We start from the raw sequence: 113559 nt of genomic DNA, 5'->3' as shown, positions 1-113559 counted from the left end.
CAGCCAGCCGAATTCCACCGCCAGTTGCCAGATCACCACCAGGCCCACCGGCAGGGCCCAGGGCGCGAGGCGCTGGGCAAGATTGTTGGAAACGCTCATCTCTTCTCTCCGGATTCTTCGGTCGCTACGTAGGGCGCATAACGCGCCAGCGTTATCCGCCACGGCGGATGAAGCGTTCCGCTTCATTCGCCCTACGGGTGTCAGCTCGCCGATGCCGCCTTAGGCAGGATGTCGTTGGCGACCATCTCGCCGAACGGGCTGACGTAGCCGCGCTCCTGCGGTTGCTGCGGGCGGGCGAGGTCCAGGTGCGGGAAGAGCAATTCGGCGACCCGGTACGACTCTTCCAGGTGCGGGTAACCGGAGAAGATGAAGGTGTCGATCCCCAGGTCCGCGTATTCCTTCACGCGCGCCGCCACGGTCGGGCCATCGCCCACCAGTGCGGTGCCGGCGCCACCGCGGACCAGGCCGACGCCGGCCCAGAGGTTGGGGCTGACCTCCAGCTTGTCCTTGTTGCCGCCGTGCAGGGCGGCCATGCGTTGTTGGCCGACGGAATCGAAGCGCGCCAGGGACGCCTGGGCACGGTCGATGGTGTCCTGGTCCAGGTGGGAGATCAGGCGGTCGGCGGCCTGCCAGGCTTCGTCGTTGGTCTCGCGGACGATCACGTGCAGGCGGATGCCGAAGCGAACGCTGCGGCCTTGCTTGGCGGCCTTCTCGCGGACCTGGGCGATCTTCTCGGCGACGGCGGCCGGCGGCTCGCCCCAGGTCAGGTACAGCTCGACCTGCTCGGCAGCGAGGTCCTGCGCGGCGTCGGAGGAACCGCCGAAGTACAGCGGCGGACGCGGTTGCTGGATCGGCGGGTAGAGCAGCTTGGCGCCCTTCACTTGCAGGTGCTTGCCGTCGTAGTCGACGGTCTCGCCTTCCAGCACTCGGCGCCAGATGCGGGTGAATTCGACCGAGGCTTCGTAGCGCTCGGCGTGGCTCAGGTGCAGGCCGTCGCCGGCCAGTTCGTCCGGGTCACCGCCGGTCACCAGGTTGAACAGCGCGCGCCCACCGGAGAGCCGGTCGAGGGTTGCGGCCTGGCGGGCGGCCACGGTCGGGGAAATGATGCCCGGACGCAGGGCGACCAGGAACTTCAGGCGCTGGGTCACCGGGATCAACGAGGCGGCAACCAGCCAGGAGTCCTCGCAGGAGCGGCCGGTGGGGATCAGCACGCCACCGAAACCGAGGCGGTCGGCGGCCTGGGCGACCTGTTGCAGATAACCGTGGTCCACGGCACGGGCGCCTTCGGCGGTGCCCAGGTAGTGGCCGTCGCCGTGGGTCGGCAGGAACCAGAAGATGTTGAGACTCATCGCTGTAACTCCAGATAAGCGCGCCGGCGTGGCGTAGCCGCGCGATGAAGGGGTAGGTGTACGTGTTGCTGCTGTTCTTCGTAGGAGCGAGCTTGCTCGCGAACAGACTCCCGGCAGCTCTGGAGCTGGGCGGGTTCGCGAGCAAGGACTAGGCGTCCCCCTCGCTCCTACAAGCGGATCATTGGGCGGTGGCGACCTTGGCCGGAGCCGTCCACACCACGTCCTTGATGCTCAGCTTCTTGGGGATCAGCTTCAGATCGGTGAAGGTGTCGGCGATCTTCTGCTGCGCGGCAGTAACGTCCGGGGTGATCGGCTGGGCGCCGTAGCCCTGGCGTTTCACCGCAGTGAAGGTGATGTCCGCCGGCAGGCCGAGCAGCGGCGCGACCTGGTCGGTCACCTGCTGCGGGTTCTGCTGCGACCACTCGCCCACCGAACGCACTTCGTCGATCAGGGTGGTGATCACCTGCGGGTGCTGGTTCGCATACGGGCGGGTGGCGAGGTAGAACTGATGGTTATCCACAAGGCCGGTGCCATCCACCAGGGTGCGGGCGGAGAGCTGTTTCTCGGCGGCGGCCTGGTACGGGTCCCAGATCACCCAGGCATCGACGCTGCCACGCTCGAAGGCGGCGCGGGCGTCGGCCGGCGGCAGGTAGACGGGCTGGATATCGGTGTATTTCAGGCCGGCCTTTTCCAGGGCGCGCACCAGCAGGTAGTGCACGTTGGAGCCTTTGTTCAGGGCGACTTTCTTGCCCTTCAGCTCGGCGACGGATTTGATCGGCGAATCCTTGGGCAGCAGGATCGCTTCGCTGGTCGGCGCCGGCGGTTCGTGGGCCACGTAGACCAGATCGGCGCCAGCGGCCTGGGCGAACACCGGCGGTGTTTCGCCGGTGACGCCGAAGTCGATGCTGCCGACGTTCAGGCCTTCGAGCAGCTGCGGGCCGCCGGGGAATTCGGTCCATTGCACCTTGACGCCCTGCTCGGCCAGGCGCTTCTCCAGCGTGCCACGGGCCTTGAGCAGCACCAGGGTGCCGTATTTCTGATAGCCGATACGCAGGGTGCCGGGCTGTTCGTCCGCCTGGACGTTGTAGGACAGGGCCGCGATCAGCAGGGCCGCCAGTCCACTACGCAAAGTGAGAGTCCGCATGGGAGTGATCCTTCGTCGAGTGTGATTGCCGGACCTGCGGTCCCGTTGACGGGACGGTGAGGGCCTTTTCTTGTTGGTGACGCAGTTGCCGCCTGCCGGGTTGGGGCTTGGCGCGCTCCTGCGTGGGGTTGTCTGTCAGATGCTCCAGCGGGCGTTGATCAGCCGTTCGTTGAGCAGGTTCGGGTCGATGGGTTTCGGCCGGCGCGCGAGGGCGCCATGGAACTGTTCCAGGGATTCCAGCAGTCGGTGTTCGAGGGTCGATTCCAGGCGCGCCGGGGTATTGCCCTCGGGGTATTGCACCTGGCTCTCTTCGGCGAACACGCCATGCAGGGTTTCCTGTGCCTTCAGCGCAGCGAGGACCGGCTTGAGCGCGTAGTCCACCGCCAGCATGTGGGCGTTGCTGCCGCCAGTAGCCAGGGGCAGCACCACCTTGTGCGCCAGCGCCCGCTCCGGCAGCAGGTCGAGAATGACCTTCAGCGCACCGGCGATGGATGCCTTGTACACCGGGGTGGAGATCACCAGGCCGTCGGCGCGCAGGACCTGCTCGATCAGCTCGACCACCCGTGGGCTGTCGAAGCGTGCATACAGCAGGTCTTCCGCCGGAAAATCGTGCACGGAGTAGGAGCGCACCTCGGCGCCGTGGGCGTGCAGCCAGTTCCGTGCGACGTCCAGGAGGACGCCGGAGCGGGAACGCTGGCTGGGGCTGCCGGCTAGGGTGACTACATACATCTGCACGTTTCCTTATAACGATCAGGACGATACAAATGCCGTCCTGCTAACCAATGTGCATAGACCTTAACAGCCCCTCACATATTCCAATAAATGTTATTTATTCATTTAGTTATGCGTTTTTGTTTTAAATGAAGGAGCGAGCTTGCTCGCGAACGCTTTCCGGGCAGCTCCGGCATCAAGCGGTTCGCGAGCAAGCTCGCTCCTACAGAACAGTGACGAGTCAGATGACGTGAGACTGGTGCAGCTCGGTCAGCGCTTCGCCACGCAGGAAGGCCAGTTCCACGGCGCGACGATCCCGCGGGCGCGGCAGCGGTACTGGGAATTCGCGGCGCAGGCGGCTGGGCGTGCCGCCCAGCAGCAGGACGCGGTCGCTGAGGTAGAAGGCTTCGTCGAGGTCGTGGGTGACCAGCAGGATGCTGATGTCGTACTCCAGCGCCAATTGCTGGATCAGGTCCTGCAGGCGGATGCGGGTGAAGGCGTCCACCGCGCTGAAGGGTTCGTCCAGCAGCAACACCTGCGGGCGGCCATAGAGGCCACGGGCGATGGCCGCGCGCTGGGCCATGCCGCCGGAGAGTTGTTTGGGCAGCAGGTCGCCCTTGCCTTCCAGGCCCACGTCGCGCAGCAGGTGGGCGATACGGTTGTCGTCGGCCAGCCAGCCGTCGGCGAAACCGATGTTCTGCGCCACGGTGAGCCAGGGCAGCAGGCGCGGCTCCTGGAACACCACGCCGACGCCACCGCCGCCACGACCGCTGTCGCCGTCCGGGCCGAAGCCCAGCAGCGGGTTGCGCTCCAGCGAGCCGGCGAACTCGTCGTCCAGCCCGGCGGCGATGCGCAGCAGGGTACTTTTTCCACAGCCGCTGGGGCCGAGCAGGCTGACCACTTCGCCCGGCGCCAGGCTCAGGCTGACGTCGTCCAGCACCCGCACGCCGGAGAAGCTCTTGCGGATATCACGCAGTTCCAGCAAGGCGCTCATCAGCTCTCTCCATTGCCCAGGAAGGTATCGCGCCAGGCCAGCGCACGCTGTTCCAGCGCCTTGAGCAGGCTGTCGCTGAGCTTGCCGAGCACCGCCAGCACCAGGATGGCGGCGATGACGATGTCCGGCCGCGAGGTTTCCCGGCCGTCGCTGAGCAGATAGCCCAGGCCACGAGTGGCGGCGATCAGCTCGGCAGCAACGAGGAACATCCAGCTCAGGCTCAGCGCGCCGCGCAAGCCGGTGAACAGGCTCGGCAGCGCCGCCGGCAGCAGAATCCGCCGCACCAGGGCAAACGGCGACAGGTGATACAAGCGGCCCAGTTCGACCCACTTGCGGTCGACGTTACGCACACCGGCTACCAGCGAGAGATACACGGGGAAGAAAGCGCCGAGGGCGATCAGCACGATTTTCGGCGTCTCGTCGATGCCCAGCCAGAGCAGCAGGAGCGGCACCCAGGCGAGGCTGGGAATGGCCCGCAGCGCCTGGAAAGTCGGTTCGAGATAAGCCTCGGCACGCTGGCTGAGGCCGACCCAGGTGCCGATCAGGATGGCCAAGGCCGCGCCGATGGAGAAGCCGGCAGCCACCCGCGCGAGGCTGGCCGCCATGTGTTTCCACAGCTCGCCCTGGGCCAGTTGCCAGAGCGTCAGCGCGACACTGCTGGGCGCGGGCATCTGGTGCTCGGGCAGCCAACCGATGCGTACCACCAGCTCCAGCACCGCGCACAGCATCAGCGGCAACAGCCAGGCACGCCAGCTCAGTCGCGACCAGCGCAGCCTTGGCAGGCGGCGCTGGCGAGCGAGGCGCAGGCTCTGGGTTGGCATGGATTACTGCTCCGCCCTGGCGACAGCGCCAGCCTTGCCGATCACCTCGCCGGCCAGTTGCGGGGCAATCAGCTGATCCACCACGGCGGTGACATCAGTACCCGGACGAACCAGTTGCTCATCGACCAAGATCGGCGCGGCGGCTTTCAACGCGGCGACCTGCTCGGCACCCGGCAACGGCTTGCTGAAATCGGTGCGCGAGAGCTGCAGCCTGGCCACTTCCAGCGGCAGCTTGGCCTCCTCGGCGAGCAGTTTCGCGGTTTCCTCCGGATGCGCTATCGCCCATTGGCGCGCCTCTTCGTAGGCGGCGATGACCTGCTTGATCAGCTCCGGCTGCTCCTGCTCGAATTTCTCGGTGACGCTGAGCACGCCGTAGCTGTTGAAGTCGACGTTGCGGTACAGCAGCCGCGAGCCGGCCTGCAGTTCGCTGGCGGCCATGTGCGGATCAAGACCGGCCCAGGCGTCCACCCTGCCCTGCTCCAGCGCGGCGCGGCCGTCCGGGTGCTGCAGGTGGACGATCTCCACGTCGTTCTTGTCCAACCCGGCCTTTTGCAGGCTGCGCAGGAGGAACAGATAGGGATCGGTGCCCTTGGTGGCGGCGATCTTCTTGCCCTTGAGGTCAGCGACGGACTTGAGCGGCGAATCCTTGGGCACCACCAGCGCGGTCCACTCCGGCCGGCTGGCGATGTAGACGGTCTTCAGCGGTGCGCCGTTGGCGCGGCTGAGTACGGCGGCCAGCCCCGCGGTGGAGGCGAAGTCGGTACTGCCGGCGTTGAGGTATTCCAGGGAACGATTGCTGCCCTGGCTGAACACCCAGCGCACTTCGGTGCCCTGCGGCTTGAGGGACTTCTCCAGCCAGCCGAAGTGCTTGAGCACCAGGCTGGTGGGCGCGTAGTAGGCGTAGTCCAGGCGCACCTCCTTCGGTGCGTCGGCGGCTTGGGCGGGGCTGTTGTAGGCGCCGATCGGCAGGCTCGCGAGAAGAGCGACGGCCAAGCTGCGGCGCCAGGTGGAATGACCCATGGTCGTTCTCCTTGGCGTGGGCTGGTGTCTTCTTCCCGTCTGGCGGGCAAGTCAGATCGTTGAGGTGGAGCGAATAAAAAAGCGCGGCGTGGTCCGCGCATGAAGGATAAAAAAGGGGCCGGCGAACCGGCCCGACTTCCGCTCGAGGTTGAAACTTCGGCCTTCGAAGCGCGCGAGCTAGAGCCAGGCAACGCGCCAACGGCAGTGGGAGCGGAGTGTGCTACAGCACATGAGCACCCCGCTGCCGCTGACAACGCAGGCTGGCCGACGCGCAGCTGCTTCGAATCACTTGTTCGGCTGGGGCGTCAGGCGCAGGTAAGGTTTGATCGCACGGTAGCCCTTGGGGAAACGCTGCTTGATCTCTTCCTCGTCCTTGAGCGAGGGCACGATCACCACGTCGTCGCCGTCCTGCCAGTTGCCGGGCGTGGCGACCTTGTGGTTGTCGGTGAGCTGCAGCGAGTCGATGACACGCAGGATCTCGTTGAAGTTGCGCCCGGTGCTCGCCGGGTAGGTGATGGTCAGGCGCACCTTCTTGTTCGGGTCGATGACGAACAGCGAACGCACGGTGAGGGTGTCATTGGCGTTCGGGTGGATCAGGTCGTACAGCTCGGAGACCTTGCGGTCGGCGTCGGCGATGATCGGGAAGTTGACCACGGTGTTCTGGGTCTCGTTGATGTCGTCGATCCACTTCACGTGGGAGTCCACCGGGTCGACGGACAGGGCGATCACCTTGACGCCCTTGGCGGCGAACTGGTCCTTGAGCTTGGCGGTCAGGCCCAGCTCGGTGGTGCACACCGGGGTGAAGTCGGCCGGGTGGGAGAACAGAATGCCCCAGCTGTTGCCCAGCCATTCATGGAAACGGATGCGGCCTTCGCTGGATTCCTGTTCGAAGTCGGGGGCGATGTCGCCGAGTCGCAAGCTCATGGGTCTCTCCTTGTTCGTGTTGGTAGCCACTATGCACAAGGTCTTTACGCATTAAAAAGAATATATTTTGATTTTCTTATAACCAAAATTAAACACTCGTATCGACCCTGCCCTGGCGCCCTGGGCGCGCTGGACACTGAGCATAGCCAAGGCTGCGGGAAGCTCTGCCCGCCAAGTGTTTCACCGCTGAGACGAAACCCAACCGTTCGTCGCCATCCCTCTGCAGCCCCTGTACGGCGGGGCTTTGCGGCATACACTCGAATCAATTAATCCTTTTGTACGGGAGGTCAGCGTATGTTGGGGCAACGTGTCGACGACAGTCAGGCGGCCACCCATTACCGCAGCGATCGGATCAGCGCGGTCAATGGCCAGTACTTCTTCTCCACCCGCGAAGGGACTCTCGAAGGGCCCTACTTCACCCGCTTCGATGCCGAACGCGAGGTGGCGCAATACATCACCCGCATGCGCCAGGCGGCAGGGCTGATGGCGCGCGTGGCGCAGTGACGGCGAGCTGACTGAATACGAGTGCATAACCCCGGCCCGGTGCCGGGGTTTTGTTTTTCCGGCTGCGTTCAATCCCCGCGAGTCGCTCAGGACTCCTCGCTTTGCCCCAAGCCATGCAGGCGCAGCTTGTTGGCGATGGTGGTGTGCGACACCCCCAGGCGCTTGCCCAGCTGCCGGCTGCTCGGGTGCTCGCGGTAGAGCCGCTCCAGCACCGCTCTCTCGAACCGGCCGACGATGGCGTCCAATCCGCCTTCCAGGGAGAAGTCGCCCAGCGGATGCGGCGCGCCGTAGTCCGGCAGGCGGATGTGTTCGGGGCGAATGGTGCCGCCTTCGCACAGCGAGACCGCCTGGAACAGCGCATTTTCCAGCTGCCGCACGTTGCCCGGCCAGTGGTAGCGGCCGAGGCGGTCCAGCGCCTGGGGCGACAGCTTGGGCAGCGCGCAGCCGATCTGCCGGCTGGCCTGGTCGAGGAAGTGCTCCACCAGCGGTTCCAGGCCGTCCAGGCATTCGCGCAGCGGCGGGATGTGCAGCGACAGCACGTTGAGGCGGTGGTAGAGGTCCTGGCGGAACTCACCCTTGGTGCACAGCTCGGACAGGTCCACCTGGGTCGCGCAGATCACCCGCACATCCAGGTACACCTCCTCGTCGCTGCCCACGCGGCGGAAGCAACCGTCCTGCAGGAAGCGCAGCAGCTTGGCCTGCAGGCGCGGGCTCATCTCGCCGACGCCATCGAGGAACAGGGTGCCGCCCGCGGTGAGTTCCAGCAGGCCGAGCTTGCCTTCCGGGCGCGCGCCCTCGAAGGCGCCCGGGCCGTAGCCGAACAGCTCGGTCTCGGCCATGGATTCGGGCAGGCCGGCGCAGTTCAGCGCCATGAACGGCGACTGCCCGCGCGGGCTGGCCAGGTGGCAGGCGCGAGCCAGCAGTTCCTTGCCGGTGCCGGTCTCGCCCTCGATCAGCAGCGGCGCATCCAGCGGCGCCATGCGGCGCGCCTCGCGCACCACGGCGGCCATCACCCGCGAGCTCTGGAAGATGCTGTCAAAGCCGCGCAACTCCAGGCGCCGCACGTTGTAGATGCGCTCGCCGACGCGGTCGGCGCGGTGCAACGTCAGCACGGCGCCGGCCAGCGCCTCGCTCTCGTCGTGTTCGGATTGCAGCGGCGCGATGTCCGCGAGGAACACATCGCCCTTCACCTTCACCCGCAGGCCGTTGATGCGTGCCTTGTTCGCCCGCACCAACTCCGGCAGGTCGAGATCCTCGACGTAGCGCGACAGCGGAATGCCCGGCACTTCGTCGACCCGCGAGCCCAGCAACTGCGCGGCGGCCCGATTGGCCGCGACGATCTGCCCGGCCATGTCGATGGACAGCACCGGGAACTCCAGCGCCGCCAGCAATGCGTTCAACTCCAGGTGGCGCCGTTCGCTGGGCATCAGGCCGACACGCTTGACGCCGAACACGCCGGGCACCGCTTCGAGCTTGGGCTTGAGCGACTGGAACTGCAGGTTGATGAGGTTCGGGCAGAGCAGGTAGATGGCGTTGCCCTGCTCGCCGCCGACTTCGCCGCGGTTGACGTTGATGCCGTAGTCGACCAGCAGGTTGAGGATGTCGCGCAGGATGCCGACGCGGTTCTGACAGTGCACTTTGATGCGCATGGCGGGCCCGTGGTTGTCGTTGTGGTGGGCGCTCCGGCACGGATTTTCGCCAGTTGGCCGGAAATTACCGTCAAGAATATGTGACACCAAGCCGCACCTTCAAGCCATGGCCGGATGCCTGCGCCGCTTTGCGTAATCTTTTCTTTACGGATTACGGCCCAGGCAGCCTGAAAACACCGCGAACAGGGGGCTGTTCGGCGGCACGACTCGCGCTATCTGTTGGTCATCACAACAACAAGGCCTCGAAGCCACAGTACCTATGAGGGCACCCATGAAGACAACGCAGTACGTGGCCCGCCAACCTGATGAAGATGGCTTTATCCACTACCCGGAAGCCGAGCATCAGGTCTGGAACACCCTGATCACCCGCCAGCTGAAAGTGATCGAGGGCCGCGCGTGTCAGGAATACCTGGACGGCATCGAGCAGCTCGGCCTGCCGCACGACCGCATCCCGCAACTGGGCGAAATCAACCAGGTACTCCAGGCCGCCACCGGCTGGCGCGTAGCGCGGGTGCCGGCGCTGATTCCCTTCCAGACCTTCTTCGAGCTGCTGGCCAGCCAGCAATTCCCCGTCGCCACCTTCATCCGCACACCGGAAGAGCTGGACTACCTGCAGGAGCCGGACATCTTCCACGAGATCTTCGGCCACTGCCCGCTGCTGACCAACCCCTGGTTCGCCGAGTTCACCCACACCTACGGCAAGCTCGGCCTGGCCGCTAGCAAGGAAGAGCGCGTGTTCCTCGCCCGCCTCTACTGGATGACCATCGAGTTCGGCCTGCTCGACACCCCGCAAGGCCTGCGCATCTATGGCGGCGGCATCCTTTCGTCGCCCAGGGAGAGCGTCTACAGCCTCTCCGACGCGCCCGAGCACCAGGCCTTCGACCCGCTGGAATGCATGCGCACGCCGTACCGCATCGACATCCTGCAGCCCCTGTATTTCGTGCTCCCCGAGCTCAAGCGCCTGTTCGAACTGGCCCATGAAGACATCATGGCGCTGGTGCGCGAAGCCATGCGCCTGGGCCTGCACGCGCCGAAGTTTCCGCCGAAACAGGCCGCCTGATCCGCTGCAATCGATCCCATCTGTGCCTAGGATGAGACGTGCTCGCGAGCCTAAGATGGTTCGCGAGCGCACTCCTATGCCACCCCACGACAAGGAGAACCTTTCATGACCGCACTTACCCAAGCCCATTGCGAAGCCTGCCGCGCCGACGCCCCGAAGGTGTCCGACGAAGAACTGGCGGTGCTGATCAAGCAGATCCCGGACTGGAACATCGAGGTCCGCGACGATCACATGGAGCTGGAACGGGTCTTCCTGTTCAAGAACTTCCGCCATGCCCTGGCCTTCACCAACGCGGTGGGCGCCATCGCCGAGGAAGAAGGCCACCACCCCGACCTGCTGACCCAGTGGGGCAAGGTCACCGTCACCTGGTGGAGCCACGAGCTGAAGGGCCTGCACCGCAACGATTTCATCATGGCCGCGCGCACCGACGAGCTGGCCGCGAAAGCAGAGGGACGCAAATGAGCCATTTCGCCAAGGTCACCCGCGTACCGGGCGACCCGATCCTGGGCCTGCTCGAAGCCTATCGGGCTGACCCCAACCCCGCGCGGCTCGACCTTGGCGTGGGCGTCTACAAGGACGCCCAGGGCCTCACGCCGATTCCCCGCGCGGTGAAGCTGGCCGAGCAGCGCCTGGTGGATAGCGAGACCACCAAGAGCTACGTCGGCAGCCACGGCGATGCGCTGTTCGCCGCACGCCTGTGCGAGCAGGTACTGGGCGTCACCTCGCCGCTGCTGGCCGATTCGCGTGCCGATGCCACGCAGACGCCCGGCGGCACCGGCGCCCTGCGCCTGGCGGCGGAGTTCATCGCGCATTGCCTGCCGGGGAAAAATATCTGGCTGAGCGATCCGACCTGGCCGATCCACGAGACCCTGTTCGCCGCCGCCGGCGTGCCGATCAAGCACTACCCCTACGTCGGCGCGGACAACCGTCTCGACGCGGAGGCCATGTTCGCCATGCTGGAGAAAATCCCGCAGGGCGACGTGGTGCTGCTGCACGCCTGCTGCCACAACCCCACCGGCTTCGACCTGGATCACGCGCAGTGGCAGCGCGTGCTGGAGATCGTCCGTCGCCGCGAGTTGCTGCCGTTGCTGGACTTCGCCTACCAGGGCTTGGGCGATGGGCTGGAGGAGGACGCGTATTCCGTGCGCCTGCTGTCCGAGAGCCTGCCGGAAGTGCTGATCACCAGCTCCTGCTCGAAGAACTTCGGCCTCTACCGCGACCGCGTCGGCGCGCTGATCGTCTGTGCCGAAACCGCCGACAAGCTCACCGACATCCGCAGCCAACTGGCGCTGTTCGCCCGCAACCTGTGGTCCACCCCACCGGCCCACGGCGCCGAAGTGGTCGCCACCATCCTCGGCGACCCGGAACTGAAGAACCTGTGGCTGGCAGAGCTGGACGCCATGCGCGGGCGCATCGCCGACCTGCGTATCGGCCTGGTGGAAGCCCTGCGCCCCCACGGGCTGGCGGAGCGTTTTGCGCACATTGCCATCCAGCGCGGCATGTTCTCCTATACCGGCCTGCACGCCGAGCAGGTGCGCATCCTGCGCGAGGAACACAGCATCTACCTGGTCAGCAGCGGCCGCGCCAACATCGCCGGGCTCGACGGCGAGCGCCTGGACCACCTGGCGGCGGCCATCGCCCGCGTCTGCCGCTGACGCCGTTTTCTTCCCCCTCGACCGGCCATTGGGCCGGTCTTTTTTGCCCGGAAATCGGCGCCCTGCCTTACCTGTAGGAGCGAGCTTGCTCGCGAACGGTATCAACCGGCTGCTCTGGTGCCGGGGTTGTTCGCGAGCACGCTTGCTCCTGCAAAGTGCCCATGCCGGCGTTGGTCAGTAATCGTCGCGCTTGCGAAACGCCCAGCGCCCGGCCAGGCCGGTGAAGCTGGCCACCAGCACGACCAGAATCCAGAACCCTTCCGGGTCGCTGGAGAAGGGAATGCCGCCGACGTTCATGCCGAAGAAGCCGGCGATGATGTTGATCGGCAGCGCCAGCACCGTGACCACGGTGAGGGTGAACAGCGTGCGGTTGCTCTGCTCGTTGATCTTTGCGGCGATCTCTTCCTGCAGCAGCTTGATGCGTTCGCCCAGCGCGGTGAGGTCGTTGATCACCAGGGAGAATTCCTCGGTGGCCTCGCGCAGCACACGCACGTCGTCTTCCTTCAACCACAGCGGCGGGCGGTTGAGCAGGCGCATCAGCGAGCCCGGCTCCAGCGCCAGCAGGCGTTGCAGGCGCACCAGCACCCGGCGCATGCCGCCCAGGTCGGCGCGGCTGGCGGAGAGGCGCGATGACAGCAGCTGGTCTTCGATGCGGTCGACGCTGATGCTGGTCTCGCGGACGATATGGGTGAGGATTTCGCCCTGGTCGCGCAGCAGGTGGACCAGCAGCTCCAGCGGCGAGTTGAAGCTCTCGCCGTGCTTTACCGAGGAGCGCAGCGTATCCACCGAGCGCAGCGGCTGCGCGCGGGCAGTCACCAGCAGGCGACCACGGGCGCAGACCCACAGCGTGGCGACGTCCGAGGACATGCGACTGCTGAAGTCGAACACCACGTCGTTGACCACCGCCAGCAGTGCGCCGTCCACATGCTCGATGCGGGTGGAGCGCGAGCCTTCGCGCAGCGTCTCGAAGAAGTAGTCGGGCAGTTCCAGGTGCGACTTCATCCAGCGCTCGCAGGCCGCGTGCGCCAGGTTCAGGTGCAGCCAGAGGAACTCATCCGTCGCCCGCGGCTCCTGCAGGCGCTGCAGTGCGGTAGGCGAGTCGATTTCCAGGCCGGGCTGGCCGGGACGAAAGCTGAAGCCATAAAGGAGGCCGAACAGGTCGGAATCCTGATGGCTCTGAACGATGCTGTGGTTCATGTCTCTCCGCGCGCGCAGCCTGTGGGAGCGAGCTTGCTCGCGAACCGCCTGGCACCGTGCCGTGCAGGTTCGCGAGCAAGCTCGCTCCTACAAAAAAGCGAATCCGTGTGTGCCGGTAGTACCAGAACCCAGTGAACGGCAGATGACAGCTGCGTGTCAGCCAAACAACCCGGCCACGGTGCGCTCGCCCAGCGCCGGACCAATGCTCATGCCGACGCCGGTGTGCATCAGCACGGCAGTGATTCCGTCGGCGGCCTGCAGTACGGAGAACGGCCCCGGCCCGCGCGAACCGTAGACGCCCTGCCAGCGCTCGACCACCTCCACACGCATGCCCAGGGTGTCCTCGGCCAGCTCCAGCATGAGTCTGTCCACAGCCTCGGCATTGAACGGCGCGGCGTCGCTGCCGTAATGGTGGGAGTCGCCGATGATCAGCTCGCCATGGGGCGTTGGGCTGACCAGCAGGTGGATGCCCTGCTCTTCCAGTTCCGGCGTCTCACGGCGAATCTGCTCGCGCACCGCGTCGGCCTCGGGCAGGTCGGAGAAGGCACCGTAATGCACGCAACTCAGGCCAGTGAGGATCGAGTGGGCGAGGCCGAAATCGACCTGCGGGCGCGCGCGCAGCATCTGCAGGCGGCACACCTGCGGCTCCAGCGGCGCGATGACCTCGGCCAGCAGCGTCTGGTAGTCATGGCCGGAGCAGACGATCACCTGCCCGGCGGTGAAGCTGCCCGCCGTGGTGCGCAGCACGCCGCTGTCGACGTCACGCACGAGGGTGGAGAAATGGAACTGCACGCCGAGCTCACGGCGCAGGTAATCGATCAGGCTCGGCAGCGCTTCGCGGGAGTACAACTGCTGGTCGTCGAAGCCGAGCAGCGCGGCGCGGTGATGGCGGAAGTGCCCCTGGTAGAGGTCGTTCAGCTCGCTGCCGCGCAGCAGGCCCACGCGGTAGTCCAGCTCCTTCGCGCGGCCGGCGCAGAAGGCTTCCAGCAGATGCTCCTCGGCCTCGGTGCGAGCGAATAGCAACGAACCGTTGCGCCGCAGGGAGAACCCGGCGCCTTCCGCCCATTGCGCCCAGATCGGCCGGCTGGCCCGTGCCAGGTCGGACATCACGCCCGGCGGCTGGCCGGTGACCAGCGCCTGGCCGAAGTTGCGTACCGAGGCGCCCAGGGGTGTGGCGGTGCGTTCGAAGACACGCACGGAAAGCCCGCGACGGGCGGCGGCGTAGGCGTGGGAAAGGCCGAGGATACCGGCGCCGACGATGGCGACGTCGCAGTGGGTGTGGCTCATGGGGGTATTTCCTGCGTGGCGAAGAGCCCCTCTCCCCCGCCCTCTCCCTGAGGGGAGAGGGAGCTCTCCTCTGCGAAGAGAAACCCTGAGTTCATCCTGAAACCATCAAAGGCACAGGCAGACGCTGAAACCGAACCAACACACCGAACAGCCCCCTCTCCCTTCAGGGAGAGGGTTGGGGAGAGGGAGCCATCGGTGTCAAACCTTACTTCTGCGCAACCTTCTCCGACTTGCCGTCATAGCGCTTGCGCCACTCGGCGAGGATCTCGTCGCGGTTCTTCGAGGCCCAGGCGAAGTCGTTCTTGATCAGGCGCTGCTCGTAGTCAGCCGGCAGTTCGGTCTGCGGCTTGGCGATGCCCGGCTGGGCCAGCACGGCGAAGTTTTCCTTGTACAGCTCCATGGCTTTCGGGCTGGCGGAGAAGTCGGCGAGTTTCTTCGCGGCGGCTTCATGCTGGGTGCCTTTCACGATACCGGTGGCTTCGATTTCCCAGCCCAGGCCTTCCTTCGGCAGGACGATGTCCAGCGGCGCGCCCTGGCGCTTGAGCTGCACGGCTGGGTACTCGAAGGAGATGCCGATCGGGAATTCGCCGGCGGCGGCCAGCTTGCACGGCTTGGAGCCGGAGTGGACGTACTGGCCGATGTTCTCGTGCAGGGCGTCCATGTAGGCCCAGCCCTGCTTCTCGCCGAAGGTCTGCAGCCAGGCGGAAACGTCGAGGAAGCCGGTGCCGGAGGAGGCCGGGTTCGGCATGACGATCTTGCCCTTGTATTCCGGCTTGGTCAGGTCCTGCCAGCTCACCGGTTTCTCCAGGCCCAGTTTCTCGGCCTCGACGGTGTTGAAGCAGATGGTCGCGGCCCAGACATCCATGCCGACCCAGGCCGGCGGGTTGGCCGGGTCGCGGTAGTTCTTGCCGATGGCGTCCAGGTGCTTGGGCGCGTACTTCTCCAGCATGCCTTGCTGGTCGAGGATGGCCAGGCTGGAAGCCGCCAGGCCCCACACGGCGTCGGCCTGCGGGCGGTCCTTCTCGGCCAGCAGCTTGGCGGTGACGATGCCGGTGGAATCACGTACCCACTTGATCTTGATGTCCGGGTTCTCGGCTTCGAAGGCCTGCTTGTAGGCGGTCAGCTGTTCCGGTTCCAGGGCGGTGTAGACGGTCAGTTCGGTGTCGGCGGCGTGGACCTGTGCGGCGAAACCGGCAACCACGGCGGCGGCGAGGGCAAGACGTTTGAACATGTGGAGCTCCTTGGCAGTGTTTTTTCCCCGCGCGGGGCGGGTGTTGTCAGGGGTTGAGCCCTCGCCGAAACGGGGGCGACAACGTCCAGCGGTGTTACGGGTTCGCGCCCCTCCTCCAGGCCTGGGAGCGGCGCAGCAGGCCGCGCGAGGCGCCGGCCAGCAGCAGCGACACGGCCGCGGAGGTGAGCAGGATCAGGGTGGACATGGCGGCGGCGCCGCCGACGTTGCCGGAGTCGTCCATGTTCAGCACGGCGACGGCGGCGAGGATGGTGTCCGGGTTGTAGAGGAAGATCGCCGCCGAGACCGTGGTCATCGCCGAGACGAACAGGTAGCGGGTGATATCCAGCAGCGCCGGCAGGCAGATCGGCACGGTGACGCGCAGGTAGTGGCGCCACAGCGGCATCTTCAGCGACAGCGCGGCCGCTTCGAACTCGCCGTCGAGCTGGCGCAGCGCGGCGGTGGCGGTCATCTGCGCGGTGGTCAGGTAGTGGGCGATAGTGCACACCACCAGCAGCGCCATGCTGCCGTAGAACACGTGCAGCGGGTTGCCCGGCAGGTTGAAGAAGAACACGTAGCCCAGGCCCAGAACGAGGCCCGGCACGGCCATCGGCACGAAGCAGAGCATGCGCAGCAGCTGGCTCAGCCAGCGCTGCTCGCGGGTCTTCTCGATCAGGTAGGCGCCGGTGAAGATCAGCGCGCTGCCGATGATCGCGGTGCACACGGCCATGGTCAGGCTGTTGCGGTAAGCCAGCCAGCCGCCGCCGGCGGTGGTGTTGAAGTCGTAGTGGTTCAGCGACAGCGAGAGGTTATAGGGCCAGAACTTCACCAGCGAGGAGTACACGGCCATGCCCAGCACGCCCAGCAATACCGTACTGATCAGCACGACGATGGCGAGGAAGGCGGCATCGCGGCGACGCGAGGGTTTCGGGTGATAGACCTGCGCGCGGCCGCTCATGGCGTCGCCCTGGCGACGGCGCAGCCAGGTATCCACCGCAAAGCTGAGCAGCGCCGGCAGCAGGAGGATCATGCCGATCTGCGCGCCACGGCCGAACTGCTGCTGGCCGACCACTGCCTTGTAGGCTTCCAGCGCCAGCACCTGGTAATCGCCGCCCACCACGACCGGCACGCCGAAGTCGGTGATGGTCAGGGTGAACACCAGGCAGAAGGCGGCGAACACCCCCTGCCGCGAGGCCGGCCAGGTGATGCTGCGGAAGGCTTTCCACGGGCCGGCGCCCATGCTGGAGGCGGCGTCGAACAGGCGCGCATCGGCCAGCGACAATGCCGACAGCAGGATCATCAGCGCATGGGGGAAGGTGTAGATCGCCTCGCCGAGGACGATGCCCCAGAAGCCGTAGATGTTGTCCGGCAGCAGGTGGCGCAGCAGGCCCTGGTTGCCGAACAGGTAGATCAGCGCGATACCCGGCAGCATCGACGGCGCCAGCAGCGGCAGCAGGGAAATCCCGCGCCACAGACCCTTGGCCGGGATCAGCGTGCGTTGCAGCGCATAGGCGAACAGGTAGGCCGCCGGCACGACGATGCACGCCACGCTCACCGAGACCTTCAGGCTGTTGCCCAGCAGCCAGTGGAAGTTGTCGCTGCGCAGCAGCTCGCCCATGGCCGCCAGGCCACCGCCCTGCCCCGCCTCGCCGCTGAAGCCGCGCCAGAAGATGGCCAGCAGCGGCATCAGCACCGCGAGGGTCAGCAGGACCAACAGCAGGTACTTGCCGCCACGAACGAACAGGCGATCACCCAGATCGCCGCGAATCTTGCCGACGGACAGCGTCGGGCTGTGCTTCACCACGGCTTCCATTTCAGGCGAACACCTGCAGGCTGCGCGGCGGCAGTGACACCCAGATATCCGGGGTGCCCAGGCGCGGCATGTCTTCCGGCGCCAGCTCGGCGAGCAGCGCATGGCCCGGCAGTTGTTCCAGCTCGAAGCTCATGCGGCAGCGGTTGCCGAGGAAGGTAATCTCGCGGATCTGCGCGCGGAACAGGTTTTCCTGGTGTACGGCAGGGTTCACGCTGATCGCTTCCGGGCGGCAGAACAGCCGGCCCGAGGCGCTTTGCGCCTGGCTGTGCAGGCGCAGGTTGAGGCTGCCGACGCGGGCGTGACCATCGCTGCCGCGCTCGAAGGGCAGCCAGTTGCCCTGGCCGACGAACTCGGCGACGAAGGGCGTGCTCGGGGTGCTGTAGATCTCCTGGGCGGTACCGTATTGCTCGATGCGCCCGTGGTTCATCACCGCGATGCGGTCGGCCATCAGCATGGCTTCGTCCTGGTTGTGGGTGACCATGACGGTGGTGATGCCCAGGCTCTTCTGCAGCTGGCGCAGCTCGCCGCACAGGTGTTCGCGGACACGGGCGTCGAGCGCCGACATCGGCTCGTCGAGCAGCAGCAGCGACGGGCTCGGCGCCAGCGCGCGGGCCATGGCGACGCGTTGCTGCTGGCCGCCGGAGAGCTGGCCGGGGTACTTCTTCTCGCTGCCGGTCAGGCCGACCAGTTCGAGCATCTCGGCGACGCGGCGGCGGGCTTCTTCCTTGGATGCATTGGTCAGGCCGTAGGCAATGTTCTGTTCCACCGTGAGGTTGGGGAACAGCGCGTAGGACTGGAACAGGATGCCGTAGTCCCGCGCCTGCGGTGGCAGGTTCGACACGTCGCGCTCGCCCAGGTGCAGGCTGCCGTCATCCTGTTGCTCCAGGCCGGCGATGCAGCGCAGCAGCGTGGTCTTGCCGCAACCGGAGGGGCCGAGCAGGCAGACCAGCTCACCGGCCTTGACGTCCAGCGACACGCCGTCGAGAGCGACGAACTGGCCGAAACGCTTGCGGATGTGGCGCACGCTGAGCGGTGTGCCGGCGATGGTGGGATGCATGGCGGTACCTCGTTTTCTTGTGGTCCACGCTGCGTGTGCCGCGGCGTGAAGGAACGAGGTCCATGCTAGGGACGGATTGCGACGGCACTATTTCCAAAGGGCCAAGTGCGCCGATAGATCCATAGGCAGATTTTGGTATAGGGGCGAAAAAATTTTGGAAGTGGCGGCGTTGAGCGGCTCGTCCTTCGTCGTGCAGGAGCAGACATGAAAAACCCCCGGCGTCGCCGCCGGGGGTTCTCCTGGGCCTCGTCCCGCTTGCGTGGAGCGGTCGCTGCCGATCAGCCAGCGGCCTGCGCCGCTGGCCGTATTGCCTGGATCAGCGTACCGCCTCGAACAGGCCGGTGGCGCCCATGCCGCCGCCCACGCACATGGTGACGATGCCGTAGCGCAGGTTGCGCCGCTGCAGTTCGCGCACCAGGTGGCCGACCTGGCGGGAGCCGGTCATGCCGAAGGGGTGGCCGATGGAGATGGAGCCGCCGTTGACGTTGTACTTCTCGTTGTCGATGCCCAGGCGATCGCGGGCATACAGGCACTGAGAAGCGAAGGCTTCGTTGAGCTCCCAGAGGTCGATGTCGGCGACCTGCAGGCCCTTGGCCTTGAGCAGTTTCGGTACCGAGAACACCGGGCCGATGCCCATCTCGTCCGGCTCGCAGCCGGCGACGGTAAAGCCACGGAAGAAGGCCTTGGGCTTGAGGCCCAGTTCCAGCGCCTTTTCCAGGGTCATGATCAGGGTCATCGAGGCGCCGTCGGAGAGTTGCGAGGCGTTGCCGGCGGTGACCGAGCCATCCTCGGCGAATACCGGCTTGAGGGAGTTCAGGCCCTCGAGGGTGGTTTCCGGGCGGTTGCAGTCGTCGCGATCCACCACGGCGTCGAGCACCTTCTTCTCGCCGGTGGCCTTGTCTTCCACCAGGTACTTCACGCTCATGGGCACGATTTCGTCGTCGAACAGGCCTTCGGCCTGGGCCCGTGCGGTGCGCTGCTGGCTCTGCAGCGAGTACAGGTCCTGCGCCTCACGGGTGACGTTGTAGCGGCGGGCGACGATCTCGGCGGTCTGGCCCATGGGGTAGTAGATGCCGGGGAAGTCCGACTCCAGGCGCGGGTTGACGAAGTTGTCACGGTTCATCTTGCCCGCGGTCATGCTGATGGACTCGACGCCGCCGGCCACCAGGATGTCGCTGCAGCCGGAGGCCACCTGGTTGGCGGCAATGGCGATGGCCTGCAGGCCCGAGGAGCAGTAGCGGTTGAGGGTCATGCCGGCGACGTGGGTGCCCAGGCGCGACAGTACCGCGGCATTGCGGCCGATGTTGTGGCCCTGGGCGCCTTCGTTGGAGCCGGCGCCGACCACGCAGTCGTCCACCAGCAGCGGATCGAGGTTGTTGCGCGCCAGCAGCGCGTCGATGCAATGGGCGACCATGTCGTCCGGACGGGTCATGTTGAATTTGCCACGGAAGGACTTGGCCAGGCCGGTACGGACGCTGTCGACGATCACCACTTCGCGCATGGGAAACCTCGTTGCTTGTTGTTGGACTGAGGAAGGTGTGCGTGGAGCATAAGCGCCACTGACGGAGCACCGCGACGATCATTCACCAGCCGTATAGCCGTGCCCCCACCCTCGTTGGGCGGGCACAAACGAAACCGCCGCCCGGAGGCGGCGGTTTCGACCGGTATTGCGCCGGTCAGACGGTGTCGGTCTTGATCGCGTGGTCACCCAGCAGGCCGTTGAGCACGGTGTGGGTATCTCCCGCCGAGAGCACGCCGCTGCCGGCGTGGCCTGCGTACTTGGCGGAGAGATCGACGTTGGCCAGGTCGATGGTCTGGGTCGCGGCGCCGCCACTGGTGGGGCTGACAGCGATGCTGGTGGTGCCCGAGTTGACCGAGAAGGACAGGTAGTGGGACAGCGAATCGGCGGTGGGCAACGCGCCCTGCAGCAGGTCGGCGAGGTTCAGCGAATCCCCTTCGGCAATGCTGAAGTCCTTGATCACGTCGTGCCCGGTATCGCCCGACTTCCAGATGAACTCGTCCGCGCCAGTACCGCCGTACATGATGTCGTCGCCGGGGCCACCGATCAGCTTGTCGTTGCCGCCCTGGCCGAACATCAGGTCATTGCCGGCGCCGCCTTCGAGGATGTCGTTGCCACCGCGGGTATCGCCGGCGACGTTGAACTGGTCCGCGTGCTGGACGATGTAGTTGGTGATCTGCGCGACCGTCGGCGCACTGCCGTTGGTGGCGGTCAGGTAATCCACCAGCCCCTGGTACCCCTGGCCGTTGTGACTGCCGGCGGGATGCCCGGCCCAGGCCAGCGCATCGGTGTTGATGACGTCACCGAAGATGATGTCATTGCCCGAGCCACCGACCAGGTGGTCGTTGCCCACGGTGACCGGCGTGCTGGTGCTGAAGCCTTCCTGCAGCGCTGCCTGCAATTGCTCGGCGGTGTTGATGATCTGCGGCTCGCCGACGCTGGCGGTGATGGTCTTGCCATCCAGGGTCACCGAGCCGGTGCCCGTGGTGTCGGTGTTGTCGAAGAACTTCAGGTAGTTGCTGTTGATGCCGTTGCCGATGCCGATGGCATTGACGTCCACCGCGTTGTCGCCGGTCAGGGCTCCTGCGTGGTGCAGCATGTCATTGCCGGAGGTCAGCGCATTGTTGATGTCGCCGTAGTTGGTGGTGTTGCCCGTACTGGAATCACTGTTGGAAACGGTCGGGTTGCCGTCGGTGAGGAAGAACGCCAGGTTGATGTAGCCATGGGCCGCATCGGCATGGTTGGTGGTCACCTGGGTGTTGAACCACTGCGAGGCCGCCTTCATCGCGTCATCGTAGTTGGTCGCCCCGTTGGCGCTCAGAGCGTTGATGGCCGCTATCAGCGCGGTCACGTTGGCGGCGCTGAGGCCATTGAAGGTGGTGACGTGGGAGCTGTCGCTGAACGACACCAGGCTCACGTTGATCACGCCGTCGTGGCCCTTGATGGTGTTCACCAGGTTGACCAGCGCGTTCTTCGCCAGGGCCATGCGCGACATGCCGCTACCGGAGGCATCGGTCATGCTGCCGGAGGTATCGACGATCAGCGAGATGTTGTAGTTCTTGCCCGGCTGGGTGTAGACCGAGACCCCGCCGGCATCGCCGATCAGCACGTCGTTGCCGCCGCTGCCGTTGATCTGCCCGGCCTTGTCCGCATCCAGCGGGCTGGGGACGGTGTGCAGGACGGTCGAGCCATCCACGTCGCCGCTGTTGCTGCCCACCACCAGGATCGGCTGGCCGTACTTCAGGCAGATGTTGAGGTTGGCCGACGCGGTGTCACCGTCGCCATCGACGATGGTGTACTTGAACACCTCGCTGATCTGCCCGCTTTCCGGGAACGCCACGCCGGCCTTGGAGGCGTAGCTGTAGTCGCCGGCCTGGTGGCCGGTCACGTCCTTGAGGTAGACGGTCAGCGTGCCGTTGGCCGTCTGGATGGTCAGCAGGCCGCTGCTGGCGTTGTAGCTGCCGGTCGCGGTGGTGGCGTTGGGGTTCTCGTTGGTGAGGTTGCCCGCGGCATCCACCGCGAACTTCTCGCCGCCGAACTCGACCTGGGTGATGCGCACGGTGCCATCGGCGCTGACCGGCACGTCGTTGGCCAGCAGGTTGCCGCTCACCGAGTCGATGGTCACCAGGTTCTGCAGGGTGGCCGTCAGGTCGCTGGGCTTGGTGACGATGATCGGATCGCCCGTGTTGGTCACGCCCTTGAGGTCGGCATCGGTGATCGAGGCTCCCAGACCGACGGCGTAGGCATCCACATGGTTGGTGGCGTCATTGCCGTCGCCGTCCGGGTTGGCCAGGAAGGCCTTCCACTGGGTGATTGCCGAGTTGGTGTTGCCGGTGGTCGGCTCACCATCGGAGATGAAGTACACCCGGTTGATCGCCGCCGGATCATGGCCGCTGACGGTGATGTCGGAGGTGACATTGGTCCTGGCCAGGTCCAGGGCAGCCTGGTAGTTGGTCTCGCCGTCTGCGCTGAGGCCGTTGATCTTGTTCACCAGCGCCGTGTACTGCGCGTCGGAAGTGCCGGTGAAGTTGAAGTCGCCCAGGTCCTTGGCAGTGGCCGCGAAGCTCAACAGCGACACATGGATGGCAATCCCCATGGCCGCATACTGCTGCACCAGGTTGACCAGGGCCGCCTTGGCATTGGTCAGCTTGTCGCCGGCCATGCTGCCGGAAACGTCGACCACCAGGGTCAGGTTCACCGCCGGCGGAGCCTGCTGCACCAGGCAGCGCGGCGAGTCGTCCACCGCGGTCGGGCCGTCGTCGAGGAAGCTGAGCTTGCTGCCCAGGTCGATGCTCGCTGATTTCGTGTCGCCGTCACCGTCGGTCACGGTGGCCACCAGGCCGATCTTGCCGCTGGCCAGGCTCAGCGAATCGTTCGGGTCGCTGGCGTTGGGGTGCTTGAGCGCCAGTTGCTGGTCGAGCTTGACCACACCGGTGCCGCTGTCGAGCGTCAGGGTGAAGGCGGTTGCGCCACTGGCATTGCCGACGTGGCCTTCCACCACGGTGGCGCTGACCTTGACCAGCACGATGTTCTGCCCGTCGGTGGTCTGCAGGCCGCTCTGGGTGCCCGTGGTCGCGCTCAGGCTGTAGGTCGTGCTGCCGCCGTCGGCGCCGGCATTAGCGGTGAACGCCGTGCTGAAGTTGGCGGTGGCATCGACGTTCAGGTGGGTTTCATCGACGATCAGGGTCGGCGCCGCAGTGGCATTGGCGGTGATGCTCGGGCCGTCGTCATGGAAGCTGAGCTTGCTGCCCAGGTCCAGGCTGGCGGACTTCGAATCGCCGTCGCCATCGGTGATGGTAGCGGTCAGGCTGATCTTGCCGTCGGCGATGCTCAGCGCATCATCGGGATCGCTGGCGTCGGCATGCTTGAGCGCCATCTGCTGGTCGAGGGTCACGCTGCCGTTGTTCAGCGTCAGCGTGAAGGCAACGGCGCCGTTGGCTCCGCCCACTCGACCGACGACACCATTGCCCTCGTTGTACAGGTAGATCTTGTCGCCGTTGGTGACGCGCAGCCCGCTATCGCTGCCGTCCTGCGCCGCGACCACCTTGTACACCAGCGAGCCCGCACCGTCGGCGCCATAGCTGCTGGTGAACAGGCTGGTGATGTTGGCGCTAGCGTCGATACCCAGGTTGGTCTCGTCCACCACCAGGGCCGGTGCACCTTGGGCACTGGCAGTGATGCTCGGGCCGTCGTCATGGAAGCTCAGCTGGCTGCCCAGTTCGACACTGGCGCTGTGGGAGTCGCCATCGCCATCGGTGATGGTGGCCGTCAGGCTGATCTTGCCGCTGGCGATGCTCAGTGCATCATCCGGGTTGTTGCCATCGGGATGCTTGAGCGCCAGTTGCTGGTCGAGAGTGACAGTGCCGTTGTTCACCGTCAGCGTGAAGGCGACCGCCCCACTCTGCCCGCCGACCCGGCCGACCACGCCATTGCCTTCGTTGTACAGGTAGATCTTGTCGCCATTGGTGACGCGCAGGCCGCTGTCGCTGCCATCCTGCGCAGCGACCACCTTGTACACCAGCGAACCCGCGCCATCGGCGCCGTAGTGGCTGGTGAACAGGCTGCTGACGCTGGCGCTGGCATTGGCGCCCAGGTTGCTCTCGTCCACCACCAGGGCGGGGCCATCGGCCTGGTTGGCCACGATGCTCGGCCCGTCGTCGTGGAACACCAGCTTGCTGCCCAGATCGATGGAAGCGCTGTCGCTGTCGCCATCCTTGTCGGTGATGGTGGCGGTCAGGGTGATCTTGCCACTGGCGATGCTCAGGGCTTCATCGTCGTTGTGGGCATCGGGATGGATGAAGGCCACACGCTGGTCCAGCGTGAGCGCACCGCCATCGGGACGCACCACGAAGGCGATGGCGCCAGTGCCCTCGACCTTGCCCACCACGCCATTGCCGTCGTTGAACAGCAGGATGCGCGCGCCGCCGGCGGTTTCACGCAGGCCGCTGTCGGTGCCGTCCACGGTGCTGACCTTGTACGTGACCGACCCGGCGCCGTCAGCGCCGAAGCTGGCGGTGAACAGTTCCGACACCAGCGGCGCTTCGACCCGCGCGTCACTGGCGAGGTTGCTTTCGTCCACTTCCAGGCGGATGTCGGCATCGGTGCACGGCTGGATGCTGGGACCATCGTCGAGGAAGGTCAGCTTGCCGCCCAGGTCGATGCTGGCCGATGCATGATCGCCGTCGCCATCGGTGATGGTCGCGGTGAGGGTGATCTTGTCGGCGCCGATGCTCAGCGGATCATTGGCATCGGTGGCCACCGGGTGTACCAGTGCCCGTTGCTGGTCGAGGGTAATCACTCCGTTGTGCTGGCTCACGCTGAAGGCCACCAGGTTGGTGCCCTCCACGCGCCCTTCGACACCATTGGCGGTGTTGTAGAGGAAGATCTTCCCGCCCGTGGCGGTGTCCTTCAGGCCGCTGTCGGTGCCGTCGGTGGTGGTGACCTTGTAGGTAATTCCGCCGGCGCCATCGGCGCCGAAATGGCCGGTGAACAGTGCCGCGACATCACCCGCCGACGCCTGCGCGTCGACACCCAGTTTGGTCTCGTCCACGGTCAGCTGGATATCGGCGGTGGTGCACGGTTCGATGTGCGGGCCATCGTCGTAGAACACCATCTTGCTGCCCAGGTCGACATGGGCCGACGCCTTGTCGCCGTCACCATCGGTGATGGTAGCGGTGAGGGTGATCTTGCCGCTTTCCAGGCGCAACGGATCATCGGCGTCGTTGGTATCCGGATGCTTGAGCGCCAGGCGCTGGTCGAGCATGAGCGCGCCCTGGTCTTCGCTGACCACGAAGGCGATCGCGCCGCTGCCCTGGACCTTGCCGACCACGGTGCCGTCGACGTTGTACAGCAGGATGGATTCGCCCTGGGTGGTCTTCAGGCCACTGTCGGTGCCATCCACCGTGCTGACCTTGTAGGTGATGCTGCCCGGACCGTCGGCGCCGAAGTGCGTCTCGAACAGCAGCGAGACCAGGCTGGACTCGACGCGGGCGTCGTTGGAGAGGTCGGACTCGTCCACTTCCAGGCTGATGTCGTAGATGCTCGACGGGGCGATGCTCGGGCCGTCATCGAGGAAGGTCAGCTTGCTGCCCAGGTCGAAATGGGCACTGGCACTGTCGCCGTCCTTGTCGGTGATGGTCGCTGTCAGGGTGACCTGGCCGCTGAGGTTGAGCGCATCGTTGGCGTCACTGGTATTGGGGTGCGCCAGGGCGCGCAACTGCTCCAGGGTGACCTTGCCGTCGCCGTCGATGGACACGCGGAAGGCCACGGTACCGCTGCCCTCCAGGCGCCCCTCGATACCGTTGGCGGTGTTGTAGAGGAATACCCGGCTACCGGTCGCGGTGTCCTTCAGACCGGTATCGGTGTTGTCGGCCCCGGCCAGCTTATAGGTGATCTCGCCGGCGCCGTCCGCACCGAAGTGGGCGGTGAACAGATCGGCGACCGAGGCGCTGCTGGTGTCCGGCACGCCCAGGTGGGTTTCGTCCACGGTGAGCTTGATGTCGGCGTCCTGGCACGGSGTGATGCTCGGGCCRTCGTCGAGGAAGGTCAGYTTGCCGCTCAGGTCGATGTGGGCCTGGGCACTGTCGCCGTCCTTGTCGGTGATGGTCGCCGTCAGGGTGACGCTGTTCGCATCGAGGCTGACGCCATCGTTCGCGTCGCTGGTGTTCGGATGAACCACCGCGCGYACCTGGTCCAGCGTGACCTTGCCGTCCGCGCCAAGGGTCACGCGGAAGGCCACGTCGGCACTGCTGCCGACCCGCCCTTCCACRCCATTGGCGGTGTTGTAGAGGAAGATCTTCTCGCCCGTGGCGGTATCGGTCAGGCCGCTGTCCTTGCCRTCCTCGGTCGTCAGCTTGTAGGTGATRGYGCCYGCGCCRTCRGCGCCGAAGTGGGAGGTGAACAGGTCGGACACGGTGATCGAGCTGGTGTCGCTCACACCCAGGTGGGTTTCGTCCACGGTGAGCTTGATGTCGGCATCCTGGCACGGGGTAATGCTCGGGCCGTCGTCGAGGAAGGTCAGCTTGCCACCCAGGTCGATCTGCGCGGTGGCGCTGTCGCCATCCTTGTCGGTGATGGTGGCGGTCAGGGCGATCTTGCCGGCCAGGGTCAGCGCATCGTTGGGATCGCTGGCATCGGGATGGGCCAGGGCCCGCAGTTGCTCCAGGGTAACCTTGCCGTCACCGTCGATGGTGACGCGGAAGGCCACCGTGCTGGTGCCTTCAAGGCGCCCTTCCACTCCATTGGCGGTGTTGTAGAGGAAGATCCGGTCACCCGTGGCGGTGTCCTTCAGGCCGCTATCGGTGTTGTCGGCGGCTTCGAGCTTGTAGCTGATGGAGCCAGCGCCGTCCGCACCGTACTGGCCGTTGAACAGGTCGGCGACGGAGTTGCTGGTGGCAGCCTGGCCGAGTTGGCTCTCATCCACGGTGAGGTGGATATCGCCGCCTTCGACCGGCGAGATGCGCGGACCATCGTCGAGGAAGGTGAGCTTGCTGCCCAGGTCCAGCCCGGCGCTCTGATGGTCGCCATCGGCGTCGGTCACGGTGGCGGTCAGGGTGATCTTGCCGGCGCCCAGGCTCAGCGGGTCGTTGGCATCGGTGGCGTCCGGGTGCACCAGTGCACGCACCTGGTCGAGGGTGATCTTGCCGTCCTCGCCCAGGGTCACGCGGAAGGCGACTTCGCCGTTCGCGCCGCCCACGCGGCCTTCGACACCGTTGGCGGTGTTGAACAGGAAGATCTTGTCGCCAGTGGCGGTGTCTTTCAGCCCGCTGTCGGTATTGTCGGTCGTACCGATCCTGTAGGTGATGGTGCCGGCGCCGTCAGCGCCGAACTGGGCGTTGAACAGATCACCCACCGCCACGCTGCTGGTGGCGTCCTGGCCGAGGTTGGTCTCGTCCACGGTCAGATGCAGGCCTTCGGTATTGCCCACGGCGACGGTCGGGCCGTCATCGGTGAAGCTCACCCGGCCGCCGAGGTCGATGGAGCTGCTGGAGGTGGCGCTGTCACCGTCGCGGTCGGTGACCGTCAGGTTGCCCTGCAGTTGCACCAGGCCGGAATCGAGCACTGCGGTCTGGCTGGCATAACCGCTTTCACTGCCCGGCAGGGCATGGTCAATGGCACTGTACTGGGTCAGGGTAACCACGCCGCTGCCATTCACCGACAGCGAGAACACGGTGTTCTCGCCGGTAATGCCGGCGGCGCTGGCGGAGGTGGAGGCGACGATGGCACCACCGACGCTGTACAGGTAGATAGTAGCGCCGCCACTGGTCAGGCCCGAGTTGGCGCCGTTGCCGCCGACCAGGTTCAGGCTGTAGGTCAGCTGGGTGCTGCCGGCGCCGTCGCCGCCGTAGTTGGCGGTCACCTGGAAGGCCGAGCTGTAGTCGGCGGTGGACGTGTCGAAGGCCGCACCAGCAGTGTTGGCGTCGTGGGTCTGCAGCAGCACGTCCACGCCATTGTCGGCGGACAGGCCGGCCTGCGGTGCATCGTCGACGATGCCCACGGTCAGGGTTCCGTTGGCCGGGGTGCCGTTGCCATCGGTGATGGTGTAGGGAATATCGAAGGTCAGGGTGTCTTCGCTGCCCTTGACCGGATGATCCACCGGCTGCAGCAAGGTCACTTCGAAGGCGCCGGTATTGATATCGGTGAGGGTCACGGTGAACACCGGCGTGCCGTTGGCGCTACCGGTCAGGACGTGGCCGTCAGGGCTGACGCTGTAGGTGATGGCGACACCGCCTGAGGTCAGGCTGGGCAGCCCTGCGGTTCCCCAGGCGAAGCTGCCGACGCCATCGCTACCGAAGTTGTAGCCGAGGCTGCCGGTGAAGGTCGCGCCTTCGCCTGCACCATCGGGAATCCCGCCGGGCAGGCCGGCCTCGAATACGTTGGCGGTGCCAGGGCCGTTGGGGCCAGCGCTCGGCTGGCCATCCGGCGGCAGGACCTCCGGCGGCGTAACGGCCTCGGCGCGCGGCTGCGGAACGCCATCGAACTCGCGCAGGGGCAGCGGCCCGGAGCCGATCGGCCCGGTGGGGAAGCCAATGGTCGGGTCGATATGCCCGCCGACTTCGGTCAGCAGAACAAAGGAGTGCCCGCCACCGGGTTTGCCATTGGCGGCGTTGCCCGCCTGGGGACCTGCGGCAGTGGCTTCGGCTTGCTGGGTCGGGTCGGCGCCCGCGGCGATGGCGGCCTGCAGGGCCTTGACGTCGGCGGTGTCTTTCGCGCTCGGCGGCGCAGGCTGTTGTGCCACCTGCTCGTCACCGTTCTGCGCCTGGTGCGCAGCAGCGAGCATCTGCGAGGTCAGCGGCAGGGAGCTGTCACGCCCCAGGGTGATCTCCCCCCCGCCAGCGACCTTCAGCGCCACCGCGCCGTTGGCGCCGGTGACCAGTTGCTCGCCTACGAAAACCTTGTCTCCCTGTTCCAAAGGACGACGCGATCCATCGGCGGCTACCGCAAACACTTCGCCGATTACCTTGCTGACGACACCCATCAAAGTAGCCATGAGTCCTTCCTCCACTGCACTGTCCGCGGCCGGCTCCACCGACACGCAAGTAACCTGAACAGGCCATGGCACGCTTGTATCCGGATGCCGCTACGAAAGCTGCGAAGGGTGCGAGAAGGACTGGTAGCGTTTGGGTATCAAAAAGCCAGCGACAATTTTCTGTCATGCTGGCCACGCGTTTTCTTGTCCTTCTGCGGTGGTCCCCGCCCTAACTGCTACAAACCGTACCTGGCTTCGTTTGCAAGCGCCTTTCCTGCCCATACCCAGGAAATACGAGGGCTTGCACGTTCAAACAATGTGCGGTTTTTCACATGACTCATAAGATTTTTTCCGAATAACCCATGTGAAAAATTCTTCTGAGGTTTTCGAAAAGTTGTTCTTAGCTCTGATGTTACAGGCGTGAAACGCTTGATAAGAGAAAAAAGCCAATAAATTGGCGATTCAAGAGCATCGAAGTACAGAACACCAGGAGCAAAGCCATGCGCAGTCGTAACGCGGCACTATGGAGCGGTGTATTTTTGGCGGTGTCAGGGGCCCATGGGCAGGCAATGACCCTGACTGAAGCTATACAAAGCACGCTGCAGTACCACCCGGAGATCAGTCAGAGCGTGAACAGTCGCCTGACCGCGGATGAAGAACTCAAGTTTGCCAGGGGAGGTTATCTGCCAACCGTCGATCTCGTGGCTGGATACGGCCGAGAGAACACCGACAGCCCGACCACTCGCGCGGCGGGCAATCACAACGATGAAACCCTGACCCGTGGTGATGCGGAAATCCGTTTGCGGCAAATGCTGTTCGACGGTTTCGGCACGCCCAACGAGGTCAAGCGCAACGAATCCAACGTCAACTCCAAGGCCTTCCGCATCCTCGGCACCTCCGAGACTGCCGCCCTGCGCACCGTCGAGGTCTACCTCGAAGTGCTCAAGCGCCGCGAGATGGTGACCCTGGCGAAGAACAACCTGCAGGCCCACGAACGCATCGGCGACCAGATTCGCCTGCGCAGCGAACGGGGCGTCGGCAGTACCGCGGACAACGACCAGGCCATCGCCCGTCTGGCCCTGGCGCAGAACAACCTCTACACCGAGGAAGTGAACCTGGCCGACGCCGAGGCGAATTTCTACAGCGCCACCGGCAAGATGCCCGACCAGCTGGAAATGCCCACCACGATCAAGGCCGAAGTGCCGCCGGACCTGCTGAGCGCCCGCCAGGGCATGCTCAGCGACAACCCGCTGCTGAAATCGGCGCAGGCTGACGTCAATGCCGCCGAGTCCCAGTACGAGGCAGCCAAGGCGCCCTTCTACCCGCGCTTCGACGCGGAGTTGGCCAAGGCGGCCAACAACAACGTCGACGGCGACGAAGGCCACTACAACAGCTGGGAAGCCCAGGTAGTGATGCGCTACAACCTGTTCAACGGGATGCGCGACAAGGCTCACCTGAATGCCACCTCGCACCAGATCGGCGAGGCCCAGGACATCCGCAACAACGCGCTGCGGCTGCTCAACGAGAACCTCTCGCTGGCCTGGGACGCGATGGAAAACTCGCGCAAGCAGACCCAACCGGCCCGTGAATACGCCGACTACACCCGCAAGGTGCGCGAGGCGTACCAGCAACAGTTCACCCTCGGCCAGCGCACCCTGCTCGACCTGCTGGATAGCGAGAACGAACTGTTCACCGCCAACCGCCGCTACACCGAAGTGCGCTACACCGAGGAATACTCGATGTACCGCGTGCTGGGCAGCATGGGTTCGCTGCTGCGCTCCCAGCATGTGGTAGCGCCCCACGAGTCGGTGGCGCTGTCGGACGTGAAGAACGAGGCACGCCTGCCTGACCTGAAATAAGAAAGTCGCACACATTCGCCGCCTCCCCCACGCTGCCCAGCCTTGGGGAGGCGGCCGTGAAGCGATACGACGGGGCACGGAAAACCCGGCGTCCGGCGAGGGCCGGCGAGCACCTGCAAGTGCTCGCTGGCTGCTGCTGGCGTGGGCTGGCCCGGCCCGGGAGGAAGTAGCGTGACCATGATCATCCAGGAGCGCGGCGCACCCGCGCCGGGCGATCCGCGCCTGAGCCATGACGATCCCCTGCTCGACGGCCTGCTGATTCTCTGCCGCCTGCACGGTTGCGCGGTGAGTCGCAACAGCCTCGCCGCCGGACTGCCGCTGCCCAACCAGCGCCTGTCCGCCAGCCTGCTGCCGCGCGCCGCCGCACGTGCCGGGCTGCAGGGGCGACTGCTGCGCCGCGAGCTGAAGAGCATTTCCAGCCTGAACCTGCCGGTGCTGCTGCTGCTCAACGACGGCCGCAGCGCGGTGTTGCGCCAATGGCGCGACGACGGCCAGGCACTGATCCTGCCCTGCGAAACCGAAGGCGGCGAGCAGGCCGTGAGCGCCGAGGAACTGGCCGCCCAGTACAGTGGCCAGGCGCTCTTCGCCCGCCCGCGCCACGAACTGGAGGCCGCCCGCAAACCGCTGGTGCCGCGGGTCGAAGCCTGGTTCCGCGACACCCTGCGGCTCTCGCGCTGGCTCTATACCGATGCCCTGGTCGCCAGCCTGCTGATCAACCTGCTGGGCATGCTGGTGCCGCTGTTCGTCATGCAGACCTACGACCGCGTGGTGCCCAACCAGGCCATCTCGACCCTCTGGGTACTGGCGGCCGGCCTGCTGCTGGGAACGATGTTCGAACTGCTGCTGCGCGTGCTGCGCTCCAACCTGCTGGACATGGCCGGCAAGAAGACCGACGTGGTGCTGTCCGCCACCCTGTTCGAACGCATCACCGGCATGTCGCTCAAGGCCAAGCCCGAGACCATCGGCGGCTTCGCCCAGAGCATCCATGATTTCCAGGGCCTGCGCGAATTCCTCACCGCGCTGACCCTCACGAGCCTGATCGACCTGCCCTTCTCGATCCTGATGATCCTGGTCATCGGCCTGCTCGGCGGCTGGCTGATCGCGATCCCACTGCTGGCCTTCCCGCTCACCATCGTCTTCGCCCTGATCATCCAGAGCCGCCTGCGCGACACGGTGCAGAAGAGCCTGACCCTGGGCGCCGAACGCCAGGCGCTGCTGATCGAAACCCTCGGCGGCCTGGAAACCCTCAAGGCCTGCGGCGCCGAGAGCGAGCGCCAGTACCGCTGGGAAGCTACCCATGGCGCGCTGGCACGGCTGGACAACCACGCGCGCTTCCTCTCCGCCCTGGCCACCAACGGCACCCTGTTCCTCCAGCAGTTCGCCGGCATGGCGATGATCTGCGCCGGGGTCTACAGCATCCTCGACGGCAACCTCAGCGTTGGCGCGCTGGTCGCCAGCTACATGCTCAACAGCCGCGTGCTCGCCCCGCTGGGGCAGATCGCCGGGCTGATCACCCGTTACCAGCAGGCGCGCCTGACCATGAAGAGCACCGACGCGCTGATGGAACTGCCGCAGGAGCGCCAGGCCCGCCAGCGTCCGCTGGAGCGCACCCAGTTGCACGGCGCACTGGAGGTCCGCCAACTGAGCTTCAGTTATCCGGAGCAGACCAGCCCGGCGCTGAACCACGTCAGCCTGCGCCTGGCCCCCGGCGAGAAGATCGGCATCATCGGCAAGAGCGGCTCGGGCAAGAGCACCTTCGGCCGCCTGCTGATGGGCTTCTATCACCCGGACGAAGGGCAGATCCTGCTGGACGGCCTGGACCTGCGCCAGCTCGACGTCGCCGACCTGCGCCAGCAGATCGGCTACGTCGCCCATGACCTGCCGCTGCTGGCCGGCAGCCTGCGCGACAACCTGACCTTGGGCGCGCGCTACGTCAGCGACGCGCGGATGCTCGAAGTGGCCGAACTGACCGGCGTCAGCGAACTGGCCCGGCAACACCCCGCCGGCTTCGACCGGCCGGTGGGCGAGCGCGGCCAGCTGCTCTCCGGCGGCCAGCGCCAGGCGGTGCTGATGGCCCGCGCGCTGCTGCTCGACCCGCCGATCCTGCTGCTCGACGAGCCCACCAGCGCCATGGACAACAGCAGCGAGGAGATCCTCCGCAAGCGCCTGCACGAGGCCTGCCGCGACAAGACCCTGCTGCTGGTCACCCACCGCACCTCGATGCTCAGCCTGGTCGACCGCCTGCTGGTGCTCGACAACGGCCGCATCGTCGCCGACGGCCCGAAAGACGCGGTCATCGAAGCATTGCGCAAGGGCCACGTCGGCCCGGCAGCGGGGTAATGGCCATGCACTTTTCGCAATCGATCCGCGGCTACCTGGGCGGCAACGGCGCCCGCGACACCGAATTCATGCCCGAGGTGCAGGGCACCCTGCTGGAAGACTCGCCCAACGCCACGCGCATCACCCTCTGGGCAGCACTTGGGCTGCTGGTGGCGGCCATCACCTGGGCGTACTTCGCCGACATCGAGGAAGTCACCAAGGGCGAAGGCAAGGCCATCCCCTCCTCCAAGGTGCAGACCATCCAGAACCTGGAGGGCGGCATCGTCTCGGAAATCTTCGTCCGCGAGGGCCAGGTGGTGAACAAGGGCCAGCCGCTGCTGCGCCTGGACGACACGCGCTTCTCCTCCAACAAGGGCGAGTCCGAGGCCGACCGCAACTCGCTGGAAGCCCGCGTGGAGCGCCTGAAAGCGGAAGCGGACGGGCGTGCGCCGGACTTCACCGACGACCTGAAAAAAGCCGCGCCGCAGGTCGTGGAGGACCAGATGGCGCTCTACCAGACCCGCATGCAGCGGCAGAACAGCGAGCTGAACATTCTTCAGGAACAACTGCGGCAGAAGACCCAGGAGCTGCAGGAGTTCCGCGCCAAGACCCAGCAATACCGCTCCAGCCTCGGCCTGGTGCAGCAGGAGATCAACATGTCCGAGCCGCTGGTGAAGGCCGGTGCGGTCTCCCCCGTCGAGCTGCTGCGCCTGCGCCGCAGCGCGGTGGAGATCAGCGGCGACCTCAACGCCACCAACCTCGCCATCCCCCGCGCCGAGGCGGCGGTGAACGAGATCCAGCGCAAGGTCGAGGAATCGAAGCTGGGCTTTCGCAGCGATGCGCTGAAGGAACTCAACGACGTTCGCACCGACCTCAACAAGCTCACCGCCACCAGCCGCGCCATCGACGACAAGGTCAACCGCACGCTGGTGGTCGCGCCCCTGCGCGGCATCGTCAAGCAGCTCAAGGTCAACACCATCGGCGGCGTGGTGCAGCCGGGCAACGACATGGTGGAAATCGTCCCGCTGGAGGACAACCTGCTGGTGGAAGCGCGGGTGCGCCCGCAGGACATCGCCTTCCTCCACCCCGGCCAGCCGGCCACGGTGAAGTTCACCGCCTACGACTACACCATCTACGGCGGGCTCAAGGCCAAGCTGGAAATGATCAGCGCCGACACCATCACTGACGACAAGGGCAACAGCTTCTACCTGATCCAGGTGCGCACCGACAAGAACCACCTGGGCACCGACGCCAAGCCCCTGCTGATCATCCCCGGCATGGTGGCGACGGTGGACATCATCACCGGCGAGAAGAGCGTGCTGGATTACATCTTGAAGCCGGTGTTGAAGGCGCGGTGGGAGGCACTGCGGGAGCGGTAAGCCCAGCGTTCGCGAGCAAGCTCGCTCCTACAGGTGCCGGGTGCTTCATGTAGGAGCGAGCTTGCTCGCGAACCCTCCATCATTCGTCCCCCTGCCAATGCGCCCCCGGCCCCTCCTCCGCCAACTTGTCCCCCGGATTGCGCAGCGGGCAGGCCTCCATCGACAAACAGCCACAACCGATGCAGCCGTCGAGTTGATCGCGCAGCAGCAATAGCTTCTCGATCCGCTCGTTCAGGTCCTCCCGCCAGCGCGCCGACAATCGCGCCCAGTCCGCTGCCGACGGGTTGTGTCCGGTGGGCAGCGAGCCCAGTGCGTCGGCGATCTCCCCCAGGGGAATCCCTACCCGCTGCGCCACCTTGATCACCGCCACCCGGCGCAACGTGTCGCGCGAGTAGCGGCGCTGGTTGCCCGCGTTGCGAGTGCTGCTGATCAGCCCCTTGGTCTCGTAGAAGTGCAGCGCCGAGACGGCCACGCCGGCGCGCTTGGCCAGTTCACCGACACTCAGGTCGCGGTGCAGGGAGCAGGAAGAAGATTCTTTCATGGGCTATTGACCTCAAGTTATGTTGAGGTTTTACCCTCGCCTGGCATTCGGTTCAAGACAGGGAGCCCAGGAACATGACTCAACCCAGCCCGATCACCGCCCAGGCCTGCGTAGACAATCCGCACTTCGTGCTGCAGATCGAGATCGACGTGACACCCCAGCAACGCCCGCACATCGCCGCGCGCCTGTGCGATTACCTGGCGCATCTGCAGGAGCTGTTCTACCGGCGCCCCGGCTACCTCGCCAGCGAGCTGCATGCCGAAGGCCAACCGCAGCGCCTGGTCGGCCGCCTGCACTGGCGCCGCAAGGAAGACTGGGAAGCCGCCTGGGACTGCCGCAGCACGGCCAGCGACCTGTTCGCCGACAGCCTGCTCAGGCTCGGCGCGCGAAGCATCCGCTTCGGCAGCGGCGAGACCGAGCACACAGCGTAACCCCCGGCTTTTTGTAGGAGCGAGCTTGCTCGCGAACCCGTCTGACGCAACGGCATCGCCGGGAAATCCATTCGCGAGCAAGCTCGCTCCTACACCGAACCGCTTATGCCGGCAGGCTCATATGCAGCAAGGGGAACGGCCGACCTTCGCCATCCAGCGGCGAGCGCCCGGTCTGGACGAAGCCATAGTGCAGATAGAACCCCACCGCTTGAGGATTCTGTTCATTGACGTCGACACCCAGCGTACCGCGCGTTTCGCGCACGAAATCCAGCAGCGCGCGGCCAAGGCCCCGCCCCCGGCAATCCGGGTCGATGAAAAGCATTTCCACATGGTTGCCGTTGAGGCCGATGAAGCCCTGAGGGCAGTCGTCGGCATCGACCGCCACCCAGACCTCGACGGCGGGCAGGTAGACATCGCGGACCAGCGGCAGGAGCGCGTCGATGTCGGAGGGTTGCAGGAAGTCGTGGGTCGCGCGCACGGCGCCCAGCCAGATATCGAGCAGCCGCGGGTTGTCCGCAGCGATGCGTTGGCGAATGAGCATGAATTCATCCTGATTCAACAGATCACAAAGGGATAGCACGCCACGAGCGGTGACGGCCGTTGGAGCGTCGGCAGCATGAATGCCCGCTTCGCGAATCAACGCCTGGGCGGGGCACGGCAGAGGCAGCCGGAAAGAGAGGGACGCCGATCCTAACTGCCTCTCGCCGACCGGTAAAGGTTCAGCCTGCGCGCCAATGCCAGCCGTCTCGCGCGCACTCCAGGCGGCCCTCCAGCGCCAGCCGGGCAAGAAACGCTTCATCGTGGGATACCACCAGCAAGGCGCCCTGGTATTGCCGCAACAGCTCTTCCAGGGCCTCGCGGGATGGCAGGTCGAGGTGGTTTTCCGGCTCGTCCAGAAGCAGCAGCTGCGCCGGCTGCTCGGCGTAGATCTCGCAGGCCAGCGCCGCCTTCAGACGCTCGCCGCCGCTGAGCAGCGCACTGGGCAGATCGACCCGCGCGGCCGGCAGGTCGAGCTGTGCCAGGCGTGTGCGCAGCACGGACTTGTCCACAGCCCGGTTGCGCTCCAGCAACAGCTCCAGCACCGACCGCTCCGGCGACAACGCCGCCAGATGCTGGTCCAGGTAGGCGCTGCGCACCTTCACTTCGCAAAGCCCGGCGACAGGTTCGACGATGCCGGCCAGCACCTTGAGCAAGGTCGACTTGCCGCTGCCATTGCACCCGGTCACCGCCAGGCGGCGCGGCCCGTTCAGTTGCAGGTCCAGCGGAGCGGGATTGCCGAAAGGCAGGCGCAGCCCGGCCAGTTGCAGTACCGCGCGTTGCTCGGGCAACTCACACGCCGGCGCATTCAATGCGACGGCGGCGTCATCACGCAGTTGGTCGAACGCTTCCCGCACGTCCTGCGCCAGTTGTTCGCGGCGTTCGCCATGCTGCGTGGCCAGGCGCGCAATGCTGGTCTGGCTACGCTCTTTCTGCCGATCCACCAGGATCTTCGCCTGGTTGGCCTCCTGCGCATCCCTGCGTCCCTTCGCCTGCCGGTGCGCCTGGCGCTCGCGCTGCTCCTGCATCGCGCGCTGCTGGCGGTCCCGCTCCTGCTTGCGCCGCTGCAGTTCGCGCAGCGCATTGTCCTGCTCCTGCTGGCGCGCCTCCCGGTAAAAGGCATAGCCACCGGAGTAACTGCGCAGCCCGGCGGAAGACAGTTCGACGATGCGCTGCATGTCATCCAGCAGCAGGCGGTCATGGCTGATCAGGATCAGGCCGCCGCGCCAGCGCTGAAGCTGCTCGCGCAGCGCCTCGCGGCCGGCGCGATCCAGGTGGTTGCTCGGTTCGTCGAGGAGCAGCCAGTCCGCCTCGCTCAGCCAGGCGTCGAGCAGCGCCACGCGCATGCACTCGCCGCCGCTCAGGCGTGCAGCAGGCGTATCGACGGTCAAATGCCCCAATCCTGCCGCCGACAGCATCGCCTCCAACTGCGCGCGGATGTCCCAGCGCCCGTCCAGCAACTCGAAGTCGGCGGGGTCGACGGCGCCGGCCTCGACCCGCGCCAGCGCATCCAGCAACGGCTGCACGCCGGCAAGCTCCGCCACGCTGCAAAACGCCTGCGGCTCGATGTGTTGGGGCAGGTAATGCACGAGCCCGGAGGCCAGGCAGCGCCCGGCGCTGGGCGCCAGGACTCCCGCCATGATCCGCGCCAGCACGGACTTGCCCGCACCATTGCGCCCGACCAGCGCGGTACGGCGCTCGTCGAAGGTTTCGTTGAGGTCGCGAAACAGCGGTTCGCCCGTGGGCAATTGAAACGTGACGCCATGCAGCGCCAGGGAGACAGGGTTCGTCATACGCAAATCCATCGGATGCCGGGTAACCCCCAGGAACGGAACCTGGGACGGAAACGGGCCGTGAAACCACGGCGGCATCAATGGCGCATCGGACGAACACCTCACGAAGGGGAATGAGGGGCGCAGTATACGCGCGTCCCCGCGCTCCTGCTCCTGTAGGAGCAACTGTCTTCTCTGGATAGCCCGTCTCTGCGTCTTCCCCCTCACCCCAACCCTCTCCCTCAGGGAGAGGGCTAGGGTGAGGGATGGCCCAAGCGCAGAGGTATCTCGTAGGAGCGGATCAGCAGCGCGGCCCGTGGTTGCGCCGGAAGGTCTCCTCCCCCATGGCGGCAATCTGCCCTTCGATCAGCGCATCGAACGGACGCAGCAGGTCAGCGTGGGATTGCGGTGCGTCCAGCGCATCGAGGGCATGCACCACGGCTTCGATGGTGGACAGAGCCCCTTCGGCCGGCGCCTTGCGCAGGCGGTAGCGCGAGGTGAGACCTTCCGGCAGCACAACGCGCGGCAACGCGGCGAGGTTCGGATTGAGGTGCAGCAGCTTGCGTGCCTTGCGCCAGGTGCCATCGGGGACGACCAGCAGGCGCGGTTTGTCCACAGGCCGAGCAGCCAGTTCGCCCAGCACCAGGGCGGACTCGCCGGGAAACAACAACCAGGCATCCCAGGCGGACAGGTCCAGGCCGCTGAAATCCTCACCGACCATCAATTCGGCATTGATCAACCCAAGAGCTGCCAGTCGCGCGGTATTCAGCGCATGGCCGACCTCGCTCGGATGCTGCAACAACAGGACGCGTGTGCGGTTATCCACACGGGGAATCAGCGCACACAGGCAATGATCCAGCGGGCGCTCGCAGCGCGGGCAACGGGCGCGGCTCATGACTGGCTCGGCTGGGTGCGCAGCAGGTCGCGGAAGTTCTGGATCAGCGGCTCGCGGGAACGGCCGCGGCGCAGGATCAGCGAGAACGGCGCCTGATAGCCAAAGGTCGCTGGCAGCAGCGCGCGCAGGCGGCCCTGCTCCACCCACGGATGCGCGTAGTGCTCGGGCAGGTAGCCGATGTAGCCGCCGGAGAGGATCAGGATCAGCTGCGCTTCCATACTTTCCACGGTGCCGGCGCTGTGCTTGAAGCCGTGTCGCGCCAGTTCCGCCTGGCTCCAGTAGCCACGGCCGACCATGCGCTGCTGGGTGATCAGCTCGGCGGGAATGCGCCGCCCGTCGAACAGCGGGTGGCGGTCGCTGCAGTACAGCCAGTGCTGCTCTCTATAAAGAGGCTGGTAGACCAGGCCGTTCATCCGGCTGAAGAAGGAGCCGATGGCCAGGTCCAGGCGATTGTCCAGCACCGCCAGTTGCAGTTCGTAGGGGCTCTGCACCTGCAAGTGCAGGTGCACGGCAGGGTGCAGGCTGCTGAAGGAGCCGATCACATCCGCCAGCGGCAATGCCGGATCGCTCACGGTGGAGTCCAGCACGCCGAGGTTCAGCGTACCGCGCAGTTCCCCTTTCAAGGTCGCCGCGTAGCGCTCGAAGCCTTCCAGTTCGCCGAGGATGCGCAGGGTTTCCTGGTGGAACAGCTCGCCCTTGCTGGTCAGGCCGAAGCCGCCACGGCCGCGGTGGCAGAGCACGATGCCCAACTGGTTTTCCAGTTGGCTCATGTAGGTACTGATCGCCGAAGTCGACAGGTTCAGCTCCTGCTGGGCGGCGGCGAAGCCCTGGCTACGCACCACGCAGGCGAAAATCCGCAACAGTTTGACGTCGGGCAATGCGCTCGCGCTCATGAAGACTCCGCAAAACCGCGGCCGGGCCGCTCTAGTTCAGTAGTTTCTATACCTGAAAAATGGATGATAGCAAGCCACCTATCTATTCAGGAACCGCAGGCCACAAGCCCGGCGAGCCGTCTGCTGCGGCAAGGTGGCGCAGTCTAGCGACCGTTATTAGTTTAGAAAACTCTGAAGTGATTATTTGTAGCCAGCGATTTTTTCCACTACCCGGCGTGGAGAGAATCCGGCCTCAGTATCAACAAGCCTGTTTCCACGAAGACAGCGATCAGCCTGAGGCCCTACCCATGGACAAGAAACTTCACCAGCCCCTGGGCGGTAACGAAATGCCGCGTTTCGGCGGCATTGCCACCATGATGCGCCTGCCGCATATCCAGTCCCCCGAAGAGCTCAACCAGCTCGATGCCGCCTTCGTCGGCGTGCCCCTGGACATCGGCACCTCCCTGCGCTCCGGCACTCGTTTCGGGCCGCGCGAAATCCGCGCCGAGTCGGTGATGATCCGTCCGTACAACATGGCCACTGGCGCTGCGCCGTTCGACTCGCTGAACATCGCCGACATCGGTGACGTGGCGATCAACACCTTCAACCTGATGGAAGCCGTACGCATCATCGAAGAGGCGTACGACAAGATCCTCGACCACGGCATCCTCCCGCTAACCCTGGGCGGCGACCACACCATCACCCTGCCGATCCTGCGTGCCATCCACAAGAAGCACGGCAAGGTCGGCCTGGTCCACATCGACGCCCATGCCGATGTGAACGACCACATGTTCGGCGAGAAGATCGCCCACGGCACCACCTTCCGCCGCGCGGTGGAAGAAGGCCTGCTGGACTGCGACCGCGTGGTGCAGATCGGCCTGCGTGCGCAGGGCTACACCGCCGAAGACTTCAACTGGAGCCGCAAGCAGGGCTTCCGCGTGGTGCAGGCCGAAGAGTGCTGGCACAAGTCGCTGGAACCGCTGATGGCCGAAGTCCGCGAGAAAGTCGGCGGCGGCCCGGTTTACCTGTCCTTCGACATCGACGGCATCGACCCGGCCTGGGCGCCCGGTACCGGCACCCCGGAAATCGGCGGCCTGACCACCATCCAGGCGATCGAGATCGTCCGTGGCTGCCAGGGTCTGGACATCATCGGCTGCGACCTGGTGGAAGTCTCCCCGCCGTACGACACCACCGGCAACACCTCGTTGCTCGGCGCCAACCTGCTCTACGAAATGCTCTGCATCCTCCCGGGCGTAGAGCGCCGCTGAGCGCACGAGCACACACATGAATAACGACGCCTGCGTAGCACAGGTGCTGGAGGCTGCCCGAGATCTCGTGGCAGCCTTCGCGCGCACCGACACCGAAGCCTACTTCGCCGCCTTCAGCGAAGACGCCTCCTTCATCTTCCACACCTGGCCGGTGCCGCTGCTGTCGCGCGCGGCTTATCGCGACGTGTGGGAAGGCTGGCTGCGTGACGATGGTTTCGAGGTCCTTGACTGCCTTTCGAGCAACACCTTTGTGAGCCTGCAAAGCGAAGACGTGGCCGTGTTCTGCCACGACGTCGCCACGCGGCTGCGCATCCAGGGAGAGGAAAGCCTGAACCACGAACGGGAGACCATCGTCTTCCGCCGTGATCCGAAACAGGGCCGCTGGCTGGCCACACACGAGCACCTGTCACCGTCTCCGACGCCATAAAGACAGGGCTCCCCGGGAGGAAGTCATGGATAACAAGAACAACGCACACGCAATCACAACGATCGAGACATTCGGGGTCGAACAGATCCCGGATCACGAACGCAACGCCACGCCCACCGACCTGTTCCGCATGATCTTCGGTGGCGCCAACACCTTCGCCACCGCCGTGCTGGGCAGCTTCCCGGTACTGTTCGGCCTGTCGTTCCAGGCCGGCGTCTGGGCCATCGTGCTCGGCGTGCTGGTCGGTTCGCTCATCCTCGCGCCGATGGGCCTGTTCGGCCCGCTCAACGGCACCAACAACGCGGTCTCCTCGGGCGCCCACTTCGGCGTACACGGGCGGATCGTCGGTTCGTTCCTGTCGCTGCTCACTGCGGTCGCGTTCTTCTCCCTCTCCGTGTGGAGCTCGGGCGATGCGCTGATCGGCGGTGCCAAGCGCCTGTTCGACCTGCCGGAAACCGACCTGACCCTGGGCCTGGCCTACGGCCTGTTCGCCGTGCTGGTGCTGATCGTCTGCATCTACGGCTTCCGCTTCATGCTGATGGTCAACAAGATCGCCGTATGGGCCGCGAGCCTGCTGTTCCTGCTCGGCCTGTTCGCCTTCTCAGGCCCGTTCGACGCTGGCTACGCCGGCACCGTGCAGATGGGCAGCGAAGGTTTCTGGGCCGCCTTCATCGGCGCCGCCCTGCTGGCGATGAGCAACCCGGTGTCCTTCGGCGCCTTCCTCGGTGACTGGGCGCGCTACATCCCGCGCCAGACCTCGCAGAAGCGCATCATGCTGGCCGTGATCTGCGCCCAGCTGGCCACCCTGATCCCGTTCCTGTTCGGCCTGGCCACCGCCACCATCGTTGCCGTCAACGCTCCGGACTACATCGCGCAGAACAACTACGTCGGCGGCCTGCTGGCCGTTTCGCCGAGCTGGTTCTTCCTGCCGGTGTGCCTGATCGCGGTAATCGGCGGCATGTCCACCGGCACCACGTCGCTGTACGGCACCGGCCTGGACATGTCCAGCGTGTTCCCGCGCCTGCTCAACCGCGTACAGGCGACCCTGCTGATCGGTCTGCTGTCCATCGCCTTCATCTTCATCGGTCGCTTCGCTGCGAACCTGGTGCAGAGCGTGTCCACCTTCGCCGTGCTGATCATCACCTGCACCAGCCCGTGGATGATCATCATGATCCTCGGCCTGATCATCCGCCGTGGCTTCTACCACGCCGATGACCTGCAGGTGTTCACCCGTGGCCAGGAAGGCGGCGCCTACTGGTTCCACAACGGCTGGAACTGGCGCGGCATGGGTGCCTGGATCCCGAGCGCGGCCCTGGGCCTGTGCTTCGTCAACCTGCCGGGCCAGTTCGTCGGTCCGCTGGGCAACCTGGCCGGCGGTATCGACATCAGCCTGCCGGTCACCCTCGGTGTCGCCGCGCTGCTTTATATCGCCCTGCTGCGCACTTTCCCGGAACCCGCTGGCGTGTATGGACCGAAAGGCCCGCGCTGGGTTGGCAGCCATGACCGCCCGGTACGCAGCATCAGCGAGCCGGCAGCCTGATCCAGGCTTCGCGGCCTGACGCGAAGTCCATTACCCGAAAGTCCCATCGGGCCGGTTGCCGCCGGTCCGATGCCCTACCGCACGCCACAAGCGCGCGGCAACAATGACAATGCAAGTGTGAGGAGCCGACCATGGCGTTAGATCTGATCGTCGTACTGATATATGCCGCTGGCATGTTGTGGCTGGGCTGGTACGGCATGCGCCGCGCCAAGACCCACGAAGACTACCTCGTGGCCGGCCGCAACCTCGGCCCGGCGTTCTACATGGGCACCATGGCCGCCACCGTCCTGGGCGGCGCCTCTACCGTCGGCACCGTACGCCTGGGCTACGTCCACGGCATCTCCGGCTTCTGGCTGTGCGCCGCACTGGGCGCCGGCATCATCGCGCTGAACCTGTTCCTGGCCAAGCCGCTGCTCAAGCTGCGCATCTTCACCGTTACCCAGGTCCTGGAGCGTCGCTACAACCCCATGGCCCGCCAGGCTTCGGCGGTGATCATGTTCGCCTATGCACTGATGATCGGCGTGGTTTCCACCCTGGCCATCGGCACCGTGATGCAGGTCCTGTTCGGCCTGCCGTTCTGGGTGTCCGTGCTGCTGGGCGGCGGCGTCGTGGTGATCTACTCCACCATCGGCGGCATGTGGTCGCTGACCCTGACCGACATCGTGCAGTTCATCATCAAGACCGTCGGCCTGATGTTCATCCTGCTGCCGATCTGCCTGCATCGTGTCGGTGGCTGGGACGAGCTGGTAGCCAAGCTGCCGAGCACCGCCTTCAGCTTCCACACCATCGGCTACGACACGATCATCACCTACTTCCTGATCTACTTCTTCGGCATCCTGATCGGCCAGGACATCTGGCAGCGCGTGTTCACCGCCCGCGACGAGAAGGTCACCAAGTACGCCGGCACCGCCGCAGGCGTGTACTGCGTGATCTACGGCCTGGTCGGCGCACTGATCGGCATGTGCGCCAAGGTGCTGCTGCCCGACCTGGACAACGTCAACAACGCCTTCGCCGCCATCGTCCAGTCCGCCCTGCCGGACGGCATCCGTGGCCTGGTGATCGCCGCTGCACTGGCCGCGATGATGTCCACCGCCAGCGCCGGCCTGCTCGCCGCCTCCACCACCATCACCGAAGACCTGCTGCCGATCTTCACCGGCCAGCGCTCCACCCGCCTGAGCCTGAACCGCATCTGCACCCTGCTCACCGGTGTGGTGGTTCTGGGTATCGCCCTGGTAGTGAACGACGTGATCAGCGCCCTGACCCTGGCGTACAACCTGCTGGTGGGCGGTATGCTGATTCCGCTGATCGGTGCCATCTACTGGAAGCGCGCCACCACTGCCGGCGCGATCACCAGCATGGCCCTGGGCTTCATCACCGCGCTGGTGTTCATGCTCAAGGATGGCTTCGACGCCAACACCCCGATCTACTACAGCCTGGCCATCGGCCTGGTCAGCTTCATCGTCGTCAGCCTGCTGTCGCCCCGCCCGGCAGCTGTCGCCGACGCGGCCTGACAAGACATTGCGCTAGGCAAAAGGGCGCGGCGAGCTGATCTCCGCGCCCTTTTGCATGATCAACGACCACCTCACCCACGAACTCCAAGGAACTGCCATGACCACCTGCGGCGAATTCCTCGTCAAGCAACTCGAAGCCTGGGGCGTCGATACCGTCTTCGGCATCCCCGGCGTGCACACCGTCGAGCTTTACCGCGGCCTGCCGCACAGTGGCATCCGCCACATCACCCCGCGCCACGAACAGGGCGCCGGCTTCATGTCCGACGGCTACGCGCGCGTCACCGGCAAGCCGGGCGTGTGCTTCATCATCACCGGCCCGGGCATGACCAACATCCTCACCGCCATGGGCCAGGCGTATGCCGACTCCATCCCCATGCTGGTGATCAGCAGCGTCAACGAACGCTCGCGCCTGGCCCACGGCAACGGCTACCTGCACGAACTGCCGAACCAGCGCGCCATGGTCGCCGGCGTCAGCGCCTTCAGCCACACGCTGATGAGCGTCGAGGAACTCCCCGCCGTTCTGGCCCGCGCCTTCGCCGTGTTCGACAGCGAACGCCCACGCCCGGTGCACATCGAGCTGCCGCTGGACATCATCACCGCCCCGGCCGACCACATGCAGGTGCGCCCGCGCGTCCAACTGGCCCGCCCTGCCCCGGCGCGCTCGCCGCTGCACGAGGCCGCCGCCAAGCTGGCCAAGGCGAAGAACCCGCTGCTGCTGCTCGGCGGCGGCTGCGTCGAAGCCCAGGCCGAAGCCCGCGCGCTAGCCATCGCCCTTGACGCCCCGACCGCGCAGACCATCAACGCCAAGGGCCTGCTGCAACCGGAACACCCGCTGCTGATCGGCAGCAACCAGTCGCTGATTCCGGTACGCGAACTCGCGCTGGAAGCCGACGTGGTCCTGGCCATCGGCACCGAGCTGGGCGAAACAGACTACGACGTGGTGTTCGACGGCAACTTCAAGATCGACGGCGAGCTGATCCGCATCGACATCGACCCGCAGCAGCTGATGCGCAACTACGCGCCGAGCATCGCCATCCACAGCGACGCCCGCACCGCCATGCGCGCCCTGCTCGAACTGCTGCCGGCCCGCCAGGCCGACGCCAACAGCCCCGGCGCCCAGCGCGCAGCCAAGGTACGCGCACAACTGGCCGAGGACTTCAGCGGCTGGGCGCACTACCGCGAGCTGTTCGGCAAGATCCTCGAAGTACTGCCCGACGCGCGCTTCGTCGGCGACTCGACGCAGACTGTCTACAGCGGCAACCACCTGGTGGAACTGGACGGCGGCCGCCGCTGGTTCAACGCCTCCACCGGCTACGGCACCCTGGGCTACGGCCTACCGGCCGCCATCGGCGCCAAGCTCGGCGAACCGGGCCGCCCGGTAATCAGCCTGATGGGCGACGGCGGCCTGCAGTTCACCATGACCGAGCTGGCCAGCGCCGTGGAAGCCAAGGTGGGCATCATCGTCCTGCTGTGGAACAACCACGGCTACGGCGAGATCAAGCGCTACATGGAACGCCGCGACATCACCCCGCTGGGCGTGGACATCTACACCCCGGACTTCCTCGCCATCGCCAAGGGCTTTGGTTGCGCCGCCGAGCGCGCCCGCGACCACGCGCACCTGCAGGAACTGCTGCGCAACGCCCCGAGCGATCGCCCGCTGATCGTGGAAGTGATGGAAGCGGCGCCTTTCGCACCGTAACGCTTTCGTAGGATAGGTGGAGCCTGCGATACCCATCGGCATGGGTATCGCTCCGCTCCACCCATCCTACGTTCGAGCCATTTCATCTCCGCCCTGCCCTCTCCCAGGAGGAGCGGGAATCCGCCAGAGCCGAGCGGCGGCGCAGCTACCGGCGACGTCGCTCCAATCCCCCAAGGCTCCGAACGGTTCCTTCTCCCCCTGGGAGAGGTTAGGGTGAAGTCTCCTTGCAGGAGCGAGCTTGCTCGCGAACCTGGCTACGTGGCGGGGTTTGTTCGCGAGCAATGACTAGGCGTCCCCCTCGCTCCCACACAAAACGCCCGGAACCCGACTCATGAAGATCGTCACCCGCGACCGCTGGTTCGAGGTCCGTCACTGCTACGACGGCGTCAGCCTGATCCACGAGCCCTACGTCCGCCCCTTCTACCGCTGCAACATGTGGCATATCCAGGGTCGCGACCGCGACGTGCTGGTGGACAGCGGCTCAGGCCTGGTCAGCCTGCGCGAACAGCTGCCCTGGCTCACCGACCGCCCGCTGCTGGCCGTGGCCAGCCATACCCATTTCGATCATATCGCCGGCCACCACGAGTTCGACGAACGCCTGGTGCACCCGGCCGAAGCCGACATCCTCGCCAGCCCCGACGGCGAGCGCACCCTGGCCACCGCCTTCGTCGACGACGAGATGTTCGACGCGCACCCGGACTGCCCGCTGTGCTACGCCGAATACCGGGTGAAAGCCGCGCCGGCCACCCGCACCATCGACGAAGGCGACGTGCTCGACCTGGGCGACCGCACCCTGCAGGTCCTGCACACTCCCGGTCACTCGCCGGGCGGCATCAGCCTGTGGGAAGAGAAGACGCAGACGCTGTTCTCCGGCGACATCATCTACGACGGCCCACTGATCGAGGACGCCTACCACTCCAATCTCGACGACTACGCCGCCAGCCTTTCGCGCCTGCGCGAGCTGCCGGTGCGCACCGTGCATGGCGGGCACTTCCCGAGTTTCTCCGGGGAAAGGCTGAAAGGGATGATCGACGACTGGTTCAAGGCCCACGAATGACGGACAAGAAAAAACCCGCCAGCTGGCGGGTTTTCCTTTTGCGGTAGCGGGCGCGATCAGTAGCGCCGACGCTGCTCCATCAGGCGACGTTGCTCGTCGCTGCGGACGGGGATGGGTTGCAGACGTGGAGGCTCGATCAGGCCGAGCGTGACACCGAGTTTCCACGCAATGCTTTGCAGCCAGACTTTCATGGATACCTCCTCGTGCGAATTCGGGTCGGGCGGCCCGTTACCACCATGGGCCGCCCTAGGAAGAATAGCCCGGCGTCCCACTCTCCGCCCGTGCCACTCACTCCTTGAAACAAAGACTATCGTCTTACCCCGCCGCGACGCCTGACCTGAATCAAGAGCGCGACAGTTCCCCCTCAGCGCGAAAGCATCCGGCGAATCCACTGCTCGCTGCTCACCAGGGTAATCCCCGCCAGCACCAGCGCGGCACCCGCGACGAAGTTCAGGGTCAGCGGCTCGCCGAGGATGAGCACACCGAAGGCGATGCCGAACATCGGCGTCATGAACGAGAACACCGCCAGGTTCGACGCGAGATAGCGGCGCAGCAGCCAGAACCAGGTGAAGTAGCTGAAGAACGACACCACCAGGCCCTGGAACAGCACACTGCCCACGCCAATCGGGGTGAAGCTCACATCCTGGGTCTTGCCCAGCGCCAGCGCGGCGAAAGGCAGCAGCAGGGCAGCGATCAGCAACTGGTAGAACAGCGTGAGGATCGGTTTGGCCTCGGACAGCCGCGTGGTGCGCACTGCTACCGTGGTCATGCCCCAGGCGAAGCCGGCCAGCACACCGAAGGCGTCGCCCAGCAGCATGCGGCCATCCATGTTCGCCAGGTCGAACCCGCCACCGAAACACATCGCGATACCCGCGAAGCACACACCGATCCCCAGCCACTGCAACGGCCGCAGGCGCTCGCTGGGCAGCAGGAAGTGCAGCGCCAGCGCCGAGAAGATCGGTGCCGTATAGATGAACACCGCCATGTGCGAGGCCGACGTATAGACCAGCCCCTGGGCGATGAAGAAGAACTCGGCGGCGAACAGCACGCCGGCCAGCAGCCCGCCCTTGACGGTGCCATGGCGCAGGAAGCCTTCCCAGCCGCCGCGCCAGCACATCAGCAGCCCAACTACCACCGCCGCCACCAGATTGCGCCCGAAGGCCTGCATGATCGGCGCGATGTCGTGAGCAGCCAGTTTCACCATCACCGCCTGGATGCCCCAGATGATGCACAGGCCGGTCATGACCTGGATGGCGAAGGCATCGGCGCCCTTGCGTTCGACGATATTGGCTGGGGAATTCATGAACGCCTCCCTGAGAAGGCGTGTGCAGCAGTCCGGCAGGTCATGGCAAGGCTCGGCAGCAAAGCTCAGCACTCAAGGCTCAGCAAGTGAGGATTATCGGGAAGCCCAATGAGAATCGGCGGACCTCCTCGAAGAAGGTCCGCCGATCATGCCAGTTCGCGGCGCCCGGCCGCCAACGGAAATCCGCTGTTCAGAGCGCCGTGGGCGACATTATTTGCCGGATTTCACCTGGGTCCAGGTGCGGGTGCGGATACGCTCCAGCTTGGGCGGCAGCATCTCCACCGAGAACAGCTTGGCCTGCACGTCCGCCGGCGGGTAAACGTTGGGGTTGTCGTGCAGCTCCTTGGAGATCAGTCCGTCCGCCGCCTGGTTGGGGTTGGCGTAGGCGACATAGTCGGAGATCGGCGCGACCACTTCCGGGCGCAGCAGGTAGTTGAGGAAGGCGTGGGCCTGCTCGACGTTCTTCGAGTCCTTCGGAATCGCCAGCACGTCGAACCATGCTGCGGCGCCTTCCTTGGGAATGCGGTACTCGATGTGGATGCCGTTATTGGCTTCCTTGGCACGGTTGGCCGCCTGCATCGCGCCGCCGGACCAGGCCAGGGCCACGCAGACATCACCGTTGGCGAGGTCGGTGACGAACTTCGAAGAGCTGAAGTAGGTAATGTGCGGGCGCAGTTGCGCCAGCAGCGCCTCGGCCTTCTTGTAGTCGTCCGGGTTGTGGCTGTTCGGCGACAGGCCCAGGTAATGCAGGACCTGCGGGATGACTTCGGTGGGCGAATCGAGGAAGGCCACGCCGCAGGATTTCAGCTTGCCCAGGTTCTCCGGCTTGAACACCAGGTCCCAGGAGTCCACCGGCGCGTTGTCGCCGAGCACGGCCTTGACCTTGTCGACGTTGTAGGCGATGCCGTTGGTGCCCCACATGTAGGGCATCACGTACTGGTTGCCCGGGTCCTTGCTCTCCAGCACCTTCAGCAGGGCGGGATTGAGATTCTTCCAGTTCGGCAGCTTGCTCTTGTCCAACGGCTGGAACACGCCAGCCTTGAGGTAGTTGGGCAGGAAGCTGTCGCTGGGCACGACCACGTCATAGCCCGAGTGACCGGACAGCAGCTTGGCTTCCAGTACTTCGTTGCTGTCGTAGACGTCGTATTGCGGCTTGATGCCGGTCTCGCTCTGGAAGCCCTTGAGGGTGTCCGGGCCGATGTAGTCGAACCAGTTGTAGATGCGCACTTCCGGCGCGGCGCTGGCGGCACCGGCGGTGACGAGGGCGGCGGCGGCGAGCAGGCCGCGCAGCGCGGTATTCTTGTTCATGTCCTTCCCCAGTTGGATGCGCTCGCACTCTGACCATTACAAACGACGGGTCGCGAGCCATAAAAAGCAATCGGGCGGAAATTCATCCGCCCGATCTTCTCTACTTAGCGTGCAGCGCCTTCGTAGCCCTGCAGCACGTTCACCGCGTTGACGCCGATGGCCTCGACCGCGTAGCCCCCTTCCATGATGAACAGGGTCGGGATACCCAGTGCGGCGATGCGCTCGCCCATCTTCAGGTAGTCCGGGCTGTCCAGCTTGAACTCGGAAATCGGGTCGTCCTTATACGTATCCACGCCCAGCGATACAACCACCGCGTCCGGCGCGTAGTCGGCGATCTTGCGGCACGCATCGTCCAGCGCGGCGAACCAGCCATCCCAGCCGGTGCCGTGCGGCAGCGGGTAGTTGTGGTTGTAGCCTTCGCCGGCGCCCTCGCCGTGCTCGTTGGCGTGGCCGAGGAAGTACGGGTACTCCACCAGCGGGTCGCCGTGGATCGAGGCGAACAGCACATCGTTGCGGCGGTAGAAGATGTCCTGGGTGCCGTTGCCGTGGTGGTAGTCCACATCGAGGATGGCCACGCGCTTGGCACCCTGGTCGAGGAAGGCTTGGCTGACGATAGCGGCGTTGTTCAGGAAGCAGTAACCGCCCATGAAGTCGCTGCCGGCGTGGTGGCCCGGCGGACGGCACAGAGCGAAAGCGGTGCTGGCACCCTGGCGCATGTGGTCCTGGGCGGTCAGCGCGACCTGGGCCGAGCTGTACACGGCCTGCCAGGTGCCGGCAGTGATCGGCGCCTCGGTGTCGAAGCTGTAGTGTCCCACTTCGCCCATCAGCGCAGTCGGGATCGGACCATCACGGAGCAGGCGGCGCCCCGGGAAGGTGGTGGAGACCAGGTCGCCGGTGTGGCCTTCGGCCGACCAGCGCGCCCAGGCGCCCTTGAGGAATTCGACGTAGCGGGTGTTGTGCGCGCGCAGGATCGGCTCCAGGCCGAAGTCCTTGGGCTCGATGATCTCGCCCAGGTTCTGCGATTTCACGCGGGCCAGCACGGTGTCCGCGCGGCTGGGCATTTCGAAGCAGGGCTGGAGTTTGCCGTCGACCAGTTCGGACTGGCCGAAATGCAGGCGGTGATCATCGCTGTACACGGTAAGCATGGGAGTACCCTCTGAAGGATTCTTGTTGTCCGGTGGGGGAATTCTGCCCAGCGACCGCGCTGCACAAAACAGCGGAAGCGGCCAAAAGGGGATCGATGTGGCCAGAATTTCTGACCCTTAACCATCTGCATGCGTTGATTATCCGCACCAGCCGGACAAGCACCAGCCACTACGGCGCTATGCTCCAGGGAATTGTCCCGGCTATTGTCCGGTCGAACACCCACATGCGTTTTGACCACAGGATGGGGGAAGATGCGGGAAACCTTCGTGCATGCCTGCAGCCGCGTGCTGCTGATGCTCACCTTGTCGCTGGCCGGAGCGGGCGCCGTGCTGGCGGACGAGCCGACCGACGTCCAGGCCGGCGATTCCATCCAGTTGCCGGACCTGCCCGAGGATGCTGGCGTCGATCAACTGAGCGCCCGTCTCGAACTGATCCGCCAGCGCGTCTCGGCCGACAGTGACGATGGCCTGCTGTCAAACCTGCGGCAGTCCGCGCTGGCCGTGCAGGCCCGCGCGGAACAGAACGCCACCGACATCGGCACGGCACTCTCGCGCACCGAGGATCAACTCAAGGTGCTCGGCCCGGTCACGCCCAACGAGGCCGAGAGCCTGACCAGACAGCGCAGCGACCTGACGGATGCCCAGAAGGACCTGCAGAAACAGCTCGAACGCGCCAATCAGCTGGACAAGAACGCCCAGGACCTCGCCGCGCAGATCGTCAACCTGCGGCGCAGCCAGTTCAACTCGCAGATCGCCACGCGCTACCCGCCGCCGCTGAGCCCTCGCTTCTGGTCCAGCCTGATCCGCCCCACCGACGACGACTTGTCCCGCCTGCAAGCGATTCGCGGGCAGATCGGCGATGCCTTCGCACTGACCTGGCAACCGGAACACCGCTGGCCCTTCATCGCCTGCCTGATCGTCGGCGCGCTGCTGTGGATCCCCGGCCGGCGCCTGCTCGAACAGTTGCTGACCAAAGCGATGATCCGCTGGATTCCCGTGGGCCGCCTGCGCCGTAGCGCCCTTGCCGTGGCGGTCAGCCTTGCCACCATCGTCACCCTGGGCGGCGCCGCCGCGCTGATCCGCGAAGGGCTGGACTGGCACGAACAGCTCAATGGCACCATGACCAACCTGGGCGACCAGTTGCTGACCCTGGTGATTTTCTGCACCTTTACCGCCGGTCTGGGCCGCGCCCTGCTCGCCGTACAAAGACCGTCCTGGCGCCTGCCTGACCTCCCCGACCCGGTGGCCGACGCCCTCTCCCCCTTCCCCTGGCTGATGGCCTGGCTGCTGCTGGTGCTCGGCACCCAGGAGCGCCTGAACAGCGTCAGCGGCGCCAGCCTGGCTTTGACCGTTGCGGTGAACGCCATCACTGCCATCGCTACCGCCATGCTGTTCTCCATCGCGCTGTACCGTTACCGACGCGCGCGGCGTGAGGCCGAGGGCCACGAGACGTCGGCGCTGGCCGGAATCATTGTGCTGGCGATGATGATCATCGTCTTGCTGATCGTCCTGGCACTGGTCAGCGGCTACCTGTCGCTGGCCTACTTCCTCGCCGGCAAGCTGCTCTGGGCCAGCGTCGTCTGTGCCACGGGGTACCTGCTCACGACCCTGTTCGTCGACCTCTGCGAAGCGCTGCTCTCACCCAGGCAGAAGATCGGCGCGCGGCTGGCCGAGAACCTTGGCGTCGACCCGCGCCACCAGGCGCAGTTCGCCACCCTGCTGACCGGTGCCGGGCGCACGCTGCTGGTGTTGTCGACGATACTGATCGCCTTCTCCACCACCGGCACCAGCCCCGGCGAGTTGCTGCAGGGCCTGGTGCGGCTGGTGGAAAGCGGCCAGTCCCTGGGCCGGCTGAACATCGTCCCGCAGGACATCCTGCTGGCGCTGGGCACCCTGGCTGCCGGGCTGTTCGGCCTGCGCCTGCTCAAGCGCTGGCTGGCCGAGGAACTGCTGCCGGAAACCAGCATGGACGTAGGCATGCGCGCCTCGCTGGTGACCCTGGTGGGCTACATCGGCATGGTCATCCTGGTGCTGCTGGTGCTCTCGGCGCTGCGCATCAACCTCACCAGCCTGACCTGGGTGGTCAGCGCCCTGTCGGTAGGTATCGGTTTCGGCCTGCAGGCCATCGTGCAGAACTTCATCTCCGGCCTGATCCTGCTCACCGAGCGCCCGGTCAAGGTCGGCGACTGGGTCAGCCTGACCGGCGGCGTCGAGGGCGACATCCGCCGCATCAACGTGCGTGCCACGGAAATCCAGATGTCCGACCAGTCCACGGTCATCGTGCCCAACTCCCAGTTCATCTCGCAGAACGTGCGCAACGTGACCATGGGCAGCGCCCTGGGCGTGGTCGGCATCAACCTGACCCTGCCGCTGGATACTGACGTGCAGAAGGTCCGCGAGCTGATGCTCAAGGCCTACACCGAGCACGAGAACATCGTCGAGACGCCGGCGCCCTCGGTGACCTTCAAGGACCTCAGCGCCACCGGCCTGACCTTGGCCGCCTCCGGCAACGTCAGCAGCCCACGGGCGGTGTACGGCACCAAGAGCGACCTGCTGTTCACCATCTTCAGCGGGTTGCGCGAGGCGGGCATCAACCTCACTGTCGCGCAGAACCTGATCCTGCAGCGCCCGTCACTCACCCGCGCCGCGCCAACCGACGATGCGCCAGAACCTTCGGCAGACGAGGCTCCCCTGCCCAAACCCCAGCCTTAGAGCGGCTCACTTCGCGACGGCCCGTCGCGGCCGCTCGCACCGCTCGCGGCCCCGTATTCACAGCGCTTCCGGTCGGAAACAATTCGTCATTTCACCGTCATCAATCGGTTATGTGCCGCCATGAAACTCGCAGGCTTTCAAACCCAGGGAAGCCCCCGAGATGTTCAATAACAAAGCCAACAAAGCTGCATCCATCGCTCTGCTCGTCGCCGCCCTCGCTGGCTGCGCCGCCCAGGCTCCGGTAGCCAGCAAGGAAGCCACGCCCAACAACGACGACTGGTATCTGGTGCGTACCGACGAGACCCTGTACCTGTTCGATGACGCCGCCGTCTACCGCGACTACATCGTGACCGGCAAGACCACCTACACCAAGGAAGTGGGCGAGAAGGACAAGTTCGGCCAGAACGTCGTCCTGGTCGTCCGCGCCGAGGACAAGGACAAGGACGCGAAGAAGATCGCCTCCTACCAGTTCTACAAGCAGAGCCTGCCGCCGGCCGCCGGCTTCTACGGCGAAATCCGCCAGGAAGGCGTGATCTACGTGGCCCAGCGCTACGGCGATATGGTCGACATGAACGGCCTTGGCGAGCCGATCTTCCGCCACACCGAAATCGCCAGCGGCCCCAACGGCGAGCGTGTGGTGTACCTGATGCAGAAGGAAGAGAAGAAGCCGGTCGGCCTGATCGCCCGCTTCCAGAAGATCTACGGCATCACGCCCGCCAAGGGCTGATGACGAAAAAGCGCGCATTCCGGGGAGGGAATGCGCGCTTTTTCATGGCCGGCGCCGCAACGGCGCGGGTGTGTGCTAGCTGGAAGGCTCCAGTTGCACGGCAGAAATCGTTTTCGGCGCCTCGATACCCCAATCACCGAATTGATACCAGTCGTCACCGAGCATCTCGGCTGGGTGCATGGTGCGGTCCGCACCGTTGCCACAGGCCAGGTTGGTGGCCGGGCAGTAGCGGTCGCAGCCCCAGCAGATGCGCTCGGGGTGCGGTGGATTGAGCGGGAATTTCTTGGCCATGGTCAGGCCCTCGGGAGTTTCCTTGTGGGATTCCAGAAGGCTATGCCTGTCGGGCCGGCCTGCACCTTGATCTGCGACAATTTCGCGCGGATCTCAGGCGCGGCTTTTTACGCACGACGCTTAGGCGCGGCCTTTTATGCACGGCCTTTTATGCACGGAAATGGCTCGGCGGCTGGCCACTCCAACGCTGGAAGGCGTGGCGCAGGCTGGCGGTTTCGCTGAAGCCGAGCTCCTCGGCGATGCGGTAGATCGGCATATCGCCGTCCTGCAGCAGCTCCTTGGCGCGGGCGAAGCGCAACTCGTCGAGCAATTGCTGGTAGCTGGTCTGCTGTTGCTGCAGGTGGCGGCGCAGGCTGCGCGAGGAGCAGTTGAGGCGGCGCGCCAGTTCTTCCAGGCCCGGCGGCTCCTGCAGGCGTTCGCCGAGAATCGCGCGGACCTTGTCCAGCCAGGCGCGGCGGGCCGCCAGGTCGATGTTCTGGCGTCGGCACTGCTCCAGCATCTCGCGGTGCGTCACGGCATCCGCCAGTGGCAGGCGCATGTCCAGCCAACTGGCGGGGAAACCGATGGCGCTGCGCGAGCAGTTGAAACTCAACTGGCAGCCAAACAACGTGGCGTAGGCCGCGCGACGGTCGACCGGACCTTCGTAGTCGAACTCTGCGCGCACCAGCGGCAGCGGCTGGCCCAGCAGGTCGGCGCAGGCCACCTTCAGCGAGCCCAGGCACAGCTCGGTGTTGAACGGGCGCATGTCCTCCTCTTCGCCGTAGCCGGTGGCGACCAGCCAGGCCATGTCGCCGTCCACTTCCAGCGCGAGGTGGAAGTAGGTGCCCAGCAATACCGGATAGCTCAGGCCGATGCGCAGCGCCTCGCCCAGGGTCGGCGCGGAGATCAGTGCGTAGCCGAGCAGGCCATAGGCGGTGATCCTTGTGCGCACGCCCAGGCGCAGGCCGAGTGCGGGCTCGCCGGCGAGATTCTGCACATTGCCGAAGACCTGCTGTTCCTGCCAGGGGCTGACCAGACGACGCAGGTCGAGCAGGTCGTCGCCGGTGATGCCGCTGCCCTCGAGGATGGACTCGCGGCTGTGCCCCTCGGACTCCATCAGCGCGACGGTCAGCGAGGTCATGTGCAGGGAGTTGAGCCAGGTGGAGCGGGAGAAGGTCAGAGGATTCATTCAATGCCCATCGTAGACGCTACGGCGCCCCCGTCAGTGTTACCAGCACGGGGGCAGGTCAGGAGCAGGCAAGTTGCGTGCCGGCCACCCAGCGTGGCCGGATCGATCCCCATCTTACGGGGTCTCGGACGCGATGCGGAAGTTTCGAGCCTTGCGGCAGGGTTACCTTTGCGGACATCGGAACGGTGCGGGCGCACCGTTCCGGAGCTTAACCACGGCTCAGCTCAACCACGGGAGAGGAAGCGCATGCCCTCTTCCAGACCGCTCAGGGTCAGCGGGAACATCTGCTCCTTCACCAACTCGCGCACGAGACCGGTGGAGGCGGTGTAGTTCCAGGTGTCCTTCGGGTACGGGTTGATCCAGATGAGCTTCTTGTACTTCTCCATGAAGCGCTGCATCCAGACGTAGCCAGCCTCCTCGTTCCAGTGCTCGACGCTGCCGCCGGCCTGGGTGATCTCGTAGGGCGCCATGGCGGCGTCGCCGACGAACACCACCTTGTAGTCCGGCCCGTACTTGTGCAGCAGGTCGAAGGTGGCGGTGCGCTCGCTGGAACGACGCAGGTTGTTCTTCCACACCGACTCGTAGATGAAGTTGTGGAAGTAGAAGTACTCGAGGTGCTTGAACTCGGTCTTGCAGGCCGAGAACAGTTCTTCGCAGACCTTCACGTGGGCATCCATCGAGCCGCCGATATCCAGCAGCAGCAGGAGCTTCACAGTGTTGCGGCGTTCGGGACGCATCTGGATGTTGAGCAGGCCGGCATCCTTCGCGGTGTGGTCGATGGTGCCATCGATATCCAGCTCTTCTGCCGCACCCTCACGGGCGAACTTGCGCAGGCGGCGCAGGGCGATCTTGATGTTGCGCGTGCCCAGCTCGACCTGATCGTCGAGGTTCTTGTACTCGCGCTGGTCCCAGACCTTGGCGGCCTTGCCCTGGCGCTTGCCGGCGTCGCCGACGCGGATGCCCTCGGGGTTGAAGCCACCGGAGCCGAACGGGCTGGTGCCGCCGGTACCGATCCACTTGTTGCCGCCGGCGTGGCGTTCCTTCTGCTCCTCGAGGCGCTTCTTGAATTCCTCGATGAGCTTGTCCAGGCCACCCAGGGACTGGATCTGCGCACGCTCCTCGTCGGTCAGCAGGCGCTCGAATTCCTTGCGCAGCCACTCTTCGGGGATCAGCGCCTTGAGGTGGTCGTCGAGTTTTTCCAGACCCTTGAAGTAGGCGCCGAAGGCCCGGTCGAACTTATCGAAATGGCGCTCGTCCTTCACCATGATGGTGCGGGCGAGGTAGTAGAACTCGTCCATGTCGGCGAACACGACGCGGTGCTTGAGCGCATCGATCAGGTCGAGCAGCTCGCGCACCGACACCGGCACCTTGGCCGCGCGCATTTCGTTGAACAGGTTGAGCAGCATGGAGATGCCCTCGGAAATCGCAAGTAACGGTCCCTCTCCCTTCGGAGCGGGGCGCGTAGGCAGGGTTAGGGAGAGGGCAAGCACGCCACGGGGCCATTTCCCTCTCCCCGGCCCTCTCCCTGAAGGGAGAGGGAGTAAGAGCCTCAGCGACTCGCGCGGCGGCTCATGAAGGCAAGACGCTCAAGCAATTGAACGTCCTGCTCGTTCTTCACCAGGGCGCCAGCCAGCGGCGGGATGGCCTTGGTGGGGTCGCGTTCGCGCAGCACGGCTTCGCCGATGTTGTCGGCCATCAGCAGCTTCAGCCAGTCCACCAGTTCGGAGGTAGAGGGCTTTTTCTTCAGGCCGGGCACCTTGCGCACGTCGAAGAAGATGTCCAGCGCCTCGCTGACCAGCGTGCCGCTGATCTTCGGGTAGTGCACGTCGACGATCTTCTGCAGGGTCTCGCGGTCGGGGAAGGCGATGTAGTGGAAGAAGCAGCGGCGTAGGAAGGCGTCCGGCAGTTCCTTCTCGTTGTTGGAGGTGATGATGATGATCGGGCGCTGCTTGGCCTTGATGGTCTCGTTGGTCTCGTAAACGAAGAACTCCATCTTGTCGAGTTCCTGCAACAGGTCGTTGGGGAACTCGATGTCGGCCTTGTCGATCTCGTCGATCAGCAGGATCACGCGCTCTTCGGCCTCGAAGGCCTCCCAGAGCTTGCCCTTCTTGATGTAATTGCGCACGTCGTGGACCTTGTCCACGCCCAGCTGCGAGTCGCGCAGGCGGCTGACCGCGTCGTACTCGTAGAGGCCCTGGTGGGCCTTGGTGGTGGACTTGATGTGCCAGGTGATCAGCTTGGCGCCGAAGGATTCCGCCAGCTGCTCGGCGAGCATGGTCTTGCCGGTACCCGGCTCGCCTTTCACCAGCAGCGGGCGCTGCAGGGTGATGGCGGCGTTGACCGCCAGCTTGAGGTCGTCGGTGGCGACGTAGGACTGGGTGCCTTCGAACTTCATCGGTGAATCCTCGAACGATAGCGGGCCGGGCGTTCTGCCGGGCCGGGCGAGTGGTCGGACAAGCTGCGACTATACCGCGCACCCAAGGCGAGTGTGAACGCAGACGCGGCATTCAGTCATTGAATGGCGGGTCAGGGGATGACTGATCGCGATTGGCCTGCCGATGACAAGTTTACTTTACATCGCAGAATTCTCGATGTTAAGTTAACTTTACATCACAAGGAGACCGCGATGAATCCCGCCCTGCGCCGCTACACCCTGTCCTGTGCTGCCCTCATGTTCATCTACTCCGCCCTGGTGGCGCTGATCAGCTGGGGGCTGGACCTGCAGAAGCTGCCGTATGCCCTGCGCGTCCTGGCCGCCGCCTCTCCGGCGTTGCCGCTGCTGGCGATGCTCTACGTGTTCGACCGCTACCTGCGCAGCGAGCCGGACGAATTCCTGCGATTCCTGTTGTCCCGCGCGGCGATGCTGGCCGGCGGCGTGGTGGTCGGGCTGTTCAGCGCCTGGGGCTTCCTCGAACAGTACGCCGCCTGGCCGCGCTTCCCGGTAATCCTCGCCTTCCCGCTGTTCTGGGCTGCCTACGGCGTCGCCGTGGTACTGCTGCGCCGCCGCTTCGTCTGAAGAAGCTGAGGAGCAGCCATGCACAATCGCCTCAAGGAACTGCGCGCCGAGCACGGCTGGAGCCAGCAGGACCTCGCCACGCAACTGGGGGTTTCGCGGCAGAGCGTGATCGCCATCGAGAGTGGCAAGTTCGACCCCAGCCTGCCGCTGGCCTTTCGTATAGCGCGGGTTTTCAAGCTGCCCATCGAGACCATCTTCAGCGACGCGCAGCCCGACTGAGCCGGGCGCCCCGACTGGACTACGAAGCCCGCCGGGCATAGGCTGCTGGGTCTGCACAGCTCCAACCTAAGGAACGCATCATGAGCCGCATCTACGCCGACAACGCGCAGTCCATCGGCAATACGCCGCTGGTCCAGATCAATCGCATCGCCCCGCGCGGCGTCACCATCCTGGCCAAGATCGAAGGCCGCAACCCCGGTTACTCGGTAAAGTGCCGTATCGGCGCCAACATGATCTGGGACGCCGAATCCAGCGGCCGTCTGAAGTCGGGCATGACCATCGTCGAGCCGACCTCCGGCAACACCGGCATCGGCCTGGCCTTCGTCGCCGCCGCCCGCGGCTACAAGATGATCCTGACCATGCCCGCCTCGATGAGCCTGGAGCGCCGCAAGGTGCTCAAGGCCCTGGGCGCCGAGTTGGTGCTGACCGAGCCGGCCAAGGGCATGAAGGGCGCCATCGCCAAGGCCGAGGAAATCCTCGCCAGCGACCCGGCGAAGTACTTCATGCCGGCGCAGTTCGACAACCCGGCCAACCCGGCGATCCACGAGAAGACTACCGGCCCGGAAATCTGGAACGACACCGATGGCGCGGTGGACGTGCTGGTGGCCGGCGTCGGCACCGGCGGCACCCTCACCGGCGTGTCGCGCTACATCAAGAACACCAGGGGCAAGCCGATCCTCTCGGTGGCCGTGGAACCGGTCAGCTCACCGGTAATCAGCCAGACCCTGGCCGGCGAAGAAGTCAAACCCAGCCCGCACAAGATCCAGGGCATCGGTGCCGGCTTCGTGCCGAAGAACCTGGACCTGTCGCTGGTTGACCGCGTGGCCACCATCGCCGACGAGGACGCCAAGAGCATGGCCCTGCGCCTGATGCAGGAAGAAGGCATCCTCTGCGGCATCTCCAGTGGCGCCGCCATGGCCGCGGCGGCGAAGCTGGCCGAAGAGCCGACCATGCAGGGCAAGACCATCGTGGTAGTGCTGCCGGACTCCGGCGAACGCTACCTCTCCAGCATGCTGTTCGACGGCCTGTTCGAGGACCAGGAACTGGTCCAGTAAGCTCTATTCCGCCCCTCTGCGGGGCGGTCTCCTGCCTGCCGTGCCGGCTCGGTACGGCTCGGGCCACATGCGCTGTCTGCGGACCCGCAGGCAGCCATGGCCTCTCGCCATGTTCCGGCAAAATGGTTAATTCTTGCCCAGCCCGCGACGAAGCGTCGCCCATCTTTCGCGGATGGCCCGGGCTTTCCGCACCGTTGTCAGGAACACAAGAATGAAAATTTCCGCCCCGTTGCTCTCCACCCTTGCACTCTCCCTCGCTGTCTCCGCCGGCGCCGCCCAGGCCGACAGCGTCAAGATCTACAACTGGTCCGACTACATCGCCCCGGACACCGTGCCGACCTTCACCAAGGAAACCGGCATCCAGGCGACTTACGACGTCTACGACAGCAACGAAACCCTCGATGGCAAGCTGATGACCGGCAAATCCGGTTACGACATCGTGGTGCCGTCGAACCACTTCATGGCCAAGCAGATCCAGGCCGGCGCGCTGAAGAAGCTGGACAAGAGCCAGTTGCCGAACTGGAAGAACCTCAACCCGGTGCTGATGAAGGCGCTGGAAGTGAACGACCCGGGCAACGAGCACGGCTTCCCCTACCTGTGGGGCACCACCGGCATCGGCTACAACCCGGCGAAGATCAAGGAAGTCCTCGGCGACAACGCGCCGATCGATTCCTGGGACATCTTCTTCAAGCCCGAGTACATGGAAAAGCTGGCCAAGTGCGGCGTAGCGGTGCTGGACAACGGCCCGGAACTGCTGCCGATCACCCTGAACTACCTGGGCCTGCCGCATCACAGCCAGAAGCTGGATGACTACAAGAAGGCCGAGGAAGCGCTGCTCAAGGTGCGTCCGTACATCCGCTACTTCCACTCCTCCAAGTACGTCAGCGACCTGGCCAACGGCGAGATCTGCGTAGCCGTCGGCTTCTCCGGCGACATCCTGCAGGCTGCCACCCGCGCCAAGGAAGCCAAGAACGGCGTAGAAATCCAGTACTCCACTCCGAAGGAAGGCTCGCCGCTGTGGTTCGACATGGTCGCCATGCCGAACGACGCGCCGGATGAAAAAGCCGCCTACGCCTTCATGAACTACCTGCTGCGCCCCGAAGTGATGGCCGGCGTGAGCAACTATGTGCACTACGCCAACGGCAACCTGGCTGCCGACCCGCTGGTGGACAAGGCGATCAAGGCGGACCCGGCGATCTACCCGCCGCAGGACAAAATGGCCAAGCTGTTCGCCCTCGAATCCATGCCGATGAAGATCGACCGCGTACGTACCCGCACCTGGAACACCATCAAGACCGGCAAGTAAGCGTCACCCTTGCCTGACAACGCGCGGCCCCGGCCGCGCGTTGTCGATTCTGCCGATTGCACCGGGCCGGATTTCGCAGACGGAGCCCGCTCCCATGAGAGACGCAGGGGTCGAACGCCCCTACGAAAAGCGCCAGCACACGTGCAGCCTGTGCGCGTTGTCGTTTCTGTCGCAGGAATCGCAGATTGCCGCGCGACTCGCACAGGGCTCGCGTGCTCGCGCAACGCCCGCTATAGTCAGCCCACGCAGCGCCGTTGCTGCCTCCACTGAACAGGTTCGCCATACATGTCCCGATACCCATTGCCCAATCCGGCAATCATCGCTGCAGCCTCCCCGGCACGCGGCGCGGGTGCGGGCGCGGCCTGCCCTCCCCCTCCTGTCGTCGCTGTCGCGTCGCCTCCGCCACCCGGTGCGGCCTACCCGCCACCCGGCGTGAGCTTCTGACGCCTCACACGTTTTCCATCGCCTGGATTTCCGCGTTGAACTGACGCGGCTCCCGGTATGTGTCCGGCCCTACGCAGGCCGGGCGTGATCTGCCTGACGACAGGTGCATTGCATGATTTCGTTCACTCGTTCTTCCCTGGCCGGCCTGGCCAGTACCTCGCTGTTCGTGCTGCTGTGGAGCAGCGCCGCCATCATCAGCAAATGGGGCCTGGCCCATGCCTCGCCGATGGTGTTCCTCATCGCCCGCTTCGGCACCGCGCTGCTGGCGCTGCTGATCCTCTCGCCGCTGATCGGCGGCCTGCGCTGGCCGCGCGAGCGCAAGCAGATTCGCCACGCCGTGCTCACCGGCCTGGTGATGCTGGGCATCTACCCGATCTTCTACCTGATGGCGCTGGACCTGCACGTCACCCCTGGCGTGATCGCCACGGTGCTGGGCGTGCAGCCGATGCTGACCAGCTTCCTGCTCGAACGCCGGCATTCAGCGCCGCGCCTTGCCGGTCTCGCGCTAGGGCTGATCGGGCTGGTGATGGTGGTCTACCAGAGCATCGGTCTCTCGGGCCTGACCTTCGCCGGGTTGGCCTGCTGCCTGCTGGCGCTACTGTCGATCACCGGCGGCTCGATCCTGCAGAAGAACATCCGCGAGAATCCGCTGGGCACCCTGCCGCTGCAGTACATCGCCGGGCTGGCGCTGTGCATCGCCGTGGCGCCCTTCCAGCCGCTGCACGTGGAATGGAATGCTGCGTTCATTCTCAGTGCACTGTGGATGGGGCTGATGGTCTCGGTGTTGGCCACCGTGCTGCTCTACCGGATGATCGCGGCGGGCAATCTGGTCAATGTCACCAGCCTGTTCTACCTGGTGCCTGCCGTCACGGCGCTGATGGATTACGCGGTGTTCGGCAATCGCCTGTCCGCCCTCGGGCTGCTGGGCATGGGGCTGATCGTGATGGGGTTGATGCTGGTGTTTCGCAAGACGGTTCCGGCGCGGGGCGCTGGAAACGCACAAGCGGTGGACAACGGGTAGTCCACCGTGGGCCTGCTCCCTCTCCCTAACCCTGGCTGCGGGAGAGGGAAACCCGCCAGCACAAACTATCAGGGAATATCCGTAGCCCCTCACCGCGCCGCTTCCACCTTCGCCACCGGCGCCGGCCGCAGCACCAGCCACAGCGCCGCGGCGATCAGCACGCCACCCTGCAGGTGCGCCCAGGACAGCGACTCGTCCAGCAGCAACACGCCCCAGAACACGCCGAAGGGCGGGATCAGGAAAGTCACCGTCATGGTCTTCAGCGGACCGATGCTGGCCAGCAGGCGGAAGTACAGGACGTAGGCGAAGGACGTGCAGAGAAAACCCAACCCGGCCAGGGCCAGCAGGACTTTCGGCTCCAGCAGGGGCGCCAGCGGCATGTCCAGGCTGGTGCCGAGGAAGAACGGCAGCAGGCACAGCGTCGCGCCGGTCTGGCTGCCAAGGGCAGAAACGCCGAAATCCAGCCCGCCCTGGTCGTTGATCCAGCGCTTGGTGATGAAGCCGGCGAAGCCGTAGCAGGTGGTCGCCACCAGGCAGGCGGCGGCCCCCCAGAGCAGCCCGGCATCGAACGGGACCGGGCCGGCGCGGGTCAGTACTGCAACGCCTGCCAACCCCAGCAGCACGCCCAGCGACTTGGCGCCGGTCAGCGCCTCGCCGAAGAACAGCGAGCCGATCAGCACGCCCATCAGCGGCGTGGTGGCGTTGAAGATCGCCGAGTAGCCGGCCGGCAGGAACTGCGCTGCCAGGCTGTACATCAGTACCGGGATGCCCGAGCTGATCACGCCGATGAGCAGGATGCGCCCGAACTTGCCGCGGAAATCCCAGCGCGTGCGCATTACCAGCAGGATCACCACTAGCCCGACGGCGGACAGGAATACCCGGAAGAACGCCGTCGGCATCACCCCGATGGCCGGCACCAGTTGGCGCATGAACAGGAAGCTGGCACCCCAGATGACGGCCAGGGCGAGCAGGTTCAGTAGAGCGGCGGGGTTCATCGCAAACGGCTCCAGGGCAGGTAAGCCACCAGACTACGCTGGTGGAAAATCACATCCATCCACAGCTGACTTTCAAAGTCCACCGTCAGCTTCTGCGCAGGCGCGCCATGCTCAGCACGTCGGCGTAGATGCCGTCGCGAATGGCGTACTCGCGCAATTGCCCCTCCACTTCGAAACCGAACTTGCGGTACAGCGCGATGGCCGGAGCGTTGTCGGTGTAGACGGTCAGCTCGACGCGGCGCAGGGCCATCCAGTTGTCCGCAACCTCCAGCAACTCGGCCAGCAGCCGCGTGCCGACGCCGCGGCCCTGCCAGGCAACCGCCACGCCCATGCCGATGCTGCCGCAATGGCTGCGCCGCACGCGCGGGAACTGTTCGATGCTCGCGCTGCCGATCACCTGTTCCTGGTGCATCGCCATCAGCGTTACCCGGCGCTCGTCATCCAGCACCAGCCGCTTGCGCCACAGGTCCGGCGCCTGATGCGGCATCTGCAGCACCTGGCGGCACACGGCCGGGTCGTTGTAGAGGGCTGCGAGGCCATTGATGTGCTGCTCGGTACAACGTTCGATGCGGATGCCGTCCATCGTTTGTCAGCTCCTTGCCAGAAAGAACGGGCCGACCAGCATACGTGGGATAAGCCCAGGAAAGCTGCACGATCGCCCGGAGAATTCGTCCTTTCCCTCGCCGTTGCCCGTGGCTAAGCTCGCTGCACAAGAACTCTGCAGAGGCGCTCCCATGGCTCAGCACTGGCCGGCGACCGAGATCGCGACCCTGATCCTCGAAGGCTTCGACGACTACCGCGCGCAGTTCCACCGGATCACCGCCGGTGCGCCGGCGCGCTTCGAACAGGCACATTGGCAGGAAGCGCAGCAGGCCTCGGCCGAGCGCATCAACCTGTACGAGGAAAAAGTCGCCGAGACCGTCGAGCGCCTGACCCGCGCCATGGCCGGCATCGACCTGGTGGACGTGGAGCGCTGGCCCATCGCCAAGAGCGCCTACATCACCCTGATCGACCCGCGGCTGGACGACGAGCTGGCGGAAACCTGGTTCAACTCGATCTTCTGCGGCCTGTTCAGCCACGACAACATCAGCGACGGCACGATGTTCGTCCACACCACCCGACCCGCGCTGCGTGCCCACTCCCGCGATCCGCACACGCGCCTCTACCGCCCCGGCGGCAAGCTGCGCCAGGCGCTGGAGAGCATCTTCGACGACTACCGGTTCGCCGTGGACTACGACGACCGCGAGCGCGACCTGGAGCGTATGGATCACTTGCTGCACGCCAACCTGCCGGACTGGGTGTGCAAGGACCCGACCCTGACCATCGAGCTGATCGGTTCGGTGTTCTACCGCAACAAGGGCGCCTACCTGGTGGGCCGCCTGTTCACCCCCGAAGAGCAATGGCCGCTGGTGTTCCCGCTGGTGCACCACGAAGGGCGCGGCATCCAGTTCGACACCGTGATCACCGACGAGGCCGAGGTCTCGATCATCTTCTCCTTCACCCGCTCCTACTTCATGGTCGACGCGCCAGTGCCGGCGGAGATGGTCGCCTTTCTCAAGCGCCTGCTGCCGGGCAAGCACATCGCCGAGCTGTACACCTCCATCGGTTTCTACAAGCAGGGCAAGAGCGAGTTCTACCGCGCGCTGATCAACCACCTGGCGGCCACCGACGACCGCTTCGTCATGGCGCCCGGCGTGCGCGGCATGGTGATGAGCGTGTTCACCCTGCCCGGCTTCAATACGGTGTTCAAGATCATCAAGGACAACTTCAACCCGGCCAAGACCGTGGACCACGCCACGGTGATCCAGAAGTACCAGTTGGTGAAGAACCACGACCGCGTCGGCCGCCTGGCCGACACCCAGCAGTTCGCCGACTTCCGCTTCCCGGTGAGCAAGTTCGAACCCGAATGCCTGGCCGAACTGCTGGACGTGGCGCCCTCCACCGTGGTGCTGGAAGGCGATGTGGTGCTGATCCGCCATTGCTGGACGGAGCGCCGCATGACCCCGTTGAACCTGTATCTGGAGCAGGCCACCGAGGCCCAGGTGCACGAGGCGCTGTATGACTACGGGCTGGCGATCAAGCAACTGGCGGCGGCGAACATCTTCCCCGGCGACATGCTGCTGAAGAACTTCGGCGTCACCCGCCACGGCCGTGTGGTGTTCTACGACTACGACGAGATCAGCTACCTGACCGAGGTGCACTTCCGCCACATCCCGCCGGCGCGCTACGAGGAGGACGAGCTGTCCTCCGAGCCCTGGTACTCGGTGGGGCCGATGGACGTGTTCCCCGAGGAGTTCCCGCGCTTCCTGTTCGTCGACCTGAAGCTGCGCCGGCAATTCGCCAAGCTGCACGGCAACCTGTTCGATGCCGACTACTGGAAGGGATTACAAGAGCAGATTCGCGCGGGGAAGGTGATCGATGTGTTCCCCTACCGCCGCCATGAATCACCGGAGGAAGCGCTCGCGCGCTGATCCCGCTCGCTGCCCCGGCCAACATGAAAAACGCGCCAATCGGCGCGTTTTTCCTGGGCGGCGTGCACTCAGATTTCCACCTGCGTCCCCAGTTCGATCACCCGGTTCAGCGGCAGGTTGAAGTAACGCAGGTTGCCGTTGGCGTTCTTCAGCAGGAAGGCGAACAGTGCCTCGCGCCAGCGCGCCATGCCGATCAGCTTGGACGGGATCACCGTCTCGCGGCTGAGGAAGTAGGTGGTGCGCATCGGGCTGAAGTCCAGCTCGTTGAGGTGGCACAGCTTGAGCGCCTGCGGGATGTCCGGGTCCTCGATGAAGCCGAAGTGCAGCACCACGCGGAAGAACCCCTCGCCGTAGGCGTCCACCTCGAAGCGACGGTCCGGGGCAACCCGCGGGCTGTCTTCGTTGACCACGGTGAGCAGGACAACCTGCTCGTGCAACACCTGGTTGTGCAGGAGGTTGTGCAACAGCGCATGGGGCACGGCGTCGGTACGCGCGGTGAGGAACACCGCGGTGCCCTGCACGCGGTGCGGCGGCTGCGAGCGGATGCTGGAAATGAACAGCGGCAGCGGCAGCGAGCCTTCGTCGAGGCGGTCCACCAGCAACTGGCGGCCGCGCTTCCAGGTGGTCATCAGGATGAACAGGCCGATACCGGCGATCACCGGGAAGGCACCACCCTGGACGACCTTGGGCAGGTTCGCGGCAAAGAACAGGGTGTCGACGAACAGCATCATCAGGAAGAACGGAATCGCCAGCCACAGCGGCCACTTCCACATCAGCCAGATCACCACGCCCATCAGCAGCGTGGTCATCAGCATGGTGCCGGTCACCGCGACGCCGTAGGCCGAGGCCAGCGCGGCGGACGATTCGAAGCCCAGTACCAGCAGCACCACACCGACCATCAGCGCCCAGTTCACCATGCCGATGTAGATCTGCCCCTGCTCGTGGCTGGAGGTGTGCTGGATCACCATGCGCGGCACGTAGCCGAGCTGGATAGCCTGGCGGGTCAGGGAGAAGGCGCCGGAAATCACCGCCTGCGACGCGATCACCGTGGCCGCGGTGGACAGCGCCACCAGAGGCACCAGCGCCCAGCTCGGTGCCGTCAGGTAGAAGGGGTTACGCGCGGCCTCGGCGTTGACCAGGATGGTCGCGCCCTGGCCGAAATAGTTGAGCACCAACGCCGGCAGCACCAGGGCGAACCAGGCACGGGCGATGGGCTTGCGGCCGAAGTGGCCCATGTCCGCGTATAGCGCTTCGGCGCCGGTCAGCGCCAGCACGGTGGCGCCGAGGATCGCCACGCCGATGCCCGGATGCGAAATGAAGAAATTGACCGCCCAGCCCGGGTTCATCGCCTTCAGCACTTCCGGTTGCTGGGCCACGCCATAGATACCCAGTGCCGCCAGCGCCAGGAACCAGGCCACCATCACCGGGCCGAAGAGGATGCCGATGCGCGCGGTGCCGTGCTTCTGGATGAGGAACAGGCCGACCAGCACGATCAGCGAGAGCGGTACGACCCAGTGCTCCAGCCCGTCGAAGGCGATTTCCAGGCCCTCGATGGCGGACAGCACCGAAATCGCCGGAGTGATCATGCTGTCGCCGTAGAAGAGTGCCGCGCCGATCAGCCCGGCGATCACCACCATCGCCTGCAGTTTATGGCGCCCGCTGGCGGCGCGACGAGCCAGTGCAGACAGCGCCATTACCCCGCCCTCGCCCTGGTTGTCGGCGCGCAGTACGAAGATCACGTACTTGATCGACACCACCCAGATCAGCGACCAGAAGATCAGCGACAGCACGCCCAGCACGCCGTCGTGGTTGGCCTGCACACCATAACCACCCACGAAGACTTCCTTCAGGGTGTACAGCGGGCTGGTGCCGATGTCGCCGTAGCAGACGCCCACGGCACCGACCATCAAGCCGATCGCGGAGCTCGAGTGGGGCTGTTCATGCTCAACGGTGCCGGCGCTTGCATCGGACATGTAACAAAATTCCTCAAAAAAATTCGGCGCATCCTGCTCCGACCCATTCGTCGATGCAAGAGCCGGGTTCGAAGGTTCTGATTGACTATAGAGCCTGTTGCCCGGAATTACCGGGCGCAAGGGGTTGTCCGGCGGCGTGCGACAGCTTGTCCCAGAGAGGCTGGTCAAGTGCGCGGGACGCCGCTAGAATTGCGCACTTTTTGATCAGAGGCGCCGCCAGCGCGCCCTTCGAGGTTAGCCGCACATGTCCACCGCCACACCCAAAGTAGGATTCGTCTCGCTCGGATGCCCGAAAGCGACTGTCGACTCCGAACGCATCCTCACCCAACTGCGCATGGAAGGGTACGAAATCGTCCCCACCTACCAGGACGCGGACGTGGTGGTGGTGAACACCTGCGGTTTCATCGACAGCGCCAAGGCCGAATCCCTGGACGCCATCGGCGAGGCCATCGCCGAGAACGGCAAGGTAATCGTTACCGGCTGCATGGGCGTGGCCGAAGACAGCATCCGTGACGTACATCCCAGCGTGCTGGCCGTCACCGGCCCGCAGCAGTACGAGCAGGTGGTCAACGCCGTCCACGAGGTGATCCCGCCCAAGGCCGAGCACAACCCGCTGATCGACCTGGTGCCGCCGCAGGGTATCAAGCTGACCCCGCGCCACTACGCCTACCTGAAGATTTCCGAAGGCTGCAACCACAGCTGCAGCTTCTGCATCATCCCGTCGATGCGCGGCAAGCTGGTCAGCCGCCCGGTGGGCGACGTGCTCAGCGAAGCCCAGCGCCTGGTGAAAGCCGGCGTGAAAGAGCTGCTGGTGATCTCCCAGGACACCAGCGCCTACGGCGTGGACCTGAAGTACAAGATGGACTTCTGGGATGGCCAGCCGGTGAAGACCCGCATGCTGGAGCTGTGCCAGGCGCTCTCCTCGATGGGTGTGTGGGTGCGCCTGCACTACGTCTACCCGTACCCCAACGTCGACGATGTGATTCCGCTGATGGCCGAGGGCAAGCTGCTGCCCTACCTGGACATCCCCTTCCAGCACGCCAGCCCGAAAGTGCTCAAGTCCATGAAGCGCCCCGCCTTCGAGGACAAGACCCTGGCGCGCATCAAGAAGTGGCGCGAAATCTGCCCCGAGCTGACCATCCGTTCCACCTTCATCGTCGGCTTCCCCGGCGAGACCGAGGAAGACTTCCAGTACCTGCTGGACTGGCTGACCGAAGCCCAGCTCGACCGCGTCGGCTGCTTCCAGTACTCCCCGGTGGAAGGCGCCCCGGCCAACGATCTGGGCCTGGAAGTCGTCCCCGATGACGTCAAGCAGGACCGTTGGGAGCGCTTCATGGCGCACCAGCAGGCCATTTCCGCCGCACGCCTGCAGCTGAAGATCGGCAAGGAAATCGAAGTGCTGATCGACGAAGTGGATGACGAAGGCGCGGTCGGCCGCTCCTACGCCGACGCCCCGGAAATCGACGGCGCCGTGTACATCGACACCTTCGATGTGAAGCCGGGCGACAAGGTGCGCGTGCGCATCACCGACGCCGACGAGTACGACCTCTGGGCCGAACTGGTCTGATCCGCAAAAGCCCCGCTGATGCGGGGCTTTTCATTTCTGCTATTGGAAAGCCCATGACCAACAACGACGTACTGCGCAGCCTGCGCTACCTGCTGGACATCCGCGATGCGCAGGTCGCCGAGATCACCGCGCTGGCCGGCTTCAACCTCAGCACCGAAGACGTCGGCGCCTTCCTCGCCCGCGACGACGAGCCGGAGTTCAAGCCCTGCAGCGACCGCGTGCTGGCGCACTTCCTCGACGGCCTGATCGTGCATCGCCGTGGCCGCGACGAATCACGCCCGCTGCCGCCGGTGGAACTGCCGCTGACCAACAACATCACCCTGAAGAAACTGCGCGTGGCCTTCGAACTGCGCGACGACGATATCCTCGCGATCCTCGACAGCGTCAGCTTCATCGTCACCAAGACAGAACTGGGCGCGCTGTTCCGCAAACCCGGCCACAACAACTACCGCCCCTGCGGCGATCAGTTGCTGCGCAACTTCCTCAAGGGCCTGACCCAGCGCCAGCAGCGCTGAGATCGACATGCTCTATCGCCTGGCCGCCGACGCCGTCGTCCTGCTGCACCTGGGCTTCATCCTCTTCGTGCTGCTCGGCGGCCTGCTGGTGCTGCGCTGGCCGCGCCTGGCGTGGCTGCACATACCGGCAGCGGCCTGGGGCATGGCGGTGGAATTCCTCCACCTCTATTGCCCGCTCACGCCGCTGGAGAATCACTTCCGCGCCCTGGCCGGCGACCAGGGCTACAGCGGCGGCTTCATCGAGCACTACCTGATCCCGCTGATCTACCCCGCCGGCCTGACCGAGGTAACCCAGGTCGTCCTCGGCCTCATCGTGGCCGCAGTCAATCTGCCGCCTTACCTGCTTCTGCTGCGCCGGGTGCTGCGTTCGCGCTGAGCGGCTTGTCCATCGGCAGATAGGCCAGGCTCGCCTCCTTGTTCTTCGCGTGCCCCAGGCGCTGGCCATTGTTAAGCCCGGACTCGATCAGCCGGTGATCCGCCGTCAGCCAGTTCAGCGGCTGCGTACCTTCATGCGTCACCTGGGAAATGATCAGAGTACGCGCCGGGTCCCAGTCCTCGCCGGTGCGCTGGCGCAGCCAGGCGAACAACGCGGCGCTGTCGCCCTGCGGATAATTGGAATGGATATAGAGGAAGGGATGGGCCTGCCGTTCGCCATGCTTCTGCAGATAGATCGGCAGACGCGCGTCGTCATCGCCGAGAACCAGTACCCGCCACTGCGACCAGGGCGCCGTCTGCTCCGCTGCGGCACGCACTTCCCTGGCAAAGAGCGGAACCCCGCCGCCAGCATTGCTCCATGGGTACGCCACGCCCACCACCAGCAGCATCACCACCGCTGCGGCGCCGACCGCCCGCGGCCAGGCACGCCCCAGCCCGGCCAGCTTGCGTTCATGCCGCCACTCGATCACCCACCACGCACCCAACAGTTGCGCGAACGGCACCAGCGGAAGCACGTAGTAACTGCGCCGGCCACCACTGGCAGTGAAGAACGCGAACAGCAGCACCAGCGCCCAGACCAGCCAGCGCGCATTGGGCTCCAGTTGCTTCCAGCGGCGCGCAGCGAACCACAGGCCAAGTACCCACAGCGGCGCCCAGGGCAGCGTGTAGGCCGGCAGATAGAGCAGGTAGGTGTAAATCGGCCCCTCGTGGTCGAAGGGCTGGAAGAAGCGCACCACGTTCTCGCGGAATACCAGCGCCAGCCCGCTCTCGCCGTAGCTGGGCTGGCCATAGAAGTGCGATAGCACGAAGGGAATCGCATACACGCCACCAGCCACTACCAGCGCCGCCAGCAGCCGCAGGTTCAAGTGCCGGCGCCAGCGCCCGGCGCTGAGCAGGTGCGGCAGCAGCACCAGCCCCGGCAGGACGAAACCGATCAACCCCTTGCACAGCGACGTCAGCGAGAGGATCAGGAAGAAGCCCAGGTAGCTCCTGAATCGCGTGTCCTCCGGGTCACGCCAGTACCAGGCCAGCGCCGCCAGCACGCCGAACACCGTGAGCATGTCCGCCGTCGCCACCCGCGCCCAGAACAGGAAGTAGAAAGTGGTCGCCAGCAGCCAGCCGGCCAGCAGTCCGGTGCCTTTGCGCAGCAGGCGTTCGCCCAGCCACCAGGTGAGCCAGATGCTGCCCAGCCCGGCCAGCACGGTGCTGAGGCGCAGCGTCCAATGGTTGAGACCGAACAGGCTGGCCGGCGCGGTGATCAGCCAGTAGGACAGCAATGGTTTGTCGTAGTACGGCGCCCCACGCAGGTAGGGGTCGAAGTAGTCGCCAGACTGCAGCATCTGCAACGAGATATCCGCCCAGCGCACTTCCGGGCCCCAGACCTCGCGCCAGCCCAACCCGAACAGCAACAGCAGCGCCGAGACGCCCAATAGCAGCGCCAATGCCTTCCGATCCTTGCTCCAACCCTGCATCACCTGGCCCCCGACCAACCGAATGTGCGGCGGACACTAGGGCAGCGAAGGTTATGCGCAGGTTAAGAAAATGCAGCCGCCGCGTAATGCGCCGCCATTTCCCGATTGGATAGTGCTCGGAGCGGCCCGCTCATCCCGCTAGGGTGAGGCGAAAAACCAGCCAGGAGAGGCTCATGCACCCGTACTTTTCCCTCGCAGGCAAGACCGCACTGGTCACCGGCGGCACCCGCGGCATTGGCCGGATGATCGCCCAGGGCCTGCTCGAAGCCGGCGCCAGGGTCATCATCTGCGCCCGCGATGGCGCCGCCTGCGCCGACACCGCCGCCGAGCTGTCGCAGTACGGCGAGTGCATCGGCCTGCCGGCCAACCTCGCCACCGAGGAAGGCGCCCGCGCGCTGGCCGCCGAGCTGAACGAGCGCCTGGATCACCTCGACATTCTGGTCAACAACGCCGGCACCACCTGGGGCGCGCCGCTGGAAAGCTACCCGGCCTCGGGCTGGGAGAAGGTCATGCAGCTCAACGTCACCGCCGTGTTCAGCTGCATCCAGCAACTGCTGCCGCTGCTGAAGAAGGCCGGCAGTGCGCAGAGCCCGGCACGGGTGATCAACATCGGCTCGGTGGCCGGCGTCACTTCCCACGGCGAGAACGCCTATGCCTACGGCCCGAGCAAGGCCGCGCTGCACCAGCTGTCGCGCATGCTCGCCCGCGAACTGGTGAGCGACCACATCAACGTCAACGTCATCGCCCCCGGCCGCTTCCCCAGCAAGATGACCCGTCACATTGCCAACGACGAGCAGGCCATGGCCGAGGACACCGCCGTCATCCCCATGCGCCGCTGGGGCCGCGAGGAAGAAATGTCCGCTTTGGCAATCAGCCTGGCGAGCGCCGCCGGCGCCTACATGACCGGCAATATCATCCCCATCGACGGCGGCTTCCACCTCGGCTGAAGCCCGCTGCGAGGGGAATCGGGTACCATGGCGGCCCCTGCAAAAAGCCTGTGCCGCCATGTCCCACACCCTCTCGCCCATCGGCTACGTCCGCTCCTGCTTCAAGGAGAAGTTCGCCATCCCGCGCCAGCCGCAACTGGCTCCGGCCGCGACCGGCGTACTGGAACTGCTGCCGCCGTTCGATACGGGCGACGCGGTAGAGGGCCTGGAGCAGGTCAGCCACGTCTGGCTGATATTCCTCTTCCACCAGGCGCTGGAAGACAAGCCACGGCTGAAGGTGCGCCCGCCGCGCCTGGGCGGCAACCAGTCGATGGGCGTCTTCGCTACCCGCGCCACCCACCGCCCCAACGGCCTCGGCCAATCCGTGGTGAAGCTGGAAAAGGTCGAGCCCGGCCGGCTCTGGCTGTCCGGCATCGACCTGCTCGATGGCACGCCGGTCATCGACATCAAACCGTACGTGCCTTACGCGGACATCGTGACCGATGCGCGCAACGCCATCGCCGACGCCCCACCCGCCCCCATCGCTGTGCACTGGAACGACGAAGCCCTGCGCCAGGCCCATGAACACGGCCTTCGCCTCGGCCAGCCAGTGCACGAGCTGATCGAGCAGTGCCTCGCCCAGGACCCCCGTCCGGCCTACCAGAAGCCGCCGCCCGAGCGTCGCTACGGCGTGCGCCTGTGGGACCTGGACGTGCACTGGCACTACCCGGCCGACGGCGAAATCTGCGTGCTGGACGTGCAGCGCGCCGCCGACTGAAACCTGCCTCAGTCCACCGGATTGAGGGCGATCACGTCGCTCTCGAAGCACTCCTGCTCGATGATCAGCGGCTCCACCAGCGGGCGGCTGTCGCGGAAGTGCGCGGTCTGCGTGTGCGCCTCATAGGCCGCGTCGTCGCGGTAGATCTCGTAGAGGTAGATCACGTCCGGATCAAGGCGATCCTGGGACACATCGAAAACCAGGCAGCCCGGCTCGCTGGACACGGAAGCAGCGGCGTTGGCCTTGATGGCGTGGAGGAAATCCTCGGCGCTACCGGGTTTGACACGGGTCTTGATGAACAGACTGTACACAGGGCGTTCCTTTTGTTTTAAATTTGAAAATAAATTGTATACAAAAAAGGAACCACGTCCATGTCCGATCTCCCTGCCCGCCCCGGCCGCCTCAACGGCCTGCGCCATCTCGCCCTGCTGGTGCCGAACCTGGAAGAGTGCGAGCGCTTCTATGTCGATGTGCTCGGCATGGAGGTGCTGAACCGTGCCAACGAGGACCTGGTGTACCTCACCTGCGGCAACGACAACCTCTCGCTGGGCCGCGGCTTCGGTGCCGCAAACGGGCTGCAGACCATGGATCACTATGGTTTTGTGGTAGACAGCGTGGAAGAGCTGGAAGCCTGGTACCAATACTTCAAGGCACGCGGCGTGACGCTGCTGGACCGCCCCTTCGACCATGGCGACGGCGCGCGCAGCTTCCACCTGCTGGACCCGGCGGGGAACAAGGTGCAGCCGCTGTATCACCCGGCAGTGTCGGGGCAGCGGCTGGTCTGACGCCCATGTAGGAGCGAGCTTGCTCGCGAACGCGGACGCTCCGTGCCTTGCCGGTTCGCGAGCAAGCTCGCTCCTACAAAGAGCTGCTGTCTGGGGCAGAAATCCAGGCATAAAAAAACGCCGCGCTCCCAAAGGAATCGCGGCGTTCTTTCGACTGAACCGTCGGACGCTGCTTACTTCTCGACGAAGGCGCGCTCGATCAGGTAGTCGCCGGGCTCGCCCATGCGCGGGGAGATCTGCAGGCCGAAGCTGTTCAGCACTTCGCTGGTCTCGTCGAGCATGCTCGGGCTGCCGCAGATCATGGCGCGGTCGTCCTGCGGGTTCATCGGCGGCAGGCCGATGTCGGCGAACAGCTTGCCACTGCGCATCAGGTCGGTCTGGCGGCCCATGCTGTGGAACTCTTCACGGGTGACCAGCGGGCAATAGATCAGCTTCTCTTTCACCATGTCGCCGAAGTACTCGTGCTCCGGCAGGACCTTGGTGATGAAGTCCGCGTAAGCGAGCTCGCTGACCCAGCGCACGCCGTGGACCAGGATGACCTTCTCGAAGCGCTCGTAGACTTCCGGGTCCTGGATCACCGAGAGGAACGGCGCCATGCCGGTGCCGGTGCTCAGCAGGTACAGGTGCTTGCCGGGCTTGAGATCGTCCAGCACCAGGGTGCCGGTGGGCTTGCGGCTGACCATCAGCTCGTCGCCTTCCTTCAGGTGCTGCAGACGCGAAGTCAGCGGGCCGTCCGGGACCTTGATGCTGAAGAACTCCAGGTGCTCTTCGTAGTTCGGGCTGGCGATGCTGTACGCGCGCATCAGCGGACGACCGTTGACTTCCAGGCCGATCATCACGAACTGGCCGGTCTTGAAGCGCAGACCCGGGTTACGGGTGGTCTTGAAGCTGAAGAGGGTGTCGTTCCAGTGGTGCACGCTGAGAACGCGCTCGGTGTACAGGTTGCTCATCAAGGACTCCTAGGAGAAACGTGGCGCACCCCAGCAGATCCCGGACGTAGCGCAATTGCGCGACATTTTATAGGCGGCGACAATATCCGCAAAATAAATTATCTGGATATTGCTAATCCAAAACGCAGATAAGGCCGCATCATGTCGCCGCAAAAGGATACCTTCCGGGCATTCCGGCACCGGGGCGACGAAATGTCGCGCAGCCTTTTCGGAGCCATCGTCCATGAAATTCACCCTGCGCCAGCTCGAAGTCTTCGTCGCCGTCGCCCAGCAGGAAAGCGTCTCCCGCGCAGCTGCCGGGCTATCCATGTCGCAATCGGCGACCAGCACCGCCCTGGGCGAGCTGGAGCGGCAGTTCGACTGCAAGTTGTTCGATCGCTCCGGCAAACGCCTGACCCTCAACGCCCTCGGCCGCCAGTTGCTGCCCCAGGCAGTGGCGCTGCTGGACCGCGGCAGCGAGATCGAAAACATGCTCAACGGCAAGAGCGCCTTTGGCTCGCTGGACCTGGGCGCCACCCTGACCATCGGCAACTACCTGGCGACCCTGCTGATCGGCACCTTCATGCAGCGCCAGCCCGACTGCCGGGTGCGCCTGCACGTGCACAACACCGCCCACGTGGTGCAGCGCGTGGCGCACTACGAACTCGACCTCGGGCTGATCGAAGGCGACTGCCAGCACCCGGACATCGAGGTGCAGCCCTGGATGGAAGACGAACTGGTGGTGTTCTGCGCACCGCAGCACCCACTCGCCCGCGAGGGTAACGCGAGCCTGGAGCGCTTGACGGAAGAAGCGTGGATCCTGCGGGAACAGGGTTCCGGCACGCGGCTGACCTTCGACCAGGCCATGCGGCACCACGTCGAGCCGCTGAACGTGCGGTTGGAACTGGAGCACACCGAGGCGATCAAGCGTGCAGTGGAATCAGGACTGGGGATCGGCTGCATCTCGCGCCTGGCCCTGCGCGACGCCTTCCGCCGCGGTAGCCTGGTCCCGGTGGAAACACCTGACCTGGACCTGCGCCGGCAGTTCTATTTCATCTGGCATCGGCAGAAATACCAGACCGCGACCATGCGCGAGTTCCTGGAACTGTGCCGCAGCGAAACCGCCGGGGTAACGCGCAGCGACGATATTGTCCTGCCGATGATTCCCTGAAGCGTGCTTTTTTGTAGGACCGAGGGGGGCGCTCAGCCCTTGCTCGCGAACGCTTCACGCCTGCGACACCAGTGTCAGGCCGTTCGCGAGCAAGCTCGCTCCTGCTGGCAGTCAGCCGAGCAGGATGCCCGCCCAGGTCACGGTGATGATGGTCAGCGCGACGAACTGGGCCGCACTGCCCATGTCCTTGGCATTCTTCGACAGCGGATGACGCTCCAGGGAAACCCGGTCCACCACCGCCTCGATGGCGGAATTGAGCAGTTCGACGATCAGCGCCAACAGGCACACGGCAATCATCAGCGCGCGCTCGCCACGGGTCACATCGCAGAAGAACGACAGCGGGATCAGGATGACGTTGATCAGCACCAGTTGGCGGAAAGCCGCTTCACCCTTGAAGGCGGCGGCGAAGCCGGCCAGCGAGTAGCCGGCGGCGTTGAAGATGCGTTTCAGGCCGGTCTGGCCCTTGAAGGGGGAGGCGGACACGTGTGGTTCTCACAGGCAAAGGTCGCGGCACTCTATACCAGCGATCGTCAAAAAGGGGTCAGGGCCATTACAGAATGTGACGGCCCCTGAGCCGGAATGTGGTGGGCTCAGGCCCCCGGCACCGACTCCATCTGCGCCAGCAACAGCGCTGCCTGGGTGCGGGTGCGCACGTTCAGCTTGCGGAAGATCGCGGTGACGTGAGCCTTTACCGTGGCTTCGGAGACGCTCAGCTCGAAAGCGATCTGCTTGTTCAGCAGGCCTTCGCAGACCATGGTCAGCACGCGGAACTGCTGCGGCGTCAGGCTGGCCAGGCCAGCGCTGGCGGCGCGCACGTCATCGCTCATCTCGGTCACGGCATCCACCTGCGGCGGCCACCAGACGTCACCATCGAGCACCGCGCGCACGGCTTGCTGCAGCACGCTCAGCTCGCTGGACTTGGGGATGAAGCCGCTGGCGCCGAACTCGCGGGAGCGCTGTACCACGGCGGCATCTTCCTGGGCCGAGACCATCACCACCGGAATCTGCGGGTACTGCCCGCGCAACAGCACCAGGCCAGAGAAGCCGTAGGCGCCGGGCATGTTCAGGTCCAGCAGCACCAGGTCCCAGTCGGCCTTCTCGTTCAGGCGCGTCTCCAGCTCCGCGATACTCGCGGCCTCCGACAGTCGCGCCTCGGGGCCAAGACCGATGGTCAGAGCCTGGTGCAGGGCACTGCGGAACAGCGGGTGATCGTCAGCGATCAGGATCTCGTAGGAAGCCATGAATTTTCCTTGAAGGCCGCGTCGAAGTACTGCCGTGGATAACAGCCAGACTTGCGCAGGAAAGGTCGGAGCACGGATAGAGCACTGCTCGTAACATTGTACGCAAAGACCACCCCCGGTGTCCGCCGCGAATACATCGCCCAACGGTACATACAGCGTGGCTTCAAAGCCCCTGCCAGTGTGCCCGCCGAGAAGCCGCTCCCCTTTCCAAAGGCCCGGCGTTACGGCAGAGTTCCGCTTTTTTTCCTGCCCGTTACGAGAACAAGATGAAAAGCCATGCGCTGCGCGCCGATATCCTGATGCTGTTCACCGCGATGATCTGGGGGGTCTCCTTCGTCGCGCAACGCCTCGGGATGGATGCCATCGGTCCCTTCCTCTATACCGGCCTGCGCTTCACCCTCGGCGCCGTGGCACTGCTGCCGCTGCTGGCCTGGTCGAGCAAGCGCGGCGCCCAGCCGTTCAACCGGGGCCTGATCCTCGCAGGCCTGGCCATCGGCACCGCGCTGACCGTGGGGATCAACCTGCAGCAGGTTGGCCTGATGTTCACCAGCGTGACCAACTCCGGCTTCATCACCGGCCTGTACGTCATCATCGTGCCGCTGCTCGGCCTGCTGATCGGCCATCGTGCCGGCATGGGCACCTGGCTGGGTGCCGCGCTGGCCGTGACCGGCATGGCCATGCTGAGCATCGGCCCGGGCTTCCACGTTGCCTCCGGTGACTGGCTGCAACTGACCGGTGCCTTCGTCTGGGGCGGCCACGTGCTGCTCGTCGGCCTGTTCGCCAGCCGTTACGACCCGATCCGTCTGGCCTTCCTGCAGTTCGTCACCTGCGCGGTGGTGAGCATGATCCTGGCCGTGGTGTTCGAAGAGATTCACTGGGACGCCATCGTCCAGGCCGCCCCCGCCCTGATCTACGGCGGCCTGTTCGGCGTAGCCACCGGCTTCACCCTGCAGGTCATCGCACAGAAGCACGCCATCGCCTCCCACGCGGCGATCATCCTCTCGCTGGAGGCGGTGTTCGCCGCCATCGCCGGCGCACTGTTCCTCGACGAGACCCTGCATGCGCGCGGTTACTTCGGCTGCGCACTGATGCTGGCCGGCATGCTGGTGGCGCAGCTGTGGCCGAAGAAAGCCGAGGTGAAGGCGGTCTGATCTCTACTGCACAACGGAGCGAGACTGTTCGCGAGCAAGCTCGCTCCTGCAGGCTGAGGATTCGGCGCTCTTCGTAGGAGCGAGCTTGCTCGCGAACCGCACACCTCGGCGCCCGCCCTGAACATCAGAAACCTGCATGCGATGAAGAGCCAATCTAGCGCTCGGTAAACGGCCTCAACGCCTGGTGCGCCGGGCTCTGCTCGTCCAGCGGCTGCTGGCGCTTGGAACCCAGGTAGCGCTCGCTGAATACGTCCAGGTAGGCATCCAGCGCATCGCCGGCGCGGCGGTCGCCGGCCAACCCCAGGCACAGCGCCGCGACTTCGGCGGTGCACAGGTGCTCGTCGAACTTGGAGCGGCGCAGGCGATAGCGTGACAGGGCATCAGGGGTGATGCTCAGCACGGGGAAACGGTCCAGGTAGGGGCTCTTGCGGAACATCTTGCGCGCCTCGTTCCAGGTGGCGTCGAGCAGGATGAACAGCGGGCGCTTGCCACCCTGCGGCTCCACCGTCGTCACTACGCGCTCGGGCTGGACGAACTCGCCGGGGAATACCACATACGGCTGCCATTGCGGATCGTCGAGCAGCGCCAGCAGCGCCGGATCGACCTCGATGCGCGACCAGCCGAATGCCCAGGTCTCGGGCACCGTCTCGGCGATCAGCCAGCCGGTGTTGCTGGGCTTGAGCGGCTCGGTGTCGAACATCACCAGGCACATCGCCGCGTTGGACTCGACCTGCGGGCGCAGGCCGCACATGCAGTAGTTCGGCCGTAGGCGGCAACCGGGGCAGCGTGGCGAGCGCGAGCCACGGGCCACGAAGGGCTTGAGGCAGCGGGCCAGGCGCTCATCACGCAGGCGGGCGACAGCGTGGCTCATCGGGCCACCGGGGTGCGGAAGATCGGACGGTACATCGAAGGCTCGAACGGGGCGACGGTTGCGGACCGCCGATTGTACCAGAGCTGCAACCAGCCTCCCTTCACACAGCCGAGTGGCGATGAAAGTCGCGACCGGCTTCGCGTCATCCCTCGACGAAGTTGGCCGCCTGGCGTGCCGGACAGCGGGCTACGGCAATCGAATCTCGGCAGGGAGGTCGTTTTCGGGGACAATAGGCGGCTGTAATGACCAGCGAACCCGGAAGGCTCGCCACGGTCGAATCGGCACCATTGTCAGGAGATGCCCATGCTGCGCCTCACCGCCCTCGCCCTCTGCCTCGTTCTTCCCGTCGCGCATGCCGCCTCGAAGAAGGACTTCGAACTGACCCAGACCCTGGAAAAGGTCGCCAAGGAAAGCAGCGAAGGCACCCCGCGCGCGATCAACGAGGACATCCTCGACCAGGGCTACACCGTCGAGGGCCCGCAACTGATCAACCACCTGAGCGTACGCGCCAGCCATGCCGAGCGCATGCGCGAGAACCCGGACAGCGTGCGCAGCCAACTGGGCGACAGCGTCTGCAGCAATACCGCCTACCGCCAGTTGCTGGCCGAGGGCGCGATCCTCACTTACAGCTTCACCGAGTACAAGACCAACGCCCCGGTCGCCACCGAGCGTTTCGACGCCGGCAGCTGCAAGATCAAGCTGAAGAAATAAGTCGCCTGCATGCTCGACAAGGAAATGTTGCTGAAGATCGCGCGCACGCCGATGCCCTTCGGCAAGTACCAGGGCCGCATGCTGGTGGACCTGCCGGACGAGTACCTGCTGTGGTTCCACAAGAAGGGCCAGTTCCCGGCCGGCGAACTGGGCCGGCTGATGCAGCTGACCCTGGAACTGAAGATCGACGGCCTCGACGGCCTGATCAAGCCGCTCAAGCGCTGAAGCCCGCGCAACCGCCGCGTGGCGGTTGCGCCAGCGCCGGTCAGCGCAGGACCGCAGGGCTTTCCTTGCCGGCCACCGCTGCTGCCTCGTCCGGTGCGAGCAAGGCGCTGCGCGGGACGTCCAGCAGTCGTGCACAGGCCGCCAGCACATGGGCCCAACTGCAACGGTTGGCGAACAGCATGCCCGCTTCGTCCAGCGTTCCGCCCTGGTTGCGATACCCCAGCACCGCCGTCTTCAACGCATCGGGCAGGATCGGCCAGAGGTGCCCACGCGCCACCTCCGGGCGCATGTGGGTGAGCAGCACGCGCCGCTCGTAATGATCGGGGAACAGACGCATGGCGATGGACTCGTCCGCCAGCGCCGGCAACTCCCAATTGTCGCGCGGCGCGCGGAAGCGCCCCGGCTCCTGTAGATAAACCAGTCGATACGGATAGCCGGCCTCCTCCAGCCGCAAGGCAGCGCGGCGCATCTCGGCCAACTGGTAACTGCCGTTGGCGATCAGCAGCAGCGGTTCGGCGCCGGGATGCTCGTCCAGCAGGATTGCGCCATCTCGCGCCAACTGCTCGGCCTCGGCCTGGGTGAATACCGATGGCCGCTCGCGCTTGGGAGCCACGATACAGGCCAGCTGCCCGCGGCTGCGGTAGATGTCCGGCAACAGCGCCAAAAGGCTGTTGTGGTCGGCCGGGAAAACTACCCGCACCATGTCGCTCATCTCGCCCAGCAGCGCCTCGCAGAAAGTGGTGTCCTGGTGGGATTGCTGGTTCTTGCCGTTTTCCCACGTATGCGAGGTCGCCACCAGCGGCCAGCCGAGCCAGCCCGCCGGGCGCCCGGCTTCCTTCTGCTGGCGGGCGAAGATCAGCGTCTGGCGCACTGCACCGAGCATCTTCACGCAGAAGGCTTCATAGCTGGCCACCAGGTTCAGCCCGCCCTGGTTGGCCAGGCAGGCAGAAACCACCGCCTCCTCGTTGAGCGCTGTGATGATCCGGCCATCTACGGCCTCCAGCTCGCTTTCCGGCTCGCTCACCCGGTGCCGCAGCGCCTTGAGCACGCCGCCCAGGCGGTTGCTCGCCAGTTCGTCCGGATTGCCGACACGGGCGCGCAGGTCCGGGTTGGCGCCGCACAGGTCGACGTAGAAGCGATCCAGAGCGGCCATGGGGGAGCATTCGTCATTGCGGTAATGCAGCGGGGGAATCGAAGGCTCGATGGGCCGACGCACGGCGAGCGGGTTATCCCGTTCCAGTACTCGGCCGCTGCGCGAAGCGATGAAGAGCTGGCAAGCCTCGGCTAGCTCATCGGGCTCGACCCACAGAGGCGCCGCATGCTGGTTGAACAGGTCGCGCGCCTCGGCATCCACGCTGGGATTGCCCGGCAGCGGCAGGTTGTGTGCAGCATTGCTGCCGGCACCATAGAACCCGTAGCCCTTGGTCGCTTCGGCGATGCCGTAGGGAATCGGCAAAGGGTAGCGGAGGATGCCGCGCTCCTTCTCATCGACGCGGTGCTGCAACCGTTCTTCCATTTCCCACAGGGCACAGACGAAAGCTGCCGGGTCGCGGCCGTCGAAGCTGATCGGGTCGAAACCGCAACGCCGCAGGTGCAGCTTGAAGCCTTCCAGCCCTTCGTGGGTGCCCAGGTCGGTGCGCTGCTCAATACGCCGGCCATTGGCGATCATCACCGGCAAGGCCGTGCCGCAGTCCTCGGCGCGCCACCAGCGGGGAATCCAGTCGCTACCGCGCTGCTCCTCGGCAGCGCCGTCGGAGAGGAAGGCCACCAGGGTCTCGCCCGGCAGTGGCATGTGCGCATACATCAACTCGGCGAAGCCGAGGTATCCCCCTTCGGCAATGCCACCGGCAGTGTGCGGATTGACGTGGCTGCCCAAAGGAGCCGCAACCTTGCCTTCCGCCGTCTGCGCGTAGCTGTAGAAGTCCTGTACCAGCCGATCCAGGCCGGCTTCGCCATTCCCGTAAGCTGCAGCCTGCTCCGGATGCAGGTTGCCGGTAAGCACGTTGAGCGCGTCGATCGCGGTCACGCAGTGCCCTTGGCCCATCAGCCAGCCGCGTGTCTTGCCGCTCAGGGCATTCAGGGCGAGATAGCCGGCGTAGGCTGGCACCATGTTCAGCGCGCCGCCGGTATGTCCTTCGGGCTGTGCCTTGAAATCTTCGGGCTGCAAGGGCGCGCCATCGAGGCGGACGCGCCTGGCGTAGGTCATGTGCGCCACCAGCCAGAGACCGGCGCAGGTCAGGCGATCCAGCGCGCCGAACAGCCGGTAGACGCTGGCCAGATCCGGCTGCAGGCCGTACTGGACCAATTGATGAGCGACACGAAAGACCGCCGCCTGGGTCTGCACGCTATGCTGAAGCGGACCACGGCCTCGCAGCCAGCGGGCGTATTCCGGCTCGGCTGCCGCATGGGCGGCAAGCTCCTCGGGGCTTGGCAGGATCTGTGACATGTCGGCTCTCCCTTGGTTATGCCGGAAAGTCTAGGTCTCCAGAGATCGGACGGGCGCTGACATGTATCAACGACCGTCCCGACCATTCGAGCAAGGCTGAAAGTGAATTCCGACAAGGAGACGACATGGCGCTTCTCACCTTCATCGGCGCAATCCAGGAAGTCACCGGTTCCTGCTACCTCCTGGAAACCCGCGACGGCGTCCGCGTACTACTCGAATGCGGGATGCGCCAGGGGCGCAGCGGCAACAAGGGCACTCGCGACAACGAGGCGACCAACCGCACGCCCTTCCCCTTCGATCCGCAGGAGCTGGACGCCGTCGTCCTGTCCCACGCCCACCTGGACCACAGCGGCCTGCTGCCGCGCCTGGCAAAGGAAGGCTACAAGGGGCCGATCTACGCCACCGAATCCTGCTGCGACCTGCTGGAATTGATGCTGATGGATTCGGCACACATCCAGGAGAAGGACGCCGAGTGGGAAAACAAGTGGCGCGCCCGCCTCGGCAAGCCACCCGTCAAGCCGCTGTATACCGTCGAAGACGCTTCCCGCGCGCTGAACCAGCGCCGCCGCGTCAGCTATGGCAGCACGGTGGACGTGGCGCGCGGCATCCGCGTGACCTTCCACAATGCCGGGCACATCCTCGGCTCGGCCATCGTCGAACTGGAAATCCATGAGTTCGGCTCGACCCGCCGCCTGGTGTTCTCCGGGGACCTGGGCAGCACCTGCTCCCCCCTGATGCGGACGCCGACACCACTGACCCGCGCTGATGTGGTGCTGCTGGAGTCCACCTACGGCGACCGCGACCACCGCGACGCCAACGACACCCTGCTGGAGCTCGCGGGCATCCTGCAGCGTGCCCAGAACGAGGGCGGCAATGTACTGATCCCGTCCTTCGCCGTGGGCCGCACCCAGGACCTGATCTACTACCTCGGGCGCTTCTATCAGGAGGGCCGGCTGCCGCAGCAGGTCGTCTACCTCGACAGCCCCATGGCGGCCCAGGCCAACAATATCTATCTGCAGCACATCGGCGAGATCGCCGACGTCGACCGCGAATACATGCGCGGCACCGGCACGGCCAAGGTCGGCGAGTGGCTGCCGATCCTGCGAACCACCCAGAACGCCGAAGAGTCCATGGCGCTGAATCGCATCAAGACCGGCGCCATCATCATCGCCGGCAGCGGCATGTGCACCGGCGGGCGGATCGTCCACCACCTCAAGCACAATCTCTGGCGCGAGGAGTGCCACGTCGTCTTCCCCGGTTTCCAGGCCAAGGGCACGCTGGGACGTGCCATCGTCGACGGCGCCGAATCGGTCCGCATCCTGCGCCAGCGCATCAGCGTGAAAGCGCAGATCCACACCCTCGGCGGATTCTCCGCGCACGCGGGACAATCACAATTAATTCAGTGGGTTGGCCACTTCGAGAACAAACCCGAGCTATACCTGATACATGGCGAGCGGGAAAAGATGGATGTACTCAAGGGTGCACTACAGGATCGCCTGAACTGGACGGCCAACATTCCGGAGCCCGGAGACCGGATCGCCATCTGATATCGAGGCCTCACCGACTGTCACAGCCCGCGTGCCAGACTGGGGCGGCCTCCTGCTGAACCCTGTGCGTGCGGCGAAGCGCCATTGAGTTACCGCCCAAGTCACCTTGCGTGGCCGGCGCCGCCCATGGACAGGCGATCAGGGGTTGATGAACAAGGAGTATCAACATGCCCTATGAGCCCGACGACTACCTCTCCAGACACTTCCAGACCAGCGGCACCGACCTCGCACAGAAGATCGAGGAGCTTGCCGCACTGGCCGCCCCAGGCAACAGCCAGAACCTGCCGCTGTACCGCGAAATGCTCACTACCGTCGCCCGCATGGCCCAAGCCGACCGCAATCGCTGGGACGCCAAGATCATGCTGCAGACACTTCGCGAAATGGAGCACGCCTTCAGCACCCTGGAGCAGTTCAAACGGCGCCGCAAAGTCACCGTATTCGGCTCGGCCCGCACGCCGGCCGACCATCCCGTCTACACCCTGGCCCGCGAACTGGGCGAAACCCTCGCGCGCTACGACCTGATGGTCATCACCGGCGCCGGCGGCGGCATCATGGCCGCGGCCCACGAAGGCGCCGGCCTGGAAAACAGCCTCGGCTTCAACATCACCCTGCCCTTCGAGCAACACGCCAACCGCATCGTGGACGGCACCAGCAACCTGCTGTCGTTCCACTTCTTCTTCCTGCGCAAGCTGTTCTTCGTCAAGGAAGCCGACGCCCTGGTGCTCTGCCCTGGTGGCTTCGGCACCCTGGACGAAGCGCTGGAGGTGCTGACCCTGATCCAGACCGGCAAGAGCCCACTGGTGCCGGTGGTCCTTCTCGACCAACCAGGCGGGCATTACTGGGACCACGCCCTGGAGTTCATCAAGGAGCAACTCGAAGACAACGGCTACATCCTGCCCAGCGACATGAGCCTGATGACACTGGTACACAGCGCCGAGGAAGCCGCCGAGGAAATCGCCCAGTTCTACAGCAACTTCCACTCCAGCCGCTGGCTCAAGGATCGCTTCGTGATCCGACTGAACCACCCGCTGAGCGTGCGCGCCCTGCAATTGCTGGAACGCGAATTCGGCAATCTGTGCGTAAGCGGTGGATTTCACCAGCAGCCCTACAGCGAGTCGGAACTGGACGAGCCGGAATTCTCCCATCTCACCCGCCTGGCCTTCGCCTTCAATGGCCGCGCCCAGGGGCGTTTGCGGGAGCTGCTGAACTTCATCAACCAGCCGGAAAACTGGGAGCGCTGATTTTCCAGAACGATTTTCAGAGGCAGGAAACGAACAAGGCACCCGGTGGGGTGCCTTGTTCGTTCAATCATCTGATCGTCGACCACTCAGAAGCCGGCTGATGGCTTCCATCGAATAACCCCGGTAGCTCAGGAAGCGCCCTTGCTGGGCTCGCTCGCGAGCATCCTGCGGCAGCCGGGCGAACTTCCGACGCCAGACCTCGTGCAGGTTCTCGCCCCAGTCGACACCGGACTCGCTCAGCGCGCCATCGATCTCGCCACGGGGCAAACCGCGCTGCGACAGCTCCTCGCGAATCCGCATCGGCCCGTAACCGGCCCGCGCACGGCTGGCGATGTAGCTTTCCAGGTAACGGCTCTCGTTGAGCAGCCCCTCCTCGGCCAAACGGTCGAGGGCGGGGTCGATCAGGTCCTGCGTCGCACCGCGCTGCCGCAGCTTGCGCGAGAGCTCAGCCCGACCGTGCTCGCGGCGTGCCAGCAGGTCCATGGCGACCCGCCGCACCGCGACGGGGTTATCGAGCTCGGTGGTCATTCCTATTAATAGTCGGCTTCAGCTTCCGCTTCGGCTTCGGCCGCAGCGAGCTCGGCCTTGGTCGGCGCCGACTGATTGGTCAGCAGTTGATCGCGGATGGCCTTGTCGAGTGTGGTGCAGATCTCGGCGTTGTCTTCCAGGAACTTGGCGGCGTTGGCCTTGCCCTGGCCGATCTTGCTGCCCTGGTAGCTGTACCAGGCGCCGGACTTCTCGATCAGGCCCAGCTGCACGCCCAGGTCGATGATCTCGCCGGTGCGGTAGATGCCGCGGCCGTACATGATCTGGAACTCGGCCTGACGGAACGGCGGGGCGACCTTGTTCTTCACGACCTTGACGCGGGTTTCACTGCCGACCACCTCGTCGCCTTCCTTCACCGCGCCGGTCCGGCGGATGTCGAGACGAACGGAGGAGTAGAACTTCAGCGCGTTACCACCGGTGGTGGTTTCCGGGTTGCCGAACATCACGCCGATCTTCATGCGGATCTGGTTGATGAAGATGACCAGGCAGTTGGCGTTCTTGATGTTGCCGGTGATCTTGCGCAGCGCCTGGGACATCAGGCGGGCCTGCAGGCCGACGTGCTGATCGCCCATCTCGCCTTCGATTTCGGCCTTGGGTACCAGAGCCGCCACGGAGTCGACGATGATCACGTCAACGGCGTTGGAACGCACCAGCATGTCGGTGATTTCCAGAGCCTGTTCGCCGGTGTCCGGCTGGGAGACCAGCAGGTCGTCGACGTTGACACCCAGCTTGCCGGCGTAGTCCGGGTCCAGGGCGTGTTCGGCGTCGACGAAGGCGCAGGTGGCGCCGACCTTCTGTGCCTGGGCGATGACCGACAGGGTCAGCGTGGTCTTACCCGAGGATTCCGGGCCGTAGATCTCGACGATACGGCCGCGCGGCAGACCGCCGATGCCCAGCGCAATGTCCAGACCCAGCGAGCCGGTGGAGATGGCAGGGATCGCCTGGCGCTCATGGTCGCCCATGCGCATGACCGCGCCTTTGCCGAATTGGCGTTCGATCTGTCCCAGGGCCGCGGCCAGGGCGCGCTTCTTGTTGTCGTCCATTGAAGTCCTCGCGAAGTCAGGCGGCCGGGCGGCCACGAACAACTGTATAAGTAGCCAGTATTATTCCACAGGGCAAGCCGCTCGCCTACCCCTGAATCGGATTTTCCCCGCCCGCCAGTCGCAACAGCCCTTCCAGAGCGGTCGCCACGGTCTGCCGGCGTACAGCTTCCCGATCACCGGCATACAGGCGGCGTTCGCTGAACACCTGTTCACCTTTCCTCCAGGCCAGCCAGACGGTGCCCACCGGCTTCTCGGCAGAACCGCCGTCCGGCCCGGCAATACCGCTGACCGCTACGGCAATATCCGCCCCGCTTCGCGGCAGAGCCCCCGCCACCATGGCCTCGACAACTTCCTGGCTCACTGCACCCACCTTGGGGAACAGTTCTACCGGCACATCCAGCTGACGAGTCTTCTGGCTATTGGAATAAGTCACGTACCCCACCTCGAACCAGGCCGAGCTACCCGGGATACGCGTGATCGCTTCGGCGATCCCGCCCCCCGTGCAGGATTCGGCGGTTGTGACGCGCAGTTGCTCGGCGGCAAGTCGCACGCCCAACCGGGAGGAGAGATCGGTAATAAAGGAATCGGTAACGGGCACAGTGCGCTCCGGGGTTAAAGAAGGCCAGGTGGATACCGTACACTAGGCGCTTTTGCATGTTGAAGCCGGACAGCCAGAAGCCATGAGTCAGAGCGACCTCTCCGCCCACACACCGATGATGCAACAGTACTGGCGGCTGAAGAATCAGCACCCGGACCAACTGATGTTCTACCGCATGGGCGATTTCTATGAGCTGTTCTACGAGGACGCCAAGAAGGCCGCCAAGCTGCTGGACATCACCCTGACCGCACGCGGCCAGTCCGCCGGCAACTCCATCCCCATGGCCGGCATCCCCTTCCATTCCGCTGAAGGCTACCTGGCCAAACTGGTGAAACTCGGCGAATCGGTGGTGATCTGCGAGCAGATCGGCGACCCGGCCACCAGCAAGGGCCCGGTTGAACGCCAGGTGGTGCGCATCCTCACTCCCGGCACCGTCAGTGACGAAGCGTTGCTCGACGAACGCCGCGATAACCTGATCGCCGCCGTACTGGGAGACGAGCGCCTGTTCGGCCTGGCCGTGCTGGACATCACCAGCGGCCGCTTCAACGTCCAGGAAATAAAGGGCTGGGAAACCCTGCTGGCCGAACTGGAACGTCTGAATCCCGCTGAACTGCTGATCCCCGACGACTGGCCCCAGGGCCTGCCGGCGGAGAAGCGCCGCGGCTCGCACCGTCGCGCGCCGTGGGACTTCGATCGTGACTCGGCGAAAAAGAGCCTGTGCCAACAGTTCGGCGTGCAGGACCTCAAAGGCTTTGGCTGCCAGGAACTGACCCTGGCCATCGGCGCCGCCGGCTGCCTGCTGGCCTACGCCAAGGAAACCCAGCGCACCGCCCTACCGCACCTGCGCAGCCTGCGCCACGAGCGCATCGACGATACCGTGATTCTCGATGGCGCCAGCCGCCGCAACCTTGAACTGGATACCAACCTGGCTGGCGGCCGCGACAATACCCTGCAATCGGTGGTCGACCGTTGCCAGACCGCTATGGGCAGCCGCCTGCTGACCCGCTGGCTGAACCGCCCATTGCGTGATCGCGCCGTTCTCGAAGCCCGCCAGGACTCCATCGCCTGTCTGCTGGAACGCTATCGCTTCGAAATCCTCCAGCCGCAACTGAAGGAAATCGGTGACGTTGAACGCATCCTCGCCCGAATTGGCCTGCGCAATGCCCGCCCGCGCGATCTCGCTCGCCTGCGCGATGCCCTCGCGGCGCTGCCGGACCTGCAGAACGGCATGACTGAGCTGGAAGCCCCGCACTTGGGTGAGCTGGCCAGCAGCATCCGCACCTACCCGGAACTGGCAGACCTGCTGGCCCGCGCGGTGATCGAAAATCCGCCGGCAGTGATTCGCGACGGCGGCGTCATCGCCCGCGGTTACGACGCCGAGCTGGACGAGTTGCAGATGCTCAGCGAGAACGCCGGCCAGTACCTGATGGACCTGGAAACCCGCGAAAAGGCTCGCACCGGCCTGCCAAACCTGAAGGTCGGCTACAACCGCATCCACGGCTACTACATCGAACTGCCCCGCGTGCAGGCAGAACAGGCTCCCGCTGACTATATTCGCCGCCAGACCCTGAAAGGTGCCGAGCGCTTCATCACTCCGGAACTGAAGGCCTTCGAAGACAAGGCGCTATCGGCCCAGAGCCGCGCCCTGGCTCGCGAGAAGCAGCTTTACGAGGAACTGCTGGAACTGCTGATCGGCCAATTGGCGCCGCTGCAGGACACCGCCGCAGCCCTGGCCGAACTGGACGTGCTGTCCAACCTCGCCGAGCGCGCCCTGAACCTCGACCTGAACCGCCCGCGCTTTGTCGAGGAATCCGGCATTCTCATCGAGCAAGGCCGCCACCCGGTGGTCGAGCAGGTACTGGATACGCCGTTCGTCGCCAACGACCTGAACCTCGATGAAGACACTCGCATGCTGGTGATCACCGGCCCCAACATGGGCGGTAAATCGACCTATATGCGGCAAACGGCGCTTATCGTGCTGCTAGCACACATAGGTAGCTTTGTGCCGGCGGCGCGCTGCGAACTGTCGCTGGTGGACCGGATTTTCACCCGTATCGGCTCTTCCGACGATCTCGCTGGCGGTCGCTCCACCTTCATGGTGGAAATGAGCGAAACCGCGAACATCCTCCACAACGCCAGCGACCGCAGCCTGGTACTGATGGACGAAGTAGGACGCGGCACCAGCACCTTCGACGGTCTGTCTCTGGCCTGGTCCGCGGCCGAACACTTGGCAAAACTGCGAGCTTTCACCCTGTTCGCCACCCACTATTTCGAGCTGACCGTGCTGCCGGAAAGCGAGCCGGCGGTGGCCAACGTGCACCTGAACGCCACCGAGCACAACGAGCGCATCGTGTTCCTGCACCACGTACTCCCTGGCCCGGCCAGCCAGAGTTATGGCTTGGCGGTCGCACAATTGGCCGGCGTGCCGGGTGCGGTCATTCAGCGCGCCCGCGAACACCTTTCGCGCCTGGAAACCACCAGCCTGCCCCACGAAGCACCGCGCTCGAGCGACCCGAAAAGCCCGGCGCCACTGCAAAGCGACCTGTTTGCCAGCCTGCCACACCCGATCGTCGAAGAGCTGATGCGTGTCAGCCCCGACGACCTGACTCCACGTCAAGCTCTCGAATTGTTATATGCATGGAAGATGCGGGTCTGACGGACCGCTGGACAAGCTGCTAGAATCGCGCGCGCTTAGCCGCCCGCCTGAGGAGAAAATTAGAAATGACCTTCGTCGTCACCGACAACTGCATCAAGTGCAAATACACCGACTGCGTGGAAGTATGCCCGGTGGACTGCTTCTACGAAGGCCCGAACTTCCTGGTCATCCACCCGGATGAGTGCATTGACTGCGCCCTGTGCGAACCGGAATGTCCGGCACAGGCGATCTTCTCCGAGGACGAGGTCCCGGATGGTATGCAGGAGTTCATCGAGCTGAACAAGGATCTGGCCGATGTATGGCCGAATATCACCGAGAAGAAGGATTCCCTGCCGGACGCCGAAGAGTGGGACGGCAAGCCGAACAAGATGCAGTACCTGGAGCGCTGATCCGCGCTTCCGACCAAAACACGAAAGGCCCGCTCAGTGCGGGCCTTTCTGTATCCGGGCATCACTTTCTTGCAGGCAAAAAAAGGGGCGGGATAACCCGCCCACTCTTTCTTCCTTTTTTCATCATCCTGATGAACCGCTTCCCGCGGTGCTCCTGACCGACATCCTTACCGGCCTGCGCCTTTCCGTGTACGCAGGAGTGATATTACCCGCCTGCCAGAACTCAGCAACTGGGGCACTTCCGCGCACCCGATCTGTCTCGCAGCCGAGGTAAAAATAAAATCCTTTAAAAACAACAAGATAAGAAAAATAGACGCCACAGCTGGCGGCTCTTCAAGCTGAACACTCACACGCTATGTAAGCGAATGCTTACATCAGAGCGCATAAAAAAGCCCGGAATCATCCGGGCTTCATCGTTGTCGACCTGGCCGCTACTGGAACAGCGCGTCGCTCGACAGGCCGTTCTTCTCGAGGATCTCGCGCAGACGCTTGAGCGCCTCGACCTGGATCTGCCGAACCCGCTCGCGGGTCAGGCCTATTTCCTGGCCAACCTCCTCCAGGGTGCTGCTTTCATGGCCGCGCAAGCCGAAGCGACGAATCACCACCTCGCGCTGCTTATCGGTCAGTTCCGACAGCCACAGGTCGATACTCTCGCTGAGGTCGTCGTCCTGCAGCAGTTCACAGGGGTCGGTGGGACGGTCGTCGGTCAGGGTGTCGAGCAGGGTCTTGTCCGAATCCGGGCCGAGGGAAACATCCACCGAGGTGACCCGCTCGTTCAGACCGAGCATTCGTTTCACCTCATCCACCGGCTTCTCGAGCAGGTTGGCGATTTCCTCGGGCGACGGCTCGTGGTCCAGCTTATGGGTCAGCTCGCGAGCAGCCCGCAGGTAGACGTTGAGCTCCTTCACCACGTGGATCGGCAATCGAATGGTGCGGGTCTGGTTCATGATGGCCCGTTCGATGGTCTGACGAATCCACCAGGTCGCGTAGGTGGAGAAGCGGAAGCCGCGCTCGGGGTCGAATTTCTCCACCGCGCGGATCAACCCGAGGTTGCCCTCTTCGATCAGGTCGAGCAGGGAAAGGCCGCGATTGACGTACCGTCGCGCGATCTTCACCACCAGACGCAGGTTGCTTTCGATCATCCGTCGCCGACCCGCTGGGTCGCCCTTCTGCGCGAGACGCGCAAAGTGGACTTCCTCTTCCGGGGTCAGAAGCGGCGAGAAACCGATTTCATTCAGATACAGCTGGGTCGCGTCGAGCGCGCGGCTGTAGTCGATGTGCTTGTGTTGCTTGAGAGAGGAAAGTGAGGTGGCTTTAGGAGTGACTCGAAGCGATACCTGCTCTTCGGCAAATGACTCTTCGAGGATGATGCCGGGCTCCAGAAGAAGCACTTCATCATCGACGTCAAACTCCGGCCCTTCTTTTTTAAGTGCCATGTCGTTATCCCTTGCTGAGTTCGACAACAAGCCCAGGTGCGTCCTTATCCTTAGGACACCTAGGCCCGCTCACCCACGCAGAGGAACAGCCAGCATCAACGACTTGGCAGGTATTGCAGCGGATCTACAGGTTTACCCTGGCGGCGAATCTCGAAGTGCAGCTTCACCCGGTCAGTCCCTGTGGAGCCCATCTCGGCAATGTTCTGCCCGACCTTGACCTGTTGCCCTTCCCGCACCAGCAACCTGCGGTTGTGACCGTAGGCGCTTACGTAGGTATCGCTGTGCTTGATGATCACGAGTTCGCCGTAGCCCCGCAAACCACTACCGGCGTACACCACCGTGCCATTAGACGCAGCCAGGACAGGCTGGCCCAATTGCCCGGCTATATCAATCCCTTTATTCAAACTGCCGTTTGATGCAAAACGCCCAATGAGAGTGCCATTGGTTGGCCAAAGCCAGCCTCCCGGCGCCCCCCCTGCAACCGCCGGAGTTCCGCCGCTGGCGGGCGGTTGCGCTGGCGTGGTGACGGCAGGTGTGGTCGGTTTGCTGGCGGTTGCCGGGGTAGATGTCGGTTTGTTGACAACGACTGGCGCGACAGGCGTTGCGCTTTTGGCGACAGACGGTGCAACACTCGAACCACCGTCAAAGCGAATGGCCTGGCCTGGGCGAATGGTGTAAGGCGCGGAGATATTGTTGCGCGCGGCCAGGGCTTTCCAGTCCCAGCCATAGCGGAAGGCGATGGAGTACAGCGTGTCGCCGGGGCGCACTACATACTGGCCACTGGTAACAGCCGGCTTCTGCTGGGCGTTGCGGTCCACCACAGTCGTGGTGCTACGAGAAGTCGAAGAACAGGCCGCCAGCAGAAAGCAGACGGCAATGGCCACCACAGCGTGGCCCAGGCCCTTGATCCAGTTCCGTTGATACAGGGTCGCTGTCAAGCTCACCCATCCCCCTTATCCATGAATTGACGTCCAGCCTCACTGGCCGGCAGTAACCGCAGCCTTGACCGGCCTGCTCTCAGCCTAGCGGACCGTTGAGCAGCGGGACAAAGCGGACGGAGTCCAGCACCTGCCGCTGGAAGCCATCCTCGGTGCGGACGATCAGCATCAGTTGCTGCACCTCGCCACCGCCTACCGGAATCACCAGCCGCCCTCCGGGTGCCAGTTGGTCCAGCAATGCCTGCGGGACCTCGGCCGCAGCGGCGGTAACGATGATGCCGTTGTAAGGCGCCAGGGCGGGCCAGCCTTCCCAGCCATCGCCCCAACGAAAGACAACATTTCTCAGGTTTAGCTCCGCAAGTCGCTCCTTGGCGCGATCCTGCAGGGCCTGGATGCGTTCGACGGAGAATACCCGCTCCACCAACTGAGACAGCACCGCCGTTTGATAACCAGAACCCGTACCGATCTCCAGCACCTTGTCCAGGGGGCCGGCGGCGAGCAGCAACTCGGTCATCCGCGCCACCATGAAGGGCTGCGAGATGGTCTGGTTATGCCCGATGGGCAGCGCGGTGTCTTCGTAGGCGCGGTGCGACAGCGCCTCATCGACGAACAGGTGGCGCGGTGTACGGCGGATCACTTCCAGCACGTGAGCGTTGGACAGTCCCTCTTCGTACAAACGCTGGATCAGCCGCTCACGGGTACGCTGGGAGGTCATGCCGATGCCGCCGCGGCGGGACAGTTCATTGGCCATGGTCGAGCCCTCCGAGCCAGTCTCCAAGGACATTGAACGCCTCCCGGAAGGTCCGGTCCATCTGCAGTGGCGTAATCGAAACGTACCCCTGCATGACGGCATGGAAATCAGTGCCCTCGCCACCGTCTTCAGCATCGCCGGCGGCGGCGATCCAGTAGCCTTCCTTGCCGCGCGGGTTGACCACCTTGACCGGCGGCTTGGCGCGAGCACGATGCCCCAGGCGAGTCAGCTGGATGCCCTTGATACGCTCCAGCGGCAGATTGGGGATATTCACGTTGAGCACGGTACGCGGCGGCAGATCGAGCTTCTCATGGGACTCCACCAGCAGGCGGGCGAAATGCATCGCGGCCGGCAGGTTGTCCGTCAGGCGCGAACACAGCGAGAAGGCGAAGGCCGGCCGGGACAGGAAACGCCCTTCCAGGGCTGCAGCCACGGTGCCCGAGTAGAGCACGTCATCGCCCAGGTTGGCGCCGAGATTGATACCCGAGACGACCATCTCCGGCACTTCTTCGAGCAGGCCGTTGAGGCCCAGGTGCACGCAGTCGGTCGGAGTGCCGTTGAGGCTGATGAAACCATTGCCCAGGCGATGGGGATGCAGCGGCCGATCCAGCGTCAGCGAACTACTCGCTCCGCTACGATCGGCTTCCGGGGCGATCACGATGCAGTCCGCATAATCGGACAGCGCGTCGTGAAGCGCGGCGATACCGGGTGCAGTGACCCCGTCGTCGTTGGCAATCAATATGCGCATGGGCTTTCCGTCTGCCCTGCCGGCACGAGGTCGATCAGCTCGCGCACTACCACGGTGGCGAAGCAGCCAGCCGGCAGGACGAATTCCAGTTGCAGAATGTCAGGGGCGGGATAATGCCATGTAAGGCCCGGGATGGGGAGGCGCAGAATGCGCCGTTCGTGCGCCATGTCCGCACTGGCGAGCCACTGGCAAAGCGCCATCTCCGCTTGCTGCACGCTGCGTTCGATATCTCCCGGCCGGTTCGCCGCCGGTGAATCACCCTCGCCCCACATGGGGCCGGTGGGGTGCAGGTCGAGCACGGCGAGACGCGGGTCGGAGCATTCCGCTTCGCCGGCGGGGAAGAAGCTGCGGCTGTCGGTGAACGCCAGCAGGTCGCCGACCAGCGCCTGGTTCCAGGTGCCTTCGGCCACCCGGCGAGCCAGCACCTGATTGAAGACATAGCTGCGCGCTGCCGAGAGCAGGCGCGAGCGAATGTTGCGATGCTCCGGCAGCTTGCCGCGCTCGGCGAAGCCACGAGCATCGAAGACGTTGCCGCCACCATGGCCAAAGCGCTGGGTGCCGAAGTAGTTCGGCACGCCCTGGGCCACGATGGCCTTCAGGCGCGCTTCGAGCTGCTCGCGATCTGCCTGCAACTCGGTCAGGCGCAAGGTGAAGCCGTTGGCCGAATGTGCGCCGCGCTGCAGTTTGCGGCGATGGCGATTGCGCTCGAGGATTCGCAGCGTGTCGTCCTCGGCGGCTGCCAGGTCCGGATCGGACTTCCCCGGCAAGTGCAGACTGAACCACTGGCGGGTCAGCGCCTGGCGGTCCTTGAGACCGGCATAACTGATCATCTTCACCGGGACGCCGGCGGCACGGGCAAGACGGCGCGCCGCTTCCTCGGTGTTCAGGCCGCGTTTCTCCACCCACAGCCACAAGTGCTCGCCATCGCCGGAGAGAGGAATATCCAGCACTTCGTCGACCTGGAAGTCTTCGGCCACCGCCTTGAGCACAGCCTGCCCGCAAGCATCGCCATGGGCGCGCGGGCCCAGCAGTTCCAACTCGGTCATGCGCGCCCCAGCAGAGCGACGGCGTGGACCGCGATGCCCTCTTCGCGCCCGGTGAAGCCAAGTTTCTCGGTGGTCGTGGCCTTGACGTTGACCTGGTCCAGTTCGACCTTCAGATCGGCAGCGATGGTCTCGCGCATGTTCTGGATGTGCGGCGCCATCTTCGGCGCCTGGGCGATGATGGTGGTGTCGACGTTTTCCACCTTCCAGCCCTTGGCTTCCACCAGGCTCAGCACGTGGCGCAACAGTGCGCGACTGTCGGCCCCCTTGAACTGCGGGTCGGTATCAGGGAAGTGCTTGCCGATATCGCCCAGCGCGCAGGCGCCCAGCAAGGCATCGGAAAGCGCGTGCAACAGCACGTCGCCGTCGGAGTGGGCAACGAGCCCGAACTTGTGGGGAATACGCACGCCGCCAAGGGTGATGAAGTCTCCCTCGCCGAAGCGGTGCACGTCGTAGCCATGTCCGATACGCATGAAAAAACGCCCTGTTGATGTCAGGGCGTCGATTCTACCGGATCACTGCGCTCAGGGTGTCAGCCGCAGAGCGCCGCGGCATGGTGGCGCAGGTGATCTTCGATGAAGCTCGCAATGAAGTAGTAGCTGTGGTCGTAACCGGGCTGCAGGCGCAGGTCCAGCGGATGACCAACCGCAGCGGCGGCTTCGCGCAGCGCTTCGGGCTTGAGTTGCACGGCGAGGAAGTCGTCGCGCTCGCCCTGGTCGACCAGGATCGGCAGGCGCTCGCCGGCGTTGGCGAGCAACTCCACCGCATCCCACTCGCGCCACGCCGCCGGATCTTCGCCGAGGAAGCGACCCAGCGCCTTCTGTCCCCAGGGGCAATCGCTCGGATGAGTGATGGGGGCAAAGGCGGACAGCGACAGGTAGTGCCCCGGATTACGCAGGGCGCAGACCAGCGCGCCGTGGCCGCCCATGGAATGCCCGCTGATGCCGCGTTTGCGGGAAACCGGGAAATTCGCTTCGATCAGCGCCGGCAACTCCTGCACCACGTAGTCGTGCATCCGGTAGTGCCGCGCCCAGGGCTCCTGGGTGGCGTTAACGTAAAAACCCGCCCCCAGTCCGAAATCCCAGGCGCCGTCCGGATCGCCAGGCACTTCCGGGCCGCGCGGGCTGGTATCCGGCGCAACGATCACAATCCCGAGTTCCGCGGCCACGCGCTGGGCGCCGGCCTTCTGCATGAAGTTCTCGTCGGTGCAGGTCAGGCCGGACAGCCAGTAAAGCACCGGAAGGCCCGCCTCTGGCTCGGCCTGCGGCGGCAGGTAGACCGCAAAGACCATCTCGCAGCCGAGCGTCTCGGAGCGATGGCGATAACGTTGATGCCAGCCGCCAAAGCTCTTCTGGCTGCTGATCAGTTCGATGGAATCCGTCATGGAGCCTCCTGTGAGGCCGGGCGCACAAGGCGCCCGGCGGTTCGATCAGTAGTGGATGACCGAGCGGATGCTCTTGCCTTCATGCATCAGGTCAAAGGCCTCGTTGATCTTCTCCAGGCCCATGGTGTGGGTGATGAAGGTATCCAGCGGGATTTCGCCCTTCTGCGCCTTTTCCACATAGCTCGGCAGCTCGGTGCGACCTTTCACGCCGCCAAATGCCGAACCGCGCCAGACACGACCGGTGACCAGCTGGAATGGACGGGTGCTGATTTCCTGGCCGGCACCGGCCACGCCGATGATGGTGGATTCGCCCCAGCCCTTATGGCAGCACTCCAGCGCCGCACGCATCAGCTGGACGTTGCCTACGCATTCGAAGGAATAGTCCACGCCGCCGTCAGTCATTTCGACAATCACTTCCTGGATCGGCTTCTGGTGATCCTTCGGATTGACGAAATCGGTGGCGCCCAACTCCTTGGCGATATCGAACTTCGCCGGGTTGATGTCCACCGCGATGATGCGCGAGGCCTTGGCCATTTTCGCGCCGATGATCGCCGCCAGTCCGATGCCGCCCAGACCGAAGATGGCAACGGTAGCGCCCTCCTCCACCTTGGCAGTATTGAGCACCGCACCGATGCCGGTGGTGACGCCGCAGCCGAGCAGGCAGACCTTCTCCAGCGGCGCTTCCTCGGGAATCTTCGCCAGGGAGATTTCCGGCAGCACGGTGTATTCGGAGAAGGTCGAGCAACCCATGTAGTGGTAGATCGGCTCGCCCTTGTAAGAGAAGCGGCTGGTGCCATCGGGCATCAGGCCCTTGCCCTGGGTAGCACGCACGGCCTGGCAGAGGTTGGTCTTGCCGGATTTGCAGAATTTGCACTCGCGGCATTCGGCGGTGTACAGCGGGATGACGTGGTCACCCACTTTCAGCGAAGTCACGCCCTCGCCCACCGCTTCGACGATACCGCCACCTTCGTGACCCAGGATGCACGGGAATACGCCCTCGGAATCCTGGCCGGACAGGGTGTAAGCGTCGGTGTGGCAGACGCCGGTGGCGACGATGCGCACCAGGACTTCACCCTTCTGCGGCGGCGCCACATCGACTTCGACGATTTCCAACGGCTTGTTGGGGGCGAAGGCAACGGCAGCACGGGACTTGATCATCTGGAAACTCCTGAACGAAGGAAACGACAACGCCCGCCAGGGGCGGACGGGTTCGGCGCGACGGCCGAGAAGCCGGGACGGGCCGGAGCCCCGTCGGGGAACATTCGGGGCAGTCGACGAAAAGTGCGCCCCAAAGCCTTGGAAGTGTAGAAAACCTCCTGTCAGGGAATAATCAGGCAATAATCAAAACATTATTGCCATACAGGGATAATCCACATGCATCGCTGGGAAGGGCTGGACGAATTCGTTGCCGTCGCCGAAACCGGTCAGTTCACCGCCGCCGCCGAGCGCCTGGGCGTGTCTTCGTCCCACGTCAGCCGCCAGGTCGCGCGGCTGGAGGAGCGCCTGCAGACGCGCCTGCTCTACCGCAACACCCGAAAGGTAACGCTCAGCGAAGCCGGCCAGACCTTCCTGCAGCATTGCCGCCGCCTGCAGGACGCGCGCGAGGAAGCCTTGCGGGCGGTCAGCGATCTATCTGCCGAACCCAAGGGGCTTCTGCGCATGACCTGCGCGGTGGCTTACGGCGAACGATTCGTGGTGCCACTGGTGAACGGGTTTATGGAGCAGTTTCCGCAATTGCGCGTGGAGATAGAGCTGTCCAACCGCCAACTCGACCTGTTCCATGAAGGCTTCGACCTGGCGATCCGCCTCGGACGCCTGAGCGACTCCCGGCTGGTGGCAACACGTCTGGCGCCGAGGGTGATGTACCTCTGTGCAACGCCGGGCTACCTCGCCCACCACGGCGCGCCACACAGTGTGGCGGAGCTCGCGCAGCACAATTGCCTGGTGGGCAGCAGCGACCAGTGGAGTTTCCTCGAGGACGGCCGCGAAACCCAGCACCGGGTGCAGGGCAACTGGCGCTGCAACAGTGGCCAGGCGGTGCTGGACGCGGCGTTGCGCGGCTTCGGCCTGTGCCAGCTGCCGGATTACTATGTGTTGGAACACCTGCGCAGCGGCCGGCTGGTTTCCTTGCTGGACCAGCATCAGCCGCCCAATACCGGGGTCTGGGCGCTTTATCCACAGCAGCGGCACCTGTCGCCCAAGGTGCGGCAACTGGTGGATCACCTCAAGGAAGGCCTACAGCATCTTCAGCCCTCTCCCTTGCCATGAAGCAAGCGGCTGAAACTGGCCTTGGCTAGAATGGGAGGTTTCCCACCCTTCGGATCAAGGACGACGAGATGTCAGCCCTTTCTTCCTTCCGCGAGCGCTATCTACTGCGCTTCTGGTCGCCACTGCCAACCCTGGTCGCCCTGGGGGTCATCTCGGCTTACTACTTCGCCATGACCGGCACCTTCTGGGCCGTCACCGGCGAGTTCACCCGCTGGGGCGGCCACGTACTGTCCTGGTTCGGCCTGCAGCCGCAGGAATGGAGCTACTTCAAGATCATCGGCCTGCAGGGCACGCCGCTGGACCGCATCGATGGCGTGATGATCATCGGCATGTTCCTCGGCGCGCTGGTCTGCGCGCTCTGGGCCGGCAATGTCAGCCTGCGCTGGCCTACCAGCAAGCGTCGACTGCTGCAGGGCCTGATCGGCGGGGTGATTGCCGGTTTCGGTGCGCGCCTGGCAATGGGCTGCAACCTGGCGGCCTTCTTCACCGGCATCCCGATGTTCTCGGTGCATGCCTGGGCCTTCATGTTCTCCACCGTGATCGGCGCCTGGTTCGGCGTGAAGATCAGCCTGCTGCCGTTCCTGCGCATTCCGTTGAAGGTCGGCGGCAAGGCGGCAGCCCTGCCGAGTGCCGAAGCCCTCGCTCGTCGCGCCAAGCTGCAATGGCGACTGGGCATGGGCGTACTGGTGCTCGCCGCGCTGTTCGCCGCGTGGCGTTTCGAGGTCTCGCTGGTACTGGGCATGGCCTGCCTGTTCGGCCTGCTGTTCGGTGGCCTGATCGAGCGCGCGCAGATCTGCTTCACCAGCGCCGCCCGCGATCTCTGGACCACCGGCCGGACCCAGGCCGCGCTGGGCATCTTGCTAGGCATGGCTGCTGCCTGCATCGGCACCTTCGCGGCGATCCACAACGGCCTGCCGCCGAAGATTTTCTGGATGGGACCGAACGCCGTGATCGGTGGCGTGCTGTTCGGCATCGGCATCGTGCTGGCCGGCGGCTGCGAGACCGGCTGGATGTACCGTTCGATGGAAGGCCAGGTGCATTTCTGGGTGGTCGGCGTCGGCAACGTGATCGGCGGCACCCTGGTCGCGGTGTTCTGGGACCAGCTCGGCACCAACCTCGCCCTGCCCTATCCCAAGCTCAATCTGCTGCAGGAGTTCGGCCCCGGTGGCGGCCTGCTGATCACTTTCGCCGGCCTCGCTCTGTGCATGCTGCTGGTGCAGCTCAACGCGCAACGCTTCACTCGTAGACGGAAAACCAACGATGTCCGAAACCAAGACGCCGACGCTGTCGCTTGATCTGCGCGGCGAACACTGCCCGTACAACGCCATCGCCACTCTGGAAACCCTGGAGACGCTCAAGCCCGGCGACCTGCTGGAAGTGGTCACCGACTGCTCGCAGTCGGTCCATGGCATTCCGGAAGACACCCAGCGTCATGGCTACCATTGCCTGGCGGTCGAGCAGCACGGCGCGCTGTTTCGCTTCCTGATCGAAGTACCGCTGCTGGGCTGAGGCTGCTCTTGTAAGCGCGGACGTCGTCTGCGACGGGCCTCCGGCGCGACTCGAACCTGCCGCAGACAGAGCCCGCTCCAACGGTTCGGCCCAGGGCGCAGTCTGTAGAAGCGAGCTTGCTCGCGAACAAGGTTTCCGGCGACTTCAGTGCTGACCAGGTTCGCGAGCAAGCTCGCTCCTACAGAGGCCGGATATGCCGCAAACGGTCAAGGGCCGGCCAGCAGGAATCAGTGCTTGGCGAAGTTGCGCTGCAGGCGCTGCAGGTCTTCCGGGGTGGTGACCTTGATGTTGTCCACCCGCCCTTCCACCATGCGCGGCGCATAGCCCGCCCACTCCATGGCAGATGCCTCGTCGGTGATAGCCGCGTCGGCCACCAGCGCATCGGCGAGCGCGCGGTGCAGGGCGCCGAGACGGAACATCTGCGGGGTGTAGGCCTGCCAGACCACGCTGCGATCGATGGTTTCGACCACGCGGCCATCAGCGCCGACGCGCTTCAAGGTGTCCCGCGCGGGCACGCCGAGCAGGCCGCCCACGGCGTCGAATTCCAGCTCATCCAGCAGGCGGTCCAGGTCGGTACGCGCCAGGTTCGGGCGAGCGGCGTCATGCACCAGTACCCAGTCGTCCGGCGTGGCGCCCAGCTCGGTCAGACGCAGCAGGCCGTTGAGCACGGAATCGGCGCGCTCGCGGCCACCATCGGCACGATGGATCAGTTCATTGGAAGCACTGGGCAGGGTCGGCCACCAGGGATCGTCGGCGGCCAGGCACACCACGAGCCCCTTCAGACGGGGATGACCGAGGAAACAGTCGAGGGTGCGCTCGAGAATGCTGCGACCGGCAAGGTCGAGGTATTGCTTGGGGCGGTCGGCGCGCATCCGCGAACCGATGCCGGCGGCCGGGATGACGGCCCAGAAGGCGGGAGTGGTCATTGCGCGAGCTGGTAGAGGGTTTCCTTGTCCTTGACCATGCCGAGTTCGTGACGGGCACGCTCCTCGACGGTCTCGGTGCCTTTCTTGAGCTCGGCGACTTCCGCCTCGAGGATGCGGTTACGTTCGAGCAGGCGCTCGTTCTCGCCCTGCTGGTCGGCGATCTGCTTCTGCAGGTCGCGCACCTGCGCCAGGCTGCCATCGCCAACCCACAGGCGATACTGCAGGCCGGCCAGCGCCAGGATCAGCACGACGAACAGCCAGTAAGGGCTACGTAACCTCAAACCTTCAGCTCCCTATACGCAAAGGGGTGGCTTCTGCCACCCCTTCACCGTACCAGACTCGGATCAGCCGCGGAATTCCGCGCGACCACGGTACGGCGCTTTGGCGCCCAACTGCTCTTCGATACGCAGCAACTGGTTGTACTTGGAAACGCGGTCGGAGCGGCAGAGGGAGCCGGTCTTGATCTGACCAGCGGCGGTGCCGACGGCCAGGTCAGCGATGGTGCTGTCCTCGGTTTCGCCCGAACGGTGCGAGATCACCGCGGTGAAGCCGGCGGCCTTGGCCATCTGGATGGCTTCCAGGGTCTCGGTCAGCGAGCCGATCTGGTTGAACTTGATCAGGATCGAGTTGCCGATCTTCTCGTCGATGCCGCGCTTGAGGATCTTGGTGTTGGTCACGAACAGGTCATCGCCGACCAGTTGCACCTTCTCGCCGATCTTGTCGGTCAGGACTTTCCAGCCAGCCCAGTCGGACTCGTCCATGCCGTCTTCGATGGAGATGATCGGGTAGCGCTGGGTCAGGCCCGCCAGGTAGTCGGCGAAACCTTCGGCGCTGAATACCTTGCCTTCGCCTTCGAGGTCGTACTGGCCGTCCTTGAAGAACTCGGAAGAGGCGCAGTCCAGGGCCAGGGTCACGTCATCGCCCAGCTTGTAGCCGGCGTTGGCGACGGCTTCGGCGATGGCGGCCAGGGCGTCTTCGTTGGAAGCCAGGTTCGGCGCGAAGCCACCTTCGTCACCGACGGCGGTGTTCAGGCCACGGGCCTTCAGCACGGCCTTGAGGTGATGGAAGATCTCGGCGCCCATGCGCAGCGCGTCGGCGAAGTTCTTGGCGCCGACCGGCTGAACCATGAACTCCTGGATGTCGACGTTGTTATCGGCATGCTCGCCGCCGTTGATGATGTTCATCATCGGAACCGGCATGGAGTACTGGCCCGGGGTGCCGTTCAGGTCGGCGATGTGCGCGTACAGCGGCACACCCTTGGCCTGGGCAGCGGCCTTGGCGGCGGCCAGGGACACGGCCAGGATGGCGTTGGCGCCCAGCTTGCCTTTGTTCTCGGTGCCGTCGAGGTCGATCATCGCGTGATCCAGACCTTTCTGGTCAGCCGCGTCCTTGCCCAGCAGCAGGTCGCGGATCGGGCCATTGATGTTGGCCACGGCTTTCAGCACGCCCTTGCCCAGGTAACGGCTCTTGTCGCCATCGCGCAGTTCGAGAGCCTCGCGGGAACCGGTGGATGCACCGGACGGGGCGCAAGCGCTGCCGACGATGCCGTTGTCCAGGATCACGTCCGCTTCAACGGTCGGGTTGCCGCGGGAGTCCAGGACCTCACGGCCCTTGATGTCGACGATCTTTGCCATTCTTGATAACACTCCGAAGATAGAGATAAACGGGGCGGCTGGTGAGACATCAGAAGCGGCTCAATGGCCTGCCGTGCTCAACGCGGCAGGCATCGAGCCGATTCTCAGGCAGTCTCGATAATGGGGAAACTCTTGACCAGGTCGTCCAGCTGCTTGAGCTGGGACAGGAAAGGCTCGAGCTTGTTCAGGCGCAGGGCGCACGGACCATCGCACTTGGCGTTCTCAGGGTCCGGATGGGCCTCCAGGAACAGGCCGGCGAGGCCCTGGCTCATGCCGGCCTTGGCCAGGTCGGTGACCTGGGCGCGGCGGCCGCCAGCGGAATCGGCGCGACCACCCGGCATCTGCAGGGCATGGGTCACGTCGAAGAACACCGGGTACTCGAACTGCTTCATGATGCCGAAGCCGAGCATGTCCACCACCAGGTTGTTGTACCCGAAGGAGGAGCCACGCTCGCAGAGGATCAACTGGTCATTACCCGCTTCCTCGCACTTGCGCAGGATGTGCTTCATCTCCTGCGGCGCGAGGAACTGGGCTTTCTTGATGTTGATCACCGCATTGGTCTTGGCCATGGCCACGACCAGGTCGGTCTGCCGGGACAGGAAGGCCGGCAGCTGGATGATGTCGCAGACCTCGGCCACCGGAGCGGCCTGGTAGGGCTCGTGCACGTCGGTGATGACCGGCACCTTGAAGGTCTTCTTGATCTCTTCGAAGATCTTCAGCCCTTCTTCCATGCCCGGACCACGGAACGAGGTGATCGAGGAACGGTTGGCCTTGTCGAAGCTGGCCTTGAACACGTAGGGGATGCCGAGTTTCTCGGTCACCTTCACGTACTCTTCGCAGACCTGCATCGCCAGGTCGCGCGACTCCAGCACGTTCATGCCGCCAAACAGCACGAACGGCAGGTCGTTGCCGATCTGGATATCACCGACGCGGATGATCTTCTGGGTCATGTTCAGGCTTTCCCGGCTTGTTTCAGGGCGGCATTGACGAAGCCGCTGAACAGCGGGTGGCCATCACGCGGGGTGGAGGTGAATTCCGGGTGGAACTGGCAGGCGACGAACCACGGATGATCCGGAGCCTCGACCACTTCGACCAGCGCGCCGTCGCCGGAGCGGCCGGAGATCTTCAGGCCGGCAGCTTCCAGTTGCGGACGCAGGTTGTTGTTCACTTCGTAGCGGTGACGGTGACGCTCGACGATCACTTCCTTGCCGTAGCAATCGTGCACCAGGGTGCCGGCGGACAGCAGGCACTCCTGGGCGCCCAGGCGCATGGTGCCGCCCAGGTCGGAAGCTTCGGTGCGCACTTCGGTGGCGCCGGTAGCGTCCTGCCATTCGGTGATCAGGCCGACAACCGGGTGGCCGCTGGACTTGTCGAACTCGGTGGAGTTGGCATCGGTCCAGCCCAGCACGTTGCGGGCGTATTCGATGACGGCCACCTGCATGCCCAGGCAGATGCCCAGGTACGGGACCTTGTTCTCACGGGCGTATTGCACGGCGGTGATCTTGCCTTCCACGCCGCGCAGGCCGAAGCCGCCCGGAACCAGGATGGCGTCGGCGCCTTCGAGCAGGCTGGTGCCCTGCTGCTCGATGTCCTCGGAGTCGATGTAGCGCAGGTTGACCTTGGTGCGGCTCTGGATGCCGGCGTGGGTCATGGCTTCGATCAGCGACTTGTAGGCGTCGAGCAGTTCCATGTACTTGCCGACCATGGCGATGGTGACTTCACGCTCGGGGTTGAGCTTGGCATCGACCACACGGTCCCACTCGGACAGGTCGGCCGGGCCGCACTCGAGGCCGAAGCGCTCGACGACCAGGTCGTCCACGCCCTGGGCATGCAGCACCGACGGAATGCGGTAGATGGTGTCGACGTCTTCCAGCGAAATGACCGCACGCTCTTCCACGTTGGTGAAGAGGGCGATCTTGCGGCGGGAGGATACGTCCACCGGGTGGTCGGAGCGGCAGATCAGGATGTCCGGCTGCAGGCCGATGGAGCGCAGTTCCTTGACCGAGTGCTGGGTCGGCTTGGTCTTGGTCTCGCCGGCGGTAGCGATGTACGGGACCAGCGTCAGGTGCATCAGCATGGCGCGGCGCGAACCGATCTCCACGCGCAGCTGGCGGATGGCCTCGAGGAAAGGTTGCGATTCGATATCACCGACAGTGCCGCCGACTTCAACCAGGGCCACGTCGGCATCGCCGGCGCCCTTGATGATGCGACGCTTGATCTCGTCGGTGATGTGCGGGATCACCTGCACGGTGGCGCCCAGATAGTCACCGCGGCGCTCCTTGCGAAGCACGTCCATGTAGACGCGGCCGGTGGTGAAGTTGTTGTTCTGGGTCATCGTGGTACGAACGAAACGCTCGTAGTGGCCCAGATCGAGGTCGGTCTCAGCGCCGTCGTGGGTGACGAACACCTCACCGTGCTGGAACGGGCTCATGGTGCCCGGGTCGACGTTGATGTAGGGGTCCAGCTTGAGCATCGTGATCTTCAGGCCACGCGCTTCCAGAATGGCAGCCAAGGAAGCCGAGGCGATGCCTTTCCCCAATGAAGAAACAACACCACCCGTGACGAAGATGTAGCGCGTCATGAAAAGCCCTGAATGTCAGCGTTTAGGCGGCTCGGCCGCCGGGGAAGCGAAGGTGTCGGGTACAAGACCCGGCTCACGACTTCGTCGTGAAAATAGCGAACTCCCACTGATTCGAAGGCGAATCAACAGGAGCGGTACAAGACGGGAGCGTAGTCTACCGGAAAGCCGCTATCAGCTCAAACCCGAGTCATTCGTCGGAGGTGTCCAGCGCAGGGTCCAGCCTTGCCCAGCCGCCACCCGCAAGCCCGGCAGCAGTGCGACACCGAGCAGTTCGTCGGCTCGCCAGAGCAGCGGCAGACGGCCGCGCAGGAAGGCCGGCACCGCCGCTTCGTTGAGCAGGCGCTTGAGATCACGGCTGCCGCGACCGACCAGCGCCATCACTTCTCCGCCCTGCCGGTAACGAACCTCCAGCGGCCCTTTCGGCGCTTCGCCGTCAAACCGCAACTCACCATTGCCCGGCAGCGAAAGCATCTTGGAAGGATCGCGCCAGCTCTGATTTGCCGGTACGAAACCCAGCCAGGGATTGGCCAACCACCAGAGCCGACCGTGGGCACGGCGCAGCTCGCCATCGGCAAGGCGCCAGATCGGCTCGGCGTCTTCGCGAGCATCGCGCAGGTCCCGCCAACCGGCCCAGTGGGCACTGTCCGGCAAGCGCGCCAGGGGCGCGAGCCAGTGGCGCAGGGCATTGCGCTGGCGTGGCTCGCTCAGCTGCGCCAGTGCGGCGACAGCCAGTGAGGGCAATTGCATACCGATGTATTCGTCTCGGGCTCCGGCCGACACCAGGTCGTTCTGCGCCAGTTCGGCGAGCAGCCCATCGGCCTCCGCCAGGTGCTCGGCACTGCGGGCGATGGTCTCCACCGCCGACGGCCAGCGCTGGACGATGCCCGGCACAACCTGGTTGCGCAGATAGTTGCGGTCGTAGTCGTCGCAAGCATTGGACGGATCGTCGACCCAACCCAGCCCATGGCGACGGGCGTACCTCTCCAGCTCCGCACGACTGATGCCCAGCAGCGGACGCAACAGCGTCCCAGCCCCCAGCGGGCGACAAGCGGCCATTCCGGACAAGCCGCGCACTCCGGCACCACGGAAAAGCCGGAATAGAACGGTTTCGGCCTGGTCGTCACGGTGCTGCCCGGTCAGCACGCACTCCCCCTCCCCCAGCGCCGCGGTGAAAGCCGCATAACGCGCCTCCCGCGCCGCGCGCTCGAGGCTTGCACCACCATCGACTTGCACGCGCGCCACCTGCAAGGGCACACCCAGGCCATCGCAGAACCGTTGACAGTGTTCCGGCCAAGCGTCAGCGACGGTCTGAAGGCCGTGGTGAACGTGAATGGCGGAGAGAGGAGGCAAGGATTGCCGGCGAGCCAGCCCGGCCAGGAGATGCAGCAGGACGGTGGAATCCAGCCCGCCGGAAAAGGCAATGCGCCACGCCGGCGCAGCGCGCCAGGGAGCGAGGAAGCTCAGCAGTCGGGATTCGAGTTCAGCAGACATGGCGCAGGTCGACAGGGTCGGGGACGAGGCAAGGATACCTCGTCACCCGCGCTGCGCCGAAGGCGTCGATCAGGCGACGCCGTAGCTCATCAGGCGCTCATAGCGGCGCGCAAGGAGCTCTTCGGTGCTCAGCTGACCCAGGGTGTCGAGTTGCCCGAGCAGGGAATTGCGGATGGTCTCGGCCATGGCGGCCGGGTCGCGGTGGGCGCTGCCCAGCGGCTCCGGGATAACGTTGTCGACGATACCCAGGTCCTTCAGGCGGTTGGCGGTGATGCCCATGGCTTCGGCCGCTTCCGGTGCTTTCTCGGCGGTACGCCAGAGGATCGAGGCACAACCTTCGGGCGAGATCACCGCGTAGGTGGAGTACTGCAGCATGTTCAGCTGGTCGCAGACGCCGATGGCCAGTGCACCGCCCGAACCACCTTCGCCGATCACGGTAGCGATGATCGGGGTCTTCAGGCGCGCCATGACACGCAGGTTCCAGGCGATGGCCTCGCTCTGGCCGCGCTCTTCGGCGTCGATGCCCGGGTAGGCGCCGGGAGTATCGATGAAGGTCAGGATCGGCATCTTGAAGCGTTCGGCCATTTCCATCAGGCGGCAGGCCTTGCGGTAGCCTTCCGGGCGCGGCATGCCGAAGTTGCGGCGCACCTTCTCACGCACTTCGCGGCCCTTCTGGTGGCCGATGATCATCACCGGCTGGTCTTCCAGGCGGGCAACGCCGCCGACGATGGCCGCGTCATCGGAGAAGTGGCGGTCACCGTGCAGCTCTTCAAACTCGGTGAAGATGTGCTCGATGTAGTCGAGGGTGTAGGGACGACGTGGATGGCGAGCGAGCTGGGCGATCTGCCAGCTGGACAGGTTGCCGAAGATGTTCTCGGTCAGCGCCTTGCTCTTTTCCTGAAGACGGGAGATTTCGTCGGTGATGTTCAGGGCGTTGTCGTTACCGACCAACCGCAGCTCTTCGATCTTGGCGTGCAGGTCGGCAATGGGCTGTTCGAAATCGAGAAAATTCGGGTTCATGGGCTATCCGTCGTTCTGTTGGCGGCTGGGCCTGGTCCGTAGGCGCCCTACCTTACGGTATCGGGCGCCGAGGGTCGAGACTGGCGAGCGGGCGGCGTTTGGCCACCGCCACGCTAGCGGTAGTTCAGGAAGACGTTGTCGCGGCCGAACTGGTCACGCAGCGCTTGAATCAGGTTGTCTGCCGGGTCGATCCGCCACTGCTCGCCGAACTGCAGCAGCGCGCGTGCCGACTCGCCACTGTAGTCGACGGTGACCGGACAACTGCCCCGGTGGCGGGTGCACAGATCGGCCAGCCAGCGCAGGCGATCACCCTTGAGCGCATCGGCATGCACACGCACACGCAGGCTCTCGGCCAGCGAAGTACGGGCCTCTTCCAGGCCCATCACGCGCTTGGCGCGCAGGCGCAGGCCGCCGGAGAAATCGTCCTGGCTGACTTCACCCTCGATCACCACCAGCGCATCGGTCTGCAGCAACGCCTGGTTGGCGGCGAAGGCTTCGGCGAACAGCGAGGCTTCGATGCGGCCGGAGCGGTCGTCCAGGGTCACGAAGCCCATCTTGTCGCCGCGCTTGTTCTTCATCACCCGCAGGTTGACGATCAGGCCTGCGACAGTCTGGGTATCGCGCGCCGGCTTGAGTTCGACGATGCGCTGGCGGGCAAAACGTCGCACCTCGCCCTCATACTCGTCGATCGGGTGGCCAGTCAGATAAAGACCGAGGGTGTCCTTCTCGCCTTTCAGGCGCTCCTTGAGATTGAGCTCCTTGACCTTGCGATGGTTGGCGTAGACGTCCGCCTCGGGCTCGGCGAAGACGCCGCCGAACAGATCCATGTGGCCACTGTCATGGCTTCGCGAGGTCTGCTCGGCGGCCTTGACGGCCTCCTCCATGGAGGCCAGCAGCACGGCGCGGTTGATGTCGACGTGGGCGTGGTAGGCCTTCTGCTCCTCAAAGAAGTGCGGGCCGAGACGGTCCAGCGCACCGGCGCGGATCAGCGCTTCCAGGGTGCGCTTGTTGACGCGCTTGAGATCGATGCGATCGCAGAAGTCGAACAGGTTCTTGAACGGGCCGCCTTCGTTGCGGCACTCGGTGATGGCTTCCACCGGGCCTTCGCCGACGCCCTTGATCGCACCCAGGCCGTAGACGATCTGGTCGTCCTCATCCACGGTAAAGCGGAACTCGGAGTTGTTCACGTCCGGCGCGAGAATGCGCAGCTTCATGTGGCGGCACTCTTCGATGAGCGTCACCACCTTGTCGGTGTTCTGCATATCCGCGGTGAGCACCGCAGCCATGAACGGGGCTTTCCAGTGGGTCTTCAGCCAGGCGGTCTGGTACGACACCAGGCCGTAGGCGGCGGAGTGCGACTTGTTGAAGCCGTAGCCGGCGAACTTTTCCACCAGGTCGAAGATGTTGCCCGAGAGGTTGGCGTCGATGCCGTTGTTGGAACAACCCTCGATAAAGCCGCCGCGCTGCTTGGCCATTTCCTCGGGCTTCTTCTTACCCATGGCGCGGCGCAGCATGTCCGCGCCACCGAGGCTGTAGCCCGCCATTACCTGGGCGATCTGCATCACCTGTTCCTGGTACAGGATGATGCCGTAGGTCGGCTTGAGCACCGGCTCGAGGCCGGCGTACTGGTAATCCGGGTGCGGATAGGAAATCTCTTCGCGACCGTGCTTACGGTTGATGAAGTCGTCCACCATGCCCGACTGCAGCGGACCGGGACGGAACAGCGCCACCAGTGCGATGAGGTCTTCCAGGCAGTCCGGCTTGAGCTTCTTGATCAGCTCCTTCATGCCGCGCGATTCAAGCTGGAAGACCGCGGTAGTCTCCGCCTTCTGCAGCAGGTCGTAGGTCTTCTTGTCGTCCAGCGGGATACGGTCGATATCGACCAGATCCGGGTCGCCGTTCTTCTTCTGGATGCGATGGATGATCTCCATCGCCCATTTGATGATGGTCAGGGTACGCAGGCCGAGGAAGTCGAACTTCACCAGGCCGGCGGCTTCCACGTCGTCCTTGTCGAACTGGGTCACCAGGCCGGCGCCCTCTTCGTCACAGGCGATGGGGGCGAAGTCGGTCAATTTGGTCGGCGCGATCACCACGCCGCCGGCGTGCTTGCCGGTACCACGGGTGACGCCTTCCAGCTTGAGCGCCATGTCCCAGATTTCCTGGGCTTCTTCGTCGGTCTTGAGGAAGTCGCGGAGCATTTCCTCCTGCTCGAAGGCCTTCTCCAGGGTCATGCCCACTTCGAAGGGAATCATCTTCGACAGCTTGTCGGCCAGGCCGTAGGACTTGCCCTGCACCCGCGCCACGTCACGCACCACCGCCTTCGCAGCCATCGAGCCGAAGGTGATGATCTGGCTGACCGCATTGCGGCCGTAGGCGCCGGCCACGTAGTCGATCACCCGGTCACGGCCTTCCATGCAGAAGTCGACGTCAAAGTCGGGCATGGAAATACGTTCAGGGTTGAGGAAACGTTCGAACAGCAGGTCGTAGGCCAGCGGGTCGAGGTCGGTGATCTTCAGCACATAGGCGACCAGCGAGCCGGCACCCGAGCCCCGGCCAGGGCCCACGGGCACGCCGTTGTTCTTGGCCCACTTGATGAAGTCCATCACGATCAGGAAGTAGCCAGGGAAGCCCATCTGGATGATGGTGCCCAGCTCGAACTCCAGGCGGTCGACGTAGATCTGCCGCTTCTCTTCGTAGTTCGGCGTGGTTTCCTTCGGCCAGAGCACTGCCAGGCGCTCCTCCAGGCCCTCGTAGGAGACATGGCGCAGATATTGGTTGATATCCATGTCGTCGTAGGGGATCGGGAAGTTGGGCAGGAAGTACTTGCCCAGCTGCACATCGATGTTGCAGCGCTTGGCGATCTCGACGGAGTTTTCCAGAGCCTCGGGGATATCACTGAACAGCTCGGCCATTTCTTCCGGGCTCTTCAGGTACTGCTGGTCGGAATAGTTGCGCGAACGGCGCGGATCATCCAGGGCGCGGCCTTCGCCGATGCATACGCGGGTCTCGTGGGCCTCGAAATCCGCCTCCTTGATGAAGCGCACATCGTTGGTGGCGACCAAGGGCGCGCCACTGCGAGCCGACAGAGCCACGGCGGCATGCACGTGCTCTTCGTCATTGACCCGGTTGGTGCGCTGGATGTCCAGGTAGAAGCGGTCCGGGAAGACCTCCAGCCACTCTGCCAGGAGCGAGTCCGCATGGGCGTCGTCGCCCTCCAGCAGGGCCATGCCGATCTCGCCCTCCTTGGAGCCGGACAGCGCGATCAGGCCTTCGGCGGCGTCCTTGACCCACTGCCGTTCGATGATGATCTCGCCGTTACGCTGGCCTTCCTGCCAGCCGCGGGAAATCAGCTCGGTGAGGTTGCGATAGCCCTTGGCGTTCATCGCCAGCAGGGTCAGGCGGGTCAGCGGGCCATCCTCGTCGCGGTTGGCCAGCCAGATGTCAGCGCCGCAGATCGGCTTGATGCCACCGCCCATGGCCGTCTTGTAGAACTTCACCAGCGAGCACATGTTGCTCAGGTCGGTCACCGCCACCGCCGGCATACCGGCCCCACCAACCGCCTTGATCAGCGGCTTGACCCGCACCAGGCCGTCGACCAGGGAGAATTCGGTGTGCAGACGCAGGTGAACGAAGGTGGCGGTCATGATGGTCCTTGGCAAACGCGAAAAACGGCAAGCCCCGGATTGTACCGGGGCTGTCCGCAAAGCTACAGGGATCAATCGGCCAGCCGTCGCAGCCGCTGCGTCAACGCACCGGAGAACAGCCTGCCAGGAATATTTTCAGAGTAATAACAGGGTGTTACAGGATGCCGGCGGCGTCTTCGAGCAAAGCGCGCACCGGGCCGAACGAACGGCGATGAATGGGTGTGGGGCCCAGGCGCTTGAGGGCTTCGAGGTGCACGGGAGTGGGATAGCCCTTGTGCCCGCCGATGCCGTAGCCAGGGTACTGCGCTTCCATTTCCTGCATCTCGCGGTCGCGGCTGACCTTGGCCAGGATCGAGGCGGCGGCGATGGCTGGAACCTTGGCGTCACCCTGCACCACCGGCGCCGAAGGGACTTTAAGCTTCGGGCAACGATTGCCGTCGATCAGCGCCAGTTTCGGCGTGACACTGAGGCCTTCCACCGCGCGCTGCATGGCGAGCATGGTGGCATGAAGGATGTTGAGCTGGTCGATCTCGTGGACGTCCGCTCGGGCGATGCACCAGGCCAGGGCTTTCTCGCGAATCTCGTCGAAGAGTTTTTCCCGCTTGGCTTCGGTGAGCTTCTTGGAATCGTTCAACCCGCTGATTGGTCGCGCCGGATCGAGAATCACCGCAGCGGTAACCACGGGACCGCACAGCGGACCACGGCCTACCTCATCGACACCGGCAACCAGCTCTTCGACAAGGGTGAAGTCCAGGCCCATCTGCATCAGCGTTTCTCCATCA

Annotated in this window: 100 protein-coding genes (2 of these 100 cut by a window edge); 39 read left to right on the top strand and 61 right to left on the bottom strand. The window is 64.9% G+C overall.

What is annotated here, in order from left to right:
• From ssuC to A6723_RS06655, 8 genes are all read right to left on the bottom strand, one after another.
• On the bottom strand, window positions 1-99 hold the start of the coding sequence (gene ssuC, locus A6723_RS06690) for an aliphatic sulfonate ABC transporter permease SsuC (protein ID WP_054908221.1). 690 nt of this gene lie to the left of the window's left edge; 99 of the gene's 789 nt are visible here — the first part of the coding sequence; its start codon is at window positions 97-99; its stop codon lies off the left edge, out of view.
• Between the two features lie 101 nt (window positions 100-200).
• Window positions 201-1349 carry an FMNH2-dependent alkanesulfonate monooxygenase gene (gene ssuD / locus A6723_RS06685; RefSeq protein WP_054908220.1) on the bottom strand — a complete coding sequence of 383 codons (1149 nt, stop codon included), beginning with the start codon at window positions 1347-1349 and terminating at the stop codon, window positions 201-203.
• Between the two features lie 178 nt (window positions 1350-1527).
• Entirely contained in the window at window positions 1528-2493 is a 966-nt protein-coding gene (locus tag A6723_RS06680; protein WP_038803409.1) for a sulfonate ABC transporter substrate-binding protein, read from the bottom strand.
• 135 nt (window positions 2494-2628) lie between these two features.
• A complete protein-coding gene (gene ssuE, locus A6723_RS06675; RefSeq protein WP_054908219.1) occupies window positions 2629-3222 on the bottom strand; it encodes an NADPH-dependent FMN reductase in 594 nt (197 codons plus the stop codon).
• Between the two features lie 223 nt (window positions 3223-3445).
• Window positions 3446-4198: an ABC transporter ATP-binding protein gene (locus A6723_RS06670; RefSeq protein ID WP_054908218.1), complete on the bottom strand. Its 753-nt coding sequence runs from the start codon at window positions 4196-4198 to the stop codon at window positions 3446-3448.
• Window positions 4198-5019 carry an ABC transporter permease gene (locus tag A6723_RS06665; RefSeq protein WP_054908217.1) on the bottom strand — a complete coding sequence of 274 codons (822 nt, stop codon included), beginning with the start codon at window positions 5017-5019 and terminating at the stop codon, window positions 4198-4200. The genes A6723_RS06670 and A6723_RS06665 overlap by 1 nt, the downstream gene beginning before the upstream one ends.
• A gap of 3 nt (window positions 5020-5022) precedes the next feature.
• On the bottom strand, window positions 5023-6039 hold the full coding sequence (locus tag A6723_RS06660) for an aliphatic sulfonate ABC transporter substrate-binding protein (RefSeq protein WP_139092914.1): 1017 nt from the start codon (window positions 6037-6039) through the stop codon (window positions 5023-5025).
• A 285-nt stretch (window positions 6040-6324) separates the two neighbouring features.
• The gene (locus A6723_RS06655; protein WP_024764389.1) at window positions 6325-6963 is read right to left on the bottom strand and encodes a peroxiredoxin; all 639 of its coding nucleotides are present in this window, start codon (window positions 6961-6963) and stop codon (window positions 6325-6327) included.
• A gap of 294 nt (window positions 6964-7257) precedes the next feature.
• Between A6723_RS06655 and A6723_RS06650 the strand changes: the two genes are divergently transcribed.
• Entirely contained in the window at window positions 7258-7467 is a 210-nt protein-coding gene (locus tag A6723_RS06650; protein WP_054908216.1) for a DUF6316 family protein, read from the top strand.
• An 86-nt stretch (window positions 7468-7553) separates the two neighbouring features.
• Here the strand turns inward: A6723_RS06650 and A6723_RS06645 are convergent, their stop codons facing one another.
• Entirely contained in the window at window positions 7554-9116 is a 1563-nt protein-coding gene (locus A6723_RS06645) for a sigma-54-dependent transcriptional regulator (protein ID WP_054908215.1), read from the bottom strand.
• A gap of 271 nt (window positions 9117-9387) precedes the next feature.
• On the opposite strand from A6723_RS06645, the gene phhA reads away from it, so the two are divergent.
• From phhA to A6723_RS06630, 3 genes are all read left to right on the top strand, one after another.
• Window positions 9388-10176 carry a phenylalanine 4-monooxygenase gene (gene phhA / locus A6723_RS06640; RefSeq protein ID WP_054908214.1) on the top strand — a complete coding sequence of 263 codons (789 nt, stop codon included), beginning with the start codon at window positions 9388-9390 and terminating at the stop codon, window positions 10174-10176.
• Window positions 10177-10281: 105 nt separating this feature from the next.
• Window positions 10282-10638: a 4a-hydroxytetrahydrobiopterin dehydratase gene (locus A6723_RS06635; protein WP_024764391.1), complete on the top strand. Its 357-nt coding sequence runs from the start codon at window positions 10282-10284 to the stop codon at window positions 10636-10638.
• The gene (locus A6723_RS06630) at window positions 10635-11831 is read left to right on the top strand and encodes an amino acid aminotransferase (protein WP_054908213.1); all 1197 of its coding nucleotides are present in this window, start codon (window positions 10635-10637) and stop codon (window positions 11829-11831) included. Before A6723_RS06635 ends, A6723_RS06630 begins: the two co-directional genes overlap by 4 nt.
• Before the next feature lie 174 nt (window positions 11832-12005).
• Here A6723_RS06630 and A6723_RS06625 read toward each other — a convergent pair whose 3' ends face one another.
• From A6723_RS06625 to A6723_RS06595, 7 genes are all read right to left on the bottom strand, one after another.
• Entirely contained in the window at window positions 12006-13028 is a 1023-nt protein-coding gene (locus tag A6723_RS06625) for a transporter (RefSeq protein ID WP_054908212.1), read from the bottom strand.
• 156 nt (window positions 13029-13184) lie between these two features.
• The gene (locus tag A6723_RS06620) at window positions 13185-14315 is read right to left on the bottom strand and encodes a TIGR03364 family FAD-dependent oxidoreductase (RefSeq protein WP_054908211.1); all 1131 of its coding nucleotides are present in this window, start codon (window positions 14313-14315) and stop codon (window positions 13185-13187) included.
• Between the two features lie 205 nt (window positions 14316-14520).
• Complete coding sequence (locus A6723_RS06615; protein WP_037012373.1) at window positions 14521-15546, bottom strand: putative 2-aminoethylphosphonate ABC transporter substrate-binding protein; 1026 nt, start codon at window positions 15544-15546, stop codon at window positions 14521-14523.
• A 94-nt stretch (window positions 15547-15640) separates the two neighbouring features.
• Window positions 15641-17356 carry a putative 2-aminoethylphosphonate ABC transporter permease subunit gene (locus A6723_RS06610; RefSeq protein WP_054908210.1) on the bottom strand — a complete coding sequence of 572 codons (1716 nt, stop codon included), beginning with the start codon at window positions 17354-17356 and terminating at the stop codon, window positions 15641-15643.
• Window position 17357: 1 nt separating this feature from the next.
• Window positions 17358-18413 carry a putative 2-aminoethylphosphonate ABC transporter ATP-binding protein gene (locus A6723_RS06605; protein ID WP_054908209.1) on the bottom strand — a complete coding sequence of 352 codons (1056 nt, stop codon included), beginning with the start codon at window positions 18411-18413 and terminating at the stop codon, window positions 17358-17360.
• A 316-nt stretch (window positions 18414-18729) separates the two neighbouring features.
• On the bottom strand, window positions 18730-19914 hold the full coding sequence (locus tag A6723_RS06600; protein WP_054908208.1) for a thiolase family protein: 1185 nt from the start codon (window positions 19912-19914) through the stop codon (window positions 18730-18732).
• Between the two features lie 175 nt (window positions 19915-20089).
• On the bottom strand, window positions 20090-28921 hold the full coding sequence (locus tag A6723_RS06595; protein ID WP_064979587.1) for a retention module-containing protein: 8832 nt from the start codon (window positions 28919-28921) through the stop codon (window positions 20090-20092).
• Between the two features lie 548 nt (window positions 28922-29469).
• Between A6723_RS06595 and A6723_RS06590 the strand changes: the two genes are divergently transcribed.
• The 3 genes from A6723_RS06590 (at window position 29470) to A6723_RS06580 (ending at window position 34457) form a co-directional block, all read left to right on the top strand.
• Window positions 29470-30759: a TolC family outer membrane protein gene (locus A6723_RS06590; protein WP_371914044.1), complete on the top strand. Its 1290-nt coding sequence runs from the start codon at window positions 29470-29472 to the stop codon at window positions 30757-30759.
• A 177-nt stretch (window positions 30760-30936) separates the two neighbouring features.
• Complete coding sequence (locus A6723_RS06585) at window positions 30937-33099, top strand: type I secretion system permease/ATPase (RefSeq protein WP_054908205.1); 2163 nt, start codon at window positions 30937-30939, stop codon at window positions 33097-33099.
• Window positions 33100-33104: 5 nt separating this feature from the next.
• On the top strand, window positions 33105-34457 hold the full coding sequence (locus A6723_RS06580) for an HlyD family type I secretion periplasmic adaptor subunit (RefSeq protein WP_024765253.1): 1353 nt from the start codon (window positions 33105-33107) through the stop codon (window positions 34455-34457).
• A gap of 79 nt (window positions 34458-34536) precedes the next feature.
• On the opposite strand, the gene soxR is transcribed toward A6723_RS06580, so the two are convergent.
• Window positions 34537-34998 (bottom strand): redox-sensitive transcriptional activator SoxR, encoded by a 462-nt coding sequence (gene soxR, locus A6723_RS06575; RefSeq protein WP_054908204.1) that lies wholly within the window; start codon window positions 34996-34998, stop codon window positions 34537-34539.
• A gap of 74 nt (window positions 34999-35072) precedes the next feature.
• On the opposite strand from soxR, the gene A6723_RS06570 reads away from it, so the two are divergent.
• Window positions 35073-35429 carry a hypothetical protein gene (locus A6723_RS06570; protein WP_054908203.1) on the top strand — a complete coding sequence of 119 codons (357 nt, stop codon included), beginning with the start codon at window positions 35073-35075 and terminating at the stop codon, window positions 35427-35429.
• A 103-nt stretch (window positions 35430-35532) separates the two neighbouring features.
• Here the strand turns inward: A6723_RS06570 and A6723_RS06565 are convergent, their stop codons facing one another.
• The 4 genes from A6723_RS06565 to A6723_RS06550 form a co-directional block, all read right to left on the bottom strand.
• Complete coding sequence (locus A6723_RS06565) at window positions 35533-35970, bottom strand: acetyltransferase (RefSeq protein ID WP_054908202.1); 438 nt, start codon at window positions 35968-35970, stop codon at window positions 35533-35535.
• Window positions 35971-36148: 178 nt separating this feature from the next.
• Entirely contained in the window at window positions 36149-37759 is a 1611-nt protein-coding gene (locus A6723_RS06560; protein WP_054908201.1) for an ABC-F family ATP-binding cassette domain-containing protein, read from the bottom strand.
• 280 nt (window positions 37760-38039) lie between these two features.
• On the bottom strand, window positions 38040-38633 hold the full coding sequence (locus A6723_RS06555; RefSeq protein WP_054908200.1) for a tRNA-uridine aminocarboxypropyltransferase: 594 nt from the start codon (window positions 38631-38633) through the stop codon (window positions 38040-38042).
• Window positions 38630-39526, bottom strand: coding sequence for a LysR family transcriptional regulator (locus tag A6723_RS06550; RefSeq protein ID WP_024765259.1), 897 nt, complete (start codon window positions 39524-39526; stop codon window positions 38630-38632). The genes A6723_RS06555 and A6723_RS06550 overlap by 4 nt, the downstream gene beginning before the upstream one ends.
• Before the next feature lie 287 nt (window positions 39527-39813).
• Here A6723_RS06550 and speB point away from each other — a divergent pair, with 287 nt between their 5' ends.
• From speB to A6723_RS06520, 6 genes are all read left to right on the top strand, one after another.
• Window positions 39814-40773 (top strand): agmatinase, encoded by a 960-nt coding sequence (gene speB, locus A6723_RS06545; RefSeq protein ID WP_045212323.1) that lies wholly within the window; start codon window positions 39814-39816, stop codon window positions 40771-40773.
• Window positions 40774-40789: 16 nt separating this feature from the next.
• Window positions 40790-41200: a nuclear transport factor 2 family protein gene (locus tag A6723_RS06540; RefSeq protein WP_054908199.1), complete on the top strand. Its 411-nt coding sequence runs from the start codon at window positions 40790-40792 to the stop codon at window positions 41198-41200.
• Between the two features lie 25 nt (window positions 41201-41225).
• Complete coding sequence (locus A6723_RS06535; protein WP_054908198.1) at window positions 41226-42740, top strand: cytosine permease; 1515 nt, start codon at window positions 41226-41228, stop codon at window positions 42738-42740.
• Window positions 42741-42871: 131 nt separating this feature from the next.
• Complete coding sequence (locus tag A6723_RS06530) at window positions 42872-44251, top strand: sodium:solute symporter (RefSeq protein ID WP_054908197.1); 1380 nt, start codon at window positions 42872-42874, stop codon at window positions 44249-44251.
• Window positions 44252-44348: 97 nt separating this feature from the next.
• On the top strand, window positions 44349-45950 hold the full coding sequence (locus tag A6723_RS06525; RefSeq protein ID WP_054908196.1) for a 5-guanidino-2-oxopentanoate decarboxylase: 1602 nt from the start codon (window positions 44349-44351) through the stop codon (window positions 45948-45950).
• 331 nt (window positions 45951-46281) lie between these two features.
• Window positions 46282-47007, top strand: a complete 726-nt coding sequence (locus A6723_RS06520; protein WP_054908195.1) for an MBL fold metallo-hydrolase — start codon at window positions 46282-46284, stop codon at window positions 47005-47007.
• A gap of 56 nt (window positions 47008-47063) precedes the next feature.
• On the opposite strand, the gene A6723_RS32345 is transcribed toward A6723_RS06520, so the two are convergent.
• The 4 genes from A6723_RS32345 to A6723_RS06505 form a co-directional block, all read right to left on the bottom strand.
• Window positions 47064-47198, bottom strand: coding sequence for a PA1414 family protein (locus tag A6723_RS32345; RefSeq protein ID WP_255302825.1), 135 nt, complete (start codon window positions 47196-47198; stop codon window positions 47064-47066).
• 173 nt (window positions 47199-47371) lie between these two features.
• Window positions 47372-48310 carry a DMT family transporter gene (locus A6723_RS06515; protein ID WP_054908194.1) on the bottom strand — a complete coding sequence of 313 codons (939 nt, stop codon included), beginning with the start codon at window positions 48308-48310 and terminating at the stop codon, window positions 47372-47374.
• A gap of 210 nt (window positions 48311-48520) precedes the next feature.
• Window positions 48521-49618: an extracellular solute-binding protein gene (locus A6723_RS06510; protein ID WP_054908193.1), complete on the bottom strand. Its 1098-nt coding sequence runs from the start codon at window positions 49616-49618 to the stop codon at window positions 48521-48523.
• Between the two features lie 104 nt (window positions 49619-49722).
• Window positions 49723-50763, bottom strand: coding sequence for a histone deacetylase family protein (locus A6723_RS06505; protein WP_054908192.1), 1041 nt, complete (start codon window positions 50761-50763; stop codon window positions 49723-49725).
• Window positions 50764-51015: 252 nt separating this feature from the next.
• On the opposite strand from A6723_RS06505, the gene A6723_RS06500 reads away from it, so the two are divergent.
• The gene (locus A6723_RS06500) at window positions 51016-53475 is read left to right on the top strand and encodes a DUF3772 domain-containing protein (protein ID WP_054908191.1); all 2460 of its coding nucleotides are present in this window, start codon (window positions 51016-51018) and stop codon (window positions 53473-53475) included.
• A 160-nt stretch (window positions 53476-53635) separates the two neighbouring features.
• A complete protein-coding gene (locus tag A6723_RS06495) occupies window positions 53636-54202 on the top strand; it encodes a hypothetical protein (protein WP_054908190.1) in 567 nt (188 codons plus the stop codon).
• Between the two features lie 75 nt (window positions 54203-54277).
• On the opposite strand, the gene A6723_RS06490 is transcribed toward A6723_RS06495, so the two are convergent.
• From A6723_RS06490 to A6723_RS06475, 4 genes are all read right to left on the bottom strand, one after another.
• A complete protein-coding gene (locus A6723_RS06490) occupies window positions 54278-54493 on the bottom strand; it encodes a DUF3079 domain-containing protein (protein ID WP_024765270.1) in 216 nt (71 codons plus the stop codon).
• A gap of 148 nt (window positions 54494-54641) precedes the next feature.
• Window positions 54642-55661 carry an AraC family transcriptional regulator gene (locus A6723_RS06485; RefSeq protein WP_054908189.1) on the bottom strand — a complete coding sequence of 340 codons (1020 nt, stop codon included), beginning with the start codon at window positions 55659-55661 and terminating at the stop codon, window positions 54642-54644.
• A 224-nt stretch (window positions 55662-55885) separates the two neighbouring features.
• The gene (locus A6723_RS06480) at window positions 55886-57067 is read right to left on the bottom strand and encodes a VWA domain-containing protein (RefSeq protein ID WP_015476361.1); all 1182 of its coding nucleotides are present in this window, start codon (window positions 57065-57067) and stop codon (window positions 55886-55888) included.
• 143 nt (window positions 57068-57210) lie between these two features.
• The gene (locus A6723_RS06475; RefSeq protein ID WP_015476360.1) at window positions 57211-58056 is read right to left on the bottom strand and encodes a MoxR family ATPase; all 846 of its coding nucleotides are present in this window, start codon (window positions 58054-58056) and stop codon (window positions 57211-57213) included.
• A gap of 231 nt (window positions 58057-58287) precedes the next feature.
• Between A6723_RS06475 and A6723_RS06470 the strand changes: the two genes are divergently transcribed.
• The 5 genes from A6723_RS06470 (at window position 58288) to A6723_RS06450 (ending at window position 62722) form a co-directional block, all read left to right on the top strand.
• The gene (locus A6723_RS06470; protein ID WP_054908188.1) at window positions 58288-58677 is read left to right on the top strand and encodes a hypothetical protein; all 390 of its coding nucleotides are present in this window, start codon (window positions 58288-58290) and stop codon (window positions 58675-58677) included.
• An 18-nt stretch (window positions 58678-58695) separates the two neighbouring features.
• On the top strand, window positions 58696-58896 hold the full coding sequence (locus A6723_RS06465) for a helix-turn-helix transcriptional regulator (protein WP_054908187.1): 201 nt from the start codon (window positions 58696-58698) through the stop codon (window positions 58894-58896).
• A gap of 80 nt (window positions 58897-58976) precedes the next feature.
• Window positions 58977-59951, top strand: coding sequence for a cysteine synthase A (gene cysK, locus A6723_RS06460; RefSeq protein ID WP_054908186.1), 975 nt, complete (start codon window positions 58977-58979; stop codon window positions 59949-59951).
• Between the two features lie 211 nt (window positions 59952-60162).
• Window positions 60163-61257, top strand: a complete 1095-nt coding sequence (locus A6723_RS06455) for a polyamine ABC transporter substrate-binding protein (protein ID WP_024765275.1) — start codon at window positions 60163-60165, stop codon at window positions 61255-61257.
• Window positions 61258-61813: 556 nt separating this feature from the next.
• A complete protein-coding gene (locus A6723_RS06450; RefSeq protein ID WP_054908185.1) occupies window positions 61814-62722 on the top strand; it encodes a DMT family transporter in 909 nt (302 codons plus the stop codon).
• Between the two features lie 89 nt (window positions 62723-62811).
• Here the strand turns inward: A6723_RS06450 and A6723_RS06445 are convergent, their stop codons facing one another.
• Both A6723_RS06445 and A6723_RS06440 read right to left on the bottom strand, forming a co-directional pair.
• Complete coding sequence (locus A6723_RS06445; RefSeq protein WP_054908184.1) at window positions 62812-63717, bottom strand: DMT family transporter; 906 nt, start codon at window positions 63715-63717, stop codon at window positions 62812-62814.
• An 85-nt stretch (window positions 63718-63802) separates the two neighbouring features.
• A complete protein-coding gene (locus tag A6723_RS06440) occupies window positions 63803-64300 on the bottom strand; it encodes a GNAT family N-acetyltransferase (RefSeq protein ID WP_054908183.1) in 498 nt (165 codons plus the stop codon).
• A gap of 151 nt (window positions 64301-64451) precedes the next feature.
• Between A6723_RS06440 and aceK the strand changes: the two genes are divergently transcribed.
• Window positions 64452-66188 carry a bifunctional isocitrate dehydrogenase kinase/phosphatase gene (gene aceK, locus A6723_RS06435; protein ID WP_054908182.1) on the top strand — a complete coding sequence of 579 codons (1737 nt, stop codon included), beginning with the start codon at window positions 64452-64454 and terminating at the stop codon, window positions 66186-66188.
• Window positions 66189-66256: 68 nt separating this feature from the next.
• Here aceK and A6723_RS06430 read toward each other — a convergent pair whose 3' ends face one another.
• Window positions 66257-68161 (bottom strand): potassium transporter Kup, encoded by a 1905-nt coding sequence (locus A6723_RS06430; protein ID WP_054908181.1) that lies wholly within the window; start codon window positions 68159-68161, stop codon window positions 66257-66259.
• Window positions 68162-68405: 244 nt separating this feature from the next.
• On the opposite strand from A6723_RS06430, the gene rimO reads away from it, so the two are divergent.
• Genes rimO through A6723_RS06415 form a run of 3 tightly spaced genes read left to right on the top strand, consistent with a single transcriptional unit; the run spans window position 68406 to window position 70619 of the window.
• Window positions 68406-69728: a 30S ribosomal protein S12 methylthiotransferase RimO gene (rimO, locus tag A6723_RS06425; RefSeq protein WP_054908180.1), complete on the top strand. Its 1323-nt coding sequence runs from the start codon at window positions 68406-68408 to the stop codon at window positions 69726-69728.
• 53 nt (window positions 69729-69781) lie between these two features.
• Complete coding sequence (locus A6723_RS06420; protein WP_024765281.1) at window positions 69782-70243, top strand: DUF1456 family protein; 462 nt, start codon at window positions 69782-69784, stop codon at window positions 70241-70243.
• A 7-nt stretch (window positions 70244-70250) separates the two neighbouring features.
• Window positions 70251-70619, top strand: a complete 369-nt coding sequence (locus tag A6723_RS06415) for a DUF2784 domain-containing protein (RefSeq protein WP_054908179.1) — start codon at window positions 70251-70253, stop codon at window positions 70617-70619.
• On the opposite strand, the gene A6723_RS06410 is transcribed toward A6723_RS06415, so the two are convergent.
• The gene (locus A6723_RS06410; RefSeq protein WP_054908178.1) at window positions 70567-72150 is read right to left on the bottom strand and encodes a glycosyltransferase family 39 protein; all 1584 of its coding nucleotides are present in this window, start codon (window positions 72148-72150) and stop codon (window positions 70567-70569) included. The genes A6723_RS06415 and A6723_RS06410 overlap by 53 nt on opposite strands.
• Window positions 72151-72323: 173 nt before the next feature.
• On the opposite strand from A6723_RS06410, the gene A6723_RS06405 reads away from it, so the two are divergent.
• Window positions 72324-73097, top strand: coding sequence for an SDR family oxidoreductase (locus tag A6723_RS06405; RefSeq protein ID WP_054908177.1), 774 nt, complete (start codon window positions 72324-72326; stop codon window positions 73095-73097).
• Between the two features lie 58 nt (window positions 73098-73155).
• Complete coding sequence (gene tsaA / locus A6723_RS06400; RefSeq protein ID WP_054908176.1) at window positions 73156-73854, top strand: tRNA (N6-threonylcarbamoyladenosine(37)-N6)-methyltransferase TrmO; 699 nt, start codon at window positions 73156-73158, stop codon at window positions 73852-73854.
• Between the two features lie 8 nt (window positions 73855-73862).
• On the opposite strand, the gene A6723_RS06395 is transcribed toward tsaA, so the two are convergent.
• Entirely contained in the window at window positions 73863-74165 is a 303-nt protein-coding gene (locus A6723_RS06395) for a putative quinol monooxygenase (RefSeq protein WP_024765286.1), read from the bottom strand.
• Window positions 74166-74225: 60 nt separating this feature from the next.
• On the opposite strand from A6723_RS06395, the gene A6723_RS06390 reads away from it, so the two are divergent.
• Entirely contained in the window at window positions 74226-74639 is a 414-nt protein-coding gene (locus A6723_RS06390; RefSeq protein WP_054908175.1) for a VOC family protein, read from the top strand.
• 173 nt (window positions 74640-74812) lie between these two features.
• Here A6723_RS06390 and fpr read toward each other — a convergent pair whose 3' ends face one another.
• The gene (gene fpr, locus A6723_RS06385) at window positions 74813-75589 is read right to left on the bottom strand and encodes a ferredoxin-NADP reductase (RefSeq protein ID WP_017517998.1); all 777 of its coding nucleotides are present in this window, start codon (window positions 75587-75589) and stop codon (window positions 74813-74815) included.
• A 9-nt stretch (window positions 75590-75598) separates the two neighbouring features.
• On the bottom strand, window positions 75599-75814 hold the full coding sequence (locus tag A6723_RS31660; protein ID WP_139092913.1) for a hypothetical protein: 216 nt from the start codon (window positions 75812-75814) through the stop codon (window positions 75599-75601).
• Here A6723_RS31660 and A6723_RS06380 point away from each other — a divergent pair.
• Window positions 75813-76739, top strand: coding sequence for a LysR family transcriptional regulator (locus A6723_RS06380; protein ID WP_054908174.1), 927 nt, complete (start codon window positions 75813-75815; stop codon window positions 76737-76739). The genes A6723_RS31660 and A6723_RS06380 overlap by 2 nt on opposite strands.
• 111 nt (window positions 76740-76850) lie before the next feature.
• Here A6723_RS06380 and A6723_RS06375 read toward each other — a convergent pair whose 3' ends face one another.
• Together A6723_RS06375 and erdR are read right to left on the bottom strand one after the other, a co-directional pair.
• Window positions 76851-77222 carry a diacylglycerol kinase gene (locus A6723_RS06375; RefSeq protein ID WP_024765290.1) on the bottom strand — a complete coding sequence of 124 codons (372 nt, stop codon included), beginning with the start codon at window positions 77220-77222 and terminating at the stop codon, window positions 76851-76853.
• A 107-nt stretch (window positions 77223-77329) separates the two neighbouring features.
• Window positions 77330-77980, bottom strand: coding sequence for a response regulator transcription factor ErdR (gene erdR, locus A6723_RS06370; RefSeq protein ID WP_024765291.1), 651 nt, complete (start codon window positions 77978-77980; stop codon window positions 77330-77332).
• Between the two features lie 266 nt (window positions 77981-78246).
• On the opposite strand from erdR, the gene A6723_RS06365 reads away from it, so the two are divergent.
• The gene (locus tag A6723_RS06365; RefSeq protein ID WP_054908173.1) at window positions 78247-79131 is read left to right on the top strand and encodes a DMT family transporter; all 885 of its coding nucleotides are present in this window, start codon (window positions 78247-78249) and stop codon (window positions 79129-79131) included.
• A gap of 154 nt (window positions 79132-79285) precedes the next feature.
• On the opposite strand, the gene A6723_RS06360 is transcribed toward A6723_RS06365, so the two are convergent.
• Window positions 79286-80002, bottom strand: a complete 717-nt coding sequence (locus A6723_RS06360) for a tRNA-uridine aminocarboxypropyltransferase (RefSeq protein ID WP_054908172.1) — start codon at window positions 80000-80002, stop codon at window positions 79286-79288.
• A 303-nt stretch (window positions 80003-80305) separates the two neighbouring features.
• On the opposite strand from A6723_RS06360, the gene A6723_RS06355 reads away from it, so the two are divergent.
• A complete protein-coding gene (locus A6723_RS06355; RefSeq protein WP_024765294.1) occupies window positions 80306-80713 on the top strand; it encodes a quorum-sensing-regulated virulence factor family protein in 408 nt (135 codons plus the stop codon).
• Between the two features lie 9 nt (window positions 80714-80722).
• Window positions 80723-80938, top strand: a complete 216-nt coding sequence (locus A6723_RS06350; RefSeq protein ID WP_024765295.1) for a DUF3820 family protein — start codon at window positions 80723-80725, stop codon at window positions 80936-80938.
• Window positions 80939-80978: 40 nt separating this feature from the next.
• Here the strand turns inward: A6723_RS06350 and A6723_RS06345 are convergent, their stop codons facing one another.
• Window positions 80979-83384, bottom strand: coding sequence for a xylulose 5-phosphate 3-epimerase (locus A6723_RS06345; protein ID WP_054908171.1), 2406 nt, complete (start codon window positions 83382-83384; stop codon window positions 80979-80981).
• Between the two features lie 125 nt (window positions 83385-83509).
• Here A6723_RS06345 and A6723_RS06340 point away from each other — a divergent pair, with 125 nt between their 5' ends.
• Window positions 83510-84931, top strand: coding sequence for an MBL fold metallo-hydrolase RNA specificity domain-containing protein (locus A6723_RS06340; protein WP_054908170.1), 1422 nt, complete (start codon window positions 83510-83512; stop codon window positions 84929-84931).
• A 167-nt stretch (window positions 84932-85098) separates the two neighbouring features.
• Entirely contained in the window at window positions 85099-86172 is a 1074-nt protein-coding gene (locus A6723_RS06335) for an LOG family protein (protein ID WP_054908169.1), read from the top strand.
• A gap of 63 nt (window positions 86173-86235) precedes the next feature.
• On the opposite strand, the gene recX is transcribed toward A6723_RS06335, so the two are convergent.
• From recX to A6723_RS06320, 3 genes are all read right to left on the bottom strand, one after another.
• On the bottom strand, window positions 86236-86700 hold the full coding sequence (gene recX, locus A6723_RS06330; protein ID WP_054908168.1) for a recombination regulator RecX: 465 nt from the start codon (window positions 86698-86700) through the stop codon (window positions 86236-86238).
• A 5-nt stretch (window positions 86701-86705) separates the two neighbouring features.
• On the bottom strand, window positions 86706-87761 hold the full coding sequence (recA, locus tag A6723_RS06325) for a recombinase RecA (RefSeq protein WP_054908167.1): 1056 nt from the start codon (window positions 87759-87761) through the stop codon (window positions 86706-86708).
• Window positions 87762-87846: 85 nt separating this feature from the next.
• Window positions 87847-88359, bottom strand: coding sequence for a CinA family protein (locus tag A6723_RS06320; protein WP_054908166.1), 513 nt, complete (start codon window positions 88357-88359; stop codon window positions 87847-87849).
• 82 nt (window positions 88360-88441) lie between these two features.
• Between A6723_RS06320 and mutS the strand changes: the two genes are divergently transcribed.
• Window positions 88442-91015, top strand: coding sequence for a DNA mismatch repair protein MutS (gene mutS, locus A6723_RS06315; RefSeq protein ID WP_175405528.1), 2574 nt, complete (start codon window positions 88442-88444; stop codon window positions 91013-91015).
• Between the two features lie 65 nt (window positions 91016-91080).
• On the top strand, window positions 91081-91404 hold the full coding sequence (fdxA, locus tag A6723_RS06310; RefSeq protein ID WP_015476292.1) for a ferredoxin FdxA: 324 nt from the start codon (window positions 91081-91083) through the stop codon (window positions 91402-91404).
• A 431-nt stretch (window positions 91405-91835) separates the two neighbouring features.
• On the opposite strand, the gene rpoS is transcribed toward fdxA, so the two are convergent.
• From rpoS to A6723_RS06270, 8 genes are all read right to left on the bottom strand, one after another.
• Complete coding sequence (gene rpoS / locus A6723_RS06305; protein ID WP_054908164.1) at window positions 91836-92840, bottom strand: RNA polymerase sigma factor RpoS; 1005 nt, start codon at window positions 92838-92840, stop codon at window positions 91836-91838.
• Window positions 92841-92935: 95 nt separating this feature from the next.
• The gene (locus tag A6723_RS06300) at window positions 92936-93784 is read right to left on the bottom strand and encodes a peptidoglycan DD-metalloendopeptidase family protein (protein WP_371914043.1); all 849 of its coding nucleotides are present in this window, start codon (window positions 93782-93784) and stop codon (window positions 92936-92938) included.
• A 73-nt stretch (window positions 93785-93857) separates the two neighbouring features.
• Window positions 93858-94493 (bottom strand): protein-L-isoaspartate(D-aspartate) O-methyltransferase, encoded by a 636-nt coding sequence (locus A6723_RS06295; protein WP_088418250.1) that lies wholly within the window; start codon window positions 94491-94493, stop codon window positions 93858-93860.
• A gap of 25 nt (window positions 94494-94518) precedes the next feature.
• A complete protein-coding gene (gene surE / locus A6723_RS06290; protein ID WP_024766059.1) occupies window positions 94519-95277 on the bottom strand; it encodes a 5'/3'-nucleotidase SurE in 759 nt (252 codons plus the stop codon).
• Window positions 95265-96323: a tRNA pseudouridine(13) synthase TruD gene (truD, locus tag A6723_RS06285; RefSeq protein ID WP_054908163.1), complete on the bottom strand. Its 1059-nt coding sequence runs from the start codon at window positions 96321-96323 to the stop codon at window positions 95265-95267. Before truD ends, surE begins: the two co-directional genes overlap by 13 nt.
• Window positions 96320-96793, bottom strand: coding sequence for a 2-C-methyl-D-erythritol 2,4-cyclodiphosphate synthase (gene ispF, locus A6723_RS06280; protein ID WP_024766061.1), 474 nt, complete (start codon window positions 96791-96793; stop codon window positions 96320-96322). The genes truD and ispF overlap by 4 nt, the downstream gene beginning before the upstream one ends.
• Window positions 96794-96852: 59 nt before the next feature.
• Window positions 96853-97704: an S-formylglutathione hydrolase gene (gene fghA / locus A6723_RS06275; protein ID WP_054908162.1), complete on the bottom strand. Its 852-nt coding sequence runs from the start codon at window positions 97702-97704 to the stop codon at window positions 96853-96855.
• Window positions 97705-97749: 45 nt separating this feature from the next.
• The gene (locus tag A6723_RS06270) at window positions 97750-98862 is read right to left on the bottom strand and encodes an S-(hydroxymethyl)glutathione dehydrogenase/class III alcohol dehydrogenase (RefSeq protein WP_024766063.1); all 1113 of its coding nucleotides are present in this window, start codon (window positions 98860-98862) and stop codon (window positions 97750-97752) included.
• Window positions 98863-99078: 216 nt separating this feature from the next.
• Between A6723_RS06270 and A6723_RS06265 the strand changes: the two genes are divergently transcribed.
• The 3 genes from A6723_RS06265 to yedF all read left to right on the top strand — a co-directional run bounded on the left by A6723_RS06265 (window position 99079) and on the right by yedF (window position 101481).
• The gene (locus tag A6723_RS06265; protein ID WP_054908161.1) at window positions 99079-99972 is read left to right on the top strand and encodes a LysR substrate-binding domain-containing protein; all 894 of its coding nucleotides are present in this window, start codon (window positions 99079-99081) and stop codon (window positions 99970-99972) included.
• A gap of 68 nt (window positions 99973-100040) precedes the next feature.
• Window positions 100041-101267 carry a selenium metabolism membrane protein YedE/FdhT gene (gene yedE / locus A6723_RS06260; RefSeq protein ID WP_054908160.1) on the top strand — a complete coding sequence of 409 codons (1227 nt, stop codon included), beginning with the start codon at window positions 100041-100043 and terminating at the stop codon, window positions 101265-101267.
• On the top strand, window positions 101233-101481 hold the full coding sequence (gene yedF, locus A6723_RS06255; protein WP_045210023.1) for a sulfurtransferase-like selenium metabolism protein YedF: 249 nt from the start codon (window positions 101233-101235) through the stop codon (window positions 101479-101481). Before yedE ends, yedF begins: the two co-directional genes overlap by 35 nt.
• Before the next feature lie 227 nt (window positions 101482-101708).
• Here yedF and ispD read toward each other — a convergent pair whose 3' ends face one another.
• From ispD to lpxB, 10 genes are all read right to left on the bottom strand, one after another.
• The gene (gene ispD / locus A6723_RS06250; RefSeq protein WP_054908159.1) at window positions 101709-102407 is read right to left on the bottom strand and encodes a 2-C-methyl-D-erythritol 4-phosphate cytidylyltransferase; all 699 of its coding nucleotides are present in this window, start codon (window positions 102405-102407) and stop codon (window positions 101709-101711) included.
• Complete coding sequence (gene ftsB / locus A6723_RS06245; RefSeq protein ID WP_017521200.1) at window positions 102404-102688, bottom strand: cell division protein FtsB; 285 nt, start codon at window positions 102686-102688, stop codon at window positions 102404-102406. Before ftsB ends, ispD begins: the two co-directional genes overlap by 4 nt.
• Window positions 102689-102751: 63 nt before the next feature.
• Window positions 102752-104041 (bottom strand): phosphopyruvate hydratase, encoded by a 1290-nt coding sequence (eno, locus tag A6723_RS06240; RefSeq protein WP_015476278.1) that lies wholly within the window; start codon window positions 104039-104041, stop codon window positions 102752-102754.
• A 104-nt stretch (window positions 104042-104145) separates the two neighbouring features.
• Complete coding sequence (gene kdsA / locus A6723_RS06235; protein WP_024766068.1) at window positions 104146-104991, bottom strand: 3-deoxy-8-phosphooctulonate synthase; 846 nt, start codon at window positions 104989-104991, stop codon at window positions 104146-104148.
• A gap of 2 nt (window positions 104992-104993) precedes the next feature.
• Entirely contained in the window at window positions 104994-106622 is a 1629-nt protein-coding gene (locus tag A6723_RS06230; protein ID WP_024766069.1) for a CTP synthase, read from the bottom strand.
• Between the two features lie 171 nt (window positions 106623-106793).
• Window positions 106794-108113, bottom strand: coding sequence for a tRNA lysidine(34) synthetase TilS (gene tilS / locus A6723_RS06225; protein WP_054908158.1), 1320 nt, complete (start codon window positions 108111-108113; stop codon window positions 106794-106796).
• 69 nt (window positions 108114-108182) lie between these two features.
• A complete protein-coding gene (gene accA, locus A6723_RS06220; RefSeq protein ID WP_054908157.1) occupies window positions 108183-109133 on the bottom strand; it encodes an acetyl-CoA carboxylase carboxyl transferase subunit alpha in 951 nt (316 codons plus the stop codon).
• Window positions 109134-109246: 113 nt separating this feature from the next.
• The gene (dnaE, locus tag A6723_RS06215) at window positions 109247-112777 is read right to left on the bottom strand and encodes a DNA polymerase III subunit alpha (RefSeq protein WP_054908156.1); all 3531 of its coding nucleotides are present in this window, start codon (window positions 112775-112777) and stop codon (window positions 109247-109249) included.
• Window positions 112778-112931: 154 nt separating this feature from the next.
• Window positions 112932-113543, bottom strand: coding sequence for a ribonuclease HII (rnhB, locus tag A6723_RS06210; protein WP_054908155.1), 612 nt, complete (start codon window positions 113541-113543; stop codon window positions 112932-112934).
• Window positions 113543-113559, bottom strand: the 3' portion of a protein-coding gene (lpxB, locus tag A6723_RS06205) for a lipid-A-disaccharide synthase (protein ID WP_054908154.1). 1126 nt of this gene lie beyond the right edge of the window; 17 of the gene's 1143 nt are visible here — the last part of the coding sequence; the start codon falls outside the window, past its right edge; it ends in the stop codon at window positions 113543-113545. Before lpxB ends, rnhB begins: the two co-directional genes overlap by 1 nt.

The organism is Pseudomonas sp. AU11447, from assembly GCF_001672555.2.
In the GTDB taxonomy this organism is placed as follows: Bacteria; Pseudomonadota; Gammaproteobacteria; order Pseudomonadales; family Pseudomonadaceae; genus Pseudomonas; species Pseudomonas nitroreducens.
This window is presented reverse-complemented; position numbering and strand designations above follow the sequence as displayed.

What these genes read in the sequence shown, in the direction of transcription:
- A6723_RS06450 (WP_054908185.1), top strand. Translation starts at nt 61,814, where the DNA reads ATGATTTCGTTCACTCGTTCTTCCCTGGCCGGCCTGGCCAGTACCTCG.
- A6723_RS06345 (WP_054908171.1), bottom strand. Translation starts at nt 83,384, where the DNA reads ATGTCACAGATCCTGCCAAGCCCCGAGGAGCTTGCCGCCCATGCGGCA.
- A6723_RS06530 (WP_054908197.1), top strand. Translation starts at nt 42,872, where the DNA reads ATGGCGTTAGATCTGATCGTCGTACTGATATATGCCGCTGGCATGTTG.
- A6723_RS06360 (WP_054908172.1), bottom strand. Translation starts at nt 80,002, where the DNA reads ATGAGCCACGCTGTCGCCCGCCTGCGTGATGAGCGCCTGGCCCGCTGC.
- A6723_RS06340 (WP_054908170.1), top strand. Translation starts at nt 83,510, where the DNA reads ATGGCGCTTCTCACCTTCATCGGCGCAATCCAGGAAGTCACCGGTTCC.
- A6723_RS06650 (WP_054908216.1), top strand. Translation starts at nt 7,258, where the DNA reads ATGTTGGGGCAACGTGTCGACGACAGTCAGGCGGCCACCCATTACCGC.
- erdR (WP_024765291.1), bottom strand. Translation starts at nt 77,980, where the DNA reads ATGGCTTCCTACGAGATCCTGATCGCTGACGATCACCCGCTGTTCCGC.
- fghA (WP_054908162.1), bottom strand. Translation starts at nt 97,704, where the DNA reads ATGACGGATTCCATCGAACTGATCAGCAGCCAGAAGAGCTTTGGCGGC.
- A6723_RS06365 (WP_054908173.1), top strand. Translation starts at nt 78,247, where the DNA reads ATGAAAAGCCATGCGCTGCGCGCCGATATCCTGATGCTGTTCACCGCG.
- ispF (WP_024766061.1), bottom strand. Translation starts at nt 96,793, where the DNA reads ATGCGTATCGGACATGGCTACGACGTGCACCGCTTCGGCGAGGGAGAC.
- recA (WP_054908167.1), bottom strand. Translation starts at nt 87,761, where the DNA reads ATGGACGACAACAAGAAGCGCGCCCTGGCCGCGGCCCTGGGACAGATC.
- speB (WP_045212323.1), top strand. Translation starts at nt 39,814, where the DNA reads ATGGACAAGAAACTTCACCAGCCCCTGGGCGGTAACGAAATGCCGCGT.
- cysK (WP_054908186.1), top strand. Translation starts at nt 58,977, where the DNA reads ATGAGCCGCATCTACGCCGACAACGCGCAGTCCATCGGCAATACGCCG.
- A6723_RS06580 (WP_024765253.1), top strand. Translation starts at nt 33,105, where the DNA reads ATGCACTTTTCGCAATCGATCCGCGGCTACCTGGGCGGCAACGGCGCC.
- A6723_RS06660 (WP_139092914.1), bottom strand. Translation starts at nt 6,039, where the DNA reads ATGGGTCATTCCACCTGGCGCCGCAGCTTGGCCGTCGCTCTTCTCGCG.
- fdxA (WP_015476292.1), top strand. Translation starts at nt 91,081, where the DNA reads ATGACCTTCGTCGTCACCGACAACTGCATCAAGTGCAAATACACCGAC.
- A6723_RS06465 (WP_054908187.1), top strand. Translation starts at nt 58,696, where the DNA reads ATGCACAATCGCCTCAAGGAACTGCGCGCCGAGCACGGCTGGAGCCAG.
- accA (WP_054908157.1), bottom strand. Translation starts at nt 109,133, where the DNA reads ATGAACCCGAATTTTCTCGATTTCGAACAGCCCATTGCCGACCTGCAC.
- A6723_RS32345 (WP_255302825.1), bottom strand. Translation starts at nt 47,198, where the DNA reads ATGAAAGTCTGGCTGCAAAGCATTGCGTGGAAACTCGGTGTCACGCTC.
- phhA (WP_054908214.1), top strand. Translation starts at nt 9,388, where the DNA reads ATGAAGACAACGCAGTACGTGGCCCGCCAACCTGATGAAGATGGCTTT.
- A6723_RS06510 (WP_054908193.1), bottom strand. Translation starts at nt 49,618, where the DNA reads ATGAACAAGAATACCGCGCTGCGCGGCCTGCTCGCCGCCGCCGCCCTC.
- A6723_RS06515 (WP_054908194.1), bottom strand. Translation starts at nt 48,310, where the DNA reads ATGAATTCCCCAGCCAATATCGTCGAACGCAAGGGCGCCGATGCCTTC.
- A6723_RS06390 (WP_054908175.1), top strand. Translation starts at nt 74,226, where the DNA reads ATGTCCGATCTCCCTGCCCGCCCCGGCCGCCTCAACGGCCTGCGCCAT.
- A6723_RS06445 (WP_054908184.1), bottom strand. Translation starts at nt 63,717, where the DNA reads ATGAACCCCGCCGCTCTACTGAACCTGCTCGCCCTGGCCGTCATCTGG.
- A6723_RS06525 (WP_054908196.1), top strand. Translation starts at nt 44,349, where the DNA reads ATGACCACCTGCGGCGAATTCCTCGTCAAGCAACTCGAAGCCTGGGGC.
- A6723_RS06405 (WP_054908177.1), top strand. Translation starts at nt 72,324, where the DNA reads ATGCACCCGTACTTTTCCCTCGCAGGCAAGACCGCACTGGTCACCGGC.
- A6723_RS06440 (WP_054908183.1), bottom strand. Translation starts at nt 64,300, where the DNA reads ATGGACGGCATCCGCATCGAACGTTGTACCGAGCAGCACATCAATGGC.
- A6723_RS06680 (WP_038803409.1), bottom strand. Translation starts at nt 2,493, where the DNA reads ATGCGGACTCTCACTTTGCGTAGTGGACTGGCGGCCCTGCTGATCGCG.
- A6723_RS31660 (WP_139092913.1), bottom strand. Translation starts at nt 75,814, where the DNA reads ATGGACGATGGCTCCGAAAAGGCTGCGCGACATTTCGTCGCCCCGGTG.
- A6723_RS06635 (WP_024764391.1), top strand. Translation starts at nt 10,282, where the DNA reads ATGACCGCACTTACCCAAGCCCATTGCGAAGCCTGCCGCGCCGACGCC.
- A6723_RS06590 (WP_371914044.1), top strand. Translation starts at nt 29,470, where the DNA reads ATGACCCTGACTGAAGCTATACAAAGCACGCTGCAGTACCACCCGGAG.
- fpr (WP_017517998.1), bottom strand. Translation starts at nt 75,589, where the DNA reads ATGAGCAACCTGTACACCGAGCGCGTTCTCAGCGTGCACCACTGGAAC.
- A6723_RS06570 (WP_054908203.1), top strand. Translation starts at nt 35,073, where the DNA reads ATGACTCAACCCAGCCCGATCACCGCCCAGGCCTGCGTAGACAATCCG.
- A6723_RS06265 (WP_054908161.1), top strand. Translation starts at nt 99,079, where the DNA reads ATGCATCGCTGGGAAGGGCTGGACGAATTCGTTGCCGTCGCCGAAACC.
- tsaA (WP_054908176.1), top strand. Translation starts at nt 73,156, where the DNA reads ATGTCCCACACCCTCTCGCCCATCGGCTACGTCCGCTCCTGCTTCAAG.
- A6723_RS06610 (WP_054908210.1), bottom strand. Translation starts at nt 17,356, where the DNA reads ATGGAAGCCGTGGTGAAGCACAGCCCGACGCTGTCCGTCGGCAAGATT.
- A6723_RS06335 (WP_054908169.1), top strand. Translation starts at nt 85,099, where the DNA reads ATGCCCTATGAGCCCGACGACTACCTCTCCAGACACTTCCAGACCAGC.
- rpoS (WP_054908164.1), bottom strand. Translation starts at nt 92,840, where the DNA reads ATGGCACTTAAAAAAGAAGGGCCGGAGTTTGACGTCGATGATGAAGTG.
- A6723_RS06410 (WP_054908178.1), bottom strand. Translation starts at nt 72,150, where the DNA reads ATGCAGGGTTGGAGCAAGGATCGGAAGGCATTGGCGCTGCTATTGGGC.
- A6723_RS06520 (WP_054908195.1), top strand. Translation starts at nt 46,282, where the DNA reads ATGAAGATCGTCACCCGCGACCGCTGGTTCGAGGTCCGTCACTGCTAC.
- surE (WP_024766059.1), bottom strand. Translation starts at nt 95,277, where the DNA reads ATGCGCATATTGATTGCCAACGACGACGGGGTCACTGCACCCGGTATC.
- A6723_RS06355 (WP_024765294.1), top strand. Translation starts at nt 80,306, where the DNA reads ATGCTGCGCCTCACCGCCCTCGCCCTCTGCCTCGTTCTTCCCGTCGCG.
- A6723_RS06480 (WP_015476361.1), bottom strand. Translation starts at nt 57,067, where the DNA reads ATGCTGCTCAACCTGTTCAACGAAATGCGCGCGGCCAAGGTGCCGGTG.
- ssuE (WP_054908219.1), bottom strand. Translation starts at nt 3,222, where the DNA reads ATGTATGTAGTCACCCTAGCCGGCAGCCCCAGCCAGCGTTCCCGCTCC.
- aceK (WP_054908182.1), top strand. Translation starts at nt 64,452, where the DNA reads ATGGCTCAGCACTGGCCGGCGACCGAGATCGCGACCCTGATCCTCGAA.
- eno (WP_015476278.1), bottom strand. Translation starts at nt 104,041, where the DNA reads ATGGCAAAGATCGTCGACATCAAGGGCCGTGAGGTCCTGGACTCCCGC.
- truD (WP_054908163.1), bottom strand. Translation starts at nt 96,323, where the DNA reads ATGACCGAGTTGGAACTGCTGGGCCCGCGCGCCCATGGCGATGCTTGC.
- A6723_RS06230 (WP_024766069.1), bottom strand. Translation starts at nt 106,622, where the DNA reads ATGACGCGCTACATCTTCGTCACGGGTGGTGTTGTTTCTTCATTGGGG.
- A6723_RS06645 (WP_054908215.1), bottom strand. Translation starts at nt 9,116, where the DNA reads ATGCGCATCAAAGTGCACTGTCAGAACCGCGTCGGCATCCTGCGCGAC.
- soxR (WP_054908204.1), bottom strand. Translation starts at nt 34,998, where the DNA reads ATGAAAGAATCTTCTTCCTGCTCCCTGCACCGCGACCTGAGTGTCGGT.
- A6723_RS06665 (WP_054908217.1), bottom strand. Translation starts at nt 5,019, where the DNA reads ATGCCAACCCAGAGCCTGCGCCTCGCTCGCCAGCGCCGCCTGCCAAGG.
- A6723_RS06600 (WP_054908208.1), bottom strand. Translation starts at nt 19,914, where the DNA reads ATGCGCGAAGTGGTGATCGTCGACAGCGTCCGTACCGGCCTGGCCAAG.
- A6723_RS06485 (WP_054908189.1), bottom strand. Translation starts at nt 55,661, where the DNA reads ATGAATCCTCTGACCTTCTCCCGCTCCACCTGGCTCAACTCCCTGCAC.
- A6723_RS06475 (WP_015476360.1), bottom strand. Translation starts at nt 58,056, where the DNA reads ATGAAGTTCGAAGGCACCCAGTCCTACGTCGCCACCGACGACCTCAAG.
- A6723_RS06470 (WP_054908188.1), top strand. Translation starts at nt 58,288, where the DNA reads ATGAATCCCGCCCTGCGCCGCTACACCCTGTCCTGTGCTGCCCTCATG.
- A6723_RS06565 (WP_054908202.1), bottom strand. Translation starts at nt 35,970, where the DNA reads ATGCTCATTCGCCAACGCATCGCTGCGGACAACCCGCGGCTGCTCGAT.
- kdsA (WP_024766068.1), bottom strand. Translation starts at nt 104,991, where the DNA reads ATGACCCAGAAGATCATCCGCGTCGGTGATATCCAGATCGGCAACGAC.
- A6723_RS06555 (WP_054908200.1), bottom strand. Translation starts at nt 38,633, where the DNA reads ATGAGCCGCGCCCGTTGCCCGCGCTGCGAGCGCCCGCTGGATCATTGC.
- yedE (WP_054908160.1), top strand. Translation starts at nt 100,041, where the DNA reads ATGTCAGCCCTTTCTTCCTTCCGCGAGCGCTATCTACTGCGCTTCTGG.
- A6723_RS06560 (WP_054908201.1), bottom strand. Translation starts at nt 37,759, where the DNA reads ATGACGAACCCTGTCTCCCTGGCGCTGCATGGCGTCACGTTTCAATTG.
- A6723_RS06270 (WP_024766063.1), bottom strand. Translation starts at nt 98,862, where the DNA reads ATGATCAAGTCCCGTGCTGCCGTTGCCTTCGCCCCCAACAAGCCGTTG.
- A6723_RS06605 (WP_054908209.1), bottom strand. Translation starts at nt 18,413, where the DNA reads ATGCATCCCACCATCGCCGGCACACCGCTCAGCGTGCGCCACATCCGC.
- tilS (WP_054908158.1), bottom strand. Translation starts at nt 108,113, where the DNA reads ATGTCTGCTGAACTCGAATCCCGACTGCTGAGCTTCCTCGCTCCCTGG.
- A6723_RS06455 (WP_024765275.1), top strand. Translation starts at nt 60,163, where the DNA reads ATGAAAATTTCCGCCCCGTTGCTCTCCACCCTTGCACTCTCCCTCGCT.
- ispD (WP_054908159.1), bottom strand. Translation starts at nt 102,407, where the DNA reads ATGACCACTCCCGCCTTCTGGGCCGTCATCCCGGCCGCCGGCATCGGT.
- A6723_RS06495 (WP_054908190.1), top strand. Translation starts at nt 53,636, where the DNA reads ATGTTCAATAACAAAGCCAACAAAGCTGCATCCATCGCTCTGCTCGTC.
- rnhB (WP_054908155.1), bottom strand. Translation starts at nt 113,543, where the DNA reads ATGCAGATGGGCCTGGACTTCACCCTTGTCGAAGAGCTGGTTGCCGGT.
- A6723_RS06630 (WP_054908213.1), top strand. Translation starts at nt 10,635, where the DNA reads ATGAGCCATTTCGCCAAGGTCACCCGCGTACCGGGCGACCCGATCCTG.
- A6723_RS06350 (WP_024765295.1), top strand. Translation starts at nt 80,723, where the DNA reads ATGCTCGACAAGGAAATGTTGCTGAAGATCGCGCGCACGCCGATGCCC.
- A6723_RS06625 (WP_054908212.1), bottom strand. Translation starts at nt 13,028, where the DNA reads ATGAACCACAGCATCGTTCAGAGCCATCAGGATTCCGACCTGTTCGGC.
- dnaE (WP_054908156.1), bottom strand. Translation starts at nt 112,777, where the DNA reads ATGACCGCCACCTTCGTTCACCTGCGTCTGCACACCGAATTCTCCCTG.
- A6723_RS06670 (WP_054908218.1), bottom strand. Translation starts at nt 4,198, where the DNA reads ATGAGCGCCTTGCTGGAACTGCGTGATATCCGCAAGAGCTTCTCCGGC.
- mutS (WP_175405528.1), top strand. Translation starts at nt 88,442, where the DNA reads ATGAGTCAGAGCGACCTCTCCGCCCACACACCGATGATGCAACAGTAC.
- yedF (WP_045210023.1), top strand. Translation starts at nt 101,233, where the DNA reads ATGTCCGAAACCAAGACGCCGACGCTGTCGCTTGATCTGCGCGGCGAA.
- A6723_RS06585 (WP_054908205.1), top strand. Translation starts at nt 30,937, where the DNA reads ATGATCATCCAGGAGCGCGGCGCACCCGCGCCGGGCGATCCGCGCCTG.
- A6723_RS06505 (WP_054908192.1), bottom strand. Translation starts at nt 50,763, where the DNA reads ATGCTTACCGTGTACAGCGATGATCACCGCCTGCATTTCGGCCAGTCC.
- A6723_RS06535 (WP_054908198.1), top strand. Translation starts at nt 41,226, where the DNA reads ATGGATAACAAGAACAACGCACACGCAATCACAACGATCGAGACATTC.
- rimO (WP_054908180.1), top strand. Translation starts at nt 68,406, where the DNA reads ATGTCCACCGCCACACCCAAAGTAGGATTCGTCTCGCTCGGATGCCCG.
- A6723_RS06420 (WP_024765281.1), top strand. Translation starts at nt 69,782, where the DNA reads ATGACCAACAACGACGTACTGCGCAGCCTGCGCTACCTGCTGGACATC.
- A6723_RS06415 (WP_054908179.1), top strand. Translation starts at nt 70,251, where the DNA reads ATGCTCTATCGCCTGGCCGCCGACGCCGTCGTCCTGCTGCACCTGGGC.
- ssuD (WP_054908220.1), bottom strand. Translation starts at nt 1,349, where the DNA reads ATGAGTCTCAACATCTTCTGGTTCCTGCCGACCCACGGCGACGGCCAC.
- A6723_RS06655 (WP_024764389.1), bottom strand. Translation starts at nt 6,963, where the DNA reads ATGAGCTTGCGACTCGGCGACATCGCCCCCGACTTCGAACAGGAATCC.
- recX (WP_054908168.1), bottom strand. Translation starts at nt 86,700, where the DNA reads ATGACCACCGAGCTCGATAACCCCGTCGCGGTGCGGCGGGTCGCCATG.
- A6723_RS06500 (WP_054908191.1), top strand. Translation starts at nt 51,016, where the DNA reads ATGCGGGAAACCTTCGTGCATGCCTGCAGCCGCGTGCTGCTGATGCTC.
- A6723_RS06620 (WP_054908211.1), bottom strand. Translation starts at nt 14,315, where the DNA reads ATGAGCCACACCCACTGCGACGTCGCCATCGTCGGCGCCGGTATCCTC.
- A6723_RS06615 (WP_037012373.1), bottom strand. Translation starts at nt 15,546, where the DNA reads ATGTTCAAACGTCTTGCCCTCGCCGCCGCCGTGGTTGCCGGTTTCGCC.
- A6723_RS06380 (WP_054908174.1), top strand. Translation starts at nt 75,813, where the DNA reads ATGAAATTCACCCTGCGCCAGCTCGAAGTCTTCGTCGCCGTCGCCCAG.
- A6723_RS06550 (WP_024765259.1), bottom strand. Translation starts at nt 39,526, where the DNA reads ATGAGCGCGAGCGCATTGCCCGACGTCAAACTGTTGCGGATTTTCGCC.
- A6723_RS06430 (WP_054908181.1), bottom strand. Translation starts at nt 68,161, where the DNA reads ATGTCCGATGCAAGCGCCGGCACCGTTGAGCATGAACAGCCCCACTCG.
- A6723_RS06490 (WP_024765270.1), bottom strand. Translation starts at nt 54,493, where the DNA reads ATGGCCAAGAAATTCCCGCTCAATCCACCGCACCCCGAGCGCATCTGC.
- A6723_RS06540 (WP_054908199.1), top strand. Translation starts at nt 40,790, where the DNA reads ATGAATAACGACGCCTGCGTAGCACAGGTGCTGGAGGCTGCCCGAGAT.
- A6723_RS06295 (WP_088418250.1), bottom strand. Translation starts at nt 94,493, where the DNA reads ATGACCTCCCAGCGTACCCGTGAGCGGCTGATCCAGCGTTTGTACGAA.